Here is a 104,849-nt window from a genome sequence, read left to right as displayed (position 1 = left end):
GTCCGCCCGCCGGTGCCAGGCGCGCCGCGGCGCCCGCGCGCCCGCCCGGTGCGGGGAGGCCGCCGGGGTGTCCGGGCGGGTGACCCGCGCGATGCGGTCGCCGGCCGGAGGGAAGGCGGCCGGAGCTCCCGGGGCGGACGGACCGGGCGCCGGTCCGTGGTCGGAAAAGGCCGGATCCTTGCCCTGCCGGCCGGACGCCCGTCCCCCTCGCCGCCTCCGGCGCGCTCCGGTCCGGACCACACCCCTCACCCGCGGCACGAACGCCCCCTCCCGCGCGGCACGAACACCCGCTCCGCAGCCATCGGCACCCCTGCGCACCCCCTCCGGCCTCACCCGGGGCGGGCCTGTACCCGCGGCCGCCCCGTACACCGGGCGCGCCCCACCGTCCGCGGCCGGGCGGTGCGCCGGCGCCCTCTCCGGTGACACTCTCCGCCCCGCGCCCCCGGCCCGCCCGGACGGGCCCGCCCACGGGGCTGGAACCGGCCATATCCGCCATGGGGTGAATCGTTTGGTTAGCGGCATGAAGGTACCCGTTTCTCCCGGCTTCCCGCGCGGAGCGTGTCCGCGCCGGTACTGTCGGCTGCGATGCCCGGACGCACACCGCGTCTCTCACGAACGCGCCGAGGTGACCAGTGAAGGCGATCCGTCGATTCACCGTCCGACCCGTGCTCCCCGAACCCCTCGGGCCCCTGAGCGATCTGGCCCGCAATCTGCGCTGGTCCTGGCACGACGGGACCAGCGACCTGTTCCGCTCCGTCGACCCCGAGCGCTGGGCCGCCGCCGGCCGGGACCCCGTACGGCTGCTCGGCAGCGTGTCGACCGAGCGCCTCACCGAGCTGGCCGGGGACCGCGCGTTCCTGGACCGTCTCGACACGGTCGCGGGCGATCTGCACGCCTATATGACCGGCGACCGCTGGTACCAGGCGCAGCCCGGACGGCTGCCCGCCGCCGTCGCCTACTTCTCCCCGGAGTTCGGCATCACGGCCGCGCTGCCACAGTACTCCGGAGGTCTCGGCATCCTGGCCGGTGACCATCTCAAGGCCGCCAGCGACCTCGGCGCCCCGCTCATCGGCGTCGGTCTGCTCTACCGGCACGGCTACTTCCGCCAGTCCCTGTCCCGTGACGGCTGGCAGCAGGAGCACTACCCCGTCCTCGACCCCAACGAGCTGCCGCTGGACCAGCTCAAGGAGGCCGACGGCAGCCCCGCCCAGATCACCCTCGCCCTGCCCGGCGACCGCTCACTGCGCGCCCGGATCTGGCTGGCCCAGGTGGGCAGGGTCCCGCTGCTCCTGCTGGACTCCGACGTCGAGGAGAACGACCTCGGTGAACGCGGGGTGACCGACCGGCTCTACGGCGGCGGCAGCGAGCACCGGCTGCTCCAGGAGATGCTGCTCGGCATAGGAGGTGTCCGCGCGGTGCGTACGTACTGCCGGCTCACCGGGCACGCCGCACCCGAGGTCTTCCATACCAACGAGGGCCACGCCGGCTTCCTCGGCCTGGAGCGCATCGCCGAACTGCGGGCCGACGGGCTGGACTTCGACGCCGCGCTCGAGGCGGTCCGGGCGGGGACCGTCTTCACCACCCACACGCCCGTCCCGGCCGGGATCGACCGCTTCGACCGCGAACTGGTCGCCCGCCACTTCGGCCCGCACGCCGAGCTGCCGGGGATGGAGGTCGACCGCATCCTCAGGCTCGGCATGGAGACCTATCCCGGAGGCGAGCCCAACCTCTTCAACATGGCCGTGATGGGGCTGCGCCTCGCCCAGCGCGCCAACGGCGTCTCCCTGCTCCACGGCCAGGTCAGCCGCGAGATGTTCGCCGGGCTCTGGCCGGGCTTCGACCCCGAGGAGGTGCCCATCACCTCGGTGACCAACGGGGTGCACGCGCCCACCTGGGTCGCCCCCGAGGTGTTCCGGCTCGGCGCCCGCCAGATCGGCACCCAGCGCGCCGAGGAGGCACTGAGCGTCGGTGACTCGGACCGCTGGGACTCCGTGGCGGACATCGCCGACCAGGACATCTGGGAGCTGCGCCGGTCCCTGCGCGAACTGCTGGTGCTGGAGGTCCGCGAGCGGTTGCGCGCCTCATGGCGGCAGCGCGGCGCCGGGACGGCCGAGCTGGGCTGGATCGACGGGGTGCTCGACCCGGACGTGCTGACCATCGGCTTCGCCCGGCGTGTCCCGTCGTACAAGCGGCTGACACTGATGCTGCGCGACCGGGACCGGCTGATGGACCTGCTGCTGCACCCCGACCGGCCGGTGCAGATCGTGATCGCCGGCAAGGCGCACCCGGCCGACGACGGCGGCAAGCGGCTCATCCAGGAGCTGGTCCGTTTCGCCGACGACCCGCGCGTACGCCACCGGATCGTGTTCCTGCCCGACTACGGCATGGCCATGGCGCAGAAGCTCTACCCGGGGTGCGACATCTGGCTGAACAACCCGCTCAGGCCGCTGGAGGCGTGCGGCACCAGCGGGATGAAGGCCGCGCTCAACGGCTGCCTCAACCTCTCGGTGCTCGACGGCTGGTGGGACGAGTGGTTCCAGCCCGACTTCGGCTGGGCCATCCCCACGGCGGACGGCGCGGGGACCGACCCGGACCGGCGCGACGACATAGAGGCGGCGGCGCTGTACGACCTGCTGGAGCAGCGGGTGACGCGGTCGTTCTACGAGCGCGGGCGCAGCGGGCTGCCGGACCGCTGGATCGAGATGGTGCGCCGGACCCTGAGCCTGCTCGGGCCGAGGGTGCTGGCCGGCCGTATGGTCCGGGAGTACGTCGAGCGGCTGTACGAGCCCGCCGCCCACGCGCACCGCGCGATGGACCGCGACAACGCGCGGGCGCTCGCCGCGTGGAAGGCGAGGGTGCGGGGCGCCTGGCACGGGGTGTCCGTCGACCATGTCGAGACCTCCGTGGCCACGGCCACCGCGGAGCTCGGTGCGACGCTCGGGCTGCGGGTGCGGGTGGCGCTCGGCGGTGGCCTCAAGCCGGAGGACGTCGAGGTGCAGGCGGTCGCCGGGCGGGTGGACGAGGAGGACCGCATCACCGACGCGACGGCCGTGCCGCTGAAGCCGGCGGGCGCGCCCGACGAGGAGGGGCGCTGGATGTACGAGGGGCCGCTCGCCCTGGACCGTACCGGCCCCTTCGGCTACACGGTCCGCATCCTCCCCAGCCACCGGCTGCTGGCGTCGGGTGCCGAGCTGGGGCTGGTCGCGGTGCCGTCGGAGGACCTGGCGGAGGCGGCGGGGCTGCTGATGAGGTGAGGTGTCCGGGGCACGCGACGGCGCGGTGCCGGTGGGCATGGCACCGCGCCGGGGCGGGTGGGAGCGGGGTGCCGGATCAGCCGGCGCCGCAGCTGCCGACCGACGGCGCGGGGCTGGAGGGCCCGTTGACGGTGAAGCCGAACGATGTCGACTGCCCCGCGCCCAGGGTGCGGTTGTGACCGGCCGGGGTCACGGTCACCACGTTCCCGCTCCTGCTGGCGGTGCCGTTCCAGAGCGAGGCGATCGTCTGGTTGCCGGCGAACGTCAGCGGCACGCTCCAGTTGGAGACGCCGCCGCTGCCCGCGGTGACGGTCACCTCACCGTTGAACCCGTTGTTCCACGCGTTGGTGGTGCGGTACGTGGCGTTGCAGGCGCCCGTCGTCGGCGGCGGTGTCGTCTCCCCGTCGTCCGGCGGCGGTGTGGTGCCCCCGCCGCTGAGGGAGATGTTGGAGCTGCCGGAGCTCTGGTAGCCCTCGGTGGCCATGATCATGTAGTAGTTGAAGGCCCCCAGCGGCATCCCGGCCGCCTGCCAGGCGTCGAAGTGGGTGCCGGTGTTGATGGTGCCGCTGGACCGCTTGCTGTTCCGGACGCTCCAGTACTGCTGGAAGGTCTTGGTGCCCTCCACCGACGGCGCGTCCCGGCGGGTGGACTCGTAGATCGTGTACGAACCGCCGTCGGCGTTGACCGTGCCGCGCCGCTGGCCGGCCGAACCGGGGTTGTACGGGCCGTGGTTCTCGACGATGTAGTACTCCACCAGCGGGTTGGAGGTCCACCCGTACAGCGCCAGGTAGCCGTTGCTGCCCGGGTCGAACGTGCCGGAGTAGGTGACGTTCCGCCGGCTGCCGTTGCTCCAGCCGAGGCCGCCGACCCAGTTGTTGGTGTTGCTCCACCGGCTGCTGTACTGCCCGGCGGCGCCCAGCGTCATGGTGACGGTGCCGGGGGCGTCGGTCCAGAAGGAGTAGTAGTACCCGTTGTACGTACCGGTCGAGTTGCTGGTGAGGACCTGGTCGGCGCGTGCCGTACCGGGCAGCAGCAGTCCCGACCCCGCGGCCGCCGCCAGTGCCCCGGCACCGCCGAGGACGAACTTTCTGCGGCTGACCTGACGGGGGCCGGAGTCGTGTGGGGGTGCGCTCATGGAACTGTTCCTCCTCGTGAAGGGCACCGTCGGTGACAGGGGACACGCCGATCACACCTCGGCGCTCACCGACGAGGCGACAGGGACCGGTCCTACGCCGACGACGCACGTACGACCGGAGAGCGCCACAACAGTCGTGCGGGGTAGGAGAGTTGTCAATGGTTTCGTAATGCTCCCGAATGTTTTCGATGCGATGGACCGCCGCTGTACCTGGCTCAGAAGGGGAGACCGGGGCGCCGATGGGCAGGGAGTCGGGATGTTCGTCGGCATGGTGGGTCGAAAGTTTCGAAGCCCTGGAGCAGGGGCCTCGGGAAGCTGGAGCCGCCCCTTCACCGGACCGTGCTGCCGTACCGTCGGGGTATGTCCGACCTCGAACTCCGACACCTCAGGTACCTGATCGCCGTGGGGGAGGCCGGAAGCGTCACGCGGGCGGCCGAGCAGCTGATGATCACTCAGCCCGCGCTGTCGCGGGCGCTCCGGGCCCTGGAGCGGAGGGCCGGCGTCACGTTGCTGGTGCGAGGCAGCCGCGGGACCGAGCTCACCGCCGCGGGATGGACGCTGCTCACCGAGGCACGCGACATAGTGGAGCGTTCCCGCACAGCGCTGGAGCGCACTCGCGGTGTGCAGGCCGAGACCGTGACGTTGACGGTGAGCGTCGCCGAGTGCGATGTGGTGGCCGTGTCGGCCGTATGCCAGGCATTCGAGGAGAGCCACCCGGGGACGCGCGTGCACGTGGTGCCGCGCGAGTGGACCCTGCCGCCGGACGACCTGCGGGCGGGGGAGGCGGACGTCACGTTCCTGCGGGACTGTTACGACCGGCACGACCTGGTCGTCGACCAACTCGCGCTGGAGCCGCGCTCCGTTCTGCTGTCCGCGGGGCACCACCTGGCGGACGGGAGGAAGCTCACGGTGTCCGATCTGAGGGACGAGCCGGTCACGCTCTGGGCAGGGATGTCCACGGCACAGGTGGAGCACTGGACCGGCGCCGACACCGACCGCTCACCGCGCCGGCGGGGTCCTTCGGTCCGCAGCACCTCCGACGTACTGAACGCCGTCATCCTGGGCCGGGCCATCGCCTTCGCCCACGGCTCGACACTTCCGGACGCGTTGCCGGGCATCCGGATCCGCCCGGTCGAGGGCCTGTCCCCGAGCCGGCTGGACGTCGCGACATCGGTGCGCGCCACGCGCACCCCGACCGTGCCCGTCGAGCGGTTCGTGGAGTACGCGCGGCAGTGGTGGGCTGAAATCCGCTGACCGCCGGGCGGCGACGGCGGGGCGGAGCCCTCGTACCGTCCCATGCCCGTGGGGCATGGGACGAGGTGCCGGATCGGCATTTCCCGACGTGTCCGGCCGGCTGGTTAGATCATGAACGAACCCGCGACCGGCCGACGGGGCGACAGGGCGAAGCACCGCGCGCACGCCGGTCGTGTTCACCGCGGTGGCCCGGTGTCCGTGAGGAACGGAACACGGGGCGTGGCGGGTTACGGGCACGACGTGGTGCCGAATCCGCCCGCGGGTCACCCTCTGACGACTTCGACCGACCACCTATGACGTACGAACGGAGTGCCGTGACGCCGACCATCTCGGAGGAGCCGTGGGACAGTGCCGACGGTGAACGCCTGCGCGGTGCCATGGAAGCGGAACTGGCCGCTCGGTATGGCATACCTGACCAGGAGACCGACAAACCCACCGCGCAGGACGTCGACGTGTTCCTCATCGCCCGTGACGCCGCGGGCGGGGCGGCCGGCTGTGGCGCGCTGAGGCTGCTGTCCGACGGCACGGCCGAGATCAAGCGCATGTACGTCACGCCCGAAGCGCGCGGCACAGGCGTGGCCACGGGCATCCTGCGCATGCTGGAGGAGCATGCGTGCCGGCGCCGGCTGGACGTCCTCCACCTGACGACCGGCGTCGAACAGCCCGACGCGATCAGGTTCTACGAGCGCGAGGGCTACGAGCGCACCGAGGGCTACGGCCCCTATGCCGGTCATCCCCTGGCCGTCTGTCTCGCCCGCCGGCTGACCCGCGACGAGAACGACAACCGGTCCCGGGCAGCAGGAAGCTGAGCGCGTCGGCCACACGTCGGCCGCACCCGCCCCGGCCGGGGCCGTTGGTCCAGGGCGGCTTCGCGGGGCGTGCCAAGGGACAGGGCACCTCAGGAGGCGCGGGCGATGCGCAGGACGCGGACCGGCCTCGACCCCACCGTCCCCGCTGTTCGGGATGCCGGTGGCCCGCCCGGACGCGACCGCCCTCGTGGCGGCGCGGGTGTCAGTCCTGTTCGATGCCCCGCGTGGCCAGGTGGCGGAGGACCGTGCCGCAGCGGCGCGCGTACGCGTGCTGCATCGCGCGGGTGGCCGGCCCGCCCAAGCGGGCGTACCAGCTCGCGGCCCGGCTGAACGCGGAGACGGTCAGCCATACCGTCCCGTCGCCGGTGCGGTCGACGACGAAGGCTTCCTCGCCGCTCTCCGGGTGGCCGGCCAGGGTGCCGTACGCCCAGCCCGACCTGCGGTACTCCTCCACCGTCCACACCACCCGGCAGGGCGCCTTGACCAGCCCGGCGAGGGTGACGGTGACGTCGACGTCCGGGGCGGCGCGGTCGGCGGTGGCCTCGATGCCGACCCCCAGCTCCCGGTGCATCTCCCAGGTGAGCAGCGCCTCCGCCGCCTGCCGGAAGACCGGCTCGCCCTCACCGAGCCGGGTGCGTACCCGCAGGGGGTGGAAGCCTGGAGGGCAGAAACCGGGTTCCCGGGTCGCGCCGACGTGGTCGTAGGTGAAGTCCGCCGAAGACATGGGACCCAAGAGTAGGGCGGCGCCCACGCCTTGGGGAAAGGCGGGGCGCCGCTCGGCGCGATCGCGTCCGGTCTACGGGAAGGTGAGCTTCCAGCCGCTGATGTGGCCGGTGTCGTAGCGTGCCCGGTCCTGCACGCGCAGTTGCCAGGTGCCGTTGGCGGTCTCGGAGGACGCGTTGACCGTGTAGGTCTCCTTGATGTCGTCCGCGGAGCCGCCGGTGCGGTTGCGCAGGTTGTACGCGGTGCCGTCCGGGGCCAGCAGGTCGACGACCAGGTCGCCGCTCCAGGTGTGCTCGATGTCGACCGTGACCCGGAGGTTGGAGGGCGCGTTGCCCGTCCGGCCGGTGACGGCGATCGAGGACGTCACCGCGGAGCCGAAGTCCGGGATGGCCACGTCGGTGGTGCTCTCGAAGGTCGTACCGTCACCGCCACCGCCGTCACCGGGGCGCGATCCCACGTTGATGGCCGCCCAGGCGTGCTGCACGCCCTTGTACTCGGCGCTGTCCGTGCCGTACAGCTCACCGGTCGCCGCCAGGGTGCCGGTGCGGGCACCCGCGTAGTTGGTGGTGGAGGTGAACTTCGTGGTCAGCGCGCGGAACCAGATCTTCTCCGCCTTGGCGCGGCCGATGCCGGTGACCGGGAGGCCGTCCGAGGTGGGCGAGTCGTAGGTGACACCGTTGATGGTCTTGGTGCCGCTGCCCTCGCTCAGCAGGTAGAAGAAGTGGTTGGCCGGTCCGGAGGAGTAGTGGACGTCGACGTTGCCGATGCCGGAGTACCAGTAGTCCTTGGACGCGCCGTCCTTGCTCGGCCTGTCCATGTAGCGCAGCGGGGTGCCGTCGCCGTTGATGTCGATCTCCTCGCCGATGAGGTAGTCACCGACGTCGGAGGAGTTGTCCGCGTAGAACTCGACCGTGGCGCCGAAGATGTCGCTCGTCGCCTCGTTCAGGCCGCCGGACTCGCCGCTGTAGATGAGACCGGCGGTGTTCGAGGTCAGACCGTGGGTCATCTCGTGCGCGGCCACGTCGATCGAGGTGAGCGGGTTGGCGTTGCCCGAGCCGTCGCCGTAGGTCATGCAGAAGCAGCTGTCCGACCAGAAGGCGTTGACGTAGTTGTTGCCGTAGTGGACCCGGGAGTACGCGCCCACGCCGTCGCCCCGGATGCCGTCGCGGCCGTGCACGTTCTTGTAGTAGTCCCAGGTCAGTGCGGCCCCGTAGTGGGCGTCGGCGCCGGCCGACTCCGCGTTGGAGGGGCTGCCGTTGCCCCACACGTCGTCGGGGCCGGAGAAGAGCGTGCCGGTGCCGGAGGTGCCGCGGTTGAGGTTGTACGTGCGGTGCCCGCCGCGCGCCCCGTCGGTGAGGTTGTACGACGACTCGGACTGCGTGGTGGTCAGGTCGACGGTGCCGCTGTAGACGGTGTGGCCGGTCCCGTTCCGGATGGCCTCCCACTCGTACAGCTTCTCGCCGGTGGTGGCGTCCGTGACGACGTGCAGCTCCTGCGGGGTGCCGTCGTGCTGGAGACCGCCCACGACCGTCTCGTAGGCCACGACCGGCGTGCCCTTCGCCGCCCAGATCACCTTGCGCGGGGCGCGGTCGACGCCGGCGCCCCCGGCCTCTTCGGCGGCGGCCAGGGCCTGCCGCTCGGCCCTGGCGGCCGGCACCGCGGCGGTGGTGGTCGCGGGCTTCACCGCGCTCCGGGTGGCCTTGACGACGGTGTCGGCCTCGCCGGCCGTGTCGCCCTGGACGACCAGGTCGCCGCCGAGGACGGGGAGGCCGTCGTAGGTCCGCTCGTAGCGGACGTGCACGGTGCCGTCGCGGTCCTTGAGGACGTCACGGACGACGAGCTTTTCCTTGGCGCCCAGCCCGAGGTCCTTCGCGGTCTCCGCCTTGGCGGCGTCGGCCTCGCGGATCAGTGCGGCGCGCTGGGCGGGGGTGAGTTTCACCGACTCCGCACCGGGCTTCGCCTTGCCCGCGGCCGCCGGTGCCTGCTCGGGTGCGGCGGTGGCGGTACCGGACTGCACGGCCGTGGCGATCAGCGCGGCCACCCCGGCGAGGGCGACGGCGGCGGCGCGGCGGTGCGTGCTGTGGGGGGTGCGTCTGTGGGACGACCTGCTTCTCAACGCTGACTCCTTCTGCGGGGCCGCGGGTCGCGCGGCCTGGGGAGACCGGCCGGCTGGTGAGCCGTCCGGGCAGAACGGAAGTGCCGTGAGCTGTGGCCGCCGCGCAGCGGTGGGGTGACGCCGGGGGTGAAGCTGTGAGGTTGCTGTGGAGCGGCCGTGGGAAGAGTGGCAGGGGATTGCGGTTACTGTCAGGAGCGCGTCAAGAGATTGGCCGGAAATCGTTCGTTGTGCGGGAGCCCGAGTCCGGTATACGAACGGCCGAGGTGTGACGTCGGCGAGGTCAGCCGTCCGCGGACATCAGCCGCGTGACGTCGACGGATCCGGCCCCCGTCCGCGGCTCGGGAATCAGGGTCCACAGCGCGGCCAGGGCGGCGAACGCGGCGACGAGCGCGAGGACGCCGCCGCGGCCGGTCGCCCACCGGGCCCGGAACCGCACCGGGTCCTCCACCAGCACCTTGGACACCCAGGCCGCCAGCACGGTCACGGCGAGGATGATCGCCGTACGGGGCGGGCCGGACAGGCCGAGCCGTTCCTCGTCGAGCAGCAGGAACACGGGCCAGTGCCAGAGGTAGAGGCTGTACGAGAGGCCGCCGAGCCGGCGCAGCACCCCCGCGGCGAGGACGCGGCCCAGCGGGCTCCGGGGCGCGTGGGCGAGAGCACCGATGAGCAGGGCGGCGGCCAGCGCGTGCAGGAACAGACCGCCCTGGAACAGCGACGGTGTCCGCTGCCCGTCTGCCGCCGCCCAGTACGCCCCGATCCCGCAGGCCAGCACCGGGACACCCAGCCGCAGCACGGATTCGCGGGCGCCGGCGAACAGCCGCGCGGCCGGTGCCGTGGCCGCCAGTGAGCCGAGCAGCAGGGAGAAGGCGCGGGTGTCGGTGCCCTCGTAGACGCGGGTGGTGTCACCGGAGCCCGCCGAGACGGTGAGCGTGACCATGAGCATCAGCGAGACGACGGCCCCGGCCCCGGCGACGGCGGCGACACGCCGGTCCGCGTCGCGTCCCCGTGCGAGCAGCCGTACCACCAGCGGCCAGAGCAGGTAGAACTGCTCCTCGACGGCGATGCTCCACAGATGTCCAAAAACCCGGGTGTCCGCCCCGTTCCAGTAGCCGGCCTCGTCGGCGACGAAGTGCCAGTTGGTGAGGTTGACCGCCACCCAGGGGGCGTCGTCGAGCGCGAACCGGAGCAGGGAGGGCGGGCCGAACGCCCACACCAGGAGCAGGGTGCCCGCCACGGTGACGGCGAGTGCGGGCAGCAGACGCCGTGCCCGCCGTCCCCAGAACGCGACGAGATCGACGCGGCCGTCGCCCTTCCGCGCCTCCTTCAGCAACAACCCGGTGATCAGAAAACCGGACAGGACGAAGAAGAGATCGACGCCGAGGAACCCTCCGCCGAGGTGGCCGGCGTGGAACAGCAGCACCCCGAGGACGGCCACGCCCCGCAGCCCGTCCAGCGGCGCGATGTGCCGGGTGCCCGGGGCGGGCGGTGCGGCGGTGCGGCGGTGTGCCGTCCTGAGCGGTGCTGTCCGCATGGTGCGTGACTCCCGAAGGGGTGGGATGAGAGGGGGGCGGGCCGAGGGGGAGGGGCGGGCCGCTACGGGCAGCCGAGCTTGCTGAACACCTTGTCGCCGGTCCAGGACCCGGTGGCCCACTCCTCCGCCGGAGCCGGAGCGAAGTCGTAGAGCCGGTGGAGCTCCTTGCCGAACCACTGGGCGAAGGCGGCGGACCCCTGCTGGCAGGAGTGGATGCCGTCCTTGCCGCGCTGCGCCTCGGCCGCGCCGTGGTCGGTTCCCCACAGGGCGGCGGCGTCGAGGAAACGGACCGAGTCGGGGTGTTCGCCGGCGACGGACTTCGCGGACTCCGGCGCGGATTCGATCTCGGACGCGTGCGGCTTGTAGAAGTCGTCCACCTTGAACGGGGGCGCGGAGACCAGCAGCAGTTCGGCGCCCGCGCCGGTCACGGCCTCGGCCAGCCGCTCGTAGGCGGCGCGCTGCTCGTCGGGGGTGCCCCAGTCGTAGGTGGTGATCTGGTAGGCGACGACGTCCGGCCGGAAGGACTCCAGGTACGCGGGCAGGGTCTTCCAGGTGGGTTCCGCGATCTCGCCGACGACACCGCCGCCGCCGGTGGAGGCCATCGACTCGAACTCCGCCCCGGCGGCTTCCATGGCCGCGCCCACGGCCGGTACCTGCGCCTCGCTGATGGAGTCGCCCATCCACAGCAGCCGCTGCGGCTTCGCGTTGTTCCCCGTGTCGCTCCCGGCGCCGTCCGCGCGGTCGCCGGCTCCGCCGGTGGCGGTCGTGGCGCCGTCGGCCGCGGCGGGGGCGGAGCTCCCGGAGTCCTGGCAGGCGGACAGCGCGAGCAGGGCCGCGGCCGAGGCCAGGCAGAGGGCGGCGGCGCGGCGGACGGGGGGTCGGTATTCGAAGGTCATGACCCGAGCACAGCCCGGCCCGGCGCCGTCCGGAACACCCGTCATCGTTTCATCACACGATGCGGAACGACGCGTCATACGTAGCCTGCACTCTGGTCAAGAACACCCCAGCCCCGCCGGAGAAGAGCACACCCGCCATGGCCCGAGTCCTGCTCATCGAAGACGACCCCGCCGTGCAGAAGGGAGTCACTCTCGCGCTCAGACGCCGGGGGCACGAGGTGGAGGTCGCCGGCAGTGGCGAGACCGGACTGCTGGCGCTGGAACGCCGCCGGCCGGACCTGGTCCTGCTCGACCTGATGCTGCCCCGGATGAACGGCCTGGAGGTGTGCCGCCGGATACGCGAGAACCAGCAGCTCCCCATCATCATCCTCTCCGCGCGCGGCGACGAGATCGATGTGATCGTCGGACTGGAGGCGGGCGCCGACGACTACATCACCAAGCCCGCCGCCCCGGAGATCCTCGCGGCCCGGATGAAGGCCGTCCTGCGCCGCGTCGCACCCGCCCAGGACGCCCCGGCGCCGCCCACCGCGCCGGAAGCGGAGCGGCACGGCGGCCTCACCGTGGACCGCGCCTCCCTGGTCGTCACGCGCCACGGCACCGAACCGGCCCTCGCGCCCTCCGAACTCAAACTGCTGCTGTTCCTCACGGCCGCCCCCGGCCAGGTCTACTCCCGCCGGCAGCTCCTGGAACAGGTCTGGGAGCACTCGTACTACGGCGACGTCCGCCTCGTCGACGCCTGTGTGATGCGGCTGCGCGCCAAGATCGAGGACGAGCCGCGCACACCGGTGTACGTGCAGACCGTGCGCGGCTTCGGCTACCGCTTCGGACCCGTGTGATGGCCCTCCGGCTCCGCCTCCCCAAAGGGCTCCGGACCAGGTTCGCCGTCGCCTTCCTCCTCGCCGCCGCCTTCGGCGCCCTGCTCACCGCCGGGCTCACCTTCCAGCAGGCGCGCTCCGCGATCCTGGAGCGCACCCGCAACGCGGCCCTCGCCGATCTGCGGACCCAGCTCGACTCCCTCGCCCCCGACCTGGCCCTTCCGCCCGGCGCCGACGGCCTGCGGAGCCTGGCGGCCCAGCTCGACCGGGCGGGGGAGGCCCGGAACTGGCAGGCGGCCGCCGCCTACCGGGAGGGCCCGCTGATGTCCGGCAGCGCGTCCGGCGGGTCCGGCACCCCACCGGTGCCCGACGCACTCCGCCGCGCTGTCGAGGAGGAGGGGGCCGCGGTCTACCAGTACGTCGATCACCGGGGCCGCCCCTGGCTCGCCCTCGGCATGCCCCTCGCCTACGCGGACGACCCGTCAGGCACCGGCGGCGCGGACCGGCTCTCCGGGATCACGGCGTACGCCGCCTTCCCGCTCGACGAGGACCGGACGGACATCGACGCCCTGGTCACCGCCGCCCAGGCCGGCGCACTCGCCGCGCTGCTGCTCGCCCTCGTACCGGCCCTCCTTGCGGCCCGCAGCGTACTGCGCCCGGTACGGCGTCTGCGCCACGGTGCCGAACGCATCACCGCGGGGGAGTTGGACACCCGTATCGACGCCGACGGACGCGACGAACTCGCCGCCCTCACCCGGTCGTTCAACACCATGGCCGGGACGCTGGAGCGGGACGACGCGGAACTGCGCCGGATGGAGGCGCGGGCCCGCCGCTTCGCCGCCGACGTCGCCCACGAACTGCGCACGCCGCTCGCCGCCATGGCGGCCGTCACCGAAGTGCTCGACGAGGACGCCTCCTCCGGTGCCCTGCCCGCCGACACCGCCGACGCCGTCCGGCTGATCAGCTCCGAGACACGCACGCTGGCCCGGCTGGTCGAGGACCTGATGGAGATCTCGCGCTTCGACGCGGGAGCCGCCCAGGTGCATCTCGAGGACGTGGATCTGCGCACCATCGTCGTCAAGTCCCTCCAGGTGCGCGGCTGGGACGACGACGAGCGGGTCGTCGCCCGTCTCCCGGAACGGGTGCCGGTACGGGTCGACCCGCGACGTATCGACGTGGTGCTCGCCAATCTGGTCGGCAACGCGCTGCGCCACGGTCTGCCTCCGGTCACGGTGAGTGTCCGGGCGAGGGACGGCCGGGCCGTGCTCACCGTCACCGACCAGGGGCCCGGCATCCCCGAGGACGTGCTGCCGCACGTCTTCGAACGCTTCTACAAGGCCGACACCGCCCGCGCCCGTTCCCAGGGCAGCGGGCTCGGGCTCGCTCTCGGCCACGAGAACGCCCTGCTCCACGACGGCACCGTCACCGCGGCGAACGGCCCCGCCGGCGGGGCCGTGTTCACGCTCAGCCTTCCCCTCGCCGGCCCGTCCCGGGAGCCTTCATGACACTCCGTGGCCGAAGCGCGCTGCTCGTCCTGCTCGTGGTGACCGCCGTCGCGGGCTGTGGCATCACGCCCTCCGGGCCCGCGCGGGCGGGTGATCCCGCCTCCGGGATCCAGCGGCCCGGGGCCGAGGACCGCTCGGTGCGGCTCTACTTCACCGGTCCCTACGGCATCCGTGCCGTCTCCCGCCTCACCGACCGGCCGCTCGGTCCGCAGGAGGCGCTGGACCTCCTTCTGGAGGGGCCCACCGCGGCCGAGAGGGAACGCGGCCTCACGAGCGAGGTGCCGGACATGAAGGGGCAGCTCACCGCCACCGCGGCGGGTGGGGTCGTCGACCTGCGCATTCCCGCCGCGGTCGGTACGGGCGAGCTGGATGTGGCGGCGGTGAGCCAGCTCGCCTGCACCGCCGCGCACGCCGATGTGCCCGGTGGGCGTGCGGCGGGCGAGGTCGACGTCCGCATCTACGAGAATCTCGCCGGCCCGCCATGGACCGTCCGGTGCGGGTCCGCGGGCAACGCGGTGCCCGTGACGGAGTGAGGGGGGAGGGGGGCGGGGCCTTCGTGGTTCGCCCCCGCCGCCCCTTCCCTCCCCGTCCCTCGGGGCTGTGCCCCGGACCCCCTGTGGCCCGGCCCCCCGGCCTGGGGTTCCCGTGGCCCGCGTGTTCTGCGGGCCTGTGGCTTGGGCCGTGTGCGGCTCTGCGGGCCTGTGGCCCGGGTCCCCCGTCGCCTGAATCCCCTGCGGACCTGCGGCCCTTGATGCCCGCCGGCCCCGCGGCGCCGCGGGGCTCGTCCTCAGACGACCGACGGGTCGCGTGGGCTGGACGGGCCGGGTGGTGGCGGGTTGCCGTGCCAGGAGTGCCACAGGGACGCGTACGCACCGCCGGACGCCACCAGGGCGTCATGCAAGCCGAGTTCGGTCAGGCGGCCGTGCTCCATGACGGCCACCCGGTCCGGCCCGCCGAGCTGCTCCTGGAGGCCCTGCGCACCCAGGCCCGATCCCCTGCCCCGGTCCGCCGCTCCAGCGAGGCACCCAGCCGCACCGTCTGTCCCACGACCACCTTCACCGTGCGGAAGTTGGCGTCCATCCGCACCCGCGTCATGGTGCGGTGCCGCAGGATGCCCAGCCACGCGTTGACGCCGTTCACCAGGAACAGGGCGCCGGCCCACAGCGCCAGCACCCTCATGTCACCCGGTTCCAGCCCGTCGTCCACCGCCCGCGACATCGCGTACGGCGTCGCCGCCAGCCCCACCATCCACACACAGCTGAGCACCGCCGCCACCGCGCACCGCCCCGGCTGCCGCCGCACCAGCCACCACAGATAGCGGGCCCCGCCCCGGCGGTCGGGCGTGCCGGGATCCTCGTAGGCGTCGATCACGTGGCCACTCTCCCCCTGTCCCCGTTCCCCCGGCTACGCCAGACTGTCCCGCCACGCCCGGTGCAGGTCGGCGAACCTGCCGGTGCGGGCGATGAGTTCCGAAGGGCTGCCGTCCTCCACGATCCGTCCGTGCTCCATCACCAGGACCCGGTCCGCGATCTCCACGGTGGACAGCCGGTGGGCGATCACCACCGCGGTACGTCCCGTCAGCACGGTCGCCATCGCCCGCTGCACCGCCCGTTCGCCGGGGACGTCCAGCGAGCTGGTCGCCTCGTCCAGGATGAGCACCGCCGGATCCGCCAGCAACGCCCGCGCGAAGGCGACCAGTTGACGCTGACCGGCGGAGATGCGGCCGCCGCGCTTGCGTACGTCGGTGTCGTAGCCGTCGGGCAGGGCGGCGATGAAGTCGTGCGCGCCGATCTCCTTCGCCGCCTGCTCGATCTCCTCACGGGTGGCGTCCGGCCGCCCGATCGCGATGTTCTCCGCGACCGTGCCGGAGAACAGGAACGCCTCCTGGGTGACCATCACCACCTCGCGCCGCAGATCGCGTCCCGTCAGGTCGCTCAGCCGCACACCGTCGAGCAGTACCCGGCCGTCGGTGGGGTCGTAGAAGCGGGCGAGCAGTTTGGCCAGCGTCGACTTGCCCGCGCCGGTCGAGCCGACGACCGCGACGGTCTGCCCGGCCGGCAGCGTGAGGTCGAAGCGGGGGAGCACCTCTCCGCCGGTGCGGTACGCGAAACGGACGTCGTCGAAGACGACCTCGCGGCCGGGGAGACCGGGGCGCCGTCCGGGGAGCTCCCGGGGGGACGCCGGCTCGGGCACCGACGGGGTCTGGGCCAGCAGACCGGCGATCTTCTCCAGCGAGGCCGCCGCCGACTGGTAGGAGTTGAGGAACATGCCGAGCCGGTCGATCGGGTCGTACAGCCGGCGCAGGTACAGGACCGCCGCCGCCAGCACACCGAGCGCCAGTGTGTCGTCCGCGACCCGGTAGGCGCCCCACAGCACGGTCAGCGCCACCGTGACGTTGGCGGTCACCCGGGAACCGACGACATAGCGGGCCATCTCCAGCAGGGCGTCGCCGTTGGTCCGTTCGTGCCGCCGGTTCAGCACCGCGAAGTCGGCGTCGTTCGCCGCCTCCCGGCGGAACGCGCGCACCGGCCGGATGCCGTTCATCGTCTCGACGAACTTCACGATCACCGCGGCGATCGCCGTCGACCGCTTCTGGTACACCCGCTTCGCCCGCCGCTGGTACGACCGTACGAGCAGGTACAGCGGCACGAAGGACGCCACCGCCGCGGCACCCAGTCCGAGGTCCAGCCAGAGCAGCAGCAGCGAGATGTAGACGGCCGACAGGATGACCATCACCAGCTCCTGCAGCCCCTCCTCCAGCAGCTCCCGCAGCGACTCCACGTCCGTGGTGGAGCGGGAGATGAGACGGCCCGAGGTGTAGCGCTCGTGGAAGTCGACGCTGAGCTCCTGCGCATGGCGGAAGATACGGCCCCGCAGATCGAGCAGTACGTCCTGGCTGACCCGGGCGGAGGCCCTGACGAACGCGTACTGGAGCGTGCCCGCCGCCGTCGCGCACAGCAGATAGCCCACCGCCACCGCGATCAGCGGGCCGTTGTCGTCGCCGCGGAACGCGGGCACGGCACGGTCGATCGCGTACGCCACCAACAGCGGGCCGGCCTGCACCGCGGCCTGCGAGACCAGCAGCAGCAGGGCGGTGACGGCGACCCTGCCCCGCAGCGGGGAGAGCAGGGAACGCAGGAGCGTGCCGGTGGCGCCCGGGGGCGTGGGCAGCTGGTCCCGGTCGAAGGGGTCACCGGTGGCGGGTGTCCGGTCGTCGTCCTCGTCCCTGACAGGCGTGGTGGTGGCCGCGGTCATCGCTGGTCCTCTTCCTCTCCCGCCGGGGCGCCGGACATGAGGTGGGCGTACTCGGGGCTGGCGTGCAGCAGTTCGTGGTGGGTGCCGACCGCGGTGATGCGGCCGCCGGAGAGCAGGGCGACGCGGTCGGCGAGCAGGACCGTGGAGGGGCGGTGCGCCACGATGAGGGCCGTGGTGTCCGCGAGCACGCGGCGCAGGGCGGCCTCGACGGCGGCCTCGGTGTGGACGTCGAGGGCGGACAGGGGGTCGTCGAGGACCAGGAAGTCGGGGCGGCCCACGACGGCGCGGGCCAGCGCGAGGCGCTGGCGCTGGCCGCCGGAGAGGCTGTGACCCTGCTCGCCGACCTGGGTGCGCGTGCCCTGGGGGAGGCCGTGGGCGAAGTCGGCCTGGGCGACGGCGAGGGCACGGCCCAGGTCCTCGTCCCCGGTGCCGCCGCCCATCAGGACGTTCTCGCCGACGGTGGCGGAGAAGAGGGTGGGTTCCTCGAAGGCGACGGCTACGCGGGAACGCAGCTCCTCGCGGGACATCTCCGTGATGTCCGTTCCGTCGAGGGTGATGCGGCCCCCGGTGACCTCGTGCAGCCGGGGGACGAGGGCGGTGAGCGTCGTCTTGCCGCTGCCGGTCGTCCCGACCAGGGCGAGGGACTCGCCGGGGCGGATGTGCAGGTCGATGCGGTGGAGTACGGGCGGGGAACCGTCCGGTGCGTCGGGGTAGCGGAAACTCACGTTCTCGAACCGCAGTCCCTTGGCGGTCGCGGGGCGGGAGCCGGCCGCGAGGGCCCCCGTCGACCCCGGGCCGCCCCCTGCGAGGGAGGCACGAGCGCCCGCGGTCGCGCCCGACTCGGGCTCCGCGTCCATGACCTCGAAGTAGCGGTCCGTCGCCGTCGCCGCTTCCTGGCTCATCGCCAGCAGGAAGCCGATCGAGTCCACCGGCCAGCGCAGGGCAAGGGCGGTGGACAGGAACGCCACCAGTGTTCCCGCGGACAGCGAACCGTCCGCCACCTGCACGGTGCCCAGGACCAGCGCCGCCCCGATCGCCAGCTCCGGAAGCGTCACGATGACGCCCAGGATCGTCGCCAGCAGCCGCGCCTTGCGCAGTTCGGTGCCCCGCAGCTTCCCCGACAGCTCCCGGAACGCCAGGGCCTGGCTGCGATGCCGTCCGAACCCCTTGATGATCCGGACGCCGAGGACACCCTCCTCGACCACCGTCGTCAGATCACCGACCTGGTCCTGCGCCAGCCGTGCCGCCCCCGAGTACCGCTTCTCGAAGAGCACGCAGGTGATCAGCACCGGCACGGCCGGCACCAGGATGACCAGCCCCAGCGTCCAGTCCTGCACCAGCATGATGATCACGCCGACCAGGATCGTCACGCTGTTGACCAGCAGGAAGGTCAGCGGGAAGGCCAGGAACATCCGCAGCAGCATCAGATCCGTCGTGGCCCGCGACAGCAACTGCCCCGACGGCCACCGGTCGTGGAAGGCGACCGGCAGCCGCTGCAGATGCCGGTACAGGTCCGCCCGCATCGACGCCTCGACATGCGACAGCGGACGGGCCACCAGCCACCGCCGGAACCCGAACAGCAGCGCCTCCGCGAGCCCGAGCAGCAGCAGGTACAGCGCGCCCAGCCACACCCCAGCCGGGTCCCGGTCGGCGACCGGGCCGTCCACCATCCACTTCAGGACGAGCGGGATGACCAGCCCGGTGCAGGAGGCGAGGATCGCGACGAACGCGGCGGTGAACAGCCGCACCCGCACGGGCCGCACATACGGCCACAGCCGGAGCAGTGCGCGCACGGCGGAGCGGCTTTCCGGGGGAGGAGGTGTCGTGGGCATCAGCAGCGAGCCTACGGTTCGCCACTGACACTGCCCAACGGATTTAGGCCGGACCGGCATCCGCCGCTGGTCCTACGACCTGGGCGGACACCGGGGTGGCCCGCCGGGGTCGTACCGCCGTATCAGCCGATCGGCCGATGCCGTGATCCTCATGGACCTGCGGATGCCGGGCGGCGGCGGGGTCGACGCCATCCGGGAACTCTCCCGGCGGGGCTCCCGCGCGCGGGTGCTGGTGCTGACCACGTACGACACCGACTCCGACACGATCCCCGCGATCGAGGCCGGCGCCACCGGCTATCTCCTCAAGGACGCCCCGCGCGAGGAGCTGTTCACCGGCGTCCGCGCGGCGGCCCGGGGCCGGACGGTGCTCTCCCCGGCGGTCGCCTCCCGCCTGGTCTCCGCCGTCCGCGCGCCCGCCGGCCCCGGCAACGAGCCGCTCTCCGCCCGCGAGCGCGCGGTGCTGGTGCTGGTCGCCAGGGGCACCTCCAACCGGGAGATCGCCCGGGAACTGTTCATCAGCGAGGCGACCGTGAAGACCCACCTCGCCCATATCTACGGCAAGCTCGGCGCCAAGGACCGCGCGGCGGCGGTCGCGGTGGCGTACGACCGGGGCATCCTCGGCTGACTTGGGCGTCCCCGGCCGGTCACGGGGTTCCCGGCCGGTCACGGCGCCACCGCCGCCCGCGGTGTCCCCGGCCGCCCGCGGTGTCCTGAGCCGACCGCGCGCCGCCGCCGGTCAGGGCCGCGCCCGCAGCAGCAGCACCGACCGCCCCGGTACCGTGATCCGGGTGCCCGCGCGGTGCTCCACGTACGGTGTCCGGTCCTGTTCCTCCCGCGCGGTGTCGACGACCACCTCGTACCGCCCCGCCCACGGCGGCCCCGGCAGCTCGAACTCCACCGGTCCGTGCCCCGCGTGCAGCACGGCCAGGAAGCTGTCGTCGAGGATCGGCGCCCCCTGCTCGTCGCGCCCCGGGATGTCCCGCCCGGAGAGGTACATGCCGAGCGTGGCGGCCGGCGCGTACCAGTCCTCCTCGGTCATCTCCGCACCGTGCGGGGTGAACCAGGCCAGGTCGCGCAGCCCGTCCGCGGAGTGCGGACGCCCGGAGAAGAAGGCGCGGCGGCGCAGCACCGGATGCCGGTGGCGCAGGGCGATCAGCCGGGAGGTCAGCTCGAACAGGGGCCGCCACTGCGGGTCGTCGAGGAGGGACCAGTCCACCCAGCCGATCTCGTTGTCCTGGCAGTAGGCGTTGTTGTTGCCGCGCTGGGTGCGGCCCATCTCGTCGCCCGCGACCAGCATCGGGACCCCCGTGGACAGCAGCAGCGTGGTCAGCAGGTTCCGCAGCTGCCGGCGCCGCAGGGCCCGTACGTCCTCGTCGTCGGTGTCCCCCTCCGCGCCGCCGTTCCAGGAGCGGTTGTCGTCCGTGCCGTCCCGGTTGCCCTCGCCGTTCGCCTCGTTGTGCTTGCGGTCGTACGACACCAGGTCGCGCAGGGTGAAACCGTCGTGCGCGGTGACGAAGTTGACCGAGGCGTACGGCCGCCGGCCGCCCCAGGCGTACAGGTCGCTCGACCCGGACAGCCGGTAGCCCATCTCCCGTACGTCCGGCAGCGCGTGCCGCCAGAAGTCGCGTACCGCGTCGCGGTAGCGGTCGTTCCACTCCGTCCACAGCGGCGGGAACGCGCCCACCTGATAGCCGCCGGAGCCGACGTCCCAGGGCTCCGCGATCAGCTTCACCCGGCGCAGCACCGGATCCTGCGCGATCACCGCGAGGAACGGCGACAGCATGTCGACGTCGTGCATGGAGCGGGCCAGCGCCGCCGCCAGGTCGAAACGGAAGCCGTCGACGCCCATCTCCGTCACCCAGTAGCGCAGCGAGTCCGTGATCAGGCGCAGCACGTGCGGCTGGACGACGTGCAGGGTGTTGCCGCAGCCCGTGTAGTCGGCGTACCGGCGCGCGTCGGGCTGGAGCCGGTAGTAGCCGCGGTTGTCGACGCCCTTCAGGGACAGCGTGGGGCCCAGCTCACCCGCCTCGGCGGTGTGGTTGTAGACCACGTCGAGGATCACCTCGATGCCGGCGGCGTGCAGGGAGCGCACCATCCGCTTGAACTCGCCGACCTGCTGCCCCCGTGTGCCCGAGGCCGCGTAGCCGGCGTGCGGGGCGAAGTAGCCGATGGAGTTGTAGCCCCAGTAGTTGCGCAGCCCCCGCCGCAGCAGATGGTCCTCGTGCGCGAACTGGTGCACCGGCAGCAGCTCGACGGCCGTGACGCCCAGCTTCACCAGGTGCTCGACCGCGGCGGGGTGCGCGAGACCGGCGTACGTACCGCGCAGTTCCGCCGGGACGCCGGGATGCCGCCGGGTGAAACCCCTGACGTGCAGCTCGTAGATCACCGAGTCCGCCCACGGTGTCTTCGGCCGGCGGTCGTCCGCCCAGTCGTCGTCGTCATGGACGACCACTCCCTTGGGGACGTGGGGGGCCGAGTCCCGGTCGTCGCGCACGGTGTCCGCGACATGCTGCTCGGGCCAGTCACGGACATGGCCGTACACCTCGGCAGGCAGGCCGAAGTCCCCGTCCACCGCCCGCGCGTACGGGTCCAGCAGCAGCTTCGCCGGATTCCAGCGGGCGCCGGTCCACGGGTCCCAGCGGCCGTGCACCCGGTAGCCGTACCGCTGCCCGGGCAGCACACCCGGCACGAAGCCGTGCCAGATCCCGTGCGTCAGCTCGGTGAGGCGGGCGCGGTTCTCCCTGCCGCGCTCGTCGAAGAGACACAGCTCCACTCCCTCCGCGCCGCCCGCCCACAGCGCGAAGTTGGTCCCCGCCACCCCGTCCGGGCCGGTCCGGAACCGGGCGCCCAGGGGCGTCGGCCGCCCCGGGCGCACCGGCACCGTGGGCACGGGCGGCGCCGGCCGCGCGCCGTTCACGACGGCGGCCGTGCGCCCGTCCCCGGTGGCCCGCTCCGCGGCCACCGCCTCCTGCTCGGCTGCGCTGGACACCTGTCAGCCTCCCGCGGCTCGTGGGGGACGACGGCGGACAGGAGAGCAGGGCACATGTCATCGGCTCGGCCGCGGCTCCCCGGCGCGTCGTCCTCCCCACTGTTCTGCCCAGAGGGTGCCCCGCCCTCACGTTTCCCCGGGAGGCGGCATGGTCGTTTCCCTCGGGCGCGGCCCGTCGTTGGGTACCGCGTGAGGTACGTAACCGGGCGCGCTCGGCGCGCGAGGGCCGCGCTGGCCGCCGTAGTGACATGGGCAGGACTGTTGGCCGGAGCCGCCGGCTGCGCGGCGGACGGCACCGTCGGCGGGGCGTTCGGGCCCCCGGCCGTGAAGGACGTCATCCGCGTGACGCCCGGCGACGGCAGCAAGGGGGTGCGCCCCGACTCGGCACTGCGGGTGCGGGTGCCGGAGGGGCGGCTGGAGTCGGTGGAGGTCGTCGCGTCACAGGACGCGCGGGAGTCGCCGGTGCCCGGCCGGGTCGCGGCCGACGGCCTGACCTGGAGACCCGACGACGAACGGCTGGCGCTGGCGGCGAAGTACACCGTCGACGCGGTGGCCGTGGACGGCCAGGGCCGCCGCTCGGCCCGGCACACCACGTTCTCGACGTATGTCCCGGAGGAACGCTTCATCGGTCACGTCGCCCCGGAGGACCGCTCCACCGTCGGCACCGGCATGATCGTCTCTCTCGAGTTCAACCGGAGGATCACCCGCCGCGCGGCCGTCGAACGGGCCGTCCGGGTCACCGCCCGCCCGGCCGCCGAGATCCGCCCGCACTGGTTCGGCGACGACCGCCTGGACTTCCGCCCCGAGGAGTACTGGAAACCCGGCACCGAGGTCACCGTCGACCTGAACCTGCGCGACATCGAGGGAGCGCCCGGTGTGTACGGCCTCCAGCGGCGCACCTTCACCTTCACCGTCGGCCGCAGCCAGGTGTCGGTGGTCGACGCCGCCGCGCACACCATGCGGGTGCGCAGGGACGGGGAACTGCTGGCCACCGTGCCGGTCACGGCGGGGGCGCGGAAGACGCCCACGTACAACGGCAAGATGGTGATCACCGAGATGCTCGAGGTCACCCGCATGAACAGCCGCACCGTCGGCTTCGGCGGCGAGTACGACATCCCCGACGTCCCGCACGCCATCCGCCTGACGAGCTCCGGCACGTTCCTGCACGGCAACTACTGGGCCGGCTCCGGCGTCTTCGGCAGCTCCAACGTCAGCCACGGCTGTGTCGGCCTGCGCGATGTGAAGGGCGGGGGCGCGGACACCCCGGCGGCCTGGTTCTTCGACCGCAGTCTCGTCGGCGACGTTGTCGAGGTGGTGAACAGCAAGGACAAGAAGGTCGCCCCCGACAACGGCCTCGGCGGCTGGAACATGAACTGGAAGGAGTGGAAGAAGGGCGGTGCGGTGAAGCGACCCTGATCCGAACCCTCGGGCAGACCGTTGAAGTTGGAACGGAACGGTGACAAAACCGCTGCCCGATACCTCCCTGGCCTGTGGTTACTATGCGCCGAGCGCGCGTGGGGCGCGCGGGGGCGCGGGTGCGGCGGGTCCAGCCCGCCGAGGGGAGAAACAAGTGAACGTGGGGCCGATATCGGGGGCGGCGGCCGGTGCGCGGGGGCGCGGCGGCAGGAAGCTGGCGGCGCTGGCACTCGGACTGATGCTGGCGGTCACCGCCTGCGGCGGCGGAGGGCCGGACGCGGGTACCGCTTCGAGTGAGGGCAAGGGCAAGGGCAAGGACTCCACGGCGGCGCAGAGCAAGCAGTCCGAGGCCGTGGTGAGCATCGCGCCCGAGGACGGCGCGAAGGCGGTCAGGACCACCGGCGCGCTGAAGGTGACCGCCGGAAAGGGCAAGCTGACCGAGGTCGTCGTCAAGGACACGGACGGCGACACGGTCGAGGGCGAGATATCCGGCGACGGCGCCTCCTGGACGCCGTCCATCCATCTGGCCGCCTCCACCGAGTACACGGTGCACGCGGTAGCCAAGGACTCCGAGGGCCGCACCGCGGCCGAGGACTCCAGCTTCACCACGCTGACGCCCGAGAACACCTTCGTGGGTCACTTCACCCCCGAGGACGGCACCAAGGTCGGCGTGGGCATGCCGTTCTCGCTCCGCTTCTCCCGGGGCATCACCCACCCCGAGGACGTCGAGAAGGCGGTCCGCATCACCACCGAGCCGGCCGTCGAGGTCGAGGGCCACTGGTTCGGCAACGACCGGCTCGACTTCCGTCCGGAGAAGTACTGGAAGCCCGGCACCAAGGTCACCGTCGACCTCAACCTCGACGGCGTCGAGGGCCGCGAGGGTGTCTACGGCGAGCAGAAGAAGAAGGTCTCCTTCACCATCGGCCGCGAGCAGGTCTCCGTCGTCGACGCCAAGAAGCTCACGATGAAGGTCAGGAGGGACGGCAAGGTCATCAAGACCATCCCCGTCACCACCGGCGCGCCCGGCATGGAGACCTGGAACGGCCAGATGGTCGTCAGCGAGCGGCTCAAGGTCACCCGGATGAACGGCGAGACGGTCGGCTACGGCGGCGAATACGACATCAAGGACGTGCCGCACGCCATCCGCCTGACCACCTCCGGCACCTTCCTGCACGGCAACTACTGGGGCGGCGACGCCTTCGGCAACTGGAACGCCAGCCACGGCTGCATAGGCCTGCGTGACGTGCGCGGCGGCTGGGACAAGAAGGCGCCGGGCGCCTGGTTCTTCGAGAACACCTTGCTCGGCGACGTCGTGGTCGTGAAGAACTCCAACGACGCCACCGTCGCCCCGGACAACGGCCTCAACGGCTGGAACATGTCCTGGGAGAAGTGGAAGGCCTAGGCATGCGTACCCCGTGCCCCGCGAGGGGCACGGGGGACAGGGCCGTGTACCGGACGGGCCGCACCCCGAAGCAGGGGTGCGGCCCGTTTCGCGGGCCGGCCGGGGAGAGGGGCGCGCGCACGCCGTCGGACTTCTCCGGGGCCCTCTCGGGGCCGCGCACGTACCCGCCCCCTCCGCGAGGGGCACGCGACCCGCTCGGCCCGTCGGCCGGCCCGGCGGCCCGTGGTGTCCCCGCGTGTGAACGCCCGCTAACCTGCGGGGCATGACCGTACATCTCGAAGTCGCCGAAGGCGTCGGCACCCTGCGGCTGGACCGGCCGCCCATGAACGCGCTGGACGTCGCCACGCAGGACCGGCTGAAGGAGCTCGCCGAGGAGGCCACGCGGCGCGACGACGTGCGCGCCGTGGTCGTCTACGGCGGCGAGAAGGTGTTCGCGGCGGGCGCGGACATCAAGGAGATGCAGGCCATGGACCACGCGGCGATGGTCGTGCGGTCCCGGGCCCTGCAGGAATCCTTCACCGCCGTCGCCCGCATCCCCAAGCCGGTGGTGGCGGCCGTCACCGGGTACGCGCTCGGCGGCGGCTGCGAGCTCGCCCTCTGCGCCGACTACCGCATCGCCGGGGAGAACGCCAAGCTGGGCCAGCCCGAGATCCTGCTCGGTCTGATCCCCGGCGCGGGCGGCACCCAGCGGCTGTCCCGGCTGATCGGTCCGTCCAGGGCCAAGGACCTCATCTTCACCGGCCGTCAGGTGCGGGCCGACGAGGCGCTGGCGCTCGGCCTGGTGGACCGGGTGGTCCCCGCCGGGGAGGTGTACGCGCAGGCACACGCGTGGGCGGCGAAGCTGGCCCAGGGGCCGGCGATGGCGCTGCGCGCGGCCAAGGAGTCGGTCGACACCGGCCTGGAGACCGACATCGAGACCGGCCTCGCTGTCGAACGCAACTGGTTCGCGGGCCTGTTCGCCACGGAGGACCGTGAGCGCGGGATGCGCAGCTTCGTGGAGGAGGGCCCCGGCAAGGCGAAGTTCGGGTGACGGCCCGCTGAAGAACCCCTCCGGGGGCTTGCAATTGACGCGATGTCTGATCCGGGTCCCTCGATGGGGCGGATTATGGGAGCCTGGTGCACCCTTAAGCCGGTCGTGTCGAGGGAGCCCGTCGATTGCCTGAGAGTGAGCCGTTTCCGCAGGCAGGGCGGTCTTTCGGTGACTCCGAAGTGACGGCCGCACATGCCGGAGGCCCGATGCCCGGCGGGAGCGCTCGGGGGGCGTATTCCCCCGGAACGGCCCCGGAGGGGTCCGGGGGCGGCCATGATGGGGCCATGGCGGGGCTGGATGGCAGGGAACAGCCGCGGGGAGACGGACGTGCGACCGTGTCGCGCTGGTCGCCGACGGTCGAGGACGAACACGCCGCGAAGGCGCTGGAGCTGTTCGGCGACCCCTCGGAGGCGGAGGTTCCGTTACCCTCCCGCCCGGAGTCCGCCGCCACCGCCCGCCGGCTCGTCCAGGTCGTGATCCTGCGCCACTGGGGCCTCAGCGGCAAGACCACCGAGGACGCCGTGCTGCTCGTCTCCGAACTGGTCGGCAACGCCGTACGTCATACCGGAGCCCGGATCTTCGGCCTCCGCATGCGTCACCGGCGCGGCTGGATCCGTATCGAGGTCCGCGACCCCTCCCGCGGCCTGCCCTGTCTCATGCCCGTACAGGACCTGGACATCAGCGGCAGGGGTCTCTTCCTCGTCGACAGACTCGCCGACCGCTGGGGTGTCGACCTGCTGCCCCGCGGCAAGACCACCTGGTTCGAGATGCGTGTCACGGACCGCTGAGAGCTGCCCTCCCCGGGTGCTGCACCCCCGGCTGCTCAGGGCCCCGGAAGGAACAGCGCCTCCGAGCCGACCGGCCGGTACCCCGCCGCCTGGAACGACCGCAGACTGCGAGCGTTCCCCGGGGAGATCTGCGCCCACACCGGCTCGCCCCCGGCCAGCCGTCGCGCCGCCGGCGCCGGCCGCCGTCCCAGGCCCCGGTGCCGGGCCTCCTCCGGCACCTCCACCGCGATCTCCAGCCGGCCCGCGATGCCGCGCCCCAGGACCAGCAGGCCCCCGTCCGCCGTCCACACCCGTACGTCGTCGCGCCGCCCGCGGGCACTCACCACCCGGGGATGGCCGGGGTCGCCGATCTCCTCCAGGGCGGGCGGTGGGCCGCCCGGCAGCGGCTCGGCCACCGTCATCACATCGATCGTGTCCGTCCGCCGCCCCGTACGCTCCATGAAGGCGGCCAGGAACCGGACGTTCATGGGGGCGGCGAGGGCGTCGCAGTCGGCCGCGGCCAGCGTTTTCCGTACCCACGCGGGATCCTCGTCGGTGAAGACGACGGAGTGCGCGGTGAACGCCGGCACCCCCGCGTCCCGGCCCGACGGCCGGCCCACCACGGTCGTCCCCCCGTCCGCCGCCGGGAAGACGCCGCGCGCCGCCCCCGTACTCCGCGAACTGATCGGCGACGCCGACCCGGCCCCCGTACTGGAGAGGCTCGCCTCCGCGACGAACGTACGCCTGGCCCGCTACCGCGAGCTGTCCGCGATCGTGAACGGCCTGGAACCCCCGTCCTCCTACGAGAAGGAGTTCGGATGGGTGGTCGCCGCACTGGAGTCACGGGTGGCCCGATAATCTTGTCCGCGTCAGCAAGACGAAAAGTACGAGATGAGGGGTGGACCGGTGGCGGACATCGAGGAAGCGCGCAAGCAGTTCGAGCGGATCGATACGGACGGGGACGGATTCATCACCGCTGCCGAGTTCAAGACCGCTCTGGCCCAGGGCGGGGACTGGAACGTCACCGAGGCGGTCGCGGAGGCCCTGATCAGGTCCCGCGACCTGAACGGCGACAAGCTCCTGTCGTTCGACGAGTTCTGGGCCCACTTGGACAAGTAGGTCCGGAATAGTCGACCCGTCCGGGAGGTTGGTGCCGGTCATGCGGGTTCCCGAAGGGAACCGAAGCGGACATCGACCCCCGGAAGGGCGAGGCGAGCGGAACATGAGGATCGGCATCATCGGGGCGGGCAACATCGGCGGCAACCTCACGCGGCGGCTCACGGCCCTCGGCCATGACGTCGCCGTCGCCAATTCCCGTGGCCCGCACACGCTCAGGGAACTGGCCGAGGAGACGGGCGCGACCCCGGTGCGGGCCGAGGAAGCGGCGCGCGGCGCGGAGGTCGTCGTCGTCGCGGTCCCCCTCAAGGCCGTACCGGACCTCCCCCCGGGCCTCTTCGACGAGGCCGCGGAGGGCGTGGCCGTCATCGACACCGGCAACTACTACCCTCGGCAGCGCGACGGGCGGATCGCCGGCATCGAGGACGAGAACCTCACCGAGAGCCGCTGGACGGAACGCCGCATCGGCCACGCCGTGATCAAGGCCTTCAACGGCACCTACGCCCAGGACATCCTGGACCGCCACCGCCCCGCCGGCGCCCCCGGCCGGATGGCCCTCCCCGTCGCCGGTGACGACGAGGCGGCCAAGCGGAAGACCCGGTCCCTGATCGACGAGCTCGGCTTCGACACCGTGGACGCGGGCGGCATCGACGACTCCTGGCGCCAGCAGCCCGGCACCCCGGTCTACGGCATGCGCGGGGACTCCGAGGCCGTGACCCGGGCCCTCGCGGACGCGTCCCCGGCACGCACGCCCGATTTTCGGGGCTAGCTAGGCGCCCCCGGCCCACTCCTGGAGCGCCGACCTGCTGGAGAAGTCCGCGACGTTCTTGTCCAGCGGGTCGTCGGTGTACTGGTGGAAGCGCCACCGGGCCTTGACGCGGGGCTTGCCCGCGGTGACGTAGTCGGCGATCCAGAGGCCGTCACCGGCGTAGGACGACGTGTCGACGGTGAGCCAGAAATTCCGGTTGCAGTACAGGATGACTCTGTTGTGGGGGCGCAGCTCCTTCACCTTGCGGATGAAGCGGTCCTTCTCGGAGTTGCCCGCACGGGTGCCCTCGCCCGTGGTCTCCCAGTCGACCGCGAGGATGTCGCCCCGCTTCTCCGGGGCCTTGCTCACGAAGTACTCCGCCTGGGCGGTGAGGTTGCCCGGCCAGAGGAAATGGTAGAAACCGACGACCAGACCGGCGTCGCGTGCCCTCTTCGTCTGGGCCGACAGCTTGGGGTTGGTGTACGTACGGCCCTCCGTCGCCTTGATGAAGACGAACGACAGGCCGTCGGTGTCGTACGAGGACGACTGGTACGAACTCACGTCGATGCCGCGCAGCATGGGGCTCCCTGAAGTGCTGGTGGGGGGAGGGGAGTCGTCTGGTTCATTCCCCCTGCGGACACGGGCCACTCGCCCGATATGCGGAAACCTCACCTTGGCCGGGCGGACGCGCGCCACGGCGGGAGTCGTCGGTCACCCGAAGGCGAACACGTGAACCGTCTGGGCGTCCCCACCCGTTGCACTGGGCGCGCACCCTCTCGGGTGGGGTGCGGAACATCCCACAAGTACGCAGAAGTTACGGGCGCATCCGCGGCCCTGACGAATGGAGCGACGTGGTGACGACTGGCGGTGTGCCGGGCGCCCGCACCGGACGGTTCGCCTTCCGGGCGGACCAGCTCCGCATGCGCGGAGCCCCGGAGTGCGACGGAGCGGACAGAGCCCGCCGGGGCCGCGACGGCGTCCCGCCCGGTGACGGCCGGGCCGGATGACGCGGCCGCAGCACACCGGCGTGCACCAGCCCGGCGGGCCGGCGGCGCCCCCCGCGCCGGTCGACACGCTGCTCGCCGCGTCCGTCGCCCGGCGCTTCCACCTCGAGAACCGGTCCAGGGTGCAGATCGCCCGGGAATTCGGCATCAGCCGCTTCAAGGTGGCCCGCCTCCTCGCCGCGGCCGTGGCCCACGGCATCGTACGGATCGACATCACCGTCCCGGCCGAGATCGACGCCGGGCTCGGACGGTCGCTGACCGAGCGGTTCGCCCTCCGGCACGCCGTCGTCGTCCAGCTGCCCCGGAGCGGGAACGGCCCGGCGTGCCCGGCCGACCGGCAGCACATCGGCCACTGGCTGGGCACGGCGGCGGCGCAGCTGATCGCGGCGATCGCGCGGGAGGGCGACGTCCTCGGACTGGACGGCAGCCCCGCGGCGGTCGCCCTCAGCGAGGCGGTGACCCGGCTGCCGCCCTGCGAGGTGGTCCAGCTGACCGGCGTGCACGGGCCGGACCTCACCCACGCTCCCGTGACCGCCGCCGTCCGTCGCGTCGCCGCGGCCGGGGCGGGTACCGCCTTTCCCCTCCACGCCCCGTTCATCCTGCCGGACGCCACGACGGCCACCGTGTGGCGCGGCCGGCCGGGGACCGCCGAGGCGGTGAGCCGGTTCGAGCGGGTCACCAAGGCCGTCGTGGGCGTCAGCGCGTGGGACGCCGGGTCGTCGGCGATGTACGGCGCCCTGTCGGACCCGGAACGGGATACCTGCCGGGTGTCGGGCGCGTGCGCGGACCTGGCCGGCCGGATCCTCGACGCGGACGGCCAGGTGATCTCCACCGGGCTGGACGATCGCATGATCTGTGCCGCCGCGGCCCAGCTCCGTGGCATACCCGAGCTGATAGGCGTCTCGGACGGTGCGCGGAGCACCGAGGCGGTCCGCGCCGCGCTGCGGTCCGGGCTGCTCACCTCGCTCGTCACCGACGCGACGACCGCGCGCCGTCTCCTCTGGCACGACGACACGGCGGACGGTGATCCACCGGCCGGTTCGACGTCCCTTCCCGCCGGCCGAGGACAGGGATGCCGCAGCCGGACACCGCAGGCGCCATGACCGCGGGCGAGCCGGCGACAGCGGGTGCGGTGGGGCTGTGCCCGATGCCACGGCACCTGCCGCCCGCAGCGGACGGCATCCGCGAGGAGCCGAGGGAACACGAGGGCGCCTTCGGCAAGGCACGGCCGCGAAGGCGGGGACCGGGGCCGACGCCATGCGTGCCCGCCTCAGAGCGGCGACACCGGCGTGTGAAGGGGCGTTGCGGGAGGCCGGCCACGAAGTGCCGCATCCCGACCGGACCCTGCCGGGTGACGTCGTGGGAACACCGTGCCGTCGTGGCCGCGGTGTCGCCGCGGTCGCGGCGGCTCGCCGTCCGGTCACCGACCGGAGGCACACCCGGCCGGAGGGCCGTACCTCAGCACTCGATGATGTTCACCGCGAGCCCGCCCCGCGCCGTCTCCTTGTACTTGACCGACATGTCGGCGCCGGTCTCCTTCATCGTCTTGATGACCTTGTCCAGGGACACCTTGTGGGAGCCGTCGCCGCGCATCGCCATCCGGGCCGCCGTGACCGCCTTCACCGCGGCCATGCCGTTGCGCTCGATGCAGGGGATCTGGACGAGGCCGCCGACCGGGTCGCAGGTCAGCCCGAGGTTGTGTTCCATGCCGATCTCGGCGGCGTTCTCCACCTGCTCCGGGCTGCCGCCCAGCACCTCCGCCAGCGCGCCCGCCGCCATCGAGCAGGCGGAGCCGACCTCGCCCTGGCAGCCGACCTCGGCGCCGGAGATGGAGGCGTTCTCCTTGAAGAGCATGCCGATGGCGCCCGCGGCGAGCAGGAAGCGGACCACGCCCTCCTCGTCGGCGCCGGGGACGAAGTTCATGTAGTAGTGCAGGACGGCCGGGATGATGCCGGCCGCGCCGTTCGTCGGGGCCGTGACGACCCGGCCGCCGGCCGCGTTCTCCTCGTTCACGGCCATCGCGTAGAGGGTGATCCACTCCATGGCCAGGGCTTGCGGGTCGCCCTCGGAGCGCAGCTTGCGCGCGGTGTTCGCGGCGCGGCGGCGTACCTTCAGGCGGCCCGGCAGGATGCCCTCGCGGGACATGCCCCGGTCCACGCAGGCCCGCATCACGCGCCAGATCTCCAGCAGGCCCTCGCGGATCTCCTCCTCGGTCCGCCAGGCGCGCTCGTTCTCCAGCATCAGGGCGGAGATGGACAGGCCGGTCTCCCCGGCGAGGCGCAGCAGCTCGTCGCCCGTGCGGAAGGGGTACTTCAGCACCGTGTCGTCGAGCTTGATCCGGTCCGCGCCCACCGCCTCCTCGTCCACGACGAACCCGCCGCCGACCGAGTAGTACGTCTTCGAGAGCACCTCCGCGCCCGTCGCGTCGTAGGCCCACAGCGTCATGCCGTTGGCGTGGTAGGGCAGTGCCTTGCGGCGGTGCAGCACCATGTCGTCGTCGTAGGTGAACGCGATCTCGTGGTCGCCGAGCAGACGGAGCCGGCCGCCGTCCCTGATCTTCTCCACCCGCTCGTCGGCCGACTCCACGTCCACCGTGCGCGGCGCGTCGCCCTCCAGGCCCAGCAGCACCGCCTTGGGCGTGCCGTGGCCGTGGCCGGTGGCGCCCAGGGAGCCGTACAGCTCCGCCCGCACCGAGGCGACGGAGTCGAGCAGGTCCTCGTTGCGCAGCCGCAGGGCGAACAACCGGGCCGCCCGCATCGGGCCGACCGTGTGCGAGCTGGAGGGGCCGATGCCGATCGAGAACAGATCGAAGACCGAGATGGCCACGGGGGGACTCCTAAGGGTTCGGCGGACGGCGCTGTCCACCGGAAGGGTGGTTCAGAAGTGAGCGGAAACGTTCATGCGGTTCATGGTGCGGGGCACCGCGCCCACTGACCCAGTGTGCGCGATGCCCCGGATGTCCGTACCAAGAGAAGCGTACGAAATTACGTCAGACCGGGGTACAGCGGGTGCTTCCCGGCGAGGGCCGTCACCCGGGCCCGGAGCGCGTCGACGTCGTAGGACGGCTTCAGCGTCTCGGCGATCACGTCCGCGACCTCGGCGAAGTCCTCGGTCGTGAAACCGCGGGTGGCCAGCGCCGGCGTGCCGATGCGCAGTCCCGAGGTGACCATCGGCGGGCGGGGGTCGTTCGGGATCGCGTTGCGGTTGACGGTGATGCCGACCTCGTGCAGCCGGTCCTCGGCCTCCTGTCCGTCCAGTTCCGAGTTCCGCAGGTCGACCAGGACCAGGTGCACGTCCGTGCCGCCGGTCAGCACGTCCACGCCCACGGTCCTGACGTCGTCCTGTACCAGACGCTCGGCCAGGATGCGGGCGCCCTCCAGGGTGCGCCGCTGGCGCTCCTTGAACTCCTCGGTGGCACAGGCCTTGAAGGCGACCGCCTTGGCGGCGACCACGTGCTCCAGCGGACCGCCCTGCTGGCCGGGGAAGACCGCGGAGTTGATCTTCTTGGCCAGTTCGGCCGTGGAGAGGATCACGCCGCCGCGCGGACCGCCGAGGGTCTTGTGCGTGGTGGTCGTCACGACATGGGCGTGCGGGACCGGGTTCGGGTGCAGGCCCGCGGCCACCAGACCGGCGAAGTGCGCCATGTCGACCATGAGATACGCGCCGACCTCGTCCGCGACCCGGCGGAACGCGGCGAAGTCCAGCTGACGCGGGTACGCCGACCAGCCGGCCACGATCAGCTTCGGCTTGTTCTCCTTGGCGAGCCGCTCGACCTCGGCCATGTCGACCTGGCCGTCGTCGCCGACGTGGTAGGCCACCACGTTGTAGAGTTTGCCGGAGAAGTTGATCTTCATGCCGTGGGTCAGGTGCCCGCCGTGCGCGAGGTTCAGGCCCATGATCGTGTCACCGGGCTTGAGCAGCGCGAACATCGCGGCCGCGTTGGCCTGCGCGCCCGAGTGCGGCTGCACGTTGGCGTGCTCGGCGCCGAAGAGCTCCTTGACCCGGTCGATCGCGATCTGCTCGATCACGTCGACGTGTTCGCAGCCGCCGTAGTAGCGGCGGCCGGGGTAGCCCTCGGCGTACTTGTTGGTGAGGACCGAGCCCTGGGCCTCCATGACCGCGACCGGGGCGAAGTTCTCCGAGGCGATCATCTCGAGGGTGGACTGCTGGCGGTGCAGCTCGGCGTCGACCGCGGCGGCCACCGCCGGGTCGAACTCGTGCAGGGACGTGTTCAGAAGCGACATACGGCTACGACTCCCTCAGCCCGCGGTCTCGGCGTCGTACTCGGCGGCGGTCAGCAGGTCGGCCGGCTCGTCGGTGACGCGCACCTTGAACAGCCAGCCGCCCTCGAAGGGGGCGGAGTTCACCAGCGACGGGTCGTTCACCACGTCCTCGTTGACCTCGGTGATCTCCCCGCTGACCGGGGAGTACAGGTCGCTGACCGACTTGGTCGACTCCAGCTCGCCGCAGGTCTCGCCCGCGGTCACGGTGTCACCGACCTCGGGGAGCTGGACGAACACCACGTCACCGAGCGCGTTGGCCGCGTGCTCCGTGATACCGACCGTCGACACGCCGTTCTCGGCGGCCGTCAGCCACTCGTGCTCCTTGCTGTACCGCAGCTGGGTGGGGTTGCTCATGGCCTGAATTCTCCTGTACGGGGACGGGGATGACTGGGTGGATGACGGGAATGGAGGAGGGGACCGGGTACGGCGCCCGTGCGCGGGCACGACGCGTCCGCCTCACGCGCGGAAGCGGAAGCCGTCTACGACGGTGTCACTTCTGCCGCTTGTAGAACGGCAGCGCCACGACCTCGTACGGCTCGTGGGTGCCGCGGATGTCCACGCCGACACCCTGCGTGCCGGGCGCCGCGTGCGCCGGGTCGACGTAGGCCATCGCGATCGGCTTGCCCAGCGTGGGGGAGGGGGCACCGGAGGTGACCTCGCCGATCACCTCGCCGCCCGCCACGACCGCGTACCCGGCGCGCGGGACCCGGCGGCCCTCGGCGACCAGGCCGACCAGGACGCGGGGCGGCTCGGCGGCGGCGCGCTCGGCGGCCTCGGCCAGCGCCGCGCGGCCCACGAAGTCGCCCTCCTTCTCGAACTTCACCACCCGGCCGAAACCGGCGTCGAAGGGCGTCAGGGAGGCGCTCAGCTCGTTCCCGTACAGCGGCATGCCCGCCTCCAGGCGGAGCGTGTCCCGGCAGGACAGCCCGCACGGCACCAGGCCCGCGCCCTCGCCGGCCTTGGTCAGCGCCTGCCAGAGCTCCACCGCGTGCTCCGGCTTCACGAACAGCTCGAAGCCGTCCTCGCCGGTGTAGCCGGTGCGGGCGATCAGCGCGGGAACACCGGCGACCGTGCCCGGCAGGCCGGCGTAGTACTTCAGGCCGTCCAGGTCGGCGTCGGTGAGGGAGGCGAGGATCTCCTGGGACGCGGGGCCCTGCACCGCGAGCAGCGCGTACGCGTCGCGGTCGTCCCGCACCTCGGCGTCGAACCCGGCCGAGCGCTCGACGAGGGCGTCGAGCACCGTCCGGGCGTTGGAGGCGTTGGCGACCACCAGGTACTCCGACTGACCGAGCCGGTAGACGATCAGGTCGTCCAGGATGCCGCCGTCCTCGCGGCAGATCATCGTGTAGCGGGCGCGGCCGGTCCTGAGACCGCCGATGTTGCCGACGAGGGCGTGATCGAGGAGGGCGGCGGCCCGGGGGCCGGTGACCGCGATCTCGCCCATGTGCGAGAGGTCGAAGAGGCCGGCCCGCGTGCGCACGGCGTTGTGCTCGTCGCGCTCGGAGCCGTAGCGCAGGGGCATGTCCCAGCCGGCGAAGTCGGTCATCGTCGCGCCGAGCGAGCGATGCAGGGCATCGAGCGCGGTCCGGCGGGGTTCGGTACTGCTCATCGGTCGGTCTCCCAAGGCGATGGGGGCCCCTCCCGCGCGAGTTCGTTCGGGCGTGAGGGAAGGCGAGGGCGTTCCTCCCCATCTGTCATCGGAACCTGAGAGGTTCGCCATGACCGCCCGCGCAGGGGAAGATCATGGTTTGCACCTTGGGTGGAGCCACTGGAGCACGGCTGCAGCGGCCCGCTTTTCAGATGTGCCTCGCCCGCGCGGTAACGGGGCCTGAGAGATTCAAGGGAGGGACTTGCTCCTTCGGCGCCCTGGCGTCACACGATGCCGGGGACTCTCCCGCGCGGATTCAAACGGCCGGTATGCAGTTGGCGCGCTCATCATTGCACGCATCGTGAGGGCGCGGCAGGGGGACCCTCTTGTGGAGTGCACAGGTTGTACGGGCGCGGTCACAGTGAGCTGTGACAGGCCTGTTTCAGGAAAGGCACAGAAACGGAAGACCTCGGCATTACCTTCTCTTTACACTCAGCGGGGACCTGGGCTCATGCCGGTCCCAGGGGAGGACCATCACGGTGAACAGGACCACGGCGTGTGCCACCACCACGGGCGTCACGCTGCCCCCGCAGCCGGCCGGCCGGGTCCGCGGGGCCCGCGGCGCGCCGCCCGCGCCCCTCGTCCGCGATCTGCGCGAGCGGGGCGGCCGCAGCCCGCGCGCGCTGCTCTTCGGACCCCGCGACCTCGTCGTGGTCACCGGGCTGCCGGGCAGCGGGAAGTCCACCCTGATGCGGCGCGCGGTGCGCGGTACCCGCGTCGACTCCCAGGACACCCGCGACCGCTGGGACCACCGGGTGCCCCGCTTCCTCCCCTACGCCGTCTACCGCCCCCTGGTCCGTCTCGCCCACTACGCGCGTCTGCGCCGTGAACTGCGCGCCGGCGGGGCGGTCGTCGTCCACGACTGCGGGACGCAGGCCTGGGTGCGGCGCTGGCTCGCCCGCGAGGCCCGCCGCCGGGGGGCGAGTCTGCATCTGCTGCTGCTCGACGTCACCGCCCGGCAGGCGCTGGCCGGGCAGCGCGAACGCGGCCGGGGCGTCTCCCGCTACGCCTTCGCGCGCCACCGCGCGGCGAGCGACCGGCTGTTGCGCGCGGTCGAGCGCGGACGGCTTCCCGCGGGCTGCGGTTCGGCGGTGCTGATCGACCGGGACGCGGCGGACACACTGCGCAGGATCGGCTTCGCGGGCTGACCCGATAACCTTTCCGGCCACAGCAGTGGTTCCAGGCAGGCGGTAGGCGAACGATGGACTTCCCGGCGGACTTCCCGGCCCAGACGTACCCCCACGCGCACGGCGGGTGGCCCGGCAACGAACTGGAGGAGGTGCTCTCCGCCTCCCTCGGCGTCCCCTCGGCGGGCGCCAGGGTCGTCGAGGTGCTGCGCCGCAGCTTCCTCTGGATCCCGCTGCCGAACGGGGGCGGCCCGCACAGCGGCCCGCTGGACCTGCCCACCATGGAGCTCGACGGCCAGGCCTACGTTCCCGTCTTCAGCTCCGAGGAACAGTTCCGGCAGGTCGTCGGCTCGCACATGTCGTACACCGTCGCGCCCGCGGTGGAGTTCGCCCGTGGTCTGCCGCCGCAGGCCGGTATCGCGGTGAACCCCGGCGGCGTGGTCTCCGCCCCGCTGCCGCCGGCCGCGGTGGCCGAACTGTGCCGGTCCGGCGGCGGCCCGCCGGCCGGTGCGGCGAGCGGTGGCCGGGTCCGGCTCTTCGAGCCCGACTGGCAGGACGACCCGGTGGACTTCCTCGCCGCGGCCTCGGAGGAGTTCGAGGCCCTCGGTGTGGTCACCACCGCCCGCCGCTGCCTCGCCGCGATCGAGACGCAGGACCCGGTCCTCTTCGTCGGCGTGGAACTCTCCCCCCACGGGGAGGCCGACGCCCGCGCCCTCCCCCTGGACGCCCTCGGCCGCGCCCTGGGCCGCGCCCCGGCCCGCTGGCCGGTCAACCTGATCCTCCTCGACATGGCCCAGGACCCGGTGGCCGACTGGATGCGCTCCCAGGTCCGCCCCTTCTATCAACGCCACCCGTAGCGTCCGTCACCCCCGCGGGGCCGTACCGGCGTGCGCCCCCGCCGCGTGGGCGCGGGCATCCCCCTCGGGGGCGTGGGGAACGGCGCGGTCGGCCACACCGCACCCGCACCCGCCCGGCAGCGCCCGCCCCCGTGCTCCGAGCGACGGCGACGCCCCGCCGGGCCCCCGCCGCACGCCCCACCCCGCCCCACCGCCGGAGGCTTAAGCTAGGTTCATTGGCTCGGGCGAGGGCGTTGTACGGAGGGGCGATACAAAGTGAGCGCTGGCACCGCGGCGGCCGGGCAGGTCGAGCACATGCTGCGCCAGGTGACCCCCGGGCGTTATGACGCCTACGAGGCGTTGCTGCGCGCTCTGGCGACCCCGTCGTCCGGCCAGGTGTGGATGCTGCTCTGGCACGGCCAGGCCGGGTCCCCCGACGCCCAGTACGGGAACATGGAGGTGGACGGCTTCGGTTACGCGCCCTGCGTCACCTCCGCGCAGGAACTCTCGGCCAGCGGCTGGAACAGATCGTACGAGGTGGTCGACGGCCTCGAAGCGGCCCGCGCGCTCTACCCCGACCGCTACGGACTCTGGCTCAATCCGCACGCCCCGGGCGGTGGCGTCGGCATCCCCTGGCTGGACCTGCGCCGGATCGCCGGCGGCCTGGACCGGCAGCCCGCCGGTCCGCTGAGGCTCTCCGAACCCGCCATCGAGATCCCTCAGTTCTACGCCCTCCTCGCGCAGAACGCCCACCGCACCCCCGCCGTCCGCGGTCTGCGCCGTGCCTGGGTACAGCCCGCGCTGGGCGCCCCGTACCTCGCCATCGGCCTGGACGTGTACGACACGTCCCCTCCGGCCGTGGACGCGGTGCGCGCGATGATGCAGCAGTCCCTCCCCGCGGTTCCGGACGGACTGCCCGTATCGACCGTCGCGATGTCCGACGAGCACGACCCGGTCGCGATGTGGCTGCGCGCCAACGCCCGCCCCTTCTACGACCGCGAGGCGCACGGGGCCGGCCGGCCCCCCGTCACGGGCTACGGCTACCCGCCCGCGCACCAGCTCTGACCGGGCCCTATCCACGGGGAAGCGGCCCGATCCACCGGTCGGGTTCCGGCGCATGATGACGCAGCGTCACCCCGTCCACCAGGTGGACGCACGTTCCGCCCCGATCCGGACCTTGACGTGACCGGGGATGAATTCACGTCAGGTTTTCGGCCATACGCGCTCCGCTACCAACCCTTGACCCCCTGTCACCTGCGGTTTCACCTGTTCTTCACGGCATCGCACGGCTACTCGGACGTCCTGGGCGAGTAGCCGACCGTGTCCGGGGGGTTAAATCTGGGCGACGCGGTGCCTGAGTCATCCCATATGTCAAGTGTTCAGATCTCAGGTAGGTATCACCGGTATCCGGACTGTTCCTGACTGACTGCGAACGTATGTAGTGTTCGGCCGGTCAAGATGCATCCACATAGCGGACCCGGAGTGGCCCCAATATGCGCATAACCAAGTCCCGAGTCGCTCGGGCGATCACGGCCGCGGTGGCGGTCGGACTGATCGCCACGGGCTGCTCCAGCGAGCGGGACGCTGACAACGAAAGCGGCGGCGCGAAGGACACCTTCGTCTTCGCTGGTGCCGGCGACCCCGGTTCTCTGGACCCTGCCCTCGCGAGCGACGGTGAAACCTTCCGTGTGACGCGCCAGGCGTTCGAGGCCCTGCTCGAGCACGAGTCCGGCGGCACCGACCTGGTCGGCGGCCTCGCCGAGACCTGGTCGAGCAACGACGCGGGCACCGTCTGGACCTTCAACCTTCGCGAGAACGTGAAGTTCCACGACGGCGAGGCGTTCAACGCCGCGGCCGTGTGCGCCAACTACGACCACTGGTTCAACTGGACGGGCACCTACCAGTCCAGCGCGGTCTCCTACTACTGGCAGACCATCATGGGCGGCTTCGCGAAGAACGAGGACCCGGAGACGCCGGAGGCGAACTACAAGTCCTGCACCGCGAAGGACGACAAGACCGCCGTCATCGAGGTCAAGCAGCCCTCCGCGAACCTCCCCGGCGGCTTCTCCCTGAACGCCCTCGCGATCCACTCGCCGAAGGCGCTCGAGGCGTACAAGCAGCAGGACGCCTCCGCCAAGGGTGACGCCATCACGTACCCCAAGTACAGCCAGGAGGCCGGCACGGTCGCCGGCACCGGCCCGTACAAGATCTCGAAGTGGAACAAGGGCAACAAGGAAGTCACCCTTGAGCGCTTCGACGACTACTGGGGCGAGAAGGCGAAGATCAAGAACCTGGTCTTCCGCACCATCGACACCGAAGAGGGCCGCCGCCAGGCGCTCCAGGCCGGTGACATCGACGGCTACGACCTCGTCGCCCCGGCCGACGTCACCACCCTCGAGAAGGAGGGTTACGTCGTCCCGACCCGTGGCGTCTTCAACCTCTTCTACCTCGGTATGAGCCAGTCGGCGAACCCGGCCCTCAAGAAGAAGGAAGTCCGCCAGGCGATCGCGCAGGCGATCGACAAGGAGAACCTGGTCAAGACCCAGCTGCCCGAGGGCGGCAAGGTCGCCGACCAGTTCATGCCGGACACGGTCGCGGGCTACTCCAAGAACGTCAAGCAGTACCCCTTCGACACCGCCGCCTCCAAGGCGCTGCTGAAGAAGGCCGGTGCGGAGAACCTCAAGATCGAGTTCTGCTACCCGACCGAGGTCACCCGCCCGTACATGCCTGCCCCGCAGGACCTGTTCGAGCTGATGAAGGCCGACCTGGAGAAGGCCGGCATCACCGTCACGCCGAAGGCCATGAAGTGGGCCCCGGACTACCTGGACGCCACCGAGTCGGGCTCCTGCGCCCTGCACATGCTCGGCTGGACCGGTGACTTCAACGACGGCTACAACTTCATCGGCACCTGGTTCGCCGGGTTCGACAAGCAGTGGGGCTTCAAGGACAAGAAGGTCTTCGACGCCGTGAACGCGGGCTCGAAGATGGGCAAGGCCGAGGAGCGCACCGCCGCGTACGAGAAGGCCAACGTGGCCATCATGGACTACCTCCCGGGTGTCCCGATCTCGTCGTCCCCGCCGGCCATCGCCTTCGCCAAGAACGTCAACCCGCCGAACGTCTCCGCGCTGACGCAGGAGATCTTCGCCGAGACGTCCTTCAAGTAAGCGCCTGATCGGCAGGAATTCCACAACGGGCGGGTCCATTCATGTAAGACCTCACGCAAGAAAGGGGCATGCGGGGTGCTGCGTCTCGTCGTACGAAGACTGCTCCAGCTCATACCCACGCTGCTCGGACTGTCGGTTCTGCTCTTCCTGTGGCTCGACCGGCTGCCCGGTGGACCCGCCTCAGCGATCCTGGGGGAAAAGGCCACCGAAGCCGAAGTGGCGCGCATCAACCGTGCGCTCGGGCTGGACCAGCCCGTCTACGTTCAGTACTGGCGCTTCCTCAAGCGCATCGTCGAACTCGACCTGGGGACCTCCACCCAGACCGGACAGCCGGTGTGGGACGAGTTCGTCCTGCGTTTCCCCGCGACCGTGGAGCTGTCACTGCTCGCGATCCTCCTCGCGGTCGCCGTGGGCGTGCCCCTCGGCTACTTCGCGGCCCGCAACCGCGGCGGATGGCTCGACGTCAGCGCGGTCTCCGGCTCGCTCATCGGCATCTGTATCCCGGTCTTCTTCCTGGCCCTGATCCTCAAGCAGATCTTCGCCGTCGAGCTCGGGCTCTTCCCCAGCTACGGACGCCAGGAAACCGGTATCAACGCCACCGACGTGACCGGCTTCGCCGTCCTGGACGGCATCCTCACCGGGGAGCTCGACGCCTCGTTGAACGCCCTCCACCACCTGGTCCTGCCGGCCGTCGCCCTGGCCTCCATCCCACTCGCCGTCATCGTGCGCATGACCCGCGCCAGTGTGCTCGAAGTGCAGGACGAGGACTACGTCCGCACCGCCGAGGCCAAGGGCCTCAAGCGCAGCGTCATCCGGAGCAGGCACGTGCTGCGCAACGCGATGCTCCCCGTGGTGACCGCGATCGGCCTGCTCACCGGCTCCCTGCTGTCCGGCGCGGTCCTGACCGAGTCCGTGTTCTCCTTCGGCGGCATCGGCTCCTTCATCCGGACCGCGATCGACGGCCGTGACTACCCCGTGCTCGTCGGATTCATCATGTTCATCGCGCTGGTTTACGTCTTGATCAACTTGCTGGTGGACCTGGCGTACAGCCTGATCGACCCGAGAGTGCGGGTGCACTAAATGAGCGTCGCCACCAAGACCGACAAGATCCAGCGCCTCGCCGAACTGGCCGCGACCAAGGAGACCAGTTCCGGAGCGAGCCTGTGGCGGGAGGCGTTCCGACGCCTCAAGCGCAGCAAGATGGCGATCGTCGGCGCGATCGTCATCGCCCTGTTCATCCTTCTCGCGGTCGTCGGCCCGTACATCGCCCCGCACTCCCCGACCGCGCAGACCTGGCGCGGCGAGGTCTTCGCCAACCGGGGCGAGTTCGTCGGCATGCGCGGCGAGAACTGGTTCGGGCTCGACCACCTCGGCCGTGACATGTTCTCCCGCTTCCTGGTCGGCGCCCGCCAGACGCTGCTGGTCGGCGTCGTCGCCACGCTGATCGGCCTGACCATCGGCTTCCTGATCGGCGGCCTCGCCGGCGCCTTCGCCACGCTCGGCGGGGACACCGGCCGGCGCATCGACTCCGTCATCATGCGGTTCATCGACATCATGCTGGCGATGCCCTCGCTGCTGCTGGCCGTGTCCATCGCCGCCGTCATGGGGCAGTCGCTGACCACCGTGATGATCGCCGTGGGTGTGGTGCAGATTCCGGTGTTCGCCCGGCTGCTGCGCGGCTCCATGCTGGCGCAGGGCGGCTCGGAGTACGTGCTCGCGGCCAGGTCCCTCGGTGTGCGCAAGCGGCGCATCGTGGTCTCGCAGATCATCCCCAACTCGCTCAGCCCGGTGATCGTGCAGGCCACGCTCTCCCTGGCCACCGCGATCATCGAGGCGGCAGCCCTGTCCTACCTGGGACTCGGCAACCCCGACCCGGCCATCCCCGAGTGGGGCGTCATGCTCACCCAGGCGCAGCGCTTCTTCGACAACGCGCCGATGATGGCGGTCTACCCCGCCGTCGGCATCATCATCACCGCCCTCGGCTTCACCCTCCTCGGCGAGGCCATGCGGGAAGCCCTCGACCCGAAGCTGAGGGGCTGAACCACCATGTCTCTGCTCACTGTCGACGAACTGACCGTCACCTTCGGCGGCCACGGCCGCAAGGAGTCCCGGGCGGTCGACGGCGTCTCCTTCGAGGTCGACCAGGGCCAGGTCGTGGGCCTGGTCGGCGAGTCCGGCTGCGGAAAGTCCGTCACCTCGCTCGCGCTGATGGGGCTGCTGCCCCACAAGGGCGTCAAGATCGGCGGCCGGGCCGCCTTCGACGGCACGGACCTGTTCACGATGAACCCGTCCGCCCGCCGTGATCTGCGCGGCAGCCAGATGGCCATGATCTTCCAGGACCCGCTGTCCTCCCTCAACCCGGTCGTACCGATCGGGGTGCAGGTCACCGAGATCCTGGAGCGCCACCGCGGGATGAAGGGCGAGGCCGCCCGCAAGGAGGCCGCGCACCTGCTGGACCGGGTCGGCATTCCCGACCCGACCCGGCGGCTCAAGGAGTACCCGCACCAGATGTCCGGCGGTATGCGCCAGCGCGCGCTGATCGCCATGGCCGTCGCCTGCGCCCCGAGCATGCTCATCGCCGACGAGCCCACCACGGCGCTCGACGTGACGATCCAGGCGCAGATCCTGGAACTGCTCAAGGAACTCGTGGACCAGGAGGGCACCGCCCTGCTGATGATCACCCACGACCTCGGTGTGGTCGCCGGTCTCTGCGACCAGGTCAACGTGCTCTACGCGGGCAAGGTCGTCGAGTCCGCCGGGCGCCGCGAACTGTTCGCCCACCCCACCCACCCCTACGCGCACGGACTGCTGGGTTCCATCCCGCGTCTGGACGCCCCCCGGGGCGAGGCGCTCAAGCCCATCCGCGGCTCCATCAACGACCGCATCGCCTGGGCCGACGGCTGCGCCTTCGCGCCCCGCTGCGACCGGTACGAGATGGGCTGCCTGACCGGCACCCCGCCGCTCACCGAGCCGCGCGCGACCGGCCATCAGGTGCGGTGCGTCCACCCCGTACTCGATGACGCGAAGGCCGAGGAGGTCCCCGCATGAGCCTGCTCGAACTGGACGGCGTCAAGGTCCATTTCCCCATCAAGAAGGGTGTCCTGTTCGACCGCACGGTCGGCCACGTCTACGCCGTGGACGGGATCTCCCTGAAGGTCGAGGCCGGCCAGACCTACGGCCTGGTCGGCGAGTCCGGCTGTGGCAAGACCACCCTCGGGCGGTCGGTGCTGCGGCTGGTGGACATCACCGAGGGCTCCGTCGTCCTCGACGGCACCGACCTCGCGAAGCTCCCCAGCGAGGAGATGCGCCGCTTCCGGCGCCGGCTCCAGATGGTCTTCCAGGACCCGCTGGGCTCGCTCAACCCCCGGCAGAACATCGAGTCGATCCTGTCCGAGGGCATGGTCGCCCACGGCATCGGCAAGGACCAGGAGGAGCGCCGGGAGAAGATCAAGTCGATCCTGGACAAGGTCGGTCTGCCCTCCAACGCGCTCGCCCGCTACCCGCACGAGTTCTCCGGCGGTCAGCGCCAGCGCATCGGCATCGCCCGCGCGCTCGTCCTCGAACCCGACGTGATCATCTGCGACGAGCCGGTCTCCGCGCTCGACGTGTCGGTCCAGGCCCAGGTCATCAACCTGCTGGAGGAGCTCCAGGAGGAACTCGGCCTGACCTACCTGGTGATCGCCCACGACCTCGCCGTGGTCCGGCACATCTCCGACGTGATCGGCGTGATGTACCTGGGCTCGATGGTCGAGGAGGCGCCGAGCGACGCGCTCTACGCCGAGCCGAAGCACCCGTACACCAAGGCCCTGATGTCGGCCGTCCCGGTGCCCGACCCGGAGGTGGAGGACCAGCGTGAGCGCATCCTGCTCATCGGTGACCTGCCGTCCCCGGCGAACCCGCCGAGCGGCTGCCGCTTCCACACCCGCTGCCCGTGGGCGCAGGCCGAGCGGTGCGGGACCGAGCGGCCGGAACTGCGGGATGTCGGCGGCGGCCACCGGGTGGCCTGCCACTACACCGAGGAGATCGCGGCCGGGACGCTGAAGCGGACCATCGGCGAGGTCGTCTCGGCCACGCGCGAGGGCGTGGAGGACGTACCGCCGTCCCTGCCGGAGCAGGCCGAGAAGGCGGAGGCCGCGGTCGGCAAGGCCGAGCGGGCGGCGAAGGCCGTGACGACCGCCGAGGTCGGCAAGGGGGACGTCGGCAAGGCGGACGTCGGCAAGGCGGACAAGGCCGCGGACGCCGACACGGTCGAGAAGGCCGTCTGACCCGCTGAAGACAGCAAGCTCACCCCAGCCCTCGCCTTGTTTTGCAAGGCGAGGGCTGCTTGCTGGGTGAGAATGTACGAGTGCTCCAGCAACTGTTCAGCCCGTCCGTCCTGCATCTGCTCGACCTGATGGGCATCTTCGTCTTCGCGATCTCCGGTGCCCTGCTGGCCGTGCGCAAGAACTTCGACGTCTTCGGCATAGCCGTGCTCGCCCAGGCCACCGCGCTGGGCGGAGGGCTCTTCCGCGATCTGGTCATCGGCGCGGTGCCGCCCGCCGCCTTCACGGAACTGGGCTACTTCGTCACCCCCCTGATCGCCGCGTCCCTGGTGTTCTTCCTTCATCCGCACGTCGAACGCATCCAGGTCGGCGTCAACGTCTTCGACGCGGCCGGCCTCGGATTCTTCTGCGTGGTCGGGACCACCAAGGCCTATGACTACGGGCTCGGCCTGACCGCCTCCGCCTGTCTGGGCCTGGCCACCGCGGTCGGCGGCGGTGTACTGCGCGACGTGCTCGCCAACGAGGTGCCCTCGCTGCTGCGCTGGGACCGTGATCTGTACGCGGTCCCGGCCATCGTCGGCGCCACCATGGTCGCCCTGTGCATCCGCTTCGACGTGCTGAACCCGGTGACCAGCTCCCTCGCCGTGGTCACGGCCTTCGTACTGCGGCTGCTCGCGATGCGCTACCACTGGCGGGCACCCCGGGCGTGGCACCGCCGTTCGACGGTCAGCGAGGAGTAGAGGGAGGGTCCCGCCGCCCGACAAAGCTACCGCTTAGTATTATCTTCTTGTACTGTTCAGGCATGCCAGAAGCAGCCTCCGCCCAGGTCACCCGGGCCACGATCGGCGCCAGTGAGTTCGACCGTGACACCGCCCTCACCCCGCGTGCGCCCGGCGTCTACGACATCGACCTCTCCGCCGGCTGGACGATCATCAGCGCCGTCAACGGCGGATACCTGCTGGCGGTCCTGGGCCGCGCGCTCGCGGACGCCCTCCCGCACTCCGACCCGTTCACCATCTCCGCGCACTATCTGACCGCCTCCCAGCCGGGTCCGGCGGTCGTCCGCACCGAGACGGTGCGCACCGGACGGACCCTGTCGACCGGTCAGGCGTCCCTGTTCCAGCGGGACGCGGAGGGCCGGGAGGTCGAACGTATCCGCGTCCTCGCCTCCTACGGCGACCTGGACTCCCTCCCCGACGACGTCCGCACGACGGCCGAGCCTCCCGCGATCCCGCCGATGGAGCAGTGCTTCGGTCCCGAGGACGGTCCGACCCCCGTCGAGGGCAGCTCCGCCATCACCGAGCGCCTGATGCTCAAGCTCGACCCCTCGACCCTGGGCTGGGCCCTCGGACAGCCCTCGGGCAAGGGGGAGATGCGGGCCTGGTTCGGCCTCGCCGACGGCCGGGACGCCGACCCCTTCGCCCTGCTCCTCGCGGTGGACGCGCTGCCGCCGACCGCTTTCGAACTGGGCCTGTCCGGCTGGGTCCCCACGGTGGAACTCACCGCCCACATCCGTTCCCGCCCCGCCCCGGGGCCCCTGCGGGTCGCGATCACCACCCGCAACCTCGCCGGCGGCTTCCTGGAGGAGGACGCCGAGGTCTGGGACAGCAGGGACCGCCTGGTCGCACAGTCCCGCCAGCTGGCAAGGGTGCGGCTGGCGTAGGCGAGCCCGTCCGGCGATCGGGGGCGAGGCCCGCAGGGCCGAAAGGGGGCTGGGGGGCACAGCCCCCAGGTACGGGACGGGAAGGGGCGGCGGGGGCGAAGGAAGCCCTCACTCGCCCCCACCCGGCTGGTCAAGCCAGTGCATCCGCCCGATCCCGATCAGCCGCATCTGCCGCGCGGCCACCCGCGACACCCGCTCTCGCGCCCCCGCCTCGCTCCCCGCCATCCCCTCCAGCAGGAGCGACGCGGTTCCCAGCATCAGGTCCACATAGAGCTGCGCCAGCATCAGTACATCCTCGTGGCTCCACCCCGCCGACACCGCGTCCTTGCCCAGGGCCTCCCCGACCTCTGCGGTGAACAGTCCCAGCTGCCCGTGGATCGCCTCCCGCACCGACCGCACCCCGCCGTGCCGCTCGCGGGCGATGAAACGGACGTGCGCGGGGTACGCGTCCACATGACCGGCGATCAGATCGACCGCACGCTCGATGCGTTCCTCCCCGTCGCCGGTGGAGGACACCGTCGTCCGGATCATCGGGTGCAGGCTGCCCAGCGCCTCCCCGACCAGGGCCACGCCCAGATCCTCGACCGACCGGAAGTGCCGGTAGAAGGCGGTCGGAGCGATTCCGGCCGCGCGGGTGACCTCGCGCAGGCCCAGGCTGCTCAGACTCTGACCCTCGAGCAGTTGCAGCGCCGCGTCGAGCAGTGCCTGCCGGGTCTTCTGCTTCCGGGCCTGCCGGACGCCGGGGGTGTGACTCATGCCATCCAGTCAACAACTGTTCACCGCAAGGTGAAAGTCATGAGCCCCGCTAGACTGGGTAGTCAGTGAACAGATGTAACTGAATGAAGGCGCACACCCACCCCGACACCTGGAGGAACTCCTCATGCTCTTCCTCGTCGCCGCGCTTCTGCTCCTGGGCGTCGCCCTGGGCGCCGTGGTCCACGCCCCGCTGTCCTTCTCCGTCGTCGCCGGCGCGGTCATCGCCGTCTGGCTGACCGTCTTCGCCCTGCGTGAGCGTCAGGACCGCCGACGCGGCACGCCGGCGCGCTGACCTCCCCAGGACCGCCCTCCGACACCCCCGACCGTGGGAGCCGATCACCATGCACCTCACCGCACCGGCCGCCCGCCGCACCGGAATCCACGACGCCGACGGGATGGCCGTCGCGTCCTTCGTCCTGGGCCTGCTGGGCCTGCTCGTTTTCAACGTCTTCCTCGGCCCGACCGCCATCGTGCTGGCGGCCCTCGCGCTGTGGCGGGGAACCCGCCGGCGCGGCCGCGCCCTCCTCGGCCTCGGACTCGGCGTCGCCGACCTCCTCGTCCTGCTGGCGTTCATGCAGGCGGACGGCACGATCTCGTGGAGTTTCTGAGCCACCGTCCCTTACCGGCCACCCGCGATCCGTGGCCGATGCACCGGGCCCCGTAGAATCGGCCCCACCATGGCCTACCTCGACCACGCCGCGACCACCCCGATGCTTCCCGAGGCGGTCGAGGCACTCACCGCGCACCTGGGTGTCACCGGCAACGCCTCCTCGCTCCACGCGGCCGGCCGCCGCGCCCGGCGCACCGTCGAGGAGGCCCGCGAGGCCCTCGCCGAAGCGCTCGGCGCCCGCCCCAGCGAGATCGTCTTCACCTCCGGCGGCACGGAGGCCGACAACCTCGCCGTGAAGGGCCTGTACTGGGCCCGCCGGGACGCCGACCCGGCCCGCACCCGGGTCCTCGCCAGCCCTGTGGAGCACCACGCGGTCCTCGACGCGGTCCACTGGCTCGGCGAGCACGAGGGCGCGACCGTCGAGTACCTGCCGGTCGACTCCCACGGACGGGTCCACCCGGACGCCCTGCGCGAGGCCATCGCCCGCGACCCCGGCGATGTCGCCCTCGCCACCGTCATGTGGGCCAACAACGAGATCGGCACCATCCTGCCGGTCCGTGAACTCGCGGCGGCCGCGGCCGAGTTCGGCGTACCCCTGCACTCCGACGCGGTGCAGGCCCTCGGTCAGACCCCGGTGGACTTCGCCACCTCCGGGCTCGCCGCGATGACCGTCTCCGGCCACAAGATCGGCGGCCCGTACGGCATCGGCGCGCTGGTCCTCGGCCGCGAGCACACCCCCGTGCCCGTACTGCACGGCGGTGGACAGGAGCGCCATGTGCGCTCCGGCACCCTCGACGTGCCCGCCATCGCCTCCTTCGCGGTCGCCGGACGGCTCGCCGCCGGGCGGCGGGAGTGGTTCGCCCGCGAGATCGGGCGGCTGCGCGACGACCTGGTCGCGGCGGTCCGCGAGGCCGTTCCCGACGTGGTCCTCGGCGGCGACCCCGCGCCGGACGGGCGGCTTCCGGCCAATGCCCACTTCACCTTTCCCGGCTGCGAGGGGGATTCGCTGTTGCTTCTGCTGGACGCCCAGGGCATCGAGTGCTCGACCGGCTCCGCGTGCACGGCCGGAGTCGCCCAGCCCAGCCACGTCCTGCTGGCCACCGGGGTGGATCCCGATCTGGCCAGGGGGACCCTGCGTTTCTCCCTGGGACACACCTCCACGGAGGCCGATGTCGAGGCGCTGGCGAAGGCCATCGGGCCGGCGGTGGAGCGGGCGCGGGCGGCCGGGCTGACCTGAGGGGTGTCTCGTCCCCGCCGCCGCCCCTTTCCTTTTCTGGGGCTGCGCCCTCGCGCCTCCGGGGGGCGCGGTCCTAAGGGAGGGCCTTGGTGTCCGGTGTCGTCCGTGTGGTGCGGGCCGCGCGGACGAGTTTCAGGTAGCGGTCCCAGTCCCAGTGGGGGCCCGGGTCGGTGTGGTCGGTGCCGGGGACCTCGACGTGGCCGACGATGTGTTCCCGGTCGACGGGGATGTCGTAGCGGACGCATATTCGGGCCGTGAGACGGGCCGAGGACGCGTACATCTCGTCCGTGAGGTCCTGGGGGCGGTCGACGAAGCCCTCGTGCTCGATGCCGATGCTGCGCTCGTTGTAGTCGCGGTTGCCCGCGTGGTACGCCACGTCCAGCTCACGGATCATCTGGGTGATCCGGCCGTCCTGGCCGACGATGTAGTGCGTGGACGCCTTGTGTCCCGGGTCCTGGAACGCCCGCACCGCGCTGTCGAAGCTGCCCTGCGTGACATGGACGATCACCATGTCGATGCCGTAGTCGTCCGGCCGGTCCGCCCGGCGCCAGTTGGCCTCCGAGGCGGCCACCCAGCGGGCCCCCGTGTAGTCGACCGCGCCCGGCTCACGCGGCTTCCCGACGCCGGGCACGCGCCACCACAGCCGCGCCAGCTCGTGCCGCGCCAGCACCGTCGTGCCCGTCGCGGCCGCCAGCCCGCCGACGAGCAGGGCCCGCCGCCCGATGCGCCGGTCCGCGTCCTTGCCCTCGGATGCTCCAGTAGCCCCCATGTGATCTCGAACGGATACCCGGCGGCCGTGGTTCCCGCGTCCCCGTACCCTTGAAGGGTTATGACTGACACCTCGCAGCCCTCCCGCCCCCTCCGCGTCCTGGCCGCCATGTCCGGCGGAGTCGACTCCGCCGTCGCCGCCGCCCGCGCGGCCGAAGCGGGGCACGACGTGACCGGCGTCCACCTCGCGCTCTCCGCGAACCCGCAGTCCTTCCGTACCGGCGCGCGGGGCTGTTGCACCATCGAGGACTCGCGCGACGCCCGCCGCGCCGCCGACGTCATCGGCATCCCGTTCTACGTGTGGGATCTCGCCGACCGCTTCCGTGAGGACGTCGTCGAGGACTTCGTCGCCGAGTACGAGGCCGGCCGAACCCCCAACCCCTGCCTGCGCTGCAACGAGAAGATCAAGTTCGCCGCCCTGCTGGACAAGGCGCTCGCCCTCGGCTTCGACGCGGTCTGCACCGGCCACTACGCCCAGGTGATCCTGCGCGAGGACGGCACGCGTGAGCTGCACCGCGCCTCCGACATGGCGAAGGACCAGAGCTACGTCCTCGGCGTGCTCGACGACCGCCAGCTCGCCCACGCGATGTTCCCCCTCGGCGACACGGTCACCACCAAGGAGGAGATCCGCGCGGAGGCCGAGCGGCGCGGACTCGCCGTCGCCAAGAAGCCCGACTCGCACGACATCTGCTTCATCGCCGACGGCGACACCCAGGGCTTCCTCGCGGGCCGCCTCGGGAAGGCCGAGGGCGACATCGTCGACGAGTCCGGCAGCAAGGTCGGCACCCACGAGGGCGCCTACGGCTTCACCATCGGCCAGCGCAAGGGCTTGCGCATCGGCACCCCCGCCCCCGACGGCAAGCCCCGCTACGTCCTCGACATCTCCCCGGTGGACAACACCGTCACGGTCGGCCCCGCGGCGGCCCTCGACGTCACCGCCCTCACCGCGATCAAGCCCCGCTGGTGCGGCGCCGCCCCCTCCGGCCCCGGCACCTACACCGCCCAGCTGCGCGCCCACGGCGGCGAGACCGAGGTGACGGCGGAGATCGTCGAGGGCTCCCTCGAGGTCTCCTTCACCGAGCCCGTCCGCGGCGTCGCCCCCGGCCAGGCGATCGTCCTCTACGACGGCACCCGCGTGGTCGGCTCGGCGACGATCGCGTCGACCGTGCGGGCGACGGCAGACGTGGCCTGAGCGCTCGCGCCGCGCGACCGCGGACGCCGCGAGCCGAACGCCGCCCGCCCGGGGAGCCGGACGGGCCGCTCAGCGTGCGAAGAAGTCCGCCAGGACCGGGGCCAGGACGTCCGGTTCGACCATATGGGTCTGGCCTTCCAGGGTGCGGTACGCGCCCCGGGGCACGGACTCCGCGATCGCCCGCGCGGCCTCACGCATCCACGCCGGGCTCGCGTCCCCCGCGATCGACAGCACCGGCACCGGGATCGCCGACAACAGCTCGCGCGGCACGCTCCCGTCACCCATCACGGCGTCGTCGTACGCCAGACTCGGGGCCATCGACTCCATCCCGGCCCACATCGGGGACTGCCGGGCGCCCTCGATGACGGCCTCGCCCAGCCCGGTCAGCCGCAGGAAGAGCTCCACCGCGTCCCCGCGGCGCCCCTCCGCGAGCGCCACCGTGAGCTGTTCGGTGTACCGGGCGCGTTCGGCCAGGTCGTCGGCCGACATCGCGTACGGCGTCTCGTACACGGCGACATGGCGCACCGGCAGCCCGCTCGCCGCCGCCCTGAGCGCCAGCGCACCGCCCGAGGAGACGCCGTACAGGGCCGCCTCGCCGCCCAGCGACTCGATCAGCGCCGCCAGGTCCTCGACCTCGCGCTCCACCGCGTACGGCGGTGTGTCGCCGCTCGCGCCGCGGCCCCGGCGGTCGTACACGACCACCCGGAACCGCTCCGACAGGGGAGCGGCCAGCGGCGCCACCGTGCCGCCCGTCGACATCGCGCCGCTGACGAGGACGATCGTGGGTCCCCGCCCCGCGCTCTCGTAGGCCAGGGACGTGCCGTCGCGCGAAGAGATGTTCTTGTCCATGTCTCACCAGACTGCCGCACGGCACGGACTTCATCGCGGAAGCGGGCGGCGCGTCCGCCGATCGCAACCCTTCTACGCGATCATCCGACTTCCACGTCGTAGAAGCAGAGGTGATCCCTGATCTCCGCGACGGCCGTCTTCGGCTCCGGGTACGCCCAGACCAGGTCCGGCGCGTCCGGCAGCGACCAGTAGGACGCGTCGCCCTTGAACGGGCAGTGCGTGCGCGTCCCGGACGGCGTCAGCAGATCAAGGCGTACGTCCGCGGGCGGGATGTAGTACCGCGCGGGACATCCCGTCTCGTGCAGCACCAGCGCCCGGTCGCTCTCCGCCAGCACCTGCCCGCCGTGCACCACGCGGACGCGCCGGTCACTGGGCTCGACGGTGATGCGGTGACCTCGGGTCATGATCGCTCCTTCTGGGTGGCCGACTCGGCGATTACAGCGCACGCTGGAGCGGACTTCTTCCCGAGGAGGTCGCATGGGAGCCAGGAACACCGGCAGCAACCGGGGGACCCTCACCCACCGGGCCCGTTACGCCGCAGGCCACCCGGGCAGGGTCCCCGCCCACGCGCGGCGCGCCCTGCGCGACGCCTGGCTGCGGCTGCGGCACCGCGACCACATCGCCTACTACCGGGCGGTGATGGCCTCCGACGCGGCCCGCAGCGCCGAGGCCGCCGTCGGCCACAGTCCCTCGCGCGAGCAGTGGGCGCGGATCGGCCGGATGCAGTTCGACTACCTGGTGGAGCACGGTCTGCGGCCGCACCACCGCATGCTGGAGATCGGCTGCGGCAACCTCCGCGCGGGGCGCCTGTTCATCGGCCACCTGGAGCCCGGCCACTACTACGGCATCGACATCTCGCCGCACATCCTGCTCGCCGCCCAGGACACCCTGGTACGGGACGGGCTGCAGGCCAAGCTGCCCCATCTGACCCTCGCGAACGACCTCACCTTCGCCTTCCTGCCCGACGGCCACTTCGACGTCGTCCACGCGCACAGCGTCTTCTCGCACTCGCCCCGGCACGTCATCGAGGAGTGCTTCGCGCACGTCGGCAGGGTGCTGGCACCCGGTGGGTTCTTCGACTTCACGTTCGACCGCACCGACGGCGAGGAGCACCAGGTGCTCCACGAGGACTTCTACTACCGGACCCGGACGCTGACGGAACTGGCCGCCGGGTACGGACTGTCGGCGCGGTTCATGGACGACTGGGAGAAGCTGCCGCACCGGCAGTCGAAGATGCGGCTGACCACGATGTCCGACCGCGCCCGTACTGTGGGCCCGTGAACATCTGCGTCTTCCTCTCCGCCGCCGACCTCGACGACCGCTACACCGGCCCCGCGCGGGACTTCGCGCGGCTGCTCGGCAAGGGCGGGCACACCCTGGTCTGGGGCGGTTCGGACGTCGGACTGATGAAGGTCGTCGCCGACGGGGTGGAGGAGGCGGGCGGCCGGCTCCTCGGCGTCTCGGTGGAGTTCCTCGCGGCGAAGGCGCGCACCGGCGTCGACGAGATGGTGATCGCAAAGGACCTCGCCGAGCGGAAGCGGCTGCTGCTGGAGAAGGCGGACGCGGTCGTCGTCATGGTCGGCGGCACCGGCACCCTCGACGAGGCGACCGAGATCCTGGAGCTCAAGAAGCACGGGCACACCGAGATGCCGGTGGTCCTGCTCAACACCGCGGGGTTCTACGACGGACTCAAGGAGCAGTTCCGCCGTATGGAGGACGAGGGCTTCCTGCCCCGCCCGCTCACCGACCTGGTGTTCTTCGCCGAGGAGCCGGTGGGCGCGCTGGCGCACCTGGAGGAGAGCCTGGGCGTGGAGTGAGCGCCCGGTGATGCGAGCATGGCCGGTATGGCTACCCATGTGATCACCGGAGCGGGCTCCGGCATCGGCGCGGCCGTCGCCCGCCGTCTGCACGCGCGCGGGGACGGACTCGTGCTGCACGCGCGCGACGCGGGCCGGGCGAAGGAACTGGCGGCCCAGTTCCCCGGCGCCCGCACCCTCGTCGGGGACCTCGCCGACCCCGACCGGCTCAGCTGGGCCTTCTCCCACCAGTCGCTCCCCGACCAGGTCGACTCCCTGCTCCACATCGCCGGCGTGGTCGACCTCGGCCCGGTGGGCGACCTCACCCCGAAGACCTGGCGCCACCAGCTGAACGTCAACCTCCTCGCCCCCGCCGAGCTGACCCGCCACCTCCTGCCCCAGCTCCGCACGAGCCGGGGACACGTGATCTTCGTCAACTCCGGCGCCGGCCTGAACGCGCACGCCGGCTGGTCCGCCTACGCCGCCTCCAAGCACGGTCTGAAGGCCCTCGCCGACTCCCTGCGCCACGAGGAGCACGCGGCCGGCGTCCGTGTGACCTCGGTCTACCCGGGCCGCACGGCCAGCCCGATGCAGGCCAAGGTCCACAGCCAGGAGGGCAAGAAGTACGACCCCGCGCGGTGGATCGACCCCGAGTCGGTCGCCACGACGATCGTCACGGCCCTGGACCTCCCGCGGGACGCGGAGATCAACGACCTGACGGTCCGCCCGGGGTGGTGATCGCCATCCGTGAGCACCACCCGGCCCGTCCGGCGACTGAGGACGAGGCCCGTTCAGGACCGAAGGGGGGTCCGGGGGCGCAGCCCCCGGGAGGGGACGGGGCGGCGGGGGCGACAACCCCCGGCCACCCACTGCGTACGCTTCTCGCGTGAGCGACAACAGTCAGCCCCCCTTCGGCCCCGCCACCGGCATCGGCTCCCTGCCGGGCGGCGACGCCCGGGAAGCCGCGAGAACCGTCACCGGCAGCTTCGAGAACTTCCCCCACCTCCCCGAACTTCCCGCCCGCGGCCCCGGCGCGGACATGATCGGCCGGACCACGGGCATGCTCGTGGAGCTGTACGCCCGCGTCGAGCCCAGCGGCTGGCGGCTCGGTGACCGCCCGGGCCGGGACACCAAGCGCGCCCGCTCCTGGCTCGGCCAGGACCTCGACGCGCTGGAGGAGTTCACCCAGGGCTACGAAGGCCCGCTGAAGGTCCAGGCTGTCGGACCCTGGACCCTCGCCGCCGCCCTGGAACTGCGCAACGGCGAGGCCGCCCTCTCCGACCCCGGCGCCTGCCGCGACCTCGCCGCCTCCCTCGCCGAAGGGCTCCGCCTCCACCTCGCCGAGGTACGGCGCCGCATCCCCGGCGCGCAGCCCGTCCTGCAGCTCGACGAGCCCTCCCTCACCGCCGTACTGCGCGGCCATGTGCGGAGCGCGAGCGGCTACCGCACGCACCGCGCGGTGGACCGGCAGATCGTCGAGGGCACGCTGCGCGACGTCGTCGGGGTTCACGACGGCGGGCCCGTCGTGGTCCACTCGTGCGCGCCGGACGTCCCCTTCACCCTGCTGCGCCGGGCGGGCGCGGCGGCGGTCTCCTTCGACTTCTCCCTCCTCACCGAGCGTGACGACGAGGTGATCGGGGAAGCGGTGGAGAGCGGGACCCGGCTGTTCGCCGGTGTCGTCCCGGGCACGGAGGGCCCGTTGTCGGACCCGGGCGGTAGCGTCATGGGTGTCAGGACGCTCTGGCGCAGGCTGGGGCTGCGGCCGGGACTCCTCCCGGAGGCGGTCACGCTCACCCCGGCGTGCGGACTCGCGGGGGCTTCCCCGGAGTACGCGCGCAGGGCCTACGCACAGTGCGTCCGGGCGGCGAGATCCCTCGCGGACAACCCAGAGTGACGGGAGGACCCACGGTGGCCGGCGACAAGCAAGCGGAGACGACGAGCGTGCCCGCCGAGGCGCGGGAGAGGCACGCCGGGCTCGCCGAGCGGATCGAGGAGCACCGCTTCCGGTACTACGTGAACGACGCCCCCGTCATCAGCGACGCCGACTTCGACCTGCTGCTGCGCGAGCTGGCGGCGCTGGAGGAGGAGTATCCGGAGCTGCGCACGCCCGACTCGCCGACCCAGAAGGTCGCGGGCGCCTACGAGACGGAGTTCACCTCCGTCCAGCACGTCTCGCGCATGCTCTCCCTCGACAACACGTTCAACGACGAGGACCTCGCCGCCTGGGCCGAGCGCATCCACAAGGAGCTGGGCGAGCAGAGGTTCCACTTCCTGTGCGAGCTGAAGGTCGACGGCCTCGCCGTCAACCTCACCTACGAGCGGGGCCGGCTCGTCCGCGCGGCGACCCGCGGCGACGGCCGCACCGGCGAGGACATCACGCCCAACGTCCGCACCATCGCCGAGATCCCGGACCGGCTGACCGGCGACGAGGTGCCCGGCCTCGTGGAGATCCGCGGCGAGGTCTACTTCCCCATGGACATGTTCCAGGAACTCAACGCGCGGCTGAACGCGGCCGGCGACAAGCCCTTCGCCAACCCGCGCAACGCGGCGGCCGGTTCACTGCGCCAGAAGGACCCGCGGGTCACCGCCACCCGCCCGCTGCACATGGTGGTCCACGGCATCGGTGTCCTGGAGGGCTACCAGGGCATGACCCGCCTCTCCCAGGGCTACGACCTGCTCAGGACCTGGGGCCTGCCGACCTCCGACCACAACAGGGTCGTCGACGACCTCGCCGGTGTACGGGAGTTCATCGCGTACTACGGCGAGAACCGGCACTCCGTGGCGCACGAGATCGACGGTGTCGTCGTCAAACTCGACGAGATCCCCCTCCAGGGACGCCTCGGCACCACCTCACGCGCCCCGCGCTGGGCCATCGCGTACAAGTACGCGCCCGAGGAGGTCAACACCAAGCTGCTCGACATCCGCGTGGGGGTGGGGCGTACCGGCAGGGTCACGCCGTACGCACAGGTGAAGCCGGTCACCGTCGCCGGGTCCGAGGTCGAGTTCGCCACGCTGCACAACCAGGACGTGGTCAGGGCCAAGGGCGTGCTCATCGGTGACACGGTGGTGCTGCGCAAGGCCGGTGATGTGATCCCGGAGATCCTCGGGCCGGTCGCGGACCTGCGGGACGGCAGCGAGCGCGAGTTCGTGATGCCGTCCGGGTGCCCCGAGTGCGGTACGCCGCTGAAGGCCATGAAGGAGGGCGATGTCGACCTGCGCTGCCCCAACGCCCGTTCGTGTCCCGCCCAGTTGCGGGAGCGGCTGTTCTATCTCGCCGGGCGCAAGGCGCTGGACATCGAGCACTTCGGCTATGTCGCCGCGGCGGCGCTGACCAGGCCGCTGGAGCCCGCGGACCCGCCGCTCGGGGACGAGGGCGATCTCTTCGACCTCACCGTGGAGCAGTTGCTGCCCATCAGGGCGTACGTCCTGGACCAGGACAGCGGGCTGCCCAAGCGGGATCCGAGGACCGGTGAGGAGAAGGTCGCCACCGTCTTCGCCAACCAGGAGGGTGAGCCGAAGAAGAACGCGGTGGCGATGCTGGCGAACATCGACGCGGCCAAGGAGCGCCCGCTGGCCCGTGTGCTGACCGGACTGTCGATCCGTCATGTCGGGCCGGTCGCGGCGGAGGCACTGGCCCGCGAGTTCGGCTCCGTCGACCGCATCGAGCAGGCAGACGAGGAGGAGCTGGCGAACACCGAGGGCGTCGGACCGACCATCGCCGCCTCGCTCAAGCAGTGGTTCGCGGAGGACTGGCACCGCGAGATCATCCGCAAGTGGAAGGCGGCCGGCGTCCGCATGGAGGACGAGGGGGCCGGCGAGGACCAGGGCCCGCGTCCGCTGGAAGGGATCACCGTCGTCGTGACCGGAACTTTGGACCATTTCACCCGGGATGGCGCGAAAGAGGCGCTGCAGAGCCAGGGCGCGAAGGTGACCGGTTCGGTCTCCAAGAAGACGTCGTTCGTGGTGGTGGGAGATAATCCCGGGTCAAAATATGACAAGGCGATGCAGTTGAAGGTGCCGGTTCTGAACGAAGCGGGCTTCACCGTCCTGCTCGAGCAAGGGCCGGAGGCCGCGGCCGGCCTCGCCCTTTCGGCCGAGGAGTAGCGGTTGAAGCCCACGCGATCGGCGCATACCAGATGCATACGGGTGGCTGGGGCGCATTCGGGCAACCGTCGGCGACCGGTGCCCGTGGAAGCCTCCTGCGGCCTACTGTTGAGATGTGCGCCTGCCGTGCCCAGCTGCGGTCGGGGCAATTCCGTACCCGCGAAGGGTGCGGGCAAGGGCTTTCCGACGCGGAGCCGCTGAGGGTTGTCGGGCACCGGGCCGCGTGGCGTGGGCACCGCCGGCTGTGAGAGGGACGGGAATGGAACCGACCGAGAGCGCCGCCCCGGGCTCACGGCTGCGCTTGCGCCGCATGACGGTCGCATGGCGGCGCCGCCGTGAGGACGGGCGGCCCGCGGGGCGGCCGGGCGCGCAGGGGCGCACCGGAGCGGGCACCGCGGACGCGCGCGGTACGGACGCGCGCGGTGCCGGACAGTCGGCCACCGGGCGTGCTCCCCGGCTGTCCGGATCCCGGCCCCTGTCCCGCTCGCTGTCGGGTTCGCCGGCCGGATCGTCCGGCTCGCTGTCCGAGACGGACGCCGAACGCCACCCGTCCTGGCCCGCGTTGCCCACCGCTGTCGTCGCGGCGGCCGGCTTTGTTCTGGGCGCCGGTTTCCTCCGGGCCTTCACCACAGGACACGCGCTGTTCCCGGGCGGGACCGTCGGCTGGTCGCTCGCCGTGCTGACCGGAATCATCGTGGGGCACCTGGTGATGCTGGGCCGCTCCCGCTGGTGGGGCGGCACGGGCTCGGGCGCCGCTCTCACCCTGGCCGTCCTGCTGCTGTACGGCTGGGTCGCGTCCGGGATGATCAGCCTCACCGTCGTCGTGCTGGTCGGCGTCGCCCGGCGGGGCCGCTGGCGGCAGGGTGTGCTGCACGGGGCGGTGGATCTGCTCGGCATCGGCGCCGGGGCGCTGGTGCTGGCCGCGTTCGGCTCCGTGCCGTCCGTCGAGTCGCCGTCGAGTCCGGACACCTGGACGCTGTACACCGCCCCCGGGGTGGTACTCGTCGCAGCCGCCTATCTCGCGGTCACCCGCAGCCTGCTCTGGTACCTGCACACACCCCGTGCGGGGCTGCCCACCGTGGCCCGGACCGCCCTGATTCGGCAAGGACTCGTGGCCGTCGCCCTGCTCGGCATAGCGCCCCTGGTGTGTGTGGTCGCCGACGCCAAACCCGTCCTGCTGCCGCTGTTCTGCATCCCGCTCATCGCCCTCGACTCCACCCTCTGGATAGCCCGCGCCCGCGCCGAGGAGCAGCTGCGCGATCCGCTCACCGGGCTGCCCAACCGGCAGTGGCTGCTGGAACGGATCTGGACCGCGCTGGACGACGCGGAGCGGATCGGTGTGCGCTCCGCCCTCATGCTCATCGACCTGGACCGGTTCCGGTCGGTCAACGACACCCTCGGGCATCTCGCCGGTGACCGGCTGCTGCTGCAGATCGCCGACCGGCTGAGACTCGCCCTGCCGCGCGGGGCGGAGGCCGCGCGGCTCGGCGGTGACGAGTTCGCCGTCTTACTGCCCGTCGCCGACTCCACGACCTCCGCGACCCGGGTCGCCCGCGGTCTCGTCTCCGCCCTCAGCTCCCCGCTCGACCTCGACGGGCTCACCCTCGTCCTGGAGGCGAGTGCGGGAGTCGCCGTGTTCCCGGACCACGCGGTCGACGCGGAAGGGCTGCTGCGCCGGGCGGACGTGGCGATGTACCAGGCGAAGCGGGACCGTACGGGAGTCGAGGCGTACGAGTCCAAGCGCGACTCCAACACCCCTGACCGGCTGGGGCTGCTGGGCGATCTGCGCCGCGCCCTGGACGCGCGTGAGGTGGAACTGCACTACCAGCCCAAGGTGCGCTTCGACGGGCATGTCGCCGGGCTCGAGGCCCTGGTGCGGTGGGTGCACCCCGAGCGGGGCAGGGTGCCGCCGGACGAGTTCATAGCGATCGCCGAATCGTCCGGGCTGATGCCGCATCTCACCGAGTACGTGCTCGAGACCGCGCTCGGGCAGGTGGCCGAGTGGCGGTCCCAGGGACTGTTCGTCCCGGTCGCCGTCAACGTGTCGCCCCGCGATGTGCACACCCCCGGCTTCGCCGGCTCCGTCGCGGCGCGGCTGGCCCGGCACGGGGTACCGGCGGGAGCGCTCCAACTGGAGATCACCGAGCACGTCCTGCTGGAGGACCCGCAGCGGGCCGCCGACACGCTGAACGCGCTGACCGGGCACGGCGTCAAGATGTCCCTGGACGACTTCGGGACCGGCTACTCCTCCCTCGTGCATCTGCGGCGGCTGCCGGTGAGCGAGCTGAAGATCGACCGGTCGTTCGTGGCACGGCTGGCCATCGACAACGAGGACGCGGAGATCGTGCGGTGCACGATCGATCTGGCGCACTCGCTGGGGCTGCTCGTGGTGGCGGAGGGCGTCGAGGACGACGAGACCTGGGAGCGGCTGCGGGATCTGCGCTGCGACGCCGTGCAGGGCTGGCTGGTCGCCGCGGCGATGCCGCCGGACGAGACCACGGCGTGGCTGCTCGCCCGCGGCTCCCGCGGCTGGCAACGGCCGGCAGCCGCCCTGCCGGCCGCAAGAACAGCCGACGACTAGCCCCGCCGCCGACGCCCACCCGACAGGCCACGCACACAACGCCACCGCGCCCGCCGCCCTCCGCCCCGCTCCCGCGGGCGGTCGTGCCACTGGGGCGGCACGGGTGGGCGCGACGGCACCCCGCGAGCGCCGGGCTGCGCGCACACCCCCCGCCCGGCGTCCACGCCGGGTACGGTGCAGGCGCCGGGCGCAGCCGGGAGGCATCCGCCGGGCACCGCACACACCGGCCGCGTGACCTCGTACCGCCGCGGGGCGCGGCGACGAGGCACCGGCCGTGCAACCCGCCCCGCTGCCGGCACCCACCGCCACCACCACCCGCACGGGACGGCGCGACGCCCGTGAACGGGCCTCACCGGCACGCCCCCGGCCCATCGGTACGGGCACCGCCCCCCGCCCCATAGGATTGGTCCCAAAACACTCACACTCACCCCAGAGGATCGCTGCATGCCTGGCATTACGCGCGAGGAGGTCGCCCACCTCGCCCGGCTGGCGCGTCTGGAGCTGAAGCCCGAAGAGCTCGACCACTTCGCAGGCCAGCTCGACGACATCATCGGCGCGGTCGCCCGCGTCAGCGAAGTCGCCGGCCAAGACGTCCCGCCGACCTCGCACCCCCTCCCGCTGACCAACGTCATGCGGCCGGACGAGGTCCGTCCCTCGCTCACCCCCGAGCAGGCGCTCTCCGGCGCCCCGGCCCAGGAGCAGCAGCGTTTCAAGGTGCCGCAGATCCTGGGGGAGGAGTAACCCGCCATGAGCGATCACATCATCAGGCTCACCGCCGCCGAGACCGCCGCGAGGATCGCCTCCGGCGAGCTCACCGCCGTCGAGGTCACCGAGGCGCACCTGGCCCGGATCGAGGCCGTCGACGAGAAGGTGCACGCCTTCCTGCACGTCGACCGCGAAGGCGCCCTGGCGCAGGCTCGCGCCGTCGACGAGAAGCGCGCCCGGGGCGAGAAGCTCGGTCCGCTGGCCGGCGTCCCGCTCGCCCTCAAGGACATCTTCACCACCGAGGGCATCCCGACCACCGTCGGTTCCAAGATCCTCGAGGGCTGGGTCCCGCCGTACGACGCGACGCTCACCAAGCGGCTCAAGGCCGCCGACGTCGTCATCCTCGGCAAGACCAACATGGACGAGTTCGCCATGGGGTCCAGCACCGAGAACAGCGCCTACGGACCGACCGGCAACCCGTGGGACCTCACCAGGATCCCCGGGGGCTCCGGCGGCGGGTCGTCCGCCGCCCTCGCCTCCTTCCAGGCGCCGCTCGCCATCGGCACCGACACCGGCGGTTCCATCCGCCAGCCCGCCGCCGTCACCGGCACCGTCGGTGTGAAGCCGACGTACGGCGCGGTCTCGCGGTACGGCATGGTCGCCTTCTCCAGCTCCCTCGACCAGGGCGGCCCCTGCGCCCGTACGGTCCTGGACGCCGCCCTGCTGCACGAGGTGATCGCCGGGCACGACCCGCTGGACTCCACCTCCATCGACGAGCCGGTGCCCGCGGTCGTCGAGGCCGCCCGCAACGGGTCCGTGGCCGGTATGCGGGTCGGGGTCGTCAAGCAGTTCCGGGGGGAGGGCTACCAGGCGGGTGTCGTCCAGCGGTTCGACGAGGCCGTGGAGCTGATGCGGGGGCTCGGCGCCGAGATCGTCGAGCTGGACTGCCCCTCCTTCGACCTCGCGCTGTCGGCCTACTACCTGATCGCACCCTCCGAGTGCTCGTCCAACCTCGCCCGCTTCGACGGCCTTCGCTACGGCCGGCGGATGGGTGACGACGGCACGCACTCCGCCGAGGAGGTCACCTCGCTGACCCGCGAGGCCGGCTTCGGCGACGAGGTCAAGCGCCGCATCATGCTCGGCACCTACGCGCTCAGCTCCGGCTACTACGACGCGTACTACGGCAGCGCCCAGAAGGTCCGCACGCTGATCAAGCAGGACTTCGACAAGGCGTTCGAGCAGGTCGACGTGATCGTCTCCCCGACGACACCCACCACCGCCTTCCCGATCGGCGAGCGCGCCGACGACCCGATGGCGATGTACCTCGCCGACCTGTGCACCATCCCGACCAACCTGGCCGGCAACGCCGCCATGTCGCTGCCCTGCGGCCTCGCGCCCGAGGACAACCTGCCGGTCGGACTGCAGATCATCGCCCCGGTCATGAAGGACGACCGCCTCTACACGGTGGGCGCCGCCGTGGAGGCAGCCTTCGTGGAAAAGTGGGGCCACCCGCTGATCGAGGAGGCTCCGTCGCTGTGAGTGCACTGACCAAGGCCAAGGGATTCAAGAAGTCCCGGTCCGGTACGTACCTGTCCATGGCCGCCACCGCGGTCGGCGCGTTCGGCGTCGCCAAGCGTGTCAAGAAGGCGCGGCTGGAGAAGGACACCCTGGTACTGATCGACGCCACCGTGTCCGCCGCCGCCATCGTCACCGGCCTCGCCATCCTCTACCGCGAGCTGAAGCGGCTGGGCGACGACGACGTCCTGCTGGGCTGAGAGGGAAGTTACACCGTGACCACCACGACCGACCTGGTGTCGTACGAGGACGCTCTCGCGTCGTACGACCCCGTCATGGGCCTCGAGGTCCATGTCGAACTCGGCACCAAGACCAAGATGTTCTGCGGGTGCTCCACCGAGCTGGGCGCCGACGCCAACTCGCAGACCTGTCCGGTCTGCCTCGGCATGCCCGGCGCGCTCCCGGTCGTCAACGCGATCGGCGTCGAGTCCGCCGTCAAGATCGGTCTCGCGCTGCACTGCGAGATCGCCGAATGGTGCCGCTTCGCCCGGAAGAACTACTTCTATCCGGACATGCCGAAGAACTTCCAGACCTCCCAGTACGACGAGCCGATCGCCTTCGACGGCTACCTCGACGTGCAGCTGGAGGACGGTGAGACCTTCCGCGTGGAGATCGAGCGCGCCCACATGGAGGAGGACACCGGCAAGTCCACGCACGTGGGCGGCGCCACCGGCCGTATCCACGGCGCCTCCCACTCGCTGCTCGACTACAACCGCGCGGGCATCCCGCTGATCGAGATCGTCACCAAGCCGATCACCGGCGCCGGCGAGCGGGCCCCCGAGGTCGCGCGGGCGTACGTCCGTGAACTGCGCGAGCTCATCCGGGCGCTCGGTGTGTCCGACGCCCGGATGGAGATGGGCCAGATGCGCTGCGACGTGAACCTGTCGCTGCGCCCGCACGGCCGGGAGAAGTTCGGCACGCGCTCGGAGACGAAGAACGTCAACTCGCTCAGGTCCGTCGAGCGCGCCGCCCGGTTCGAGATCCAGCGGCATGCCGCCGTACTCGACGCGGGCGGGACGATCATCCAGGAGACCCGGCACTTCCACGAGGACACGGGGTCCACGACCTCGGGCCGCGTGAAGGAGGAGGCCGAGGACTACCGGTACTTCCCCGAGCCCGACCTGGTGCCCGTCGCGCCCTCGCGCGAGTGGGTCGAAGAACTGCGCGCGGGGCTGCCCGAGCTGCCGCTGGTCCGCCGCAACCGGCTCCGCGAGGACTGGGGGATCTCCGGCACGGACATGCAGTCGATCCTCAACGCCGGTGCGCTGGACCGGATCGTGGCCACCATCGACGCCGGTGCGGACGCCGCTTCCGCCCGGAAGTGGTGGACGGGCGAACTGGCCCGTGCCGCCAACGAGTCCGGCAAGGCCCTCGACGAGCTCGCGATCACCCCGGCGCAGGTCGCCCGGATCGCCGGGCTGGTGAACGCGGGGGACCTCAACGACAAGCTGGCCCGCCAGGTCATCGAGGGTGTGCTCGGCGGCGAGGGCACTCCGGACGAGGTCGTCGACAAGCGCGGTCTCAAGGTCGTGTCCGACGAGGGCGCGCTCACCACGGCCGTCGAGGAGGCCATCGCCGGCAACCCGGCCATCGCGGACAAGATCCGCGGCGGCAAGGTCGCCGCGGTGGGCGCGCTGGTCGGCGCCGTCATGAAGGCCACACGCGGCCAGGCGGACGCGGCCCGCGTGAAGGAACTGATCCTGGAGCAGCTGGGCGTCGAGGGCTGAGGTCCCGACGCGGGAAGAGGGGGCGCATCGGATTCGATGCCCCCCCTCTCCCATGCCGTCACGTGATCAGGGCCGGCGGCCCACCACGCGTGCGAAGCCCAGGGTGCGGCCCTGGTCCGCGCGCAGCAGGTCCGCGTTCTCCCGGCTCATCCGTGCGGGGAACTCCTGGGTGCTCTCCTCGGCGACGACGTCGCACCAGAGCAGCCACTCCCGCCAGCCGTCCTCCAGCCAGTCGGCCGTCTCGACCTCCACGGCACCGCTGCGGGTCCAGTGGCGGCGCCACCAGGCAGGGCTGTGGAAGCACCAGAACGCGGGGTCCCAGAAGGGCTGGAGGTGCTCCGGGGGTGTGTCGCCCTCGATCTCCACGGGCATCGCCGGGACGACGACACCGATCCGGCCGCCGGGCTTCAGCAGCCGGGTCAGCGTCGGAAGAAAGAGATCGTCGGTGCCGAAGTACTGGTACGCGTCGATCGACACGATCGCGTCGAAGCTCTCCTCCCCGAAGGGCAGGTCGTGCGCCTCGGCGTGAACCGGCAGCACCCGGTCGGCGACGCCCGCCTCGGCGATCCGGCGCGCGTTGTCGTCCGGTGTGATCCACAGATCGGCCGCGGTGACCTGGACGCCGTACTCCCTGGCCAGGAAGACGGACGTCATGGCGCGTCCGCAGCCCAGGTCGAGCACGCGGGCGCCGGGGCGCAGGGTGTCGAGGCCGAGGGCCGGGGCGAGCCACTCCAGCAGCCACAGCGCGTGCGGGCCCATCGCGTTCTCGATGGTCCAGCGGGCGTCGTAGGCGCTGCTGCGGGGGTACCGGGGCAGGGCGAGGCGGCTGGTGAGGTCGTCGTGCGGGGTGTCACCCGACGGGGTGCTCGATGTGATGTCCGACATCGGTGAACTGGCTCCTTGGGGCCGTGAGGAAGGAAGGGATCGCGTCGGAGATCGCGGGGACAAGCATCAAAGCACCTGCTTCGGCCGGCGGCGGGCTGCCGCGTAACGTCGGACCGGCGGACGCTAGCAGGCGCCCGAGGAGACCCGCATCCCAGTTTCCCGGCCCCGGGTCGCACCGCTCGGGGGAGGCACGGGGGCGCCAGGGGTGCCAGGGGTGCCAGGGGCGTCGAGAGCGTCGGGGGTATGCGGCGAGCGAGGGCTCCGGCCTGTGGTCTGCGGGTCCGTGGTCGGCGGACTCGCGACCGTTCTCGGGGGCGTGGACGTGGGGTGTGGGCATGGGCGTGGGCTGTGGGGCGTCCACGTGAGGCGCAGGCGCTGCTGTTCGCAGGACCCCTGGTCACGGCGCCGGGAGACCGTTCCGACCGGCCGGTTCCACGAATGTGAGTTAGTCCACGAAGCAGACAAACGATCATTTTCGCCTGTAAGAGTGGCAGGGCATTGCTCATGCGTTCTTTGCGGGCTGTTCGGTTCTTGCGCGACTGTTCCCGGACAAAGATCCACACCGAGTCACCCTGGGAGCACATTCGTGGCAGCCCTAGCACGCTGGTGTGTCCGACGCCGCCTGATCACTCTCCTCTTCTGGCTCCTCGCCCTCGGCGGGGTCGCCGCGGGAGCCCTCTCCGCCGGCTCCGCCTACTCGAACGACTACAACGTGCCGGGCACCGAGTCGGGACGGGCCACCGAGCTGCTGAAGGAGGGCTTCCCCGCCCTCGGCGGGGACAGCGACAACGTGGTCTGGCACACGGCGTCGGGCAGCGTCCGGGACCCCGGGGTCGAGCAGGCCATGACCCGCACCCTGGACCGGATCGGGGACCTGCCCGGCGTGGCCGCCGTGAGCGGCCCGTACGAGGACCAGGGTGCCGGACGCGTCAGCCAGGACGGCCGTACCGCCTACGCCACGGTCACCTTCGAGGACCAGGCCAAGGACATGGAGGCGGGCGAGGCCGCCGCCGTGGTGCGGACGGCCGAGGCCGCCGAGACCGACGGGCTGCGTGTCGAACTGAGCGGCAGCGCCGTCGAGACCACCGGGGCGGCCGGCGGGCACACCGCCGAGATCGTCGGGGTGCTGGTCGCCGCCGCGGTCCTCTTCCTCGCCTTCGGCTCGCTCGCCGCCTCGCTGCTGCCCATCGCCACCGCCCTGGTCAGCGTGGGGACCGCCTACGCGGGCATCGTGCTGCTCGGTCACGTCATGACCGTCGCCGACTTCGCGCCCATGCTCGGCATGCTGATCGGGCTCGGGGTGGGCATCGACTACGCGCTGTTCATCGTCACCCGGCACCGACGCGGACTGAAACGCGGCCTCACCGTCACCGAGGCCGCCACCAACGCCGTCGCCACCACCGGACGGGCGGTCGTCTTCGCGGGTGCAACCGTGTGCATCGCCCTGCTGGGCATGCTGATCCTCCGGCTGAACTTCCTCAACGGCGTCGCCGTCGCCGCCGCGCTCACCGTGGTGCTCACCGTCGCCGCCTCCGTCACCCTTCTCCCGTCCCTGCTGTCGTTCATCGGCATGCGCGCGCTCAACCGCCGGGAGCGGCGCCGGCTGGCCGAGCACGGGCCCGAGCCGGAGGTGCCGACCGGGTTCGCCGCCCGCTGGTCCGCGTTCGTGGAGCGTCACCCGAAGCTGCTCGGCGCGATCGCGGTCGTCGTCATGGCCGTCCTCGCGCTCCCCACCCTCTCGCTCCACCTCGGCACCTCCGACCAGGGCAACGACCCCAAGGCTTCCACCACCCGCCAGGCCTACGACCTCCTCGCCGAGGGCTTCGGGCCGGGGGTGAACGGCCCGCTCACCCTCGTCACCGAGGTCGACGGCGCCGGGGACCGGCTCGCCCTGGACAACCTCGGCCCCGCCCTGCGCGACACCGACGGAGTCGCCTCCGTGTCGCCGGTGACCTACGACCAGGGCGGCGACACCGCCTACCTCACCGTCGTACCGGAGTCGTCCCCGCAGTCGAAGCAGACCAGTGACCTCGTCGACCGGCTGCGCGCCGACGTGCTGCCCCCGGCCGAGTCGGGTACCTCCCTCGATCTGCAGGTCGGCGGTGTGACGGCCGGATACGACGACTTCGCCGACGTCATCGTGGACAAGCTGCCGCTCTTCGTCGGTGTCGTGGTCGGTCTGGGCTGTCTGCTGCTCCTGCTGGCCTTCCGCTCGATCGGCATACCCCTCAAGGCCGCCGCGATGAACGTCGCCGCCGTCGCCGCGGCGTTCGGCGTCGTGGTGGCGATCTTCCAGTGGGGCTGGGGCAGCGAAATGCTCGGCCTGGGCCCCGGGGGTCCCATCGAGCCCTTCCTGCCCGTGATCATGGTGTCGGTACTCTTCGGGCTCTCCATGGACTACCAGGTCTTCCTGGTGAGCCGGATGTACGAGGAGTGGCTGGAGACCGGCGACAACCGGCGTGCCGTCCGGGTCGGGCTGGCCGAGACCAGCCGGGTGATCAACTCCGCCGCGGTGATCATGATCTCGGTCTTCCTCGCCTTCGTCCTCACCGGCGACCGGGTGATCGCCATGTTCGGCATCGCGCTCGCCGCGGCCGTCGCCCTCGACGCCTTCGTCCTGCGCACCCTGCTCGTCCCCGCGCTCATGCACCTCCTCGGCGGCGCCAACTGGTGGCTTCCGCGCTGGCTGGACCGTGTGCTGCCCCGGATCAGCATCGAGCCGCCCGAGGCCCGTGTCGCCCATGAGAGGCTGGCCGCCGCCACGGACGCCGAGGTGGCGGACGTGCTGGCCGAGGAGGAGCGACAGCGGGATGTACGCGATACGACTGGGTGACGACGGAGCCGAGCTGCGCCCGCTGGAGCCCTGGCACGCAGAGGAGTTCCTGGCCCATCTGGACCGGGGCCGGGAATTCATCAACAGGTACGTCCCCTTCGGCTCCCGCGCCACGGACGTGGCCGGCGCGCGGGAGGTGCTGCAGCGCTACGCCGACTGGCGCGCCGCCGACACCGCCTCCCTGCACGGGCTGTGGCTGGACGGCTCGCTCGTCGGCGGCGTGCTCACCCTGAACTTCGACGCCGGGAACGGCAGCTGCGAGGTCGGCTGCTGGCTGGAGCCCGCCGCCACCGGGCGCGGGCTGGTCACCCGGGCGATGCGGGTACTCATCGACTGGGCCGTCGAGCAGCGCGGGATCCACCGGGTCGAATGGGTCGCCGCGGCCGGCAACGCGCCGAGCATCGCGGTCGCCGGCCGGCTCGGCATGACCCGCGACGGCGTGCGCCGCGAGGCCCATCTCCACCACGGGGTGCGCCAGGACCTGGAGGTGTGGTCCGTCCTGGCCCCGGAGTGGCGCGCGCACGACGATCATTAAGCGGACTCTCAGAGAGCGTCCGTACGGTGCGGGGCATGGGAACCAGGACAGCGGACGAGACCGGAACCGGAACCGAAAAGGGAACCGAGGACGCCGCCGGCAACAAGCGGGAGGGCGCGGCGGTGGACGTCGACGCCGACATCACGGCGTCGGAGAAGGAGCCGGAAACGGAGCCGCACGCGGAGGCGGAGTCGGAGTCGGATGCGGAACGGGACGCGGCCGGGGCCGGGGCCGAGGAGCCGTCCGGTGTGGGGCAGGGTGCGGCCGCCGTCGTCTCGGCGGCGCTGGGCCTCGTCTCACTGACCGGCAGCTGGCTGGGCACCGTCGCCGCAGCGCGCGAGACCCTCGTGGGCCAGTTGGAGACGGCGGCGGACGCCGGCGTCGCCACCCAGGTGAAGGAGGTGTACGGCGACGCCTGGAACACCAGCGCCGTGTGGGGTGGCCTGTTCGCCCTGACCGCGCTGATCGTGGGCGTGGCGGTGCTCGCCAGGCCCGCCTTCGGAGCCCCCGGCCGGACGGTCCGGGCGCCCTGGATCACGTCGGTCGCCTGGGCGGGTGTCACGCTCGGCGCCATCGGACTGCTGCTCGCGGTCCTCAAGTACACCGGCCTCCTGCTGGGCCTGCCCGCCACCGGCTGAGCCGGCGCAGGTCACGAGGGGTCTCCGGGCGACCGGGGGCACCTCCCGCAGATGTCCGCCCCCGGTACCGCCCGGCCGGGGGCTCAGGAGGTTCTGAGGGCCCGGTGACGGTACTGAGTACCTTCTGAGGCCCCGCACCGCGCCGCATCCGGTGGAGGCGCTGGCCCGTCGCCTCGGCCTGTTCCCGGCGGACGCCGGGCAAGGCTGGGTGCGGGACACCAGGCGTACGACGCAGGCGGCCCCGGGGAGGGGCACGGTGTTCAACGCTTTCGAGGAACTGTTCGCCCCGGGCCGGAGGCACACCCGCGAGGAGCAGAACCGGCTGGAGCTGACCCGGGAGGACGTCGGCGACGCCGACCCCGGACGCGGTCCGATCGACCTGGTGTCAGGGAAGGTGACGGTACGGGCGCCGACGCCGCCGGAGGAGAGCGGGGGAGGGCCGGAGGGGGACTGAACGCCGGCTAGCTCACCTGGAGCTCCAGGATGCGGTCGTCGCCTTCCTTCGGGGTGCGCCTGCCGTCCGTGTTGCTGGTGACCAGCCACAGCTTGTCGTCGCCCGCGGCGACCACCGTACGCAGCCTGCCGTACTCGCCCTCCAGGAAGGACTGCGGGTCCGCCGAGGCCTCCGTGCCCTTCAGCGGGATGCGCCACAGACGCTCGCCGCGCAGGCCCGCCATCCAGAGCGACCCCTCCGCGTACGCGAGCCCGCTCGGGGACGCCTCGTCCGTGCTCCACTGATCGATCGGGTCGTGGTACCCGCCGCCGTCGGACTCGCCCTCCGCGTCCGGCCAGCCGTAGTTGTCACCGGGCTCGATCGCGTTCAGCTCGTCCCAGGTGTTCTGGCCGAACTCCGAGGCGAACAACCGCTGTTCGCCGTCCCAGGCGAGACCCTGCACATTGCGGTGACCGTAGCTGTACACGGGGGAGCCGGGGAATGGGTTGCCCGGGGCCGGCTCGCCCTCCGGGGTCAGCCGGAGGATCTTGCCGCCGAGTGACTCCTTGTCCTGGGACAGGCCGGTGTCACCGGTCTCGCCGGTGCCCACGTACAGCAGCCTGTCCGGGCCGAAGGCGATCCGGCCGCCGTTGTGGTTCACGCCCTTGGGGATGGCGCGGAACACCGTGTCGGGTGCGCCCAACCGCTCGCCGGCCGGCTTCCTCTCGTCGTGTATCAGGCGCACGATGCGGTTGTCGGAGGCCGAGGTGAAGTAGGCGTAGATCATGTGGTCCGAGGCGTACTCGGGGGAGAGGGCGATGCCGAGAAGGCCTCCCTCGCCGGACGGGGACACTCCGGGCACCTCGCCCAGCTCGGTCTTCTCACCGGTCTTCCCGTCGATCCGGGTGATCGTCGCCTCGTCACGGGAGGACACCAGAAGGTCGCCGCCCGGCAGGGGCGCCAGGCCCCAGGGGCTCTTCAGACCCGTCGCGACCGTGCGGACGACCTTCACCGAACCCTTGGCCGGCGGGGTCTCCTCCCCGGTCCGCTCCGGGGCCGACGAGCGCGCCGTCGTATCGGTGGGGGTGGCGCCGCCGTCTCCGCCGGCTGTTCCTCCGTCGCCGGAGGAGCAGCCGGCCGTCAGCAGGAGCGTGGCGGCGGCCAGTACGGCCGTCACGGCACGGTGTCGCACGATGTCGTCCCTTCGACGCGGCGGGTTCTACCTGTCATACACCGCTCGCGCCTCCCAGGTTCCCGAACGCCCGACCTCGATGCACCGGACCGCGAGCGGCATCCCCGCGCGTGCCGTGCGCAGACGCCGGTCCCGGCCCCGATCCAGGGCCGGCCCCGGTCCCGGCCCCACCACCCGGTACGGCGGCTGCCTTCCCGCCTCCCGGTACCGCGCCCCCGGATCCCGCCGTACCGGCCGCTTCCCGCACCCCCGGTCAGTCCCACGACCCCTGGGCCGCGGGCAGTCCCGCTATGTCCGCCAGGTCCTGTTCCGTCAGGCGCAGGGCCGCCGACGCCGCGTTCTCCCTGACCCACCGCTCCCGCTTCGTGCCGGGGACCGGGATCACCTGGCGGCTTGTGCCCAGCACCCAGGCCAGGGCCACCTGGGCCGGGGTGACGTGATCACCGTGCCGGCGGGCGACGCGGCGCAGGCCGGCCACGATCGGCTGGTTCGCGGCCATCATCTCGGCCGTGAAACGGGGGTGCCGGGCGCGCAGATCGTCTGCCTCGAACCCCACTCCGGGCGTCAGCGTCCCCGTCAGGAAACCGTTGCCCAGCGGCATCGCGGCCAGGAATCCGACCCCCCGCGAGGCGCACCACGGCAGCAGTGTCTCCAGCGCCTCCGGCGACCACACGGACAGCTCGGCCTCCACCGCGCTCACCGGGAACACCTGCTGCACCCGCTCCAGCTGCCGGACCGTCGCGTCGTGCAGTCGCGCGCCCGGCCGCCGGGACGAGCGGGCCCCGACCGCGCAGAGCCCCAGCGCCCTCACCTTTCCGGCCTGCACGAGTTCCGCCATCGCGCCCCAGGTCTCCTCGACCGGTATCTCCGGGTCGGCGCGGTGCAGCTGGTAGAGGTCGATGACATCGGTCTGGAGCCGGCGCAGCGACGCGTCGCAGGCTCTTCTCACGTACCCGGGACGGCCGTTGGCCACGATGTGCTGGTCGCCCACCAGCAGACCGACCTTCGTCGACACGAAGGCGTCGCCGCGCCGCTCCCTCAGCACCCGGCCGATCAGCAGCTCGTTGGTGAACGGGCCGTACATGTCGGCGGTGTCGAGGAGGGTCGAGCCCGAATCCAGCGCCTGGTGCACCGCCCTGAGCGACTCCTCGCCGCTTTGCCGGGACGTGCTGTAGGCCCAGCTCATCGGCATGCATCCGAGTCCTACGGCCCCCACCGCGAGCGCCGCCGCGCCGATCGTCCTGCGCTCCACCTGCTCGTGACCCTCCCTCTCCGGCCCCCAACCTAACCTCTGCCGCCGACAGCACCTGAACTAGCCTCCCGACCATGACTGCTGCTGACGTATGGCTTCCCTTTCCGCCGGACGAGATCGACGGTCTCCCCGAGGGCCCGCGCTACCGCTTCTGGGACGGCGGTGAGGAGTTCCCCGCCGACCCGGCCGGCTGCGCCTTCTACGTCGTGCCCTACATGAAGCCCCCGGCGGTCGGCGTACGGCCGATGCCGCTGATGCGTTCCGTACGGGTCGTGCAGACCCTGTCGGCCGGTACCGACCACGTCGAACCCGGGCTGAAGCACCTGCCGCCCGGCGTGCGCCTGTGCAACGCGCGCGGAGTGCACGAGGCCAGCACCGCCGAACTCACGCTCGCGCTGATCCTGGCCTCGCTGCGCGGCATCCCCGGATTCGTGCGGGCGCAGGACAAGGGGGAGTGGCGGGGCGGGTTCCGGCCCGCGCTCGCCGACAAGAGCGTGCTCATCGTGGGATACGGCTCGATCGGCGCGGCCATCGAGGACCGGCTCGCCGCGTTCGAGCTCACGCGGGTGGAACGCGTCGCGCGCTCCGCGCGCACCACGGAGCGCGGGCCGGTGCACCCGCTCACCGAACTGTCCTCCCTGCTTCCGCAGGCGGACGTCGTCGTCCTCTCCACCCCGCTGAACGAGACCACCCGGCACCTCGTGGACGCCGGTTTCCTGGCCCGGATGAAGGACGGCGCCCTGCTCGTGAACGTGTCCCGCGGAGGCGTCGTCGACACGAAGGCGCTGCTCACCGAGGTGGAGAGCGGGCGCATCACCGCGGCCCTCGACGTCACGGACCCCGAACCGCTGCCCACCGGACATCCTCTGTGGCGGGCGCCGGGCGTGCTGGTCACCCCGCACGTCGGCGGACCGACATCCGCGTTCCTCCCGCGCGCCGAGCGGTTGCTGCGGGATCAGTTGCGGCGTTACGTGAACCAGGAGGAGCCCGGCAACGTGGTCCTGGTCACGGGAGCGGAAGGCGCCTAGTCCGCTTCGGGTACCGTCCGCGTTTCTCCGGGCGCGGTGGGTACTCGTACATCAGGTGATCGTTACGGAGCGTAGAGAACCTATGTCCCTGAGTGACCATACTGGTGTATCGTCCCGACAGGGGCTGCGCCGCTGACCATCGGCGCGGGGGATGGACACGGATACTGCAAGGGGGGCGACGGACGATGCACGGCCTGTGGGCGAGCGATCCGACGCGGCGGAGCCGTCGGTGGCGACCATGGCGCGCGGACGCGCGCGGTCGCCGTCGCCACGGCGGCGATCACACCCGCCACCGCACCTGCCAGGACACCCGTCAGGACACCCGGTGGAGCGGCCGGCCCGAGAGCCCTCCGCGTCACCGGTGCGCCGGCCCCGGAAGGCACGCCCACCCGCCGCACGGGGTGCCGAGCGGGGCCGGAGCGGCGCGGGCGGGGAGGAACCGGTGAGCGCGCCCGCCTCCACCCGGACCCTCGACGGAGCGCTGCGCCCCCCGCCCGCCGTGCGGACGCGGCCGCCCGGTGTGCCGGCCACCGACCGCCGGCCCGGCCCGGTCGCGCAACTCGTCCTGATCCTCGTCTGCGCGGCGTACGCCGTCGGCGCCGCGCTCGGCTGGGGTTCGCGGCAACTCGCTCTGATCATGGGTGACTTCGGGCTGAGCGCCGCCGCGGGCGCCGCGGCCGTCTCCTGCTTCGTCTACGCCCGCAGCCCTCGTACCCGGTTCCGGCCCGCCTGGCTGCTGTTCAGCCTCTCCTCGGCCATGGCCTCCCTGGGCAACCTGGTCTGGGGGTGGTACGAGGTCGTGCTGGGCGTCCCGGTGCCCAGCCCCAGCTACGCCGATCTGTTCTTCCTGTGCTTCGCGCCGCCCGCGATCGTGGGACTCCTGGTGCTCGCCAAGCGGCCCGTGACCAAGGCCGGCTGGGGCTGTCTCGCCCTGGACGCCTGGCTCATCGGCGGCTCCCTGCTCACCCTCGCGTGGAGCCTCGCGCTCGCCCAGGCCGCCCAGGCCGAGGGCCCGTCGGTCGCGCACACCGCGCTGTCACTGGCGTACCCGCTGCTCGACATCGCCCTGGTCAGCATGGTGCTCGCGCTGCACTTCCGGCGTTCGGCGGTGAACCGGTCCGCGGTCAACACGGCGATCGGCGCCCTGGCGCTGACCGTGATGTGCGACGCCCTGTTCACCTCCCCGCTGCTGCACGCCGGATACCGCTCCGGACAACTGCTCGACGCGGGCTGGTTCGCCGGCTCCCTGCTCCTGGCATACGCCCCGTGGACCGCGCCGCGGGGAGGTCCGCCCGAGCGTGAGGGGCACACGCGTGTGGTCCACGAGCACCTGCCGGGCCGGCGCGGCGGCGCGGACCACCAGCACCCGCCCGCGCCCGGCGGTGACCCGGGCCGGTATCCGCTCTCCCGGCCCATCGCCGGTTCCCTCGCCGCGCTCACCCCGTACCTCGCGGCGGCCGTGTGCACCCTGGGGATCCTCTACAACGTGCTCAACGGCCGCAGCGTCGACCGCGTCGTGCTGATCACCGGCGGCACCGTGGTGCTCGCGCTCGTCGTGCGCCAGGGCATCATGCTGCTCGACAACATCACCCTCACCCAGGAACTCGCGCAGAAGGAGAACCACTTCCGGTCCCTGGTGCAGGGCTCCAGCGACGTCATCATGATCGCCGCGCCCAGCGGCATCCTCCGCTACGTCTCCCCGGCCGCCGCGGGGGTGTACGGCAGCCCCGCGGAGGACCTGGTCGGTACGGAACTGGCCGGGCTCATCCATCCGGAGGACCTCGGCTCCGTCGTCCACGAGGTACGCCGCTTCCTCGCGGCCGACCCGGTGGAGGAACCCACGACCCGCATCGAGTGCCGCTTCCGCTCCGGCGACGGGGGAGGCTGGCTGAACGTCGAGTCGACCGTCAACCGGCACCACGGCGGACTCATCTTCAACAGCCGTGACGTGACCGAGAGAGTGCGGCTCCAGGCGCAGCTCCAGCACAACGCGGAGCACGACCCGCTCACCGACCTGCCCAACCGCGCCCTGTTCACCCGGCGCGTCCAGCAGGCGCTCTCCGGCCGACGCGCCTCGGACCGCGGAGCCGCCCTCAGGGGCACGGCCGTGCTCTTCATCGACCTCGACGGTTTCAAGGGCGTCAACGACACCATCGGACACCAGGCCGGGGACGAGCTGCTCGTCCAGGCCGCCCGCAGACTGCAGGACGCGGTCCGTAAGGGCGACACCGCCTCCCGGCTGGGCGGTGACGAGTTCGCCGCCCTGATCGCCGGCGACGGAGTCCGGGACCGGGACGCCCGGGAGCGGCACATGCTGGAGCTCGCCGACCGCCTCAGAGCCACTCTCTCCCAGCCCTACGCGATCGACGGCAACGATGTCCGGGTCAACGCCTCCATCGGCGTCGCCTTCGCCGAACCCGGCGTCGGCGCGGGGGAGTTGCTGCGCAACGCCGACCTTGCCATGTACCGGGCCAAGGCGGCGGGCAAGGGCCGGGTGGAGCTGTACAGACCACACATGCAGCAGGACGTCGTCCGCAAGGCGGAACTGGCCACGCGGCTGCGCGCGGCACTGCGCCACGGCGAGTTCGCCCTGCTGCACCAGCCGGTGGTGTGTCTGGCGGACGGCCGGATCACCTCCGTCTGTGCCCAGGCGCGCTGGCGCTCGTCCCAGGGGGTGCTCTTCACCCCCTCGGAGTTCCTGCGCGTGGCCGAGGACAGTGAGAAGACCGCCGAGCTCGGCCGGTGGGTGCTGGAGGAGGCCGTCGAGCAGGCCGCCGAGCGGCACGCCATCGGTCTGCCCGTACCCGTGGCCGTCCGGCTGAGCGCCCGCAGGCTGCTGGACCGGTCGCTGCCGCTGGGCTCGATCGAGGCCCTGCTCACCCGGCACGGACTGCCGTCCGGCTCCCTGATCGTCGAGCTGGCCGACACCGACCCCCGGGTCCCGCTCGACGAACTGGAGCGCCGGCTGGCCGTGCTCAAGCGGCTCGGTGTCCGGATCGCGCTCGACGGCTTCGGTGGCGGGCTCGCGGCGATCACCGCCCTGCGGCGGCTCCCCGTGGACGTCCTCAAGCTCGACCGCAGCCTGGTCGACGGCGTGGTGGAGTCCGCGCGGCTGAACAAGATCACCGGAGGGCTGCTGCGGATCGCCTCCGACCTCGGGATGCACTCCGTCGCCGTGGGCGTGGACCTGCCCGAGCAGGCCGCGGCCCTGCGCGCCATGGGCTGTACGCACGGGCAGGGCATGGCGTTCTCCGGACCGCTGGACGAGTACCGGCTGCGCAGGGCGCTGGCCGCCGGGCACTGTCCGGTGCCGCGCGGACCGGCCGAGCCCGTGTTCGCGGGCGGCGGGCCGGGGGTGTACTCCACGGGAGTGACCGCCGTACTCAAAGGTGGCACGGCCCTGCGCTCACATCATGAGACTCCCGTCCCACCCACTTGACAGTGGGTGCGTGCCGGAGGGAGGGTCATTTCCATGCGCACCCGAATTCTCGTACTTGGACAGCGCGTCGGCTGACGCTGAGCCCCGATCGCTCAGCGACCACCCACCCGGCGCGCTCCCCTCGCTTGCCTTACGGCACGAGGGGTTTTTTGTTGCACAGGCACCTGCCGAGCAGTACGCCCAACCCGCACGAACTTCGCAAAAACCCTCAGCATCGAGAAGAGAATGCCGATGACCGAGCAGGCCTCCGGGGCCCATCACCCGCAGCCCCGGCCCCGATCCGGAGGACAGTCCGCCCCCGTCGAGCACGTCACGGGTGCGCAGTCCCTCATCCGCTCGCTCGAGGAGGTCGGCGCCGACACGGTATTCGGCATTCCCGGGGGCGCGATCCTCCCCGCCTACGACCCGCTGATGGACTCCACCCGGGTGCGTCACGTCCTGGTCCGGCACGAGCAGGGCGCCGGACACGCGGCCACCGGCTACGCGCAGGCCACCGGCAAGGTGGGTGTGTGCATGGCGACCTCCGGACCCGGTGCCACCAACCTGGTCACCCCGATCGCCGACGCGCACATGGACTCGGTGCCGATGGTCGCGATCACCGGCCAGGTCGCCTCCAAGGCCATCGGCACGGACGCCTTCCAGGAGGCGGACATCGTCGGCATCACCATGCCGGTCACCAAGCACAACTTCCTGGTCACCAAGGCCGAGGACATCCCGCGGGTGATCGCGCAGGCGTTCCACATCGCCTCCACCGGCCGCCCCGGCCCGGTGCTGGTCGACATCGCCAAGGACGCCCTCCAGGCGAGGACGGCCTTCACCTGGCCGCCCACCATGGACCTGCCCGGCTACCGGCCCGTCACCAAGCCGCACGCCAAGCAGATCCGCGAGGCGGCCAAGCTGATCACCGCCGCGAAGCGGCCGGTGCTCTACGTCGGCGGCGGAGTGATCAAGGCCGGCGCCACCGCCGAGCTGAAGGTCCTCGCGGAACTCACCGGAGCTCCCGTCACCACCACCCTGATGGGACTCGGCGCATTCCCCGACAGCCACGAGCTGCACGTGGGAATGCCGGGCATGCACGGTGCGGTCACCGCCGTCACCGCGCTGCAGAAGGCCGACCTGATCGTCGCCCTCGGAGCCCGCTTCGACGACCGTGTCACCGGCAGGCTGGACAGCTTCGCCCCGTACGCCAAGATCGTCCACGCCGACATCGACCCGGCGGAGATCGGCAAGAACCGCGCCGCCGACGTGCCGATCGTCGGTGACGCCCGCGAGGTCCTCGCCGACCTCGTCCAGGCCGTCCAGAAGGAGCACGCCGAGGGCAACCGCGGCGACTACAGTGCCTGGTGGAACGACCTGAGCCGCTGGCGCGAGACCTACCCGCTCGGCTACGACCAGCCCGGGGACGGCTCGCTCTCCCCGCAGCAGGTCATCGAGCGCATCGGGCAGCTGGCGCCGGAGGGCACGATCTTCGCGGCCGGCGTCGGCCAGCACCAGATGTGGGCGGCGCACTTCGTCCAGTACGAGCAGCCCGCCACCTGGCTGAACTCCGGCGGCGCCGGAACCATGGGCTACGCGGTCCCGGCCGCCATGGGCGCCAAGGCCGGCAGGCCCGACCGCGCCGTCTGGGCGATCGACGGCGACGGCTGCTTCCAGATGACCAACCAGGAACTCACCACCTGCGCCCTGAACAACATCCCGATCAAGGTCGCCATCATCAACAACGGCGCCCTCGGGATGGTCCGCCAGTGGCAGACCCTCTTCTACAACCAGCGCTACTCCAACACGGTGCTGCACTCCGGCCCCGGCGCGGACGGCGACGGGAAGAGCGCGGGCACCCGGGTCCCCGACTTCGTGAAGCTGTCCGAGGCCATGGGCTGCTACGCGATCCGCTGCGAGGACCCCGCCGACCTCGACAAGGTCATCGAGGAGGCCAACTCCGTCAACGACCGTCCGGTCGTCGTGGACTTCATCGTCCACGAGGACGCGATGGTGTGGCCGATGGTCGCCGCCGGCACCTCCAACGACGAGATCATGGCCGCCCGGGACGTCCGCCCGGACTTCGGCGACAACGAAGACGACTGAGAGCCGTAAAGGAAGCAGATCATGTCCAAGCACACGCTCTCCGTCCTGGTGGAGAACACCCCCGGCATCCTGGCCCGGATCGCCGCCCTGTTCTCCCGCCGAGGCTTCAACATCGACTCCCTCGCCGTGGGGGTCACCGAGCACCCCGACATCTCCCGCATCACCATCGTGGTGAGCGTCGAGGAGTTCCCGCTGGAGCAGGTGACCAAGCAGCTCAACAAGCTCGTCAACGTGCTGAAGATCGTCGAGCTCGAACCCGGGCACGCCGTCGCGCGCGAACTCGTTCTGGTGAAGGTGCGCGCCGACAACGAGACGCGCTCCCAGATCGTCGAGATCGTCCAGCTGTTCCGCGCCAAGACCGTGGACGTCTCCCCGGAGGCCGTGACCATCGAGGCCACCGGCAGCAGCGACAAGCTGTCCGCGATGCTCAAGATGCTCGAGCCGTTCGGCATCAAGGAGCTCGTCCAGTCCGGCACGATCGCGATCGGACGCGGTGCCCGTTCGATCACGGACCGGTCGCTGCGCGCCCTGGACCGGTCGGCGTAGGACGGCGAAACGGGTGGCCGGCCGCGACACCGGCCGCCCGTATTCCGAGACTGAGAAACTTCCCCTCCCCCCGCCGTCATACGGTGGGACGCAACGCCTGCACTCAAGGAGAGAACCCAAAGTGGCCGAGCTGTTCTACGACGCCGACGCCGACCTGTCCATCATCCAGGGCCGCAAGGTCGCGGTCATCGGTTACGGCAGCCAGGGCCACGCCCACGCCCTGTCGCTGCGCGACTCCGGCGTCGACGTGCGCGTCGGTCTGCACGAGGGATCGGGCTCCAAGGCCAAGGCCGAGGAGCAGGGCCTGCGCGTGGTGAGCCCGTCCGAGGCCGCCGCCGAGGCCGACGTCATCATGATCCTCGTCCCGGACCCGATCCAGGCCCAGGTCTACGAGGAGCACATCAAGGACAACCTGAAGGACGGCGACGCCCTGTTCTTCGGCCACGGCCTGAACATCCGCTACGGCTTCATCAAGCCCCCGGCCGGCGTGGACGTCTGCATGGTCGCCCCCAAGGGCCCGGGTCACCTGGTGCGCCGTCAGTACGAGGAGGGCCGCGGCGTTCCCTGCATCGCGGCCGTCGAGCAGGACGCCACGGGCAACGGCTTCGCGCTGGCCCTGTCGTACGCGAAGGGCATCGGCGGCACCCGCGCCGGCGTCATCAAGACCACCTTCACCGAGGAGACCGAGACCGACCTCTTCGGCGAGCAGGCCGTCCTCTGCGGTGGTGCCGCGGCGCTGGTCAAGGCGGGCTTCGAGACCCTGACCGAGGCCGGTTACCAGCCGGAGATCGCCTACTTCGAGTGCCTGCACGAGCTGAAGCTGATCGTGGACCTCATGTACGAGGGCGGCCTGGAGAAGATGCGCTGGTCGATCTCCGAGACCGCCGAGTGGGGCGACTACGTCACCGGTCCGCGCATCATCACCGACGCCACCAAGGCGGAGATGAAGAAGGTCCTCGCCGAGATCCAGGACGGCACCTTCGCGCAGCAGTGGATGGACGAGTACCACGGCGGCCTGAAGAAGTACAACGAGTACAAGAAGCAGGACTCCGAGCACCTGCTGGAGACCACCGGCAAGGAGCTGCGCAAGCTGATGAGCTGGGTCGACGAGGAGGCCTGAGCCGAGCCGCCCCGCGACGGCCCGGTATGTGCCGGGCGCCGTCGCGGGGCTCTGCCCCGCACCCGGTTCCTCGGACCTCCGAGGGGCCGGCTCTCCGTACCGCCTCTTCCGGGTGATCAATCCGCGGAGGCGCAGGACGACCCGCCCCGCGCCACTAGACTGGTCTCCAACAAACGCGTCAGGCCCACAGCGTCGTGCGTCTTCCACGCGGCTAGCACTTCTTCACCGCCTGCGGCCGTCGGGACGGCCGTCCGCATTGGACTTGTGAGGACTCACGTGAGCTCGAAACCTGTCGTACTCATCGCTGAAGAGCTGTCGCCCGCCACCGTCGACGCACTGGGACCGGACTTCGAGATCCGCCACTGCAACGGCGCTGACCGTGCTGAACTGCTTCCGGCCATCGCCGGCGTGGACGCGATCCTGGTCCGCTCGGCCACCAAGGTCGACGCCGAGGCCATCGCCGCCGCGAACAGGCTCAAGGTCGTAGCCCGCGCCGGCGTCGGCCTCGACAACGTGGACGTCTCCGCCGCCACCAAGGCCGGCGTGATGGTCGTCAACGCTCCCACCTCGAACATCGTGACCGCCGCCGAGCTCGCCTGCGGTCTGATCGTCGCCACCGCGCGCAACATCCCGCAGGCCAACGCCGCGCTCAAGAACCACGAGTGGAAGCGCAGCAAGTACACGGGCGTCGAACTCGCGGAGAAGACCCTCGGTGTCGTGGGCCTGGGCCGCATCGGCGCGCTCGTCGCGCAGCGCATGTCCGCCTTCGGCATGAAGGTCGTCGCCTACGACCCCTATGTACAGCCCGCGCGGGCCGCCCAGATGGGCGTCAAGGTGCTGTCCCTCGACGAGCTGCTCGAGGTCTCCGACTTCATCACCGTCCACCTGCCCAAGACGCCCGAGACCCTCGGTCTGATCGGCGACGAGGCGCTGCGCAAGGTCAAGCCGAGCGTGCGCATCATCAACGCCGCGCGCGGCGGCATCGTCGACGAGGAGGCGCTGTACTCGGCGCTCAAGGAGGGCCGCGTGGCCGGTGCCGGCCTCGATGTGTACGCCAAGGAGCCGTGCGTCGACTCCCCGCTGTTCGAGTTCGACCAGGTCGTCTGCACGCCGCACCTGGGTGCCTCCACCGACGAGGCCCAGGAGAAGGCCGGCGTCGCCGTCGCCCGCTCGGTGCGCCTCGCGCTCGCCGGTGAGCTGGTGCCCGACGCGGTGAACGTGCAGGGCGGGGTCATCGCCGAGGACGTCAAGCCCGGTCTGCCGCTCGCCGAGCGCCTCGGCCGGATCTTCACCGCGCTCGCCGGTGAGGTCGCGGTCCGCCTTGACGTCGAGGTGTACGGCGAGATCACCCAGCACGATGTGAAGGTGCTGGAGCTCTCCGCGCTCAAGGGCGTCTTCGAGGACGTCGTGGACGAGACGGTGTCCTATGTCAACGCCCCGCTGTTCGCCCAGGAGCGCGGTGTCGAGGTCCGGCTGACCACCAGCTCGGAGTCGGCGGAGCACCGCAACGTCGTCACCGTGCGCGGCACTCTCTCGGACGGCGAGGAGGTCTCGGTCTCCGGCACGCTGGCGGGTCCCAAGCACGTGCAGAAGATCGTCGCGGTCGGCGAGTTCGACGTGGACCTGGCGCTCGCCGACCACATGGTCGTCCTGCGCTACGAGGACCGTCCCGGTGTCGTCGGCACGGTGGGCCGCGTGCTGGGCGAGGCGGGCATCAACATCGCGGGTATGCAGGTGGCCCGCGCGACGGTCGGCGGCGAGGCGCTCGCCGTGCTGACGGTCGACGACACCGTCTCCACCGGGGTTCTGGCCGAACTGTCGGCGGAGATCGGGGCGAACTCCGCCCGGTCGATCAACCTGGTGTGACGCCGCCCGGGGTTTTTGCCCCCGGGCCCCGTCCGCCCCGCGACGCGGTCGTTCTCACACGCCGGGCCGGCTGAGCCGATCAGCCGGCCCGGCGTTCTGCGTGCACGTCTCCTCCGTGCACGTCCCCTTCCGCACCCGCACCCGACGCAGCGTCACCGACGCCAGCACCGCCGCCCCGGCGAACACCAGCGCGCCCGCGATCGCCGCCCCCTGTATGCCGTGGGTGAACGCCTCCCGTGCCGCGGCCGCCAGGGCGTCCCCCGTGGGGCCGGGCGAATCCTCCGCGACCGCCAGCGCGCCGCCCAGCGTCTCGCGGGCCGCCGCGGGGGCGGTCTCCGGCATCCCGGCGCGGTACACCGCGGCCCCGATGGAGCCGAGGACCGCCATGCCCAGCGCCCCGCCGAACTCCGCGCCGGTCTCCATCAGGGAGGACGCCGAGCCGGCCCGCTCCACCGGGGCGGCGCCCAGCGCGAGATCCATGATCTGGGACATCACCATGGTGACGCCCGAGGCGAGCACACCGCAGGCGACCAGGGTGAGCACCAGCGCGTCCGTGTCCACGAACCACAGCAGCGCCCAGCCGCACGCGCCGGTGGCGAAGCCGGCCGTCACCACATGGGCGCGGGGGACCCCCCGCCGCACCAGACCGGCCGCGAGCGCTGCCGCGAATCCGATGGGCACCGACGGCAGCAGCGCCCACAGGGCGGCCTCCAGAGCGCTCTTCGCGAGCACCGACTGGAGGTACTGCGTGGTGAAGAAGGCGGAGCCCATCATCCCGAACATGGTGACCAGGTTGAGGCCGACGGCCGGGGAGAAGCCGCGGCCCCGGAACAGCGCCGGGGAGATCATCGGTGAGGCGGCCGTCCGCTGCCGGTGCACGAACAGCGCGGCGAAGAGCAGACCGACGGTGACCGACACGACGTACCGCACGTTCCAGCCGTCGGACGCGATCTCCTTCAGTCCGTAGACCACCGGAAGCACGGCTGCCATCGACAGCGGAACGCTCGGCCAGTCGAAGTGCCCGGGAGCGGGATCCCTGGACTCCGGCAGCAGGATCGGACCGAGGAGCAGCAGCAGCGCCATCGCCGGCAGGTTCACCAGGAAGACCGAGCCCCACCAGAAGTACTCCACCAGCAGCCCGCTCAGCACGGAGCCGAGCGCCACGCCCGCCGTCATCACTCCCGACCACACCGCGATCGCCGTCGCCCGCTGGGCGGCGTCGGCGAAGAGCGTGCGGACGAGCGCCAGGGTGGAGGGCATCAGGGTCGCTCCGCCGAGGCCGAGTACCGCGCGGGCCGCGATCAGTGCCTCGGGGCTGTCGGCGTACGCGGCCACGAGGGACGCCGCGCCGAAGGCGGCGGCTCCGGCCAACAGCAGTCGGCGGCGCCCGACGCGGTCGCCCACCGAGCCCATGGTCATCAGCAGCCCGGCCACCGCGAAGGCGTAGATGTCGAAGATCCACAGCAGTTGTGTACCGCTCGGTTCCAGGTCGGCGCTGATCTCCGGGACGGCGAAGTAGAGGACGGAGACGTCCATCGAGACCAGGAGCAGCGGAAGCATCAGGACGGCGAGCGCGGTCCATTCACGGCGGCCCGCGCGGGCGGGAGTCGTTGTCATACCGGTGACTGTACGTACGTCTTATACGTTCGTCTAGAACAGATGTGTAAGACGCTCGTATGGACGGGCGGGTAGGGTGGCGCCATGGGACACCGTGAGGATCTGCTGGAGGGCGCCAAGCGCTGCCTGCTCGCCAAGGGATTCGTGCGCACCACGGCCCGGGACATCGTCAGGGAGTCGGGGACCAATCTGGCGTCCATCGGCTATCACTACGGGTCCAGGGACGCGCTGCTGGCGCAGGCGTACGTGGAGCTGGTGGAGGGCATGTCCGAGGCCTTCGACGGCGATGTGCGGGGGGCGGACGGCTCGCTGGAGCGGTTCGCGTCGGTGTGGTCGAACATCATCGGCACCATGCGGGAGCCGGGCTCGTTGTGGCGGCTCAGCCTGGAGATCGTGGTGATGGGCGATCAGGTACCCGGCGTACGCGACCATCTCGCCAGGGCGCAGCGGGAGGGCTCCCGCGGCCTGGTCGCCCTGCTCATGGGCGGCCGCGAGGAGGACGTGTCGGAGCAGGCCGTGGACACGGTCGGCAGTCTCTACACGACGTTGCTGATGGGGCTGATGGCGCAGTGGGCCTTCGATCCCGAGGGGGCCCCCGACGCCGAGCGGCTCACCGAGGGCCTCCGCCGGCTGATCGCCGCGGCCGCCGCGGACACCCGGTCCTGACCGCACGCGGCGGCGAGCGGTCCTCGCGGTCCGAAGTCGCGGGGGTTCCGGGGGGTCGGGGGGTTTCCGGGGAAGACGTGACGAGCGCCTCCCCATCCGACCCCGGAAGCCGGTCGAACTTATATGGTCAGAGTGTTAGTAAGTTGTGTGCGCCGTGGTGTTGGTGCATGGGGGGAGTGGGGTGACGGCCGGTGACCTGGCCGGGAACCTCGACTCTCGTATGTTCGTGTGGTCGCTTCCGCGACCGTGCGATGTGCGGAGAGGGGCACGGGTATGACCCGGGTGGGCCAGGGGGGCGCGGAGCGGGGGGACGGCGAGGAGCTGCCGCCCGCGCCGGACGCCACGATGCAACTGGGCGTCGAGCAGTTGCGGGCGTCCGTCGACGAGACGATGCAACTGCGCGTGCCCGAGGGCGGTATACCCGAGGGCGGCATACCCGAGCGGGACGCACCCGCCGCCCGGCCCTCCCGCAGGGCCGCCCGCACACCCGCCTCCCCGTCCACCGGAATCCTCGGCGCCCGGCTGGCGCCCGTCCGCCGTGCCGCCGCCGCCCGGCTGGAGCCGGTGCTCGGCCCCGTCGCCGCTCTCCTCGGCCCGTATGCCCGCCGGCTGCGCCCGCACTATCCCCGGCCGGGGCGCGCGGGCTGGCGCCGCTGGGTCCCCTCCTGGCGCCAGACACTCGGCGGTTTCCTCGCCGCTTCCGGCCTGAGCACCCTCTTCCTGGTGACCGCCTACGCCACCACCGACATCCCGGAGGACCTCAACACCTACGCCACCCAGCAGGACAACGTGTACTTCTGGGCCGACGGCACCCCGCTGGCCCGTACCGGCTGGGTGCAGCGGCAGGCGATGCCGCTGGACGAGATCCCCGAGGACGTCCGCTGGGCGGTGCTCGCCGCCGAGAACGACAGTTTCTACAGCGACCCGGGCATCTCCCTCTCCGGCATCACGCGCGCCCTGCTGCGCACCGTGGGCAAGGGCGAGACCGAGGGCGGCTCCACCATCACCCAGCAGTACGTCAAGAACGTCTACCTCAGCCAGGACCGGACGCTCGGGCGCAAGTTCGACGAGGCGATGATCGCGCTCAAACTCGACAACGAGATGAGCAAGGACAGAATTCTCGAGGGCTATCTCAACACCAGCTGGTACGGCCGCGGCACCTACGGCATCCAGCGCGCCGCGCAGGCCTACTACGGCAAGGAGGTGCAGGAACTCGACGTCAGCGAGGCCGCCTTCCTCGCCTCTCTCCTCAAGGGCGCCGGCCTGTTCGACCCCACGCTCAGCGCGGCCAACCGCGAGCGGGCGGTGGAGCGCTGGTCGTGGATCCTCGACCGGATGGTGTCGATCGGCAAGCTGTCCCCGCAGGAGCGCGCGAAGTACCGGCAGTTCCCCGAACCGCTGAAGAGCAACCCGCTGTACGCCACCGGCGAGCAGAGCGACTACCTGGTCGAACTCGCCGTCCAGTACGTCAAGAAGACCGCGAAGATCTCCGACAGGGACTTCGACCTCGGCGGCTACCAGATCTACACGACCTTCGACAAGAAGCGTGAGGCCGAACTCACCAAGGCCGTCACCAAGGCCCGTGAGCAGGGCCGCAAGAAGCACCCCAAGGCGGCCAGGACCGCGCACTACGGTGCCGCCTCCGTCGCCGCCGACGGCCGGATCCTCGCCGTCCACGGCGGACCCGACCACCGCAAACAGGGCTACAACGAGTCCAACGCGACCACCGTCTCCGCCGGTTCGGCCTTCCAGCCGTTCGTGTACGCCGCCGGCCTGGAGCACGGGGTGCGCCGCACCCGCGACGGCACACCCACGCCGGTGACCGGTGAGGAGCTCTACGACGGCGACGACGGAGTCCCCGTCACCACACCCGAGGGCCCCTACTGGGACCGCAGCGGCCGCAAGGTGGCCGCGAGCAACGACGGCGGCAAGTCCTACGGCCGGATCAGCCTGCACCGGGCGCTGGCCCTGTCCGTGAACACCCCGTTCATGCAGCTGGGCATGGACACCGGGCTGGAGAACGTGCGTGCCACCGCCGAGGCCGCGGGGCTGCTGCCCTCCAGCATCGGCGCCCAGGTGCCCGCACTGGCCGCCGGCAGCGCCAGACCCAGCGCCATCCGCATGGCCAGCGGCTACGCCACCTTCGTCGCCGACGGGGTGCACACCGAGCCGTACTCGGTACGGAAGATCACCCGCGCCGGCGACAAGGTGAGCCTCCCCCCGCCGGGTGTCCGCCGCGCGGTGAGCGCCGACACCGCACGCGAGGTCCAGTCCGCCCTGACCGACGCCTACAGAACGGCTCACGGAGACACTCCGGCCGGAGCCGCCGGCAAGGTGGGAACGACCGAGGACGACACCGCCGCCTGGTACGTCGGCAGCCTGGACAAGGCGACCACCGCGGTGGTCGTCTACCGCATCGATCTGAACGAGAGCCTCGAACCCCTGCCGCTCGAGGGCCTGGGCGGCACACCCGCCGACAGCGTCCCGTACGGCATCTGGTCGAGCGCTCTCGAACCGGGTGGCTGAGACACCGGTGCGGCCGAGACCGCACCGCACCGGCCACCGCACCCCGTCCCTGTCCCCTGTCCCCAAGAGGTCGAGCCGCAGATGAAGCAGCCGTCGGGCCGCCGACGCAAGGCCCGAGCAACCCGCCGTCCCGCCCGCCGACACATCCTCACGCTGACGGCGGCCCTCGTGGTCGCCTCCCTCGTCATCGGTTACCTGGCGCTCTCCGGCGACGACAGAACCGCCCCGACCGCGTCCGCCAGGGAGGACACTCCGCGGCGGTCGGGCGCGCGGGCGTCCGGGGAGCCGGAGTGGGACGGCCGTACCGAGGTGATCGGTGACGGGTCCACCTCCTACACCGGCCCCCAGAAGAAGAGGTTCGAGGCGAAGCCGCTCAGGCCCGGGCAGAAGCCGCCCCAGTTCGTGGTCTTCTCCTGGGACGGCGCGCTCCAGGGCGACGACGGGCTCTTCGCGCACTTCCGGGAGACGGCGAAGAAGTACGACGCGCACATGACCTTCTTCCTCACCGGCATCTACCTCCTGCCCAAGAGCAAGAAGGACCTGTACGAGCCGCCGCAGCACCCCACCGGCAGTGCCGCGATCAGCCTCCCCACCGACGAGCACATACGCACCACCCTGGAACAGCTCTCCGGCGCCTGGAAGGACGGCCATGAGATAGGCACCCACTTCAACGGGCACTTCTGCGGCGCCAAGGGCGGCGGTGACTGGAGCGTCGAGGAGTGGAAGAGCGAGATCGACCAGTTCTACGGGTTCGTGAAGAAGTGGAAGACCAACACCGGCTTCACCGACATCGACCCGCTGCCCTTCGACATCGACAGGGAGGTCATCGGCGGCCGTGCCCCCTGCCTGGAGGGCCAGGAGAACCTGCTGAAGGCGGCCCGGAGTTACGACTGGCGCTATGACGCCAGTTCCGCCGGCGACTTCCAGATATGGCCGGTGAAGAAGGAGGGCATCTGGGACTTCCCGCTCCAGATGCTTCCGTACGAGGGCGGCAAGTACCAGGGGCTGTCCATGGACTTCAACTTCCTCTACAACCAGTCCGACGGGGAGACCGACGGCGACCCGGCCCAGTATCCGCGGTGGCAGCAGGAGACCGTCGGCACCTACATGGCGGGCTTCGACCGTGTCTACTACGGCAGCCGGGCGCCGCTGTTCATCGGCAACCACTTCGAGGAGTGGAACGGCGGAATCTACATGAAGGCCGTCGAGCAGGTTATCAAGGACGTGTGCCCCAGAAAGGACGTCAAGTGTGTGTCCTTCAGGGAGCTCGCGGACTGGATGGACGTCCAGGATCCGGAGACCTTGCAGCGGCTGCGCTCCCTGGATCCGGCGCAGTCCCCGGACTGGTCCACGGTCGTGAAGTAGCCGCGACCGCGACGGCCGGCCCGTCGTGGTGACGGTCCGGTAACTACCGTACGGGCAAAGGCAACACCCCCTTCACAACAGCCACATGCGGCGTGCGAAACTCCGCTTACTCCGGCGACCGTCCGCCGGAAAGAGGGGAGCTACAGTGAAGTCAAGAAAGCTGCGCCGTACGCGGAGCCGCGCGACCATAGTCACGGCGGCCGCCGCCTCGGCCATCGCAGGAGCGGCGCTGCTTCCGAACTGGAGTGCGGGGGCCTCCACGACGGCCGAGCCCGAGGTGGACGCCCGGACCAAGGCGACCTTCCAGCGGCTGGCCGACGCGGTCTTCACCGACCGCACCAACGCGCTGGTCGACCGGCCCGGCGGGAAGAAGGCGACAACCGGCGGCTTCTCCGGCAGGGTCGCGCTGTCCTCCAAGGCGGTGCGCACCGAGGGCTCGGCCCTGGACCGGCTCGGTGACCGCAGGGAACGGCTCGCCCGGCACGGCGAGAGGTACAGCGCCGCCAACACCACCGTCGCCCTGAACCGAACCCGGGTCAACGGCCACAAGGCCGTCGTCAACGTCACCGAGACCACGACGCTGACGTACAAGAAGGTCCGCGGCGACGAGCCGAAGTCGACCGGATTCCAGGCGGACCACCAGCTGACCTTCGAGGCCGACCGGCGCGGCAACTGGCGTCTGACCGGCATCCGCGAGGCCGGCGACGACCAGCTCGCGGTCAACCAGCCGGCCCAGCCGGAGGTCGACCCCGCGCCCGCGCCCAGCGCGTCCCCTTCCCCCTCGGCCTCGGCCTCCACCACGGCCAAGGCCGCCACCACCACGCCGACGTCCCCGCGTGCCGAGACCACCCGGCCCGCGCCGGCCGCCCCGAAGGACCTCACGGGCGGCGAGTACGACTACCGGGCGATGGCCGCCTACGCGGACAAGTACTGGCGCGACTACAACCCGGAGTACCCGAGCTTCGACGGGCAGGGTGCCGGCGGCGACTGCACCAACTTCGTCAGCCAGGCCCTGAAGGCGGGCGGCTGGAAGCACGTGCCGGGCTATGTGTACGACTACACCAGGTGGTTCGGCAACAGCACGATCCAGTCGCACTCGTTCATCGGGGTCAACGAGTGGTCCTGGTTCGCCCTGAACACCGAGCGCGCCACCAGCCTCGCCAACGTCTACCAGATGGACATCGGTGACGTGCTGCAGGTGGACTTCGACAGGAACGGGTCCAAGGACCACACCATGATCGTCACGCACCGCAGCGCGCAGGGTGTGCCGTATCTGAGCTACCACTCCACCAACACGCACCGCCGGTCGGTCGCGAGCATCATCGCCTCGTACCCGACGGCCGCGTACTACGCCTACCGCACCTGACAGGGGCGGCCGTACGGCAGCCGGGTCATAGCCGGGCCGCCTTGAGCGCCATGTGCAGCAGCAGGCGGTCCTCGCCGTCGTCCAGGTCCAGGCCCGTCAGCTGCTCGATCCGCGACAGGCGGTAGTACAGGGTCTGGCGGTGGATGCCGAGCCCGGCCGCCGTACGGCCGGCCCGGCCCGCGCAGTCCAGATACGTCTCGGCCGTGCGGGCCAGTTCGCGCTGGGCGGGGGAGAACAGGGGGCTGACGGCGGGGTCGCGGGCGGAGCCCGCGGGCAGCGCCGTCAGCAGCCGGAAGGCGCCGATCGACGCCCACCGGGCGACCGGCCCCAGCCGCGGTTCGGCCAGCGCCGCCCGCGCGGACGCCGACGCCTCGGCCCAGGCCCTCCCCAGGCCGGCCAGACCGGTGCGCGGCGCGGCGATCCCGGCGGTCACCGCGGGGCCACCCCCGCCCCGGCCGCTGTCACGGCCGCCCGGCGCGCTGTCCCGCGCCCGGTCCAGCAGCCGTGAGGCCGCCGTCGTCGCCGGGGTCAGTACCTCCGCCGAGCGCAGCCGCAGCAGCAGGGCCAGCGCCGATCCCCCCGCTCCCCACGGCAGGGAGCACAGCGCCGTCGCACCCGGCACCGTACGGACCGACGGAGCGTCGTCTGGGTCGGCGGAGGGCCAGGGCGCGACACAGACCACCGTGTGCGGACCGTCGGCCCGGCTGCCGAGGGCGGAGCGCAGCTCGGCGACGGCCACCTCCCGCTGCCCGTCCCGCTCCGCGGTCAGTACCGCCCGCAGCTCGCGGGTGAGGTCGGCGCCGTGCTGCGCCTCGTCGGCGAGCAGCGCGCCGATCCGTGCCGTCACCCGCATGGCCGCGTCCAGCTGCTGTTCCGAGGGGCCCGGGTCGTAGTCGAGCAGCCAGACGTAGCCGAGCACGACCCCCCGATGGCGTACCGGGAGGCAGACGCGCCCGCGGTGCACGCCCGCCTCCGGGGTCCGCGGGATACGGACCGGACCGGTCGCGCGCGTGATGCCGAAGCCCTCGAACCAGGCGCGGACCGCGGCCGTCGACCGGCGGGTCAGGATCGAGCGGGCACGCACGGGGTCCAGCGCGGACGGATCGAGATCGTCCTCGCTGTCGTACGCCCCGAAGGCGATCAGCTCGAAGTCGCGGTTCTCCAGGGTCGCCGGAGCGCCGAGCTGCTCCGAGATCTCGTCCACCAGCTCCTGGTAGTCGTCCCTGTGTTCCGATGTCACCAGGGCATTCTGCCGCAGAACCGCGCGCCTTCATACATCTGTCTGAGATCTGCCGCACGGATGCGTGACAGCTGTCCGTGGCCGAGGATCGGGGGCATCCGTAGGTTTCACGGTGGTTCTCCGTGCCGTATCCGAAACGTCGGGCGACGGCCTCGTGCAGCTTGTGGAGGTGCCCCGTGCTGGGTCCCGTGATTCTCGCCGCGTCGCGCAGCGACCGGATGCGACGCCTGGTGTCGGCCGCCCCGGTGACCAAACAGGTCGTGGACCGGTTCATCCCCGGCGAGATCGTCGACGAGATCCTGCCGGTCGTCCGGGAGCTCACCGGCAACGGCCTGGAACTGACCCTGGACGTCGTGGGTGAGGACATCACCACCCCCGGGCAGGCGGCCGCCGCGCGGGACGCCTATCTGGAGCTGATCGACCGGCTGGGACCGCTGGAGCTGGGCGGCCGGGCCGAGATGTCGGTGAAGCTGTCGATGTTCGGACAGGCGCTCCCCGGCGGCCATGAACGCGCGCTCGCCAACGTCCGCCCCGTCGTCGAGGCAGCCGCCGGCATCGGCACCACCGTCACGCTGGACGCGGAGGACCACACCACCCTCGACTCGATGTTCGCCATCCACCAGGAACTGCGGAAGGACCACCCGCAGACCGGCTGCGTCATCCAGGCCTACCTCTTCCGCACCGAGGAGGACGCGCGCCGCCTCGCCGCCGCCGGCAGTCGCGTACGGTTGGTGAAGGGCGCCTACAAGGAGCCCGCAGAGGTCGCCTACCAGCAGAAGCACGAGATCGACAAGGCGTACGTGCGCATCCTGCGGACGCTGATGGAGGGCGAGGGCTACCCGATGATCGGGTCCCACGACCCGCGCCTGATCTCCATCGCCCAGGAACTGGCCCGCACGGCCGGGCGCAAGCCCGACGAGTACGAGTTCCAGATGCTCTACGGCATCCGCGGCGACGAGCACCTGCGGCTGGCCGCGGAGGGTCACCGCATGCGCGTCTACACGGCCTACGGCACCGACTGGTACGGCTACTTCATGCGCCGTCTCGCGGAGAAGCCGGCGAACCTCCGGTTCTTCGCCCGAAGCATGATCACCAAGGGCTGAGCGGCAGCTGTCATCACCCGGGTCGTGCCCCGGGTCGTGGCAGCCGCCGTCCTTGATCGGCCCAGCCGATCCCGATCCGACGGAAAGGAGTTGCGGAAGCCGTGACTCCGCCCGAAGGGCTTCTCACACGTGAGCGTGTGACGGTCAAGCCCTGACCGACGCCCAACATACGCACGTGCTCTTCGGTCCACCCGACCGGAGCCCAGGGAATCACCCGGAAGAGGTAGCTCATGGACGCTGTGACCCAGGTCCCCACCCCCGTCAACGAGCCGGTGCACGGCTACGCCCCCGGGACGCCCGAGCGTGCCCGGCTGGAGGCCAGGCTCAAGGAGCTGGCCGACAACCCGATCGACCTCCCCTGCACCATCGGCGGCGAGCGGCGGATGGGCGGCGGCGAGCGTTTCGACGTCGTGCAGCCGCACAACCACAAGGCCCGCCTGGGCACCTACGCCAACGCCACGCAGGCGGACGCCCAGGACGCCGTCGACGCGGCCCTCGCCGCCGCGCCCGCCTGGCGCGCGATGTCCTTCGACGACCGAGCGGCGATCATCCTGCGCGCCGCCGAACTGCTGTCCGGCCCCTGGCGCGAGACCATCGCCGCCTCCACCATGCTGGGCCAGTCCAAGACGGCCCAGCAGGCCGAGATCGACAGCCCCTGCGAGCTGATCGACTTCTGGCGCTTCAACGTCCACTACGCGCGCGGCATCCTCGCCGAGCAGCCCCCGGCCAATTCGCCGGGCGTGTGGAACCGCATGGACCACCGCCCGCTGGAGGGCTTCGTCTACGCGATCACGCCCTTCAACTTCAGCGCGATCGCGGGCAACCTGCCCACCGCCCCGGCCCTGATGGGCAACGTGGTGGTCTGGAAGCCGTCCCCGACGCAGACCCACGCCGCCGTGTTGCTGATGCGGCTGCTGGAGGAGGCGGGGCTGCCCAAGGGCGTCATCAACCTCCTCACCGGTGACGGCATCGAGGTCTCCAAGGTGGCCCTGGAGCACCGGGACCTCGCGGGCATCCACTTCACCGGCTCGACCAAGACCTTCCAGCACCTGTGGAAGACGGTCGGCAACAACATCGAGAAGTACCGCACCTACCCGCGTCTGGTCGGTGAGACCGGCGGCAAGGACTTCCTGGTCGCCCACCCGAGCGCCGACCGCGCCGTGCTCAAGACCGCCCTGACCCGCGGGGCCTTCGAGTACCAGGGCCAGAAGTGCAGCGCCACCTCCCGCGCCTACATCCCGGCGTCCATCTGGAACGACGGTTTCAAGGAGGAGTTCGCCGCCGAGGTCGACTACCTGACCATGGGTGACGTCACCGACCTGTCGAACTTCGTGGGCGCCGTCATCGACGAGCGGTCCTTCGCCAAGAACAAGGCCGCGATCGACCGTGCCCGGGAGGACGAGACCTGCACGATCGTCGCGGGCGGCTCCTACGACGACTCGGTCGGCTACTTCGTGCGCCCGACGGTCGTCGAGTGCTCCGACCCGGAGAACGAGGTGTTCCGCACGGAGTACTTCGGTCCGTTCCTCGCCGTCCACGTCTACGAGGACGGCGAGTACGACGAGATGCTGACCCAGATGGAGGCGGTGTCCGACTACGCCCTCACCGGCTCGGTCGTCTCGGGCGACCGCGCGGCGGCGGCGTACACGATGGAGAAGCTGCGCTACGCGGCCGGAAACTTCTACATCAACGACAAGTCGACCGGTGCCGTCGTCGGCCAGCAGCCCTTCGGCGGCGGCCGTGCCTCGGGCACCAACGACAAGGCGGGCGCCCCGCAGAACCTGATGCGCTGGACACTGACCCGCGCCATCAAGGAGACGCTGGTCGCGCCGACGGACTACACCTACCCGCACATGGGCTGACGCCCACCCCGACCCCGGACGGGCCAGGTCTCCCCCCGACCTGGCCCGTTCGGCATGTCCGCAGGTGGGAGCGGTGTGACCGGGTCCACCGTCTCAGATAGTAGGAAGTCCGAGTAATTGTGCAGACAGGCGCGCCCGGCTCCCTTAGCTTTGTAGGAGCCGAACGACGCGCTCGATCGAGCGAACGGCGGTCGTGAGCCGGACCCGCGCAGGCAACCCCTGCGGTCCGCCGCTCCCCGCCCCGGCCTCCAGTCACCCCCTTTCCGTACCCCAGGTATGCCTGAGGAGTCGATGCACCATGGCCGAGACGACCGTCCGCCGCCGCGTCCGCCACACCCCCCGTACGAGCGAATCCGACCGCAAGAACGCCGCGGCCGCCCTCCAGCGCGCCCTCGACCGCCGGGACAACGGCGGCTCGACCGGCCACTGACACGCCCACGGCGTCCGTATGCCGGACGCCGTATGTCATCCCGTGGGACGAGGAGTAGGGTGCCCGCATGTCTCGCAGCATCAATCTCGCAGTGATCCCCGGTGACGGCATCGGCCAGGAGGTCGTGGCCGAAGGCCTGAAGGTCCTCTCCGCCGTCCTTCCGCAGGATGTGAAGCTGGAGACCAAGGACTACGACTTCGGCGCCACGCGCTACCACGCGACCGGTGAGACCCTCACCGACGCCGACCTCGACGCGCTGAAGCGGCACGACGCCATCCTGCTCGGCGCCATCGGTGACCCCTCGGTCCCCTCCGGTGTCCTCGAGCGCGGTTTCCTGCTGAAGCTCCGCTTCGCCTTCGACCACCACGTCAACCTGCGGCCGAGCAAGCTCCAGCCCGGTGTGGACTCCCCGCTCGCCGGCCGGCCCGAGATCGACTTCGTGGTGGTCCGCGAGGGCACCGAGGGGCCGTACACGGGCAACGGCGGCACCATCCGCAAGGGCACCGAGCACGAGGTCGCCACCGAGGTCTCCGTCAACACGGCCTTCGGTGTCGAGCGCGTGGTCCGCGACGCCTTCGCCCGCGCCCGGGCCCGCCCGCGCAAGAAGCTCACGCTGGTCCACAAGAACAACGTGCTGACCTTCGCAGGCCACCTGTGGACGAACATCTTCAACAAGGTGGCCGAGGAGTTCCCCGAGGTCACCACCGACTACATCCACGTCGACGCCGCGACGATCTACCTCGTCACCGACCCGGCCCGCTTCGACGTCATCGTCACCGACAACCTCTTCGGTGACATCATCACCGACCTCGCCGCGGCCGTCTCCGGCGGCATCGGCGTCGCCGCGAGCGGGAACATCAACCCCTCCGGCGCCTTCCCGTCCATGTTCGAGCCGGTGCACGGCTCGGCCCCGGACATCGCCGGTCAGGGCAAGGCCGACCCCAGTGCCACGGTCCTGTCCGTCGCCCTCCTCCTGCGCCACCTCGGCCACGACGCCGAGGCCACCCGCATCGAGGACGCCGTCTCCGCCGACCTCGCGGAGCGCAGCGACCTGCCCGCCCGCAGCACCTCGGAGATCGGCGACGCACTCGCCGCACGAGTAGCCGGCTGACCAGGCGCCCTCTCGACACCACTCGAAGCCGCCGGGTCGTCACAGCGCCCGGCGGCTTCTCCCTGTCCCCGCCGGGTGTCACCATCGACCACCGGGCCGCCGCCACCCCATTTCTTCCGCCGCCGCCTCCGGGCGATAATCGAACGCGGAGCCGCGGAATGAGGGAATGCTCGGACGTCCAAGTACTGGCCGGAAGGCCGTACGGGCGTGTGCGCGGCCCGTCACTACAACCGGTGAAGGACAACCACTCATGACGACGCCCACGATCGAGCTCAAGCCCTCCGCCCACCCGCTCTCCGACGCGGAGCGCGACGCGCTCCTGGCCGCCCCCGGGTTCGGCCGCCACTTCACCGATCACATGGTGACGATCAAGTGGACCGAGGGCCGCGGCTGGCACGACGGCCGGCTCGTCCCGTACGCGCCGATCTCCCTCGACCCCGCGACCACCGTGCTGCACTACGCCCAGGAGATCTTCGAGGGCCTGAAGGCATACCGCCGGCCCGACGGATCCGTCGCCACCTTCCGCCCGGAGAAGAACGCCGAGCGCTTCCAGCGCTCCGCCCGGCGTCTCGCCATGCCCGAGCTTCCGGTCGAGACCTTCATCGAGGCGTGCGACGCACTGGTCGCCCAGGACCAGGCATGGGTGCCTGCCCACGGCGGCGAGGAATCCCTCTACCTGCGCCCGTTCATGATCGCGACCGAGGTCGGGCTGGGCGTGAAGCCGGCCAACGAGTACCTGTTCCTGGTCATCGCCTCCCCGGCCGGCGCCTACTTCCCGGGCGGCGTGAGGCCCGTCTCCATCTGGGTCTCCGGGGACCGCGTCAGGGCCGTTCCCGGCGGGGTCGGCGACGCCAAGACCGGCGGCAACTACGCGGCCTCCCTGCTCGCCCAGGCCGAGGCCGCCGCCAAGGGCTGCGACCAGGTCTGCTACCTCGACGCGGTGGAGCACCGGTGGGTCGAGGAACTGGGCGGGATGAATCTGTACTTCGTCTACGGCGACAGGATCGTCACCCCCACCCTCACCGGCTCGATCCTGGAGGGCGTCACCCGCGACTCCCTGCTCACCGTCGCCCGCGACCTCGGGTACGAGGCCGTCGAGGAGCGGGTCTCCGCCGAGCAGTGGCAGCGTGACGCGGAGAACGGCAGCCTCACCGAGGTCTTCGCCTGCGGTACGGCGGCGGTCATCACGCCGGTCGGGACCGTGAAGCGGGACGGGGCGCAGTGGCAGCAGGGCGGGGGCGAGCCGGGCGAGGTCACGCTCCGCCTGCGCCGCGCGCTGCTCGACATCCAGCGGGGGACGGCCGAGGACAAGCACGGCTGGATGCACCGGCTCGCGTAGCGCGACGGTGTGCGGGCCGCAAGGCCGCCGCGCACCCGCCTCCCGCGCACCGGTGCCGGTGCGCGGGAGGGGCGCCGCACACCCACCGCCCGCATCCTGAGACGGATCGTGAGCACGGGGGCGGATTGTGCCAGACTTCCTCCGTGCTCTCGTTCGCCACGATTATTGGCAGCAGGCGCGCCGGTCCGCAGTGACCGCACGTACGACACGGTACGGGCGGACACCGTCGTCCTCGACCCGCGCGCAGACCTCTCGCACCCGCGAGAGGTTTTTCTGTTTCCCGGCCCAACCACAGCCGGGGGACGAGCGTGAGGGACCATGGGGGAACGGTGGAACCGGTCATTCCGGTAGACCGAGATCAATCTCAGGAGCCTTCAGACCATGACCGCAACCAGCGAGCCCGACGACTCGTTCCACGTCTTCGACACCACCTTGCGCGACGGCGCCCAGCGTGAGGGCATCAACCTCACCGTCGCCGACAAGCTGGCCATCGCACGGCACCTGGACGAGTTCGGCGTGGGCTTCATCGAGGGCGGCTGGCCCGGCGCGAACCCGCGGGACACCGAGTTCTTCGCCCGCGCCCAGCAGGAGATCGACTTCCGGCACGCGACGCTGGTCGCCTTCGGCGCCACCCGCCGCGCCGGCACCACCGCCGAGCAGGACCCCCAGGTCAGGGCGCTGCTCGCCTCCGGCGCACCGGTGATCACGCTGGTCGCGAAGTCCCACGACCGCCATGTCGAACTCGCTCTGCGCACCACCCTCGACGAGAACCTGGCGATGGTCCGGGACACGGTCTCCTTCCTCAAGGGGCAGGGCCGCCGGGTCTTCGTCGACTGCGAGCACTTCTTCGACGGCTACCGGGCCAACCCCGAGTACGCGAAGTCGGTCGTACGCACCGCGTCCGAGGCCGGCGCCGACGTCGTCGTCCTGTGCGACACCAACGGCGGCATGCTCCCCGCCCGGATCCAGGCCGTGGTCGCCACCGTGCTCGCCGACACCGGCGCCCGGCTCGGTATCCACGCCCAGGACGACACCGGCTGCGCGGTCGCCAACACCCTCGCCGCCGTCGACGCGGGCGCGACCCACGTCCAGTGCACCGCCAACGGTTACGGTGAGCGGGTCGGCAACGCCAACCTGTTCCCGGTCGTGGCGGCGCTGGAGCTGAAGTACGGCAAGAAGGTCCTCCCGGACGGCCGGCTGCGTGAGATGACCCGTATCTCGCACGCCATCGCCGAGGTCGTCAACCTCACCCCCTCCACCCACCAGCCGTACGTCGGTGTCTCCGCCTTCGCGCACAAGGCGGGGCTGCACGCCTCCGCCATCAAGGTCGACCCCGACCTGTACCAGCACATCGACCCCGAACAGGTCGGCAACACCATGCGCATGCTGGTCTCCGACATGGCCGGCCGCGCCTCCATCGAGCTCAAGGGCAAGGAACTCGGCATCGATCTCGGCGGCGACCGGGAACTGGTGGGCCGGGTCGTCGAGCGGGTCAAGGAGCGCGAGCTCAAGGGCTACTCCTACGAGGCGGCCGACGCCTCCTTCGAACTGCTGCTGCGCGCGGAGGCCGAGGGCCGGCCGCTGCAGTACTTCGAGGTCGAGTCCTGGCGCGCGATCGTCGAGGACCGCCCCGACGGCAGCCACGCCAACGAGGCCACCGTCAAGCTGTGGGCCAAGAGCGAGCGCATCGTCGCCACCGCGGAGGGCAACGGCCCGGTCAACGCCCTGGACCGCTCCCTGCGGGTCGCTCTGGAGAAGATCTACCCCCAGCTGGCCAAGCTGGAGCTGGTGGACTACAAGGTCCGCATCCTGGAGGGCAAGCACGGCACGCAGTCGACGACCAGGGTCCTGATCTCCACCTCCGACGGGGCGGGGGAGTGGTCGACGGTGGGCGTCGCGGACAACGTCATCGCCGCGTCCTGGCAGGCGCTGGAGGACGCGTACACGTACGGGCTGCTGCGCGCCGGCGTGGAACCGGCGGCGTAGGACGCGCGAACGACGGGGCCGGCGGGGTGGCGGAGAACCAGCCCCGCAATCTCCGCCGGCCATGATGTCTTTTTGTCACCCGTTTGGGTACCTTCGAACGTATGAAGGACGCGCCGAGGCGTATCCACATACGCCTGATACGCCTGCTGATCGTTCCGGTGGCCGCCGCACTGGCGGTCCTGATCGCCGGTGCGCCGGGGGCTCAGGCGGCCACGGATGTCTCGGTCATCGCCGAGGAACTCCGTGAGAGTCCCGTCTACGTCGATCCCGACGCGCGGGACATCCTCGCGGAGTCCGACGCCGAGGCACTCGCCGACAAGATCGAGGAGTCGGACAAACCCGTCTTCATCGCGGTCCTCCCGGGGGATCAGCCGACCGAGAACCTCTTCCGGAACCTGCGCACCGAGACCGGCGTCACCGGCCTGTACGGCATCCGGCTCGGCGACGCGTTCGACGCCCGCGCCGACCGCAGCGTGCTGAGCCCGCAGGGCGTACAGAACCTGGTCACGTCCGTGCAGGGCGCGGGGGACGCCAAGGCCCAGCTGAACGACTTCGTCGACAGTGCCCTGCGCAACACCGGCGGCGGCGCTCCGGGCTCCTGGACCGACGGGTCCGGCGGCGACGTCCCCGTCGGCGGGCTGATCACCGTCGGCGCGGTACTGGCGGCCGGCGGTGCCGGCGTGTACGCGGTGAGCCGCCGCAACCGGCGCCGTCACGAGGAGGAGCAGCGGGCCGCGCTGGAGAAGCTGCGGGTGGTGGTCGACGAGGACATCACCGCGTTCGGCGAGGAGCTCGACCGGCTGGACTTCCACCCCGGCGAACCCGGCGCGGACGACGCGATGCGTGCGGACTACGAGCACGCGCTGGACTCCTACGAGCGGGCCAAGTCGCACATGGCGGCGGCGCGGAAACCGGAGGACGTGCGGGCCGTCACCCAGGCGGTGGAGGACGGCCGCTTCGCCCTGGCAGTCCTCGACGCCCGCCGCGACGGACGCCCGCTGCCGGAGCGCCGTTCGCCCTGCTTCTTCGACCCGAGGCACGGCCCCTCGGTGGCCGACGCCGTCTGGACACCGCCGGGCGGAGCCGAACGCGAGGTCCCGGTGTGCGCGGCCGACCGTGCCCGCCTGGCCGACGGCGCCGACCCCGCGGTCCGTGAGGTCGACACCGACCATGGCCGCCGCCCGTACTGGGAGGCGGGCCCCGCGTACGGTCCCTGGGCCGGCGGCTACTTCGGCGGCGGTCTGCTGCCCGGTCTGCTGGTCGGCACCATGCTGGGCGGCATGATGGCCGGTCCCGGCTACGCGTCCGACTACGGCGCCGGGTACGGCGACTTCGGCGGCTACGGAGGCGGTGACGTGTCCGGGGCGGACTTCGACGCCGGTGACTTCGGCGGCGGATTCGGCGACTTCGGCGGCGGCGGCGGTTTCGGCGGCGGCGGCGACTTCGGCGGCGGCTTCTAGAGCAGACCCCTGGGGGCAGCGCCCCCTGGGGGGACGGGAAGGGTAAGGGGCGGCGGGGGCGGCACCACCGAACGGACTGCCACCCGGTGAGAACGCCGAGCGCCCGCCCTCCCCCGAGGGGGATGGCGGGCGCGCTCAGGTGGCACCGCCCGGCGTCACACCTTGCGGATCGCCGAGATGTCGAAGTTCAGCTTGATCTTGTCGGAGATCAGGACGCCACCCGTCTCCAGCGCCGCGTTCCAGGTCAGACCCCACTCGGAGCGCAGGATCTCGGACTTGCCCTCGAAGCCGACGCGCTGGTTGCCGAACGGGTCGGTCGCGGCGCCGTTGAACTCGAGGTCGATGGTGAGCGGCTTGGTGGTGCCCAGGATGCTCAGGTCACCGGTGATGCGGTAGTCGTCGCCGCCCAGGGCCTCCGCCTTGGTGCTGCGGAAGGTCATCGTCGGGAACTCGTCCGTCTTGAAGAAGTCCGAGCTCTTCAGGTGGCCGTCGCGGTCGGCGTTGCCCGTCTCGATGCTGTCCATCACCACGTCCAGGGAGGCGGTGGACTTGGACGGGTCGGAGCCGTCGAGCTGCAGCGTGCCGGTGAACTCCTGGAAGCTGCCCTTGACGTTGGTGACCATCGCGTGGCGGGCGACGAAGCCGATCGTGGTGTGCGCCGGGTCGATGGTGTACTCGCCCGTCAGCGCGGCCAGGTCAGGGCTCACCGCGCCGGCGGTGGTCGCGGTGGCGGTCTCGTCGTCCTTGCGGCCGAAGATACCCATGGTGTTCCTCCTGGTGAGATCAGGTTGAATATTCAACTAACCGAACAAGCTCTACCGTAGACCCATTCCCTTCAAAGTTCAACATCTTTGGGGAGGGTGTCGCGAAGGGGCCCTCAATCGCGTGGAACCCGTCGGTCCGCGGCGGCCGGGACGTCCGTTCGGGCGGGCGCCGCCCCGGCCGGGTTCCCCGGCGGGGCCGGCCGCAACACCGTGACGGGACGGGCCCGCCTACGTCCTCGGCGGCCGCGACCGGGTCCGCGCGCCATCGGCCGCGTTCCGTGTGTGGACGTACAGCCTGCGCCGGTCGCCGACGTCGAGACGCTGCGGCAGCGGCAGCTGGTGGCGCACCGGACGCGCGTGGTCGGCGAGCTGCCGGCGCGGGTTGTACACCTGGTTGAACTTCCACAGCATGCGGGCGAAGTTCGTCTGCCCGCGCGCCAGGTTGCCGGCGAGCACCCGCGCCGCGCCGAACGCCGTACGCATCCCCAGATGCTTGCGGTTGATGACCGCCTGGGTGCGCACCAGTTCCTCGTAGAAACGCGCCAGCGGCAGCGTGGTGGGCACCACCGCGTGCTGGATGTCGAAGAGGCGGTAGTCACGGGTGGTGAGCCGGCGCGACTCCGTGTGCCAGATCTCCGTACCCGGGTACGGCGTCATCACGGTGAAGTGCACGATCTCCGGCACCGCCAGCGCGAACTCCCGAACCACCCGGAAGCGCTCCTCGTCCCAGGCCGGGTCCACGATCAGATTGATCGCGACCCTGATGCCCAGCCGGCGGGCCGTCTCCAGTGCCTTCATGTTCTCGTCGGGGCTGACCCGCTTGCGGTACAGGTCGAGACCCTCGGCGTCGATCGCCTCCATCCCGAGGAACATGTAGCGCAGCCCCAGCCGCGCCCATCGCTCGAACACCTCCGGGTGGCGCAGCAGGACGTCGGAGCGGGTCTCCAGGTAGTACCGCTTGCGGATACCGCGCCGCTCCACCTCGGCGGCGATGGCGTCGCCGTGCTCGGGCCGGATGAACGCCACGTCGTCCACGATGAAGACGTTCGGCTCGCGGATCCTCGCCAGGTCCTCGGCTGCGGCTTCCGGCGACGCCTTGCGGTAGCTGCGGCCGTAGAAGGTCCACGCCGAGCAGAAGGAGCAGTCCCAGGGGCAGCCGCGGGTGAACTCGATCGAGGCGCACGGATCGAGCTCGCCGATGAAGTAGCGGCGCCGGTTGCGCATCAGGTCGCGGGCCGGGAGAGGCCCGTCGATGCTGTGCAGCATCAGCGGTGCGGGGCCGCGTCCGGCAGCGGTGACGACGCCCGGCACACCCTCCACGCCGCCGTCCCGCACCGCCTCCAGCAGCGGTGCCACGGCCGGTTCCCCCTCGCCGCGGACCACCGCGTCGACCGCGCCCGCCGCCTGCTCGACGACCTCCTCGGCCACGAAGGACACGCTGTGCCCGCCGAGGAACACGAAGCAGCCCGGCACCTCCTGCTTCACCTTCTTGGCCAGCGCGATCGCCTCGGGGATGTTCGCCAGGTAGTTCAGTGAGATACCGAGGGCCTCCGGCTGGAAGGACCGCACCTCGTCGCGCAGCTTCCGGACCCCGAGCACCTGAAGATCGACGACCCGGACCTCGTGACCCGCCTCCCGGGCGGCGCCCGCAACCCGTTCCAGGCCGAGAGGTTCCAGCCGCAAGAAGATCTCGGAGTACATCAGGGCACTGGGATGGACGAGCAGCAGACGCATGAGTGACCTCGTCACTGGGGGCGGACGGACCGGGGACGGAAGAATGCCGTTCCCCTTCGTAACCCGGCGCGCCGGACGCCGTGCTCCCCGTACGCCCGCTTGGCCGCATCCCCGGCACGCAGGAGTGGTCCTGCGGGCGGCGCGTGCGCGGGCTCCGCCGGGCCGGTGTCCCGCCCGCGGGCAGGGCAACGGCCCGCGCCGCCCGGGGGCGCGGGGGCGGGCGGGCGGGGGTCCGGCGACGGTGCAGCGCTGGCGGGGTGCGCCGGGCCGGGGGTGTCCTGGATGACGAGGACCGCAGCGACAGCGCATGGGAGACCGACTCGTGACCACCACCGGCTCCGGATCCACCTACGACCCCCCGGCGGGCCCCGCACACGGCACCGCCGGTGCCGCGGCCTCCGCCCGCGCGGCGGCACGCGGACACGGGCCGCCGCGCACGGACCGGCGGGTCGCCCTCGTCACCGGCGCGTCCTCCGGCATCGGCGCGGCCACCGCGCGGCGCTTCGCCGCCGGGGGCTGGCATCTGCTGCTCAGCGGACGGGACCGGCGCCGGCTGGAGGAGACCGCCTCCGGCGCCCCGGCGGCGGCCGTGCTGCCCGCCGACCTCGCCGCCCCGGACGGGGCGAAGCTGCTGGCGGAGGCCGCGCTGCGGGAGACCGGCCGGATCGACGTACTGGTCGCCGTGGCGGGCATCGGCTGGGCGGGCCCCTTCCTGACCATGCCGCACACCGACATCGACCGGGTGCTCTTCCTCGACCTCAACGCCACGCTGCACCTCGTACGGGAGGTGCTGCCCGCCATGGTGGCGGCAGGCCGGGGCCGGGTGGTGCTCGTCGGCTCGGTGGCCGGTTCCGTGGGCGTACGGGAAGAGGCGGTGTACTCCGCCGCCAAGGCGGGGCTCGCCGCGTTCGCGGAGGCGCTCCGGCAGGAACTGCGCGGTACAGGTGTGGGGGTGAGTCTCATCGTGCCCGGTCCCGTCGAGACGGGCTTCTTCGTCCGCCGCGGCAGGCCCTACCACCGCGCCCACCCCCGGCCGACCTCGCCGGGCAGGGTCGCGGCCGCCGTCTGGGACGCCGTCTCCCGGTCCCGCGACGAGACCTACGTACCCGGCTGGCTCACCCTTCCGGCCAGGGTCCGCGCCCTTACCCCGAACCTCTACCGCCGACTCCTCGACCGCTTCGGCTGACCGCGTGTCACGGCCGCCCCGCGCTTCTGCGGGGCGGGGCCGTGCCCGCGTACCGACGGGCCGTCCGGCGCCCGCGACGTGCCCCGCCGCCGAACCCGCCCGGAGGAGGCGGTGGCCGTCGTCCCCGACGCGTGCCGCGCATCCCGCGCGAGGACCGCGCCTCCGGCAGCCGGGCTCCGCGGGAGGCCGCGCCGCCGCCGCAGCCGTACCGCTACCCTTCCCATGGGCCGGCCGACCCGAACGGGCGAACCGGGGGAGACCGTCCGGGACGACCCGGTGCCGGAGGGGCCGAAGACCCGGGACTCCGTGGAGACACTGGCCGCCCGTCCCCGGGCCGAGGCCGCGCGTCACTCCCGGGGAGGCATGCGCCACCCACGGATGTGAGACGGCTCTCAGACGGCGTCTTTGTGTGACCCCTACAAGCGCGAAGCCCTCTGAGCAGTCGGAACGCCTGCATGCCGTCATGGTTCTGTTCAGTGGTACCAGGAAATCGTGCCGAGGACTGTGAGGAGTCGACGGCTGGCATTCCCCGGTGTGCTTCGTAAGGTCACTACATGACCGTTTTGGATGAGGCGCCGGGTGAGCCGACCGACGCGCGCGGACGTGTGGCCGAACTGCACGGGATCCGTGCGCAGGCGGTGGCCGGGCCGGGCGAGAAGGCGACGGCGGCGCAGCACGCCAAGGGGAAGCTGACGGCGCGGGAGCGTATCGAGCTGCTGCTGGACGCGGGTTCGTTCCGTGAGGTCGAGCAGTTGCGCCGGCACC

The 104,849-nt window shown here is 71.6% G+C and carries 87 protein-coding genes, 3 pseudogenes and 1 riboswitch; of the genes and pseudogenes, 63 read left to right on the top strand and 27 right to left on the bottom strand.

What is annotated here, in order from left to right:
* The first annotated feature begins 632 nt into the window (after positions 1–632).
* Positions 633–3,254: a glycosyltransferase family 1 protein gene (locus HTV45_RS22480; protein WP_215207644.1), complete on the top strand. Its 2,622-nt coding sequence runs from the start codon at positions 633–635 to the stop codon at positions 3,252–3,254.
* 76 nt (positions 3,255–3,330) lie between these two features.
* Here the strand turns inward: HTV45_RS22480 and HTV45_RS22475 are convergent, their stop codons facing one another.
* Positions 3,331–4,389 carry a glycoside hydrolase family 11 protein gene (locus tag HTV45_RS22475; RefSeq protein WP_215207643.1) on the bottom strand — a complete coding sequence of 353 codons (1,059 nt, stop codon included), beginning with the start codon at positions 4,387–4,389 and terminating at the stop codon, positions 3,331–3,333.
* Positions 4,390–4,749: 360 nt separating this feature from the next.
* On the opposite strand from HTV45_RS22475, the gene HTV45_RS22470 reads away from it, so the two are divergent.
* Together HTV45_RS22470 and HTV45_RS22465 are read left to right on the top strand one after the other, a co-directional pair.
* On the top strand, positions 4,750–5,643 hold the full coding sequence (locus HTV45_RS22470; RefSeq protein ID WP_215207642.1) for a LysR family transcriptional regulator: 894 nt from the start codon (positions 4,750–4,752) through the stop codon (positions 5,641–5,643).
* A 314-nt stretch (positions 5,644–5,957) separates the two neighbouring features.
* Positions 5,958–6,452: a GNAT family N-acetyltransferase gene (locus HTV45_RS22465; protein WP_215207641.1), complete on the top strand. Its 495-nt coding sequence runs from the start codon at positions 5,958–5,960 to the stop codon at positions 6,450–6,452.
* Between the two features lie 202 nt (positions 6,453–6,654).
* Here the strand turns inward: HTV45_RS22465 and HTV45_RS22460 are convergent, their stop codons facing one another.
* The 4 genes from HTV45_RS22460 to HTV45_RS22445 all read right to left on the bottom strand — a co-directional run bounded on the left by HTV45_RS22460 (position 6,655) and on the right by HTV45_RS22445 (position 11,718).
* Positions 6,655–7,176, bottom strand: a complete 522-nt coding sequence (locus tag HTV45_RS22460; protein WP_215207640.1) for a DUF1990 domain-containing protein — start codon at positions 7,174–7,176, stop codon at positions 6,655–6,657.
* A gap of 72 nt (positions 7,177–7,248) precedes the next feature.
* On the bottom strand, positions 7,249–9,291 hold the full coding sequence (locus HTV45_RS22455; RefSeq protein WP_215207639.1) for a M4 family metallopeptidase: 2,043 nt from the start codon (positions 9,289–9,291) through the stop codon (positions 7,249–7,251).
* Positions 9,292–9,571: 280 nt separating this feature from the next.
* Positions 9,572–10,822 carry an acyltransferase gene (locus HTV45_RS22450; RefSeq protein WP_215207638.1) on the bottom strand — a complete coding sequence of 417 codons (1,251 nt, stop codon included), beginning with the start codon at positions 10,820–10,822 and terminating at the stop codon, positions 9,572–9,574.
* A 62-nt stretch (positions 10,823–10,884) separates the two neighbouring features.
* Positions 10,885–11,718, bottom strand: coding sequence for an SGNH/GDSL hydrolase family protein (locus HTV45_RS22445; RefSeq protein ID WP_215207637.1), 834 nt, complete (start codon positions 11,716–11,718; stop codon positions 10,885–10,887).
* A 137-nt stretch (positions 11,719–11,855) separates the two neighbouring features.
* Here HTV45_RS22445 and HTV45_RS22440 point away from each other — a divergent pair, with 137 nt between their 5' ends.
* The 3 genes from HTV45_RS22440 to HTV45_RS22430 are packed head-to-tail and all read left to right on the top strand — an operon-like array spanning position 11,856 to position 14,571.
* Positions 11,856–12,554, top strand: coding sequence for a response regulator transcription factor (locus tag HTV45_RS22440; protein WP_215207636.1), 699 nt, complete (start codon positions 11,856–11,858; stop codon positions 12,552–12,554).
* Positions 12,554–14,038, top strand: coding sequence for a cell wall metabolism sensor histidine kinase WalK (locus HTV45_RS22435; RefSeq protein ID WP_215207635.1), 1,485 nt, complete (start codon positions 12,554–12,556; stop codon positions 14,036–14,038). Before HTV45_RS22440 ends, HTV45_RS22435 begins: the two co-directional genes overlap by 1 nt.
* Positions 14,035–14,571, top strand: coding sequence for a hypothetical protein (locus tag HTV45_RS22430; RefSeq protein ID WP_215207634.1), 537 nt, complete (start codon positions 14,035–14,037; stop codon positions 14,569–14,571). Before HTV45_RS22435 ends, HTV45_RS22430 begins: the two co-directional genes overlap by 4 nt.
* A gap of 254 nt (positions 14,572–14,825) precedes the next feature.
* On the opposite strand, the gene HTV45_RS22425 is transcribed toward HTV45_RS22430, so the two are convergent.
* The 4 genes and pseudogenes from HTV45_RS22425 to HTV45_RS22410 form a co-directional block, all read right to left on the bottom strand.
* Positions 14,826–14,969, bottom strand: coding sequence for a hypothetical protein (locus tag HTV45_RS22425; RefSeq protein WP_215207633.1), 144 nt, complete (start codon positions 14,967–14,969; stop codon positions 14,826–14,828).
* Positions 14,970–15,028: 59 nt separating this feature from the next.
* A pseudogene (locus tag HTV45_RS22420) lies at positions 15,029–15,409 on the bottom strand (ABC transporter ATP-binding protein); the annotation flags it as partial.
* Between the two features lie 33 nt (positions 15,410–15,442).
* Positions 15,443–17,293: an ABC transporter ATP-binding protein gene (locus HTV45_RS22415; RefSeq protein ID WP_215207632.1), complete on the bottom strand. Its 1,851-nt coding sequence runs from the start codon at positions 17,291–17,293 to the stop codon at positions 15,443–15,445.
* Positions 17,290–19,125: an ABC transporter ATP-binding protein gene (locus HTV45_RS22410; protein ID WP_215207631.1), complete on the bottom strand. Its 1,836-nt coding sequence runs from the start codon at positions 19,123–19,125 to the stop codon at positions 17,290–17,292. Before HTV45_RS22410 ends, HTV45_RS22415 begins: the two co-directional genes overlap by 4 nt.
* A 142-nt stretch (positions 19,126–19,267) precedes the next feature.
* Here HTV45_RS22410 and HTV45_RS22405 point away from each other — a divergent pair.
* A pseudogene (locus HTV45_RS22405) lies at positions 19,268–19,750 on the top strand (LuxR C-terminal-related transcriptional regulator); the annotation flags it as partial.
* 111 nt (positions 19,751–19,861) lie between these two features.
* On the opposite strand, the gene glgX reads toward HTV45_RS22405, so the two are convergent.
* Positions 19,862–22,114 carry a glycogen debranching protein GlgX gene (gene glgX / locus HTV45_RS22400; protein WP_215207629.1) on the bottom strand — a complete coding sequence of 751 codons (2,253 nt, stop codon included), beginning with the start codon at positions 22,112–22,114 and terminating at the stop codon, positions 19,862–19,864.
* 189 nt (positions 22,115–22,303) lie between these two features.
* Here glgX and HTV45_RS22395 point away from each other — a divergent pair, with 189 nt between their 5' ends.
* The 4 genes from HTV45_RS22395 to HTV45_RS22380 all read left to right on the top strand — a co-directional run bounded on the left by HTV45_RS22395 (position 22,304) and on the right by HTV45_RS22380 (position 26,750).
* Positions 22,304–23,530 (top strand): Ig-like domain-containing protein, encoded by a 1,227-nt coding sequence (locus tag HTV45_RS22395; RefSeq protein WP_215207628.1) that lies wholly within the window; start codon positions 22,304–22,306, stop codon positions 23,528–23,530.
* A gap of 154 nt (positions 23,531–23,684) precedes the next feature.
* Positions 23,685–24,932 (top strand): Ig-like domain-containing protein, encoded by a 1,248-nt coding sequence (locus HTV45_RS22390; protein WP_215207627.1) that lies wholly within the window; start codon positions 23,685–23,687, stop codon positions 24,930–24,932.
* 262 nt (positions 24,933–25,194) lie between these two features.
* A complete protein-coding gene (locus HTV45_RS22385) occupies positions 25,195–25,962 on the top strand; it encodes an enoyl-CoA hydratase/isomerase family protein (RefSeq protein ID WP_215207626.1) in 768 nt (255 codons plus the stop codon).
* Between the two features lie 284 nt (positions 25,963–26,246).
* A complete protein-coding gene (locus tag HTV45_RS22380) occupies positions 26,247–26,750 on the top strand; it encodes an ATP-binding protein (RefSeq protein WP_251692555.1) in 504 nt (167 codons plus the stop codon).
* 35 nt (positions 26,751–26,785) lie between these two features.
* On the opposite strand, the gene HTV45_RS22375 is transcribed toward HTV45_RS22380, so the two are convergent.
* Positions 26,786–27,415, bottom strand: coding sequence for a GNAT family N-acetyltransferase (locus tag HTV45_RS22375; RefSeq protein ID WP_215207649.1), 630 nt, complete (start codon positions 27,413–27,415; stop codon positions 26,786–26,788).
* Here HTV45_RS22375 and HTV45_RS22370 point away from each other — a divergent pair.
* The 3 genes and pseudogenes from HTV45_RS22370 to HTV45_RS22360 form a co-directional block, all read left to right on the top strand.
* Positions 27,384–27,587, top strand: a pseudogene (locus HTV45_RS22370) (MerR family transcriptional regulator); the annotation flags it as partial. The gene HTV45_RS22375 and the pseudogene HTV45_RS22370 sit on opposite strands and share 32 nt — an antisense overlap.
* Before the next feature lie 48 nt (positions 27,588–27,635).
* Positions 27,636–27,848 (top strand): EF-hand domain-containing protein, encoded by a 213-nt coding sequence (locus HTV45_RS22365; protein WP_215207624.1) that lies wholly within the window; start codon positions 27,636–27,638, stop codon positions 27,846–27,848.
* Between the two features lie 40 nt (positions 27,849–27,888).
* Positions 27,889–28,614, top strand: a complete 726-nt coding sequence (locus tag HTV45_RS22360; RefSeq protein ID WP_215207623.1) for an NADPH-dependent F420 reductase — start codon at positions 27,889–27,891, stop codon at positions 28,612–28,614.
* Here the strand turns inward: HTV45_RS22360 and HTV45_RS22355 are convergent, their stop codons facing one another.
* The gene (locus HTV45_RS22355; RefSeq protein ID WP_215207622.1) at positions 28,615–29,172 is read right to left on the bottom strand and encodes a glycoside hydrolase family 25 protein; all 558 of its coding nucleotides are present in this window, start codon (positions 29,170–29,172) and stop codon (positions 28,615–28,617) included. It abuts the gene before it with no gap.
* A 275-nt stretch (positions 29,173–29,447) separates the two neighbouring features.
* Between HTV45_RS22355 and HTV45_RS22350 the strand changes: the two genes are divergently transcribed.
* Entirely contained in the window at positions 29,448–29,600 is a 153-nt protein-coding gene (locus HTV45_RS22350) for a hypothetical protein (RefSeq protein WP_215207621.1), read from the top strand.
* Positions 29,597–30,700, top strand: coding sequence for a sugar-binding transcriptional regulator (locus tag HTV45_RS22345; RefSeq protein WP_215207620.1), 1,104 nt, complete (start codon positions 29,597–29,599; stop codon positions 30,698–30,700). Before HTV45_RS22350 ends, HTV45_RS22345 begins: the two co-directional genes overlap by 4 nt.
* A 355-nt stretch (positions 30,701–31,055) precedes the next feature.
* Here HTV45_RS22345 and HTV45_RS22340 read toward each other — a convergent pair whose 3' ends face one another.
* The 4 genes from HTV45_RS22340 to gcvT all read right to left on the bottom strand — a co-directional run bounded on the left by HTV45_RS22340 (position 31,056) and on the right by gcvT (position 35,489).
* Complete coding sequence (locus HTV45_RS22340) at positions 31,056–32,423, bottom strand: L-serine ammonia-lyase (RefSeq protein WP_215207619.1); 1,368 nt, start codon at positions 32,421–32,423, stop codon at positions 31,056–31,058.
* Between the two features lie 158 nt (positions 32,424–32,581).
* Positions 32,582–33,841, bottom strand: coding sequence for a serine hydroxymethyltransferase (gene glyA, locus HTV45_RS22335; RefSeq protein ID WP_215207618.1), 1,260 nt, complete (start codon positions 33,839–33,841; stop codon positions 32,582–32,584).
* A gap of 15 nt (positions 33,842–33,856) precedes the next feature.
* Positions 33,857–34,234: a glycine cleavage system protein GcvH gene (gene gcvH, locus HTV45_RS22330; RefSeq protein ID WP_215207617.1), complete on the bottom strand. Its 378-nt coding sequence runs from the start codon at positions 34,232–34,234 to the stop codon at positions 33,857–33,859.
* Between the two features lie 136 nt (positions 34,235–34,370).
* Positions 34,371–35,489, bottom strand: a complete 1,119-nt coding sequence (gene gcvT / locus HTV45_RS22325; RefSeq protein ID WP_215207616.1) for a glycine cleavage system aminomethyltransferase GcvT — start codon at positions 35,487–35,489, stop codon at positions 34,371–34,373.
* Positions 35,490–35,686: 197 nt separating this feature from the next.
* Positions 35,687–35,787: riboswitch (glycine riboswitch) on the bottom strand.
* A gap of 220 nt (positions 35,788–36,007) precedes the next feature.
* Here gcvT and HTV45_RS22320 point away from each other — a divergent pair.
* The 10 genes from HTV45_RS22320 to HTV45_RS22275 all read left to right on the top strand — a co-directional run bounded on the left by HTV45_RS22320 (position 36,008) and on the right by HTV45_RS22275 (position 46,580).
* Positions 36,008–36,676, top strand: a complete 669-nt coding sequence (locus tag HTV45_RS22320; RefSeq protein WP_215207615.1) for an AAA family ATPase — start codon at positions 36,008–36,010, stop codon at positions 36,674–36,676.
* 53 nt (positions 36,677–36,729) lie between these two features.
* Positions 36,730–37,512, top strand: coding sequence for an enhanced serine sensitivity protein SseB (locus tag HTV45_RS22315; RefSeq protein WP_215207614.1), 783 nt, complete (start codon positions 36,730–36,732; stop codon positions 37,510–37,512).
* 294 nt (positions 37,513–37,806) lie between these two features.
* Positions 37,807–38,556, top strand: coding sequence for an enhanced serine sensitivity protein SseB C-terminal domain-containing protein (locus HTV45_RS22310; RefSeq protein ID WP_215207648.1), 750 nt, complete (start codon positions 37,807–37,809; stop codon positions 38,554–38,556).
* A gap of 428 nt (positions 38,557–38,984) precedes the next feature.
* The gene (locus HTV45_RS22305; protein WP_215207613.1) at positions 38,985–40,655 is read left to right on the top strand and encodes an ABC transporter substrate-binding protein; all 1,671 of its coding nucleotides are present in this window, start codon (positions 38,985–38,987) and stop codon (positions 40,653–40,655) included.
* A 75-nt stretch (positions 40,656–40,730) separates the two neighbouring features.
* On the top strand, positions 40,731–41,735 hold the full coding sequence (locus HTV45_RS22300; protein ID WP_215207612.1) for an ABC transporter permease: 1,005 nt from the start codon (positions 40,731–40,733) through the stop codon (positions 41,733–41,735).
* Positions 41,736–42,695: an ABC transporter permease gene (locus HTV45_RS22295; protein WP_215207611.1), complete on the top strand. Its 960-nt coding sequence runs from the start codon at positions 41,736–41,738 to the stop codon at positions 42,693–42,695.
* A gap of 6 nt (positions 42,696–42,701) precedes the next feature.
* The gene (locus HTV45_RS22290; RefSeq protein WP_215207610.1) at positions 42,702–43,703 is read left to right on the top strand and encodes an ABC transporter ATP-binding protein; all 1,002 of its coding nucleotides are present in this window, start codon (positions 42,702–42,704) and stop codon (positions 43,701–43,703) included.
* The gene (locus tag HTV45_RS22285; RefSeq protein WP_215207609.1) at positions 43,700–44,920 is read left to right on the top strand and encodes an ABC transporter ATP-binding protein; all 1,221 of its coding nucleotides are present in this window, start codon (positions 43,700–43,702) and stop codon (positions 44,918–44,920) included. Before HTV45_RS22290 ends, HTV45_RS22285 begins: the two co-directional genes overlap by 4 nt.
* Positions 44,921–45,000: 80 nt before the next feature.
* Positions 45,001–45,657 (top strand): trimeric intracellular cation channel family protein, encoded by a 657-nt coding sequence (locus HTV45_RS22280; protein ID WP_215207608.1) that lies wholly within the window; start codon positions 45,001–45,003, stop codon positions 45,655–45,657.
* A gap of 62 nt (positions 45,658–45,719) precedes the next feature.
* Complete coding sequence (locus HTV45_RS22275) at positions 45,720–46,580, top strand: thioesterase family protein (RefSeq protein ID WP_215207607.1); 861 nt, start codon at positions 45,720–45,722, stop codon at positions 46,578–46,580.
* A gap of 108 nt (positions 46,581–46,688) precedes the next feature.
* Here the strand turns inward: HTV45_RS22275 and HTV45_RS22270 are convergent, their stop codons facing one another.
* The gene (locus tag HTV45_RS22270; protein ID WP_215207606.1) at positions 46,689–47,336 is read right to left on the bottom strand and encodes a TetR family transcriptional regulator; all 648 of its coding nucleotides are present in this window, start codon (positions 47,334–47,336) and stop codon (positions 46,689–46,691) included.
* A gap of 124 nt (positions 47,337–47,460) precedes the next feature.
* On the opposite strand from HTV45_RS22270, the gene HTV45_RS22265 reads away from it, so the two are divergent.
* From HTV45_RS22265 to HTV45_RS22255, 3 genes are all read left to right on the top strand, one after another.
* Entirely contained in the window at positions 47,461–47,628 is a 168-nt protein-coding gene (locus HTV45_RS22265) for a hypothetical protein (RefSeq protein WP_215207605.1), read from the top strand.
* 49 nt (positions 47,629–47,677) lie between these two features.
* Positions 47,678–47,944 (top strand): DUF4190 domain-containing protein, encoded by a 267-nt coding sequence (locus tag HTV45_RS22260; protein WP_215207604.1) that lies wholly within the window; start codon positions 47,678–47,680, stop codon positions 47,942–47,944.
* A gap of 69 nt (positions 47,945–48,013) precedes the next feature.
* Positions 48,014–49,183: a cysteine desulfurase family protein gene (locus HTV45_RS22255; protein ID WP_215207603.1), complete on the top strand. Its 1,170-nt coding sequence runs from the start codon at positions 48,014–48,016 to the stop codon at positions 49,181–49,183.
* 73 nt (positions 49,184–49,256) lie between these two features.
* On the opposite strand, the gene HTV45_RS22250 is transcribed toward HTV45_RS22255, so the two are convergent.
* Positions 49,257–49,952: an N-acetylmuramoyl-L-alanine amidase gene (locus tag HTV45_RS22250; protein WP_215207602.1), complete on the bottom strand. Its 696-nt coding sequence runs from the start codon at positions 49,950–49,952 to the stop codon at positions 49,257–49,259.
* A 60-nt stretch (positions 49,953–50,012) separates the two neighbouring features.
* On the opposite strand from HTV45_RS22250, the gene mnmA reads away from it, so the two are divergent.
* Positions 50,013–51,143, top strand: a complete 1,131-nt coding sequence (mnmA, locus tag HTV45_RS22245; protein WP_215207601.1) for a tRNA 2-thiouridine(34) synthase MnmA — start codon at positions 50,013–50,015, stop codon at positions 51,141–51,143.
* Between the two features lie 69 nt (positions 51,144–51,212).
* Here the strand turns inward: mnmA and HTV45_RS22240 are convergent, their stop codons facing one another.
* Complete coding sequence (locus HTV45_RS22240; protein ID WP_215207600.1) at positions 51,213–51,992, bottom strand: alpha/beta fold hydrolase; 780 nt, start codon at positions 51,990–51,992, stop codon at positions 51,213–51,215.
* A gap of 80 nt (positions 51,993–52,072) precedes the next feature.
* Entirely contained in the window at positions 52,073–52,396 is a 324-nt protein-coding gene (locus tag HTV45_RS22235; RefSeq protein WP_215207599.1) for a DUF427 domain-containing protein, read from the bottom strand.
* Positions 52,397–52,469: 73 nt separating this feature from the next.
* Here HTV45_RS22235 and HTV45_RS22230 point away from each other — a divergent pair, with 73 nt between their 5' ends.
* The 10 genes from HTV45_RS22230 to gatB all read left to right on the top strand — a co-directional run bounded on the left by HTV45_RS22230 (position 52,470) and on the right by gatB (position 64,480).
* Positions 52,470–53,273, top strand: coding sequence for a class I SAM-dependent methyltransferase (locus HTV45_RS22230; protein WP_215207598.1), 804 nt, complete (start codon positions 52,470–52,472; stop codon positions 53,271–53,273).
* Positions 53,270–53,809, top strand: coding sequence for a TIGR00730 family Rossman fold protein (locus tag HTV45_RS22225; RefSeq protein WP_215207597.1), 540 nt, complete (start codon positions 53,270–53,272; stop codon positions 53,807–53,809). The genes HTV45_RS22230 and HTV45_RS22225 overlap by 4 nt, the downstream gene beginning before the upstream one ends.
* 18 nt (positions 53,810–53,827) lie before the next feature.
* Positions 53,828–54,526 (top strand): SDR family oxidoreductase, encoded by a 699-nt coding sequence (locus HTV45_RS22220; protein WP_215207596.1) that lies wholly within the window; start codon positions 53,828–53,830, stop codon positions 54,524–54,526.
* A 148-nt stretch (positions 54,527–54,674) separates the two neighbouring features.
* The gene (locus HTV45_RS22215) at positions 54,675–55,682 is read left to right on the top strand and encodes a methionine synthase (protein WP_215207595.1); all 1,008 of its coding nucleotides are present in this window, start codon (positions 54,675–54,677) and stop codon (positions 55,680–55,682) included.
* Between the two features lie 14 nt (positions 55,683–55,696).
* Positions 55,697–57,892 (top strand): NAD-dependent DNA ligase LigA, encoded by a 2,196-nt coding sequence (gene ligA, locus HTV45_RS22210; RefSeq protein ID WP_215207594.1) that lies wholly within the window; start codon positions 55,697–55,699, stop codon positions 57,890–57,892.
* Between the two features lie 259 nt (positions 57,893–58,151).
* Positions 58,152–60,473 carry a bifunctional diguanylate cyclase/phosphodiesterase gene (locus HTV45_RS22205; protein ID WP_215207593.1) on the top strand — a complete coding sequence of 774 codons (2,322 nt, stop codon included), beginning with the start codon at positions 58,152–58,154 and terminating at the stop codon, positions 60,471–60,473.
* A gap of 444 nt (positions 60,474–60,917) precedes the next feature.
* Entirely contained in the window at positions 60,918–61,214 is a 297-nt protein-coding gene (gene gatC / locus HTV45_RS22200) for an Asp-tRNA(Asn)/Glu-tRNA(Gln) amidotransferase subunit GatC (RefSeq protein ID WP_215207592.1), read from the top strand.
* 6 nt (positions 61,215–61,220) lie between these two features.
* A complete protein-coding gene (gene gatA, locus HTV45_RS22195; RefSeq protein WP_215207591.1) occupies positions 61,221–62,717 on the top strand; it encodes an Asp-tRNA(Asn)/Glu-tRNA(Gln) amidotransferase subunit GatA in 1,497 nt (498 codons plus the stop codon).
* The gene (locus HTV45_RS22190) at positions 62,714–62,953 is read left to right on the top strand and encodes a hypothetical protein (RefSeq protein WP_215207590.1); all 240 of its coding nucleotides are present in this window, start codon (positions 62,714–62,716) and stop codon (positions 62,951–62,953) included. Before gatA ends, HTV45_RS22190 begins: the two co-directional genes overlap by 4 nt.
* Before the next feature lie 15 nt (positions 62,954–62,968).
* Positions 62,969–64,480: an Asp-tRNA(Asn)/Glu-tRNA(Gln) amidotransferase subunit GatB gene (gatB, locus tag HTV45_RS22185; RefSeq protein WP_215207589.1), complete on the top strand. Its 1,512-nt coding sequence runs from the start codon at positions 62,969–62,971 to the stop codon at positions 64,478–64,480.
* Positions 64,481–64,546: 66 nt separating this feature from the next.
* Here gatB and HTV45_RS22180 read toward each other — a convergent pair whose 3' ends face one another.
* Positions 64,547–65,365 carry a cyclopropane-fatty-acyl-phospholipid synthase family protein gene (locus HTV45_RS22180; protein WP_215207588.1) on the bottom strand — a complete coding sequence of 273 codons (819 nt, stop codon included), beginning with the start codon at positions 65,363–65,365 and terminating at the stop codon, positions 64,547–64,549.
* Positions 65,366–65,951: 586 nt separating this feature from the next.
* Here HTV45_RS22180 and HTV45_RS22175 point away from each other — a divergent pair.
* The 4 genes from HTV45_RS22175 (at position 65,952) to HTV45_RS22160 (ending at position 69,825) form a co-directional block, all read left to right on the top strand.
* Complete coding sequence (locus HTV45_RS22175) at positions 65,952–68,198, top strand: MMPL family transporter (protein WP_215207587.1); 2,247 nt, start codon at positions 65,952–65,954, stop codon at positions 68,196–68,198.
* Positions 68,176–68,733 carry a GNAT family N-acetyltransferase gene (locus HTV45_RS22170; protein ID WP_215207586.1) on the top strand — a complete coding sequence of 186 codons (558 nt, stop codon included), beginning with the start codon at positions 68,176–68,178 and terminating at the stop codon, positions 68,731–68,733. Before HTV45_RS22175 ends, HTV45_RS22170 begins: the two co-directional genes overlap by 23 nt.
* Positions 68,734–68,768: 35 nt before the next feature.
* Positions 68,769–69,371, top strand: coding sequence for a hypothetical protein (locus tag HTV45_RS22165; RefSeq protein ID WP_215207585.1), 603 nt, complete (start codon positions 68,769–68,771; stop codon positions 69,369–69,371).
* Positions 69,372–69,627: 256 nt separating this feature from the next.
* Positions 69,628–69,825, top strand: coding sequence for a DUF6191 domain-containing protein (locus HTV45_RS22160; RefSeq protein WP_215207584.1), 198 nt, complete (start codon positions 69,628–69,630; stop codon positions 69,823–69,825).
* A gap of 7 nt (positions 69,826–69,832) precedes the next feature.
* Here the strand turns inward: HTV45_RS22160 and HTV45_RS22155 are convergent, their stop codons facing one another.
* Together HTV45_RS22155 and HTV45_RS22150 are read right to left on the bottom strand one after the other, a co-directional pair.
* On the bottom strand, positions 69,833–70,996 hold the full coding sequence (locus HTV45_RS22155) for a PQQ-dependent sugar dehydrogenase (RefSeq protein ID WP_308309725.1): 1,164 nt from the start codon (positions 70,994–70,996) through the stop codon (positions 69,833–69,835).
* Between the two features lie 253 nt (positions 70,997–71,249).
* The gene (locus HTV45_RS22150) at positions 71,250–72,248 is read right to left on the bottom strand and encodes an aldo/keto reductase (RefSeq protein WP_215207583.1); all 999 of its coding nucleotides are present in this window, start codon (positions 72,246–72,248) and stop codon (positions 71,250–71,252) included.
* A 74-nt stretch (positions 72,249–72,322) separates the two neighbouring features.
* Between HTV45_RS22150 and HTV45_RS22145 the strand changes: the two genes are divergently transcribed.
* From HTV45_RS22145 to serA, 6 genes are all read left to right on the top strand, one after another.
* A complete protein-coding gene (locus tag HTV45_RS22145; protein WP_215207582.1) occupies positions 72,323–73,276 on the top strand; it encodes a 2-hydroxyacid dehydrogenase in 954 nt (317 codons plus the stop codon).
* 442 nt (positions 73,277–73,718) lie between these two features.
* Positions 73,719–76,715 carry a bifunctional diguanylate cyclase/phosphodiesterase gene (locus HTV45_RS22140; protein ID WP_215207581.1) on the top strand — a complete coding sequence of 999 codons (2,997 nt, stop codon included), beginning with the start codon at positions 73,719–73,721 and terminating at the stop codon, positions 76,713–76,715.
* A gap of 225 nt (positions 76,716–76,940) precedes the next feature.
* Positions 76,941–78,797 (top strand): acetolactate synthase large subunit, encoded by a 1,857-nt coding sequence (locus tag HTV45_RS22135; RefSeq protein ID WP_215207580.1) that lies wholly within the window; start codon positions 76,941–76,943, stop codon positions 78,795–78,797.
* Positions 78,798–78,818: 21 nt separating this feature from the next.
* Positions 78,819–79,343: an acetolactate synthase small subunit gene (ilvN, locus tag HTV45_RS22130; RefSeq protein ID WP_215207579.1), complete on the top strand. Its 525-nt coding sequence runs from the start codon at positions 78,819–78,821 to the stop codon at positions 79,341–79,343.
* 121 nt (positions 79,344–79,464) lie between these two features.
* Positions 79,465–80,463, top strand: a complete 999-nt coding sequence (ilvC, locus tag HTV45_RS22125) for a ketol-acid reductoisomerase (RefSeq protein WP_215207578.1) — start codon at positions 79,465–79,467, stop codon at positions 80,461–80,463.
* A 276-nt stretch (positions 80,464–80,739) separates the two neighbouring features.
* Positions 80,740–82,329, top strand: a complete 1,590-nt coding sequence (gene serA / locus HTV45_RS22120) for a phosphoglycerate dehydrogenase (protein WP_215207577.1) — start codon at positions 80,740–80,742, stop codon at positions 82,327–82,329.
* A 54-nt stretch (positions 82,330–82,383) separates the two neighbouring features.
* Here serA and HTV45_RS22115 read toward each other — a convergent pair whose 3' ends face one another.
* Positions 82,384–83,946 carry an MFS transporter gene (locus tag HTV45_RS22115; protein ID WP_215207576.1) on the bottom strand — a complete coding sequence of 521 codons (1,563 nt, stop codon included), beginning with the start codon at positions 83,944–83,946 and terminating at the stop codon, positions 82,384–82,386.
* 84 nt (positions 83,947–84,030) lie between these two features.
* On the opposite strand from HTV45_RS22115, the gene HTV45_RS22110 reads away from it, so the two are divergent.
* The 4 genes from HTV45_RS22110 (at position 84,031) to HTV45_RS22095 (ending at position 89,869) form a co-directional block, all read left to right on the top strand.
* Positions 84,031–84,612: a TetR/AcrR family transcriptional regulator gene (locus HTV45_RS22110; protein WP_215207575.1), complete on the top strand. Its 582-nt coding sequence runs from the start codon at positions 84,031–84,033 to the stop codon at positions 84,610–84,612.
* Between the two features lie 345 nt (positions 84,613–84,957).
* The gene (locus HTV45_RS22105) at positions 84,958–87,138 is read left to right on the top strand and encodes a transglycosylase domain-containing protein (protein WP_215207646.1); all 2,181 of its coding nucleotides are present in this window, start codon (positions 84,958–84,960) and stop codon (positions 87,136–87,138) included.
* Between the two features lie 81 nt (positions 87,139–87,219).
* On the top strand, positions 87,220–88,503 hold the full coding sequence (locus tag HTV45_RS22100) for a hypothetical protein (protein ID WP_215207574.1): 1,284 nt from the start codon (positions 87,220–87,222) through the stop codon (positions 88,501–88,503).
* A 145-nt stretch (positions 88,504–88,648) separates the two neighbouring features.
* A complete protein-coding gene (locus HTV45_RS22095) occupies positions 88,649–89,869 on the top strand; it encodes an amidase domain-containing protein (protein WP_308309724.1) in 1,221 nt (406 codons plus the stop codon).
* Positions 89,870–89,894: 25 nt separating this feature from the next.
* Here the strand turns inward: HTV45_RS22095 and HTV45_RS22090 are convergent, their stop codons facing one another.
* Complete coding sequence (locus tag HTV45_RS22090; RefSeq protein WP_215207572.1) at positions 89,895–91,109, bottom strand: CdaR family transcriptional regulator; 1,215 nt, start codon at positions 91,107–91,109, stop codon at positions 89,895–89,897.
* A 176-nt stretch (positions 91,110–91,285) separates the two neighbouring features.
* On the opposite strand from HTV45_RS22090, the gene HTV45_RS22085 reads away from it, so the two are divergent.
* From HTV45_RS22085 to HTV45_RS22060, 7 genes are all read left to right on the top strand, one after another.
* The gene (locus HTV45_RS22085) at positions 91,286–92,212 is read left to right on the top strand and encodes a proline dehydrogenase family protein (RefSeq protein WP_215207571.1); all 927 of its coding nucleotides are present in this window, start codon (positions 91,286–91,288) and stop codon (positions 92,210–92,212) included.
* Positions 92,213–92,442: 230 nt separating this feature from the next.
* Positions 92,443–94,074 (top strand): L-glutamate gamma-semialdehyde dehydrogenase, encoded by a 1,632-nt coding sequence (pruA, locus tag HTV45_RS22080; protein ID WP_215207570.1) that lies wholly within the window; start codon positions 92,443–92,445, stop codon positions 94,072–94,074.
* 298 nt (positions 94,075–94,372) lie between these two features.
* Positions 94,373–94,504, top strand: coding sequence for a hypothetical protein (locus HTV45_RS34870; protein ID WP_106979167.1), 132 nt, complete (start codon positions 94,373–94,375; stop codon positions 94,502–94,504).
* A gap of 67 nt (positions 94,505–94,571) precedes the next feature.
* Positions 94,572–95,615: a 3-isopropylmalate dehydrogenase gene (locus tag HTV45_RS22075; RefSeq protein ID WP_215207569.1), complete on the top strand. Its 1,044-nt coding sequence runs from the start codon at positions 94,572–94,574 to the stop codon at positions 95,613–95,615.
* 250 nt (positions 95,616–95,865) lie between these two features.
* The gene (locus tag HTV45_RS22070) at positions 95,866–96,954 is read left to right on the top strand and encodes a branched-chain amino acid aminotransferase (protein ID WP_215207568.1); all 1,089 of its coding nucleotides are present in this window, start codon (positions 95,866–95,868) and stop codon (positions 96,952–96,954) included.
* Between the two features lie 381 nt (positions 96,955–97,335).
* Positions 97,336–98,940 (top strand): citramalate synthase, encoded by a 1,605-nt coding sequence (cimA, locus tag HTV45_RS22065; protein ID WP_215207567.1) that lies wholly within the window; start codon positions 97,336–97,338, stop codon positions 98,938–98,940.
* A gap of 101 nt (positions 98,941–99,041) precedes the next feature.
* Positions 99,042–100,400, top strand: coding sequence for a hypothetical protein (locus HTV45_RS22060; RefSeq protein ID WP_215207566.1), 1,359 nt, complete (start codon positions 99,042–99,044; stop codon positions 100,398–100,400).
* A gap of 155 nt (positions 100,401–100,555) precedes the next feature.
* Here the strand turns inward: HTV45_RS22060 and HTV45_RS22055 are convergent, their stop codons facing one another.
* Both HTV45_RS22055 and hpnR read right to left on the bottom strand, forming a co-directional pair.
* Positions 100,556–101,164 carry a YceI family protein gene (locus HTV45_RS22055; protein ID WP_215207565.1) on the bottom strand — a complete coding sequence of 203 codons (609 nt, stop codon included), beginning with the start codon at positions 101,162–101,164 and terminating at the stop codon, positions 100,556–100,558.
* Between the two features lie 228 nt (positions 101,165–101,392).
* Positions 101,393–102,898, bottom strand: coding sequence for a hopanoid C-3 methylase HpnR (gene hpnR / locus HTV45_RS22050; RefSeq protein WP_215207564.1), 1,506 nt, complete (start codon positions 102,896–102,898; stop codon positions 101,393–101,395).
* Positions 102,899–103,220: 322 nt separating this feature from the next.
* On the opposite strand from hpnR, the gene HTV45_RS22045 reads away from it, so the two are divergent.
* Both HTV45_RS22045 and HTV45_RS22040 read left to right on the top strand, forming a co-directional pair.
* Entirely contained in the window at positions 103,221–104,084 is an 864-nt protein-coding gene (locus HTV45_RS22045; protein ID WP_215207645.1) for an SDR family oxidoreductase, read from the top strand.
* Positions 104,085–104,638: 554 nt separating this feature from the next.
* A partial coding sequence (locus HTV45_RS22040) for a carboxyl transferase domain-containing protein (RefSeq protein ID WP_285899674.1) occupies positions 104,639–104,849 on the top strand: 211 nt, incomplete at its 3' end.

The sequence above is a fragment of the Streptomyces sp. CHD11 genome (assembly GCF_018638295.1).
Classification (GTDB): domain Bacteria; phylum Actinomycetota; class Actinomycetes; order Streptomycetales; family Streptomycetaceae; genus Streptomyces.
The sequence above is the reverse complement of the archived record's forward strand: the minus strand, read 5'-3'. Positions and strand labels throughout refer to the sequence as shown.

Bases quoted from the DNA above. Each gene is read 5' to 3' on its own strand.
- HTV45_RS22110 (WP_215207575.1), top strand. From the start codon at position 84,031: ATGGGACACCGTGAGGATCTGCTGGAGGGCGCCAAGCGCTGCCTGCTC.
- HTV45_RS22430 (WP_215207634.1), top strand. From the start codon at position 14,035: ATGACACTCCGTGGCCGAAGCGCGCTGCTCGTCCTGCTCGTGGTGACC.
- HTV45_RS22440 (WP_215207636.1), top strand. From the start codon at position 11,856: ATGGCCCGAGTCCTGCTCATCGAAGACGACCCCGCCGTGCAGAAGGGA.
- HTV45_RS22285 (WP_215207609.1), top strand. From the start codon at position 43,700: ATGAGCCTGCTCGAACTGGACGGCGTCAAGGTCCATTTCCCCATCAAG.
- HTV45_RS22355 (WP_215207622.1), bottom strand. From the start codon at position 29,172: ATGCTGCGCGGCATCGACGTGAGTTCGTACCAGTCGTCCTCGTACGAC.
- HTV45_RS22415 (WP_215207632.1), bottom strand. From the start codon at position 17,293: ATGACCGCGGCCACCACCACGCCTGTCAGGGACGAGGACGACGACCGG.
- gcvH (WP_215207617.1), bottom strand. From the start codon at position 34,234: ATGAGCAACCCCACCCAGCTGCGGTACAGCAAGGAGCACGAGTGGCTG.
- glyA (WP_215207618.1), bottom strand. From the start codon at position 33,841: ATGTCGCTTCTGAACACGTCCCTGCACGAGTTCGACCCGGCGGTGGCC.
- HTV45_RS22275 (WP_215207607.1), top strand. From the start codon at position 45,720: ATGCCAGAAGCAGCCTCCGCCCAGGTCACCCGGGCCACGATCGGCGCC.
- HTV45_RS22205 (WP_215207593.1), top strand. From the start codon at position 58,152: ATGGAACCGACCGAGAGCGCCGCCCCGGGCTCACGGCTGCGCTTGCGC.
- HTV45_RS22450 (WP_215207638.1), bottom strand. From the start codon at position 10,822: ATGCGGACAGCACCGCTCAGGACGGCACACCGCCGCACCGCCGCACCG.
- HTV45_RS22070 (WP_215207568.1), top strand. From the start codon at position 95,866: ATGACGACGCCCACGATCGAGCTCAAGCCCTCCGCCCACCCGCTCTCC.
- HTV45_RS22255 (WP_215207603.1), top strand. From the start codon at position 48,014: ATGGCCTACCTCGACCACGCCGCGACCACCCCGATGCTTCCCGAGGCG.
- HTV45_RS22265 (WP_215207605.1), top strand. From the start codon at position 47,461: ATGCTCTTCCTCGTCGCCGCGCTTCTGCTCCTGGGCGTCGCCCTGGGC.
- HTV45_RS22135 (WP_215207580.1), top strand. From the start codon at position 76,941: ATGCCGATGACCGAGCAGGCCTCCGGGGCCCATCACCCGCAGCCCCGG.
- HTV45_RS22460 (WP_215207640.1), bottom strand. From the start codon at position 7,176: ATGTCTTCGGCGGACTTCACCTACGACCACGTCGGCGCGACCCGGGAA.
- HTV45_RS22385 (WP_215207626.1), top strand. From the start codon at position 25,195: ATGACCGTACATCTCGAAGTCGCCGAAGGCGTCGGCACCCTGCGGCTG.
- HTV45_RS22310 (WP_215207648.1), top strand. From the start codon at position 37,807: ATGCTGCGCCAGGTGACCCCCGGGCGTTATGACGCCTACGAGGCGTTG.
- HTV45_RS22115 (WP_215207576.1), bottom strand. From the start codon at position 83,946: ATGACAACGACTCCCGCCCGCGCGGGCCGCCGTGAATGGACCGCGCTC.
- ilvN (WP_215207579.1), top strand. From the start codon at position 78,819: ATGTCCAAGCACACGCTCTCCGTCCTGGTGGAGAACACCCCCGGCATC.
- HTV45_RS22360 (WP_215207623.1), top strand. From the start codon at position 27,889: ATGCGGGTTCCCGAAGGGAACCGAAGCGGACATCGACCCCCGGAAGGG.
- HTV45_RS22425 (WP_215207633.1), bottom strand. From the start codon at position 14,969: ATGGAGCACGGCCGCCTGACCGAACTCGGCTTGCATGACGCCCTGGTG.
- HTV45_RS22250 (WP_215207602.1), bottom strand. From the start codon at position 49,952: ATGGGGGCTACTGGAGCATCCGAGGGCAAGGACGCGGACCGGCGCATC.
- HTV45_RS22060 (WP_215207566.1), top strand. From the start codon at position 99,042: ATGAAGGACGCGCCGAGGCGTATCCACATACGCCTGATACGCCTGCTG.
- HTV45_RS22170 (WP_215207586.1), top strand. From the start codon at position 68,176: ATGTACGCGATACGACTGGGTGACGACGGAGCCGAGCTGCGCCCGCTG.
- HTV45_RS22105 (WP_215207646.1), top strand. From the start codon at position 84,958: ATGCAACTGGGCGTCGAGCAGTTGCGGGCGTCCGTCGACGAGACGATG.
- cimA (WP_215207567.1), top strand. From the start codon at position 97,336: ATGACCGCAACCAGCGAGCCCGACGACTCGTTCCACGTCTTCGACACC.
- HTV45_RS22260 (WP_215207604.1), top strand. From the start codon at position 47,678: ATGCACCTCACCGCACCGGCCGCCCGCCGCACCGGAATCCACGACGCC.
- HTV45_RS34870 (WP_106979167.1), top strand. From the start codon at position 94,373: ATGGCCGAGACGACCGTCCGCCGCCGCGTCCGCCACACCCCCCGTACG.
- HTV45_RS22410 (WP_215207631.1), bottom strand. From the start codon at position 19,125: ATGCCCACGACACCTCCTCCCCCGGAAAGCCGCTCCGCCGTGCGCGCA.
- HTV45_RS22290 (WP_215207610.1), top strand. From the start codon at position 42,702: ATGTCTCTGCTCACTGTCGACGAACTGACCGTCACCTTCGGCGGCCAC.
- HTV45_RS22230 (WP_215207598.1), top strand. From the start codon at position 52,470: ATGGGAGCCAGGAACACCGGCAGCAACCGGGGGACCCTCACCCACCGG.
- HTV45_RS22270 (WP_215207606.1), bottom strand. From the start codon at position 47,336: ATGAGTCACACCCCCGGCGTCCGGCAGGCCCGGAAGCAGAAGACCCGG.
- HTV45_RS22075 (WP_215207569.1), top strand. From the start codon at position 94,572: ATGTCTCGCAGCATCAATCTCGCAGTGATCCCCGGTGACGGCATCGGC.
- HTV45_RS22145 (WP_215207582.1), top strand. From the start codon at position 72,323: ATGACTGCTGCTGACGTATGGCTTCCCTTTCCGCCGGACGAGATCGAC.
- HTV45_RS22240 (WP_215207600.1), bottom strand. From the start codon at position 51,992: ATGGACAAGAACATCTCTTCGCGCGACGGCACGTCCCTGGCCTACGAG.
- HTV45_RS22305 (WP_215207613.1), top strand. From the start codon at position 38,985: ATGCGCATAACCAAGTCCCGAGTCGCTCGGGCGATCACGGCCGCGGTG.
- HTV45_RS22315 (WP_215207614.1), top strand. From the start codon at position 36,730: ATGGACTTCCCGGCGGACTTCCCGGCCCAGACGTACCCCCACGCGCAC.
- gcvT (WP_215207616.1), bottom strand. From the start codon at position 35,489: ATGAGCAGTACCGAACCCCGCCGGACCGCGCTCGATGCCCTGCATCGC.
- HTV45_RS22380 (WP_251692555.1), top strand. From the start codon at position 26,247: ATGGCGGGGCTGGATGGCAGGGAACAGCCGCGGGGAGACGGACGTGCG.
- HTV45_RS22475 (WP_215207643.1), bottom strand. From the start codon at position 4,389: ATGAGCGCACCCCCACACGACTCCGGCCCCCGTCAGGTCAGCCGCAGA.
- HTV45_RS22295 (WP_215207611.1), top strand. From the start codon at position 41,736: ATGAGCGTCGCCACCAAGACCGACAAGATCCAGCGCCTCGCCGAACTG.
- HTV45_RS22100 (WP_215207574.1), top strand. From the start codon at position 87,220: ATGAAGCAGCCGTCGGGCCGCCGACGCAAGGCCCGAGCAACCCGCCGT.
- gatC (WP_215207592.1), top strand. From the start codon at position 60,918: ATGCCTGGCATTACGCGCGAGGAGGTCGCCCACCTCGCCCGGCTGGCG.
- HTV45_RS22235 (WP_215207599.1), bottom strand. From the start codon at position 52,396: ATGACCCGAGGTCACCGCATCACCGTCGAGCCCAGTGACCGGCGCGTC.
- HTV45_RS22165 (WP_215207585.1), top strand. From the start codon at position 68,769: ATGGGAACCAGGACAGCGGACGAGACCGGAACCGGAACCGAAAAGGGA.
- HTV45_RS22345 (WP_215207620.1), top strand. From the start codon at position 29,597: ATGACGCGGCCGCAGCACACCGGCGTGCACCAGCCCGGCGGGCCGGCG.
- HTV45_RS22435 (WP_215207635.1), top strand. From the start codon at position 12,554: ATGGCCCTCCGGCTCCGCCTCCCCAAAGGGCTCCGGACCAGGTTCGCC.
- gatA (WP_215207591.1), top strand. From the start codon at position 61,221: ATGAGCGATCACATCATCAGGCTCACCGCCGCCGAGACCGCCGCGAGG.
- hpnR (WP_215207564.1), bottom strand. From the start codon at position 102,898: ATGCGTCTGCTGCTCGTCCATCCCAGTGCCCTGATGTACTCCGAGATC.
- HTV45_RS22445 (WP_215207637.1), bottom strand. From the start codon at position 11,718: ATGACCTTCGAATACCGACCCCCCGTCCGCCGCGCCGCCGCCCTCTGC.
- mnmA (WP_215207601.1), top strand. From the start codon at position 50,013: ATGACTGACACCTCGCAGCCCTCCCGCCCCCTCCGCGTCCTGGCCGCC.
- HTV45_RS22220 (WP_215207596.1), top strand. From the start codon at position 53,828: ATGGCCGGTATGGCTACCCATGTGATCACCGGAGCGGGCTCCGGCATC.
- HTV45_RS22180 (WP_215207588.1), bottom strand. From the start codon at position 65,365: ATGTCGGACATCACATCGAGCACCCCGTCGGGTGACACCCCGCACGAC.
- HTV45_RS22470 (WP_215207642.1), top strand. From the start codon at position 4,750: ATGTCCGACCTCGAACTCCGACACCTCAGGTACCTGATCGCCGTGGGG.
- pruA (WP_215207570.1), top strand. From the start codon at position 92,443: ATGGACGCTGTGACCCAGGTCCCCACCCCCGTCAACGAGCCGGTGCAC.
- HTV45_RS22055 (WP_215207565.1), bottom strand. From the start codon at position 101,164: ATGGGTATCTTCGGCCGCAAGGACGACGAGACCGCCACCGCGACCACC.